Source organism: Corticibacter populi, from assembly GCF_004217315.1.
Classification (GTDB): Bacteria; Pseudomonadota; Gammaproteobacteria; order Burkholderiales; family Burkholderiaceae_C; genus Lampropedia; species Lampropedia populi.
Map to the genome: position 1 here is coordinate 422,826 of NZ_SGWR01000004.1, position 115,343 is coordinate 538,168.

Consider the following 115,343-nt stretch of genomic DNA (forward strand, 5'->3'; position numbering starts at 1 on the left):
ATCGCCGAGATCAAGGCGATCTGCATCGGCCTGGGCAATGTGCAGCTCCTGGGCATCGAGGTCTCGTTCTCCAAGCTCACGCTGGTGGTCGAGTTCCTGGTGATGGCGCTGGTGCTGGTGTTCCGCCCTTGGGGCCTGATGGGGCGCCCGCAGGGCACCAGCCGCAATTCGGCCCCGATCGAGGCGCCGCTGCGCCCGGGCTCGCCGCAGTTCAAGCTGCTGGCCATGGGCGTGGTGGCAATGCTGGCGAGCCTGCCGATGCTGGCGGACTGGTTCCCCTACGCCACCGTGCTGGCGCAGGATGTGCTGGTCGCCGTGCTGTTTGCCGTCAGCCTGCACTTCATCATGGGGCCGGGCGGCATGCACTCCTTCGGCCATGCGGCCTACTACGGGCTGGGCGCCTATGGCGCGGCGATCCTGCTGAAGGCGGCGCTGATGCCCATGCCGCTGGCGCTGGCGCTGGCGCCGCTGGTGGCAGGGCTGGGGGCGCTGCTGTTCGGCTGGTTCTGCGTGCGGCTCTCGGGCGTGTACCTGGCGATGCTGACGCTGGCGTTTTCGCAGATCGTCTGGTCCATCGTGTTCCAGTGGGATGACTTCACCGGCGGCTCCAACGGCCTGATCGGCGTGTGGCCCAGCAGCTGGCTCTCGGGCACCGCCTATTTCTACCTGACGCTGACGCTGGTGGTGCTTTCCGTGGTGGTGCTGCGCCGCATTCTGTTCGCGCCGTTCGGCTTTGCGCTGCGGGCCGGGCGGGATTCGGCGCTGCGCGCCGATGCGATCGGCATCGACGTCAAGCGGGTGCAGTGGGTGGCCTTCGTGATCGCCGGCGTGTTCGGCGGCCTGGCCGGCGCGCTGTATGTGTTCTCCAAAGGCAGCATCTCGCCCGATGCGATGGCGGTCGGCAAGTCGGTCGATGGCCTGGTGATGGTGTTGCTCGGCGGCATTCAGACGCTGATGGGCCCGATCGTCGGCGCCGCCACGTTCAATGTGCTGCAGGACTACATCATGCGCGCCACCGAGTACTGGCGGGCGCTGTTCGGCGGCGTGATCCTGCTGCTGGTGATCGCGTTCCCGCAAGGCATTGCCGGTTTCGCCAGGCAGGTGGCCGACTGGTGGTCGCACCGCCGCAGCACGCGCAGCGCCACGGCACAACAGGAGAACCAGGCATGAGCATCCCTCTTTTGCAAGTGCGCGGGCTGAGCAAGTCTTTTGGCGGCGTGCGCGCGGTTGACGACATCCACTTCGACCTGCACGAAGGCGAGCTGCTGGCGCTGATCGGCCCCAACGGCGCCGGCAAGTCGACCACCTTCAACATGGTGGGCGGCCAACTGGTCGCCAGCGCCGGCTCGGTCAAGCTGGCCGGCCACGAGCTGGTGGGCATGAAGCCGCGCGACATCTGGCGCATGGGGGTCGGGCGAACCTTCCAGATCGCCGCCACCTTCAGCTCGCTGACCGTGGTGGAGAACGTGCAGATGGCCTTGCTGTCGCACGAGGGGCGCATCTACACCTTCTGGCGCAGCGCCGCCTCGCAGTTCCGCCCGCAGGCGCTGGAGTTGCTGGAGCAGGTTGGCATGCGCGCACAGGCCGACAGGCCCTGCAGCGAGCTGGCCTATGGCGACGTCAAGCGGGTCGAGCTGGCCATGGGCCTGGCCAACAACCCGAAGCTGCTGCTGATGGACGAGCCCACCGCCGGCATGGCCCCCAAGGAGCGCAATGCGCTGATGGCGCTGACCAAGCAACTGGTGATCGACCGCAAGATGGCCGTGCTGTTCACCGAGCACAGCATGGACGTGGTGTTCGCCTATGCCGACCGGATGATCGTACTGGCACGCGGGCGGCTGATCGCCGAGGGCTCGGCCGAGGAAATCCGCAACCATCCCAAGGTGCAGGAAGTCTATTTCGGCAGCGGCAAGACCTTCGAGAAACATCCGCAAGCGCCACAGGAGGCCACCGTATGAGCACAGTCATCACTCCCTCAGCGGGAGAAACCGCCGCCGTTATCGAGCCGATCGGCGCTGCCACACCGGGCACGCAGACGCTGCTGGAAGTCTCCGACCTGAACGCCTGGTATGGCGCCGCGCACATCCTGTTCGACGTCGGGCTGCAGGTGCGGCGCGGCGAGGTGGTCGCGCTGATGGGGCGCAATGGCGCCGGCAAGTCCACCACGCTCAAAGCCATCATGGGCCTGATGGCCCGGCGCAAGGGGCGCGTCAAGTTCCTTGGCCAGGACATCACCGAGAAAGCGCCGTTCGAGGTCGCGCGCATGGGCCTGGGCTTCGTGCCGGAGGACCGGCGCGTCTTCACCGACCTGACCGTCACCGAAAACCTGGAAGTGGGGCGCCAGCCCGCCCGCCTGTGGCCCGACGGCAGCGAAGCATTGACCTGGACGCCGACGGCGCTCTACCAACTGTTTCCCAACCTGGGCGCGATGCAGCAGCGGCCAGGTGGCCAGATGAGCGGCGGCGAGCAGCAGATGCTGACCGTGGCGCGCACCTTGATGGGCAACCCCTTCCTGGTGCTGTTGGACGAGCCCTCCGAAGGCGTGGCGCCGGTCATCGTCGAGCAGATGGCGCACATGATCCTGGCGCTCAAGGCCAGGGGCACCAGCATCCTGCTGTCCGAGCAGAACGTGCACTTCGCCGAGCTCGTCTCCGACCGCGCCTATGTGCTGGAAAAAGGCCAGCTCAAGTACGAAGGCACGATGGCCGAGCTGGCCGCCAACGAGGAGGTGCGCAGGGCCTACCTGACAGTCTGAAACTGTTCGCCGCCATGCTTGGTGGCAGATGGCCACCGCATGAGCCGAAACTCCGCAATATTTGTTTGTGTACTAATGGTTTTCCCCGTGCAATCTGATTGCTGGATGCCTTGATCTAAATCATTAGTACACGAACAATATGCACAACTTTCGCAATGCATCCCGAAAACCCCAGAAGGACCACACCATGAGTGATATCACCCACATCGACATTGCCGTCATCGGCGCCGGCCTCGGCGGCGCTGCTGCTGCCGCACTGTTGAACAAAGCAGGATTTGCCGTGCACTGCTTCGAGCAGGCACCGGAATTCACCCGTCTTGGCGCCGGCATTCACATCGGCCCGAACGTCATGAAGATCTTCCGTGAAATCGGCCTGGAAGACCGCTTGGCGCACATCGGTGCGCACCCCAGCCACTGGTATTCACGCGATGGCCGCACCGGCGACTACCTGTCGAAGATCAAGCTGGGGGACTTTGCGGTCAAAGAGTACGGCGCGCCCTACATCACCATCCACCGTGGCGACATGCATGCCGAACAAATCGGAGCGCTGGAGCCCGAGACCGTGCACTTCGACTACCGCCTCACGGACCTGCAGGAGCGCGAGGACGACGTGCTGCTGAGCTTTGCCAACGGCAAACAGGTTGCGGCGCGGCTGGTGGTCGGGGCCGACGGCATCAACTCGATGATCCGCGAGAAGCTGTTGGGGCCCGAGAAGCCGCGTTTCTCCGGTTGGGTGGGCCATCGCGCGCTGATCGACATGAACAAGCTGCGCGCCGGCGGCATGGAGTACGAGCGCTGCGTCAAATGGTGGTGGGAGAAGTCGCGTCACATCATGGCCTATGCCACCAAGGCCGACGGCAGTGAGTACTACTACGTCACGGGCGTGCCGGTCGAAGGGGGCTGGGAGCACGATACGGGCTTCGTGGAAAGCTCCAAGGAGGAGATGGAGGCGATCTTCGGCGACGATGCCCACCCGATGGTGCGCGGCCTGATCGATGCCACGACGGAAGTGACGAAGTGGCCATTTTGGAACCGGGATGTCCTGAGTCTGTGGAGCCGCGGCCGTCTCTGTTTGCTGGGCGATGCCTGCCACCCGATGCGCCCGCACATGGCGCAAGGGGCCTGCATGGCGATCGAAGACGCCATGATCCTCACGCGCGCCTTGCAGCAAACCGGCACCGGCGACTACCGCACTGCTTTTGGCATTTACGAAGCAACGCGGCGCGAACGCGCCACCAAGGTGCAGACCATCTCCAATGCCAACACCTGGCTGAAGCAGCCCGAAGATCCGGCATGGGTGTATGCCTATGACCCGGTGCACGCGCCACTGCAAGACAGCGTGGCGTGATCTGTTCGCGCCAGCCCGGGTGTTCTGTTCATCCGGGCTGGCGCACCCCATTTTCTTTTTTCTCTCACAAGCGCGGATCCACGCAGACTCCCTGGCGCGCCGCAGTTGGCGGCATGCCACCCATAACAATTCCACCCTAGGCATGAGACAGCCAATGACTTCTCCCAACATCACCGTCGAACAGGGTATCCAGGCCGCAGGCGTGGGCCGGTTCCAGTATCGGCTCTTCGTCATCTTCGGCATCGTCTGGCTGGCAGACGCGATGCAGGTCCTCTCCATCGGTTTCAGCGCTCCGTCGATTGCGGCGACTTTCGGAGTTTCCCTGCCGACGGCACTGCAGACCGGCACGCTGTTCTTCGTCGGCATGATGATCGGCGCATTCGTATTCGGTCGGTTGGCCGATCGCATCGGCCGGCGGCCGGTGCTGTTCATGGCGATCGTCATCGATGCGATCTGTGGCGTCGCCTCGGCCTTTGCGCCGGATTTCCAGTGGCTGCTGCTCCTGCGTTTCCTCACCGGCGTGGGCGTGGGCGGCACGCTGCCGGTGGACTACACCATGATGGCCGAGTTCCTGCCGGCGGCGCGGCGCGGGCGCTGGCTGGTGCTGCTGGAATCGTTCTGGGCCATCGGCACCATCCTGCTGGCGGTGCTGGCCCTGCTGGCGGTCTCGCATGGCGACGAGGCCTGGCGCATCATCTTCTTCGCCACCGGCCTGCCCGCGCTGATCGGCGTCGTGCTGCGTTTCTACATCCCGGAATCGCCCATGTACCTGAACAAGACGGGCAAACCGGCGAAGGCGCGTGCCGTGCTGCAGCGCGTGGCCAAGGTCAACCGCTCGCCGAACACCATTGCCGCGCTGCAGCCCGACCAGATGGAGAGAACCTCGCTCTTCGCGTTGTTCGGGCCCGAAGTGCGGCGTCGCTCGCTGAGCCTGTTCCTCGCCTGGATGCTGATCTCGATGGCCTACTACGGCGTGTTCGTGTACCTGCCCATCAAGATGGCGGGGGAGGGCTTTGGCTTCATGCGCGGCCAGGTCTTCCTGATCGTGCTGGCTCTCGTGCAGTTGCCCGGCTTTGCACTCTCGGCCTATGGCGTGGAGAAGTGGGGCCGGCGCCCGACCCTGATCGGCTTCCTGCTGCTCAGTGCGGTGGGTTGCATGCTTTACAGCCTGGGCACCTCGCCGGTGGTAGTGATCGGCTCGACCATGCTGCTCAGTTTCGCCTTGCTGGGCACGTGGGGGGCGCTGTACGCGTTCACCCCCGAGGTTTATCCCACCGGGCTTCGTGCCAGCGGCATGGGGATGGCCGGTGCCATCGCCAGGCTGGGCGGGCTGCTGGCGCCTTCCCTGATTGCGCCGGTGATGGCCAGCCATTTCACGCTCTCGCTGGCCATGTTGTCGGCCATCCTGGTGATGGCGGCGGCAGCCATCTGGAACGTCGATGTCGAGTCCCGCAACCGGGCCCTGGACTGAACCACGGGCAGATGCATCCCCCTCTTTCATCTCATCACGACAGGATATGCAATGAAGAAATACCGAATCGGCCAGATTGTCCCAAGCTCGAACATCACGATGGAGACCGAGATTCCGGCGCTGCTGCGAGCCCGCGAACTGGTCGCCCCCGAAGAGCGCTTCACCTTCCACTCCTCGCGCATGCGCATGAAGCACGTGACCAAGGATGAGCTCTCCAAGATGGACGCCGCCAGCGACCGCTGCGCGCTCGAACTCTCCGATGCCAAGGTCGACGTCATGGGCTACGCCTGCCTGGTGGCCATCATGTCGATGGGCCTGGGCTACCACTGCGCCTCCAAAGAGCGCCTGACGCAGGTGGTGCGCGGCAACGACAGCGACGCCGCCGTGGTCAATTCCGCTGGAGCCCTGATCGACGCACTCAAGGCCATGAAGGCACGCAGGATCGCCGTGGTCGCACCCTACATGAAACCGCTGGCGCAAATGGTGTTCGACTACATCGCCAACGAAGGTTTCGAGGTGGTCGACAGCCGCGCGCTGGAGATCCAGGACAACCTGGCAGTTGCCGCGCACGATCCGATGAACCTGCCGGGCATCGTGCAGACCATGGACTATGCCGACGCCGATGCCATCGTGCTCTCGGCCTGCGTGCAAATGCCCTCGCTGGCAGCCGTGCAAGCCGTCGAGGCCGCCACCGGCAAGCCGGTCGTCACCGCAGCCATCGCCACGACATGGTCCATGCTGCGCGCGCTGGGCCTGTCCACTACCGTGCCTGGCGGCGGCGCGCTGCTCTCGGGCATCTACTAAAAGGGGAGAAACACATGCAGGGCTACCACATCCATGCCAATGGCATCCGCCAGCATCTGATCCATTACGCGGGGCAAGCGCCGCAGTTGCCACAGCTGCTGCTGGTGCCGGGCATCACATCCCCGGCCATCACCTGGGGCTTCGTCGCCGAGCGCCTGGCGGCGCATTTCGATGTGCACGTGCTGGACGTGCGCGGACGCGGCCTGAGCGAGGCGGGCGACCTGGACTACACGCTCGACGCAATGGCCGATGACGTCATCGCGCTGGCCGAACGGATGCAAACCCCCATCGTGCTCGGGCATTCGATGGGCGCGCGCACCGCCATCCGGGCGGCGCGTCGCAACCCGGCACCGCTCTCGGGCCTGATCCTGGTCGATCCGCCGATGTCCGGCCCGGGCCGGCGCCCCTATCCCGCCAACTGGGCCTGGTATGGCGACTCCATCCGCGTGGCGCAGAAGGGCTGTGGCATCGAGGCGATGCGCAAGTTCTGCTCGACCTGGACCGACGAGCAGGTCCAACTCAGGGCCGAGTGGCTACACACCTGCCAATGGGGTGCCATCCGCATCGCCTTCGACGGTTTTGCCACCGACGACATCCATGCCGATCTGCCACACATCCAGCTGCCGATGCGGCTGGTCCAGGCGGGTGGGGCGACAGTGGTGCTGCCCGAGGACGTTGCCGAATTGCGGGCGCTGGCTCCGCACATCGAAGTGCGCCGGGTGGAGAAGGCCGGCCACATGATTCCCTGGGACGACCTCGAAGGCTTCCTGGCCGCCGTCCAGGACTTTTCGGTCTGACCACACTTGACGCATTGGAGGTTTCCGACCATGGACCACGCAAGCTTTTCCGAAATCTGCCTGCATCAACTCAGGATGTCGGGGGTGCGCTCCGGCGAGCGCCTGATCGTCCTCACGCAGGGCAACAGCCGGTTGGACTATGCCGACGCCTTCATGGCCGCCGGCCAACGCCTGGGCGCGCAGATGTACCACATGCGGCTGCCCGCGCCACTGCCCACCGACGGCTGGTCGGTCGGCGTCACCGGCCTGGCAGCCATGCCGGATGCGGTCGAGGCGCTGAAAAACTGCGACATGTTGATCGACTGCATTTTCCTGCTGTTCTCGAAAGAGCAGTTTGCCATCCAGGCCGCCGGCACCCGCATCCTCACGGCCGTGGAGCCGCCCGAACTGCTGGCGCGCATGCTGCCTTACCCCGAGCTGCGCGAGAAGGTCGAGATCGCCGCCACCCTGCTGGAGCAGGCCAAGGTCATGCGCATCACCTCGCCGCACGGCACCGACGTGACTTACCGCCTGGGCACCTACCCGACCATGGCCGAATACGCCTGCACCGACACGCCCGGCCGCTGGGACCACTGGCCCTCGGGCTTTGTCTTCACCGGCGGGGATGATGATGGTGTCGATGGCCAGATCGTCGTGTCGCCCGGCGACATCCTGCTGCCGCAGAACCTGATGGTGCGCGAGCCCATCACCTACACCATCGAGAAAGGCTGGATCACCGACATCCGCGGCGGCCTGGAAGCGCAGATCGTCAAGGCCTACATGGAGAGTTTCAATGATCCGCGCGGCCGTGGCATGAGCCACGTCGGCTGGGGCATGAACCCGCAGGCCAAGTGGCATAACTTCGTGCCGGGCGAGTTCCCCGGCGGCATGGGCATGGAGCCGCGCAGCTTCTATGGCAACGTGATGTTCTCCACCGGTCCGAACAACGAACTGGGCGGCCCCAACGACACCGCCTGCCACCTGGACATCCCGATGCGCGGCTGCTCTCTGTTCCTCGATGATGCGCCCGTCGTGATCGACGGGGACATCGTCGTCAAGGATATCCAGATGGCACGCCGCTGACGCCGCGCGTCTTTGCCACCGCTTCCGGATTGACCCGTCACATCAGAGGATTCCATGTCTCAAGAACAAGTGTATGCCGCCGCAGGCTTCGGCCAGCCCGTGCCCCGCGGTCAGCGCCCGGCGATCATCGTCGTCGATTTCTCCTACGGCTTCACGGACCTGCAGTACCCGACTGCATCGGACGCCGCCGCGCAAATGGCTGCCACCAAGCGGATCTGCGACCAGCTGCGCAGCAAAGGCTTTCCGGTCATCTTCTCGACCATTGCCTACCACCCTGGCGAGATCCAGCGGCTGGCCTGGCTCCGGAAGGCCGGCGGCATGGCCGCCTTGCTGGAAGGCAGCCGCCTGGTCGAGATCGATGCGGCCACCGGCATCCAGCCCGGCGACGTGGTGGTGACCAAGAAGGGCGCCTCCTCGTTCTTCGGATCGACATTGGCGGCGCTGCTCACCGCCGCCGGCACCGACACCTTGATCGTCGCCGGTGCCACCACGTCGGGCTGTGTGCGCGCCACGGTGGTCGATGCCGTGCAATCGGGTTTCAACGTGCTGGTGCCCAAAGACTGCTGCGCCGACCGCGCCCAGGCTCCGCATGAAGCCAACCTCTATGACATGCAGCAGAAGTATGCCGATGTCACTGACTCCGGCGAGATCCTAGAATGGTTGCAAACCCTGTGACGGCGCTTGCCGCCGCCGAGGATTGCGCTGCCTGAAAGTCTCCCATGCACTACCGCACCGATGAGCCCCTTCCTTTTGAGAGGGACCCTTTCTCTGCCATCGTCTCGCCGCGTCCCATCGCCTGGATCAGCACGCGCGGCCGCGATGGCCGGGAGAACCTGGCGCCTTACTCGTTCTTCAATGCCGTCGCCTACGATCCGCCGCAGATCGTGGTGGCCTCGGTAGGCCGCAAGCCTGACCGTGAGCAGGGCAAGGACACCTTGTCGCTGGCGCGCGAATCCGGCGTTTTCTGCGTCAACATCGCCGGCTACGAAGACCGGGAGGCGCTCAACCAGTCGTCCGCGCCGTATCCGCAAGCCACCGATGAAGCGGCGCTGCTGGGTTTGGCCACGGCTCCCTGCCATGCCATCGAATGTTCGCGCCTGCTCCATGCCCCGGCGTCCCTGGAGTGCCGCCTGCTGAACGTGATCGAGCTGGAAGGGCCGTCGAACTTCCTGATGCTCGCGCGCGTGGAGGTGGTGCATCTGCGCGACGAGTGCCTGACGCCGGAAGGCCGTTTCGACGTCTGCCGGTACCGGCCGCTGACCCGGCTGGGCTACCAGGATTTCGCGTCGATCGACCAGGTGTTCACCATGAAGCGGCCCAAGGCGTGAGCAGCGCGTTTCACGTTTGAGGCAGGCGGGTGGGCCGCCACTTTGCTTACGAGAGCTTGCGCAGCAGCGCCAGCAGTGTTTTCTGTTCCTTCTCATTCAATGGGGCCAGTGTGTCGCGGCTGATGTGTTGCATGATCGGCTGCGCCTTCGCCAGGATGCGGCGGCCCTCCGGCGTCGTCGACAGAATGTAGCGGCGCCGGTCTTTATGGTCTTGCCGGCTTTCGATCAGGCCGCGCTCTTTCAGCCGGGTAACGACGCCCTTGGTTGTCGCGGCATCCATGGCCACCAGCCGGCCCAGCGCATTCTGGGAGATGGGGCCCGGCTCGGTCGCCAGGCGATACAGCGTCGAGAACTGCATGGGCGTCAGCTTGCACGGGTCATGCGCGTTGCAGATGGCGATGTGGTTCTGGTAGGCCTTTCTGAGCAGATAGCCGACCTGATCGTCCAGCCGGTAACCGGGAGAGGACAGGGATTCTTCCATGGTGATCATCCTGGGGTGTGGGTGCGGCAGGCGGCCGGGTAGCATGCGTGTGCGTTCATTCCGACCCAGTTTACCCAATCAACCCATCCAGAAAACGCAGCCGAGGCTGCGTTTTTCATGGGTGCGGGGGCTCCGTGTGTGATGCATGTGACATCACACTGTAAAAATCACATGTAAAAATGAAAAACATCATTCGATCCATTGATGCTTACATGTAATGTCACATAGAATGCAGCCATGGAACGCAAGTCTTCAGCCCACTACCAGCGTCTGCATCGCCAGCGATTGCGGGAGAAGGGCTTGATCAAGAAGGAATTGTGGGTGTTGCCGGAGTACACGGCAGACCTGCTCGCGGTGGAAAAGCTGATGCGTCAGCCGCGTGGCGCGCAACCATTCATCAAGGAGGGCATCATGAGCACGACGACACCCTGGACCATTGACACGTTGCACGAGGCACTCGGGAGCAGTCCGCTCGGGCAGAGCGAGACCGTCACGCTGGAGCTACTCGATGGCGCCGAGGCCAGCCTGCTGATCACGATGGACGACTATGGCGAGCTGCCGCTCTTTCTGGCGGTGGCCGGCGGCCAGATCGTCGTCGAGGCGTACCTCTGGCCGGTCGGGCAGATCCGTGACCGCGACGCCTTCAATGAGCAGGTGCTGCGCACGCAGAAGCTGTTCCCGCTCTCGACCATCGGCATCGAGAGCTTCGCCAACGGCGAGGCCGCCTACATCGTGTTCGGCGCACTCAGCGCTTCTTCCAGCCTGGCCAATGTGATCTACGAGATCGAGACCCTGGCCGACAACGTGATCAAGATCACCGAGGCCTTCGAGCCGGCGCTGCGCCAGGGCGCGGTATGAGGCCAGGGACTGGCATGGCAACGACAAATCCCCCGCATTCATCGCATAGGAGAACAGCATGACCGTATGGAGCAAACTCATCACCGCGCTGCGCGGCGGCGCCCACGAGGCCGGCGAAGTCCTGGTGGATGGACAGGCGCTGCGCATCCTCGACCAGGAAATCCGCGACGCCGATGCCGATCTGCGCAAGAGCAAGGAGGCGCTCGCCGAGATCATCGCCAAGGAAAAGCTCGCACGCGGCCGCTACGAGCAGACCGTGGCCAGAATCAACGAGTACGAAGCCTACACCGTCAAGGCGCTCGACAGCGGTGATGATGCCCTGGCCATGGAAGTGGCCGGCAAGGTCGCCTTGCTCGAGGCTGCGCGCGACGAGGAGAAGGGCCAGGCCGACCAGTTCACCGCCAGCGCCACGCAGCTGCGCCACGCCATCGCCCAGGCGGAGGCGCACATCAAGCGCCTCAAGCAGCAGGCCGATACCGTCAAAGCCACCGAGAACGTGCAGCGCGCCCAGGCCACCGTGGCCGAACGCTACAGCGGCTCCGAGTCGCGCGTGCAGACTGCGCTCGATTCACTCGAGCGCATCAAGCAGAAGCAGGCCGAACGCGGCGCGCGGCTGCAGGCGGCGGCGGAGCTGGCCAGCGAGGGCACGGATGATGCGCTCGATGCGAAGCTGCGCAAGGCCGGCATCACACCGGATGCGCACAGTGCATCGGCGGTGCTGCAGCGCCTCAAGGCGCAGCGCGGCGCCGCGGCGAACACCGACAAGCCGGCCGAATGAGCGGGCTGCGCGAACTGGCCGGGCGAGCCTGTGCAGTCGTTGGACGGGCTTGCGGTGGATGACCGCCGCGAGCCTTCGGGCCGGGTCATCCGGGCATTGGGTGAGATGGGTGCTGGAATATAGTGATTGATTCCTGTTTCCTCTCGATGTGCGCGCTGGCGGTCCGCTGCGCCCTCTAGAATGGCCGCTGGCGCCAAGGCCGGACGGGCGCGCCTTGCCTGCCTGGCGGGACAGGTGCGTTGCGCACATTGCACGCATCACACGCATGATGGAGATCGGTATGGGAGTGTTTCTGCAAGTCGTACTGGGGTTTCCCACGGTCATCTTCACCGCGCTGCTGGCCTTGGTGCTGTTGTACTGGCTGGTGGCCGCCAGCGGCCTGCTGGAGCTGGATGCGCTCGACCACGCGTTGCTCGGCGATGGCGGTGACGGCCTGGACGCCGGTGGCCTGGCGGCGCTGCTCAACAAGGTGGGGCTGGGGCGGGTGCCGCTGACCATCATCGTCTCGCTGATCGTGCTGTTCGGCTGGGTGGCCAGCTTTGCCATGGTGCGGTTGCTGGTGCCGCAGACGGGGCTGGTGCTGCTGCAGTTCGTGATGGGTGCGGCGGTGTTCGCGCTGGCACTGCTGGCCGGGCTGTTGGCCACCATCGTGGTGCTGCGCCCGGTGCGCGCGCTGCTGGCCAGGGTGCCACCCGAAGAAAGCAAGGTAGTGCTCGGCCGCGTGGGCGTGGTGCGCAGTGCCAGCGCGACACCGCAGCAAGGCTACGCTTCGGTGGAGGACGGCGGTGCCGGGCTGGTGCTGCAGGTGCGCACCATCAAGGGCGAGCTGCCGCGCGGCACGCGCGTGGTGCTGATCGAGAAGCTCGACGACCGCCAGGCCTGGCGCGTGGTCAGCGAAGAAGAATTCACCGGCCTGTGACGGCTGGTGCTGTCTGGCGCTGTGGCGCGGGCCCGGGGTGTTGCGATTTCGGTTTTTTCATTTGTTGTTTGACGGATCGAGCTAGGACAGGAGAGAAGACATGGAGTGGTACATATTGCTGGGCGTGGTGGTGGCTGCCATCGTCATCGTGGTGGTGGGCTTTCTCGCCGCGCTCAAGGCCTTCTACATCAAGGTGCCGCAGGGCACGGCGCTGATCATCAATGATTTGTCGTCGCAGCCCAAGGTGCGCTTCACCGGCGGGCTGGTCTGGCCGGTGATCCACAAGAAGGAGTTCATGAAGATCTCCCTGATCACGCTGGAGATCGACCGGCGCGGCAAGGAGGGCCTGATCTGCCGCGACAACATGCGCGCCGACATCACCGTGGCTTTCTACCTGCGCGTCAACGAAACGCCCGAGGACGTGCTCAAGGTCGCCAAGTCCATCGGTGTGGATCGCGCTTCCGACAAGATTGCCGTCAACGAGCTGTTCAATGCCAAGTTCTCCGAGGCGCTCAAGACCGTCGGCAAGCAGATCGACTTCGTCAAGCTGTTCGAGAACCGCCAGGATTTCCGCGACAGCATCATCCAGGTCATCGGCGAGGATCTCAATGGCTATGCGCTCGAGGACGTGGCCATCGACTATCTGGAGCAGACGCCCAAGACCTCGCTGGACCCGAACAACATCCTCGACGCCGAGGGCATCCGCAAGATCACCGAGCTGACGGCCGCGCAGAACGTGGTGACCAACGAGCTCGAGCGCAACGAGGAAATGGCGATCACCAAGAAGAACGTCGAGACCAGGGAGGCGCTGCTGGCGCTGGCACGCCAGCAGTCCGACGCCGAGGCGCGCCAGAAGCGCGAGATCGCCACCATCCAGGCGCGCGAGGAGGCCGAGACCCGCAAGGTTCAGGAGGAAGAGCGCCTCAAGGCCGAGCAGGCCCGCATCGCCACGCAGGAGCAGGTCGAGATCCGCGAGGAAAACCGCCTACGCGAAGTGGAAGTGGCGCAGCAGAACCGCCAGCGCGCCGTCGTCATCGAGGTCGAGAAGGTCACCCGTGCCAAGGATCTGGAGATCGTCTCCCGCCAGCGCGAGGTGGAACTGCAGCGCATCGAGAAGGAAAAGGCCCTCGAGGTCGAGAAGGCCAACATCGCCAACGTGATCCGCGAGCGCGTCGCCGTCGAGAAGACCGTCGCGCAGGAAGAGGAGCGCATCAAGGAAGTGCGGCAGGTCTCCGAGGCTGACCGCCTCAAGCAGGTGACCGTGCTGGCCGCCCAGGCCGAGGCCGAGGAGTCCCTGGTCAAGCAGGTCAAGAAGGCCGAGGCCGACGAGGCGGCGTCACGCCACAAGGCGGTGGAGATCACCGTGGTGGCGCAGGCCGAACTGGAAGCGGCGACGCAGACCGCCGAGGCCAAGAAGCGTCTGGCCGAGGGCATCCAGGCCGAGCGCGCCGCGCCTGGCCTGGCCGATGCGCGAGTGCGCGAAGTCAGCGCCGCCGCATTGGAAAAGGAAGGCCTGGCCCAGGCCAGGATCACTGCCGAGAAACTGATTGCCGAGGCCAAGGGCCTGGAAGAGCAAGGCCTGGCCGAAGCCCGCGTGATCGACGCCAAGGCCGATGCCATCGAGAAACAGGGTCTGGCCGAAGCCAAGGTCGAAGCCGAGAAGCTGATCGCGATTGCCAAGGGCACGCAGGAGCAGGGCTTGGCCGAGGCCAAGGTGCTCGAGGAGCAGTTGCTGGCCAAGGCGCGCGGCGAAGAACAGGTCGGCGCCACGCAGGCCAGGGTCACCACCGAAGTCGGTCAGGCCGAGGCCGCGGTGCTGCGCCAGAAACTGCTGGCCGAGGCGCAGGGCCTGGCCGAGAAATTCGCCACGCTGGGCAACCTCAACGACACGGCCCGCGCGCACGAGGAATTCCGCCTGCAGCTCGAGAAGAACTTCGAGCAGGCGCTCGCCGGCATCGACGCCAGCAAGCACATCGCCCGCGAGCAGGCCGAGGTACTTTCGTCGGCGCTGTCCAAGGCCAACATCGACATCGTCGGTGGCGAGGGCGCCTTCTTCGACAAGTTCGCCAAGGGCCTGTCGGTCGGCAAGTTCCTCGAGGGCGCGGCGGGCAAGAGCCCGATCATCGAGGAACTGCTGCAGAAGTTCGTCGGCGGCAACAAGGCCGGCGACGTGTTCAAGGCGCTGGGCGGTGCCGATGCGTCCCGCGTGGACGGGCAGTGACCGGACCAACGGCGTCATTGAGTAGCAGGGTACGGCTGCTGTGAGCGCATGGCATGCGATAAGCCGCCACGCCGTTGAATCGGGTGGCGGTGGCAAGAAGGCTGGAGCATGTATCTGCTCCCGTGCCCTTCATGAATCGCGCGGGGCTGACGTGGCGGCGCTGCTGCCCGGCAGCACCATGCTGCGGCGGCAGTCGCACTGTACGGGAGGCTTCAGCAGGCCGTCAGGGCCGCAAGGGCTGGCCCGGCTCGACCACGCCCTCATTGACCAGCTCGTCGAGCTGGTGCTGGCGGCGGCTGACACTCTCGGTGGCGGCCATCACCACGCGGTTGCGGCCGGCGGACTTGGCGGCATACATGGCGGCATCGGCGCGCGAGATCATGCGCATGTAGTCGGGGTGGCCGTCGTAGGCGGCCACCCCGATGCTGACGGTGATGGTGATGGCCTGGTTGGCGCCGGCCGGCAGCGGCGTGGCGCTGATATGCTGGCGCAGAGCCTCGGCGATGGTGCGCGCCTGCGCGGCGCTGACCGAGCCGAGCACCACGATGAATTCCTCGCCGCCGAGGCGGAACACGTAGTCGCTGCCACGCGTGTGGCGCGTCAGCGTCTCGGCGACGAACTGCAGCGCACGGTCGCCGGTTTCGTGACCATGGCGGTCGTTGATGTCCTTGAAGTGATCGAGGTCGAGCAGGGCGATGGCAAAGCCGCTGGTGCTGCGCGCGGCCAGCTCGATCTCGCGGCGCAGCACGGTGGGCAGGAAGCGCCGGTTGAGCAGGTTGGTCAGTGCGTCGGAGCCGGCGTCGAGCTCGCCGACGCGCTCGAACAGCGTGGTCAGCAGGCTGCGGATCGAGTCGAGCCGCTCGCGGATGGCGCGCAGCGTGCCCAGGCGCGAGGCGCCCGGGGCGCTTTGCGCCGGGTCCTTGAGCAGCGCGTCGATCTCGCCGATGAGCGAGAGGATGCGCGAGCTCTCCGGGCTTTCGCCCAGGCTGGGAATGCCCTTGTGCAGCAGCCAGAGGCAGAATTCCGATGCCGCCAGCGGCTGGGTGTGGATGGCGCTGCCGATGCCATCGCTGGTCATGGCATAGAGCAGGTTGTTCTCCCAGTCGAGCAGCAGCGCGCGCTGGCGTTCGCGCTCGGTGCCCATGTTCTGCATCAGCGAGAACAGGCGGTAGGCGGTGTCGGTGTGGGAGGACTGCTCGTTGGCCTTGGTGTAGGCCTGCGTCATCACTTCGAGCGCAATGTCCATCGAGATGTTGCAGCGTGCCGTGGCCGCAGCCTGCAGCGCCGCGTTTGCGCCCGCCAGTTCGGCAATGTGCTGTTGCAGCCGCAGCCGCAGTTCGCGAAAACCGCGCGTGACCAGATCGACCGGGATGCCGATGCGCGCATGGGCGATGCCGACGTGGCGGTTGACGGCGGCCAGCCGCGCGGTGTCGTCCGGCTGGGCCAGCAGCAGGTCCGCCAGCCAGCGCTGCAGCGAGGGCTTGAGGTGGTTCTTGACCTGTTCGCTCGAGAGGAAGCGCGCGGCGCGGGCATCCTCGAACAGCGCGGCGTAGAAGTGGTCCGAATAGGCGTGCAGCGGCGCCTTGGCAATTTGCGCCAACAGTTCGCCACTGTCGCTGCTGGCCTGTCGCAGCCACTCGCTCCAGGCGCCTTCCGGCGTGGGGGCTTCGTGGGGAGAGGGGAGAGAGGTCATTGCGACGAGGAATCGGAAAAATTTCGCCAGTATATGGCAGCGTGCCACTGCGGTGGCCGCGCCGCGCGGCCACGCCGGCCGTGCTTTACACATGAGGAACGAGACGCATCATGACTGCCAGACCCACAGAATCCGAGGCCCAGCAGGGCGCGCAGGCAGCCGTCGACCTGGCCGTTGACCAGGCGGTCGCCAGCGGTGGTGCCTATGAAGTCCTGCAAAAGCGTCTGGCCGAGCAGGGCGGGGCGCTGCGTTCGATTGCCGCTGAGCTCAATGCCCGGCGCCTCGAGGAGTTCGGCAGCAGCCACATGGAGTTGCTCGGGCGCCTGCGCGTGCGCACCGAGAACAATTGCGTGGGCCGCGACATCGTGCAGGTGGGCGGCTGGCTGCTGTTCGGCTACAACGTGTTCATCGGCCTCAAGCAGCAGACCCGCGTGGAGGACGTGTTCGCGCTCTATCGGCTGGAGGAGGGCGAGCAAGGCTACGACGTGGTGCCGGTGGACATGGCGCAGAGCTTTCTGGGCCAGCAGAGCTTCGTGCAGGACTTCACCGAGCTTTACACCTATTACAAGGGTGCGCGCCTGCTGCAGCTGATGTTCAAGGAGGGCAAGCTGCTGGCGAGCTTCCAGATCGGCGAGCGCCTCTCGGACATCCGGGTGTTCCGCTGGTCGGTCTCGGCCGACGGCCAGAACATTCGCTACATCGACAACCGCGGCGAGCGCGATGTGAGCCTGCCCGCGCCATTCGATTTCGAGTGGACGCGCACCGGCCGCGAGGACGTGGTGCAGGGGCGGCACCCGCACATCAATGTGCTCGACACGGTGTTCATCGACACCGTCGGCGGCGACCTCACCGTCAAGATCGAGAACAACACCAACGATGGCCTGGGCATCTGGCGTGAGGCGGTGCAGGACGCCACGCAGTCGCTCGACGACGCGCAGATCGAATACGCCAAGGTCGGCAGCCTGATCCTGCTCAAGATCCTGCCCTACCGCGAGGAACGCTGGAGGTATCTGGTCTACAACACGCTGACGCAGAAGGTGGTGCGCAACGATGCGATCGGTCTGGCCTGCATCCAGCTGCCCGAGGACCACGGCATCATCTTCCCCGGCGGTTACGTGCTGCAAAACGGCGAGCAGCACGCCTTCGGGCAGAGCATGGAGGGCATGCGCTACCGCCGCGCGCTGCGCTCGCCCAATGGCGAGGACGTGCTCTACATCTTCTACGAGCCGGGCAGCGGCCGCATCGCGCTCTTCACCTACAACCTGATCGAGCGGCAGCTGCAGCCGCCCATCATGGGCCACGGCTATGCACGGCTCGACGATGGCCGCATGGTCATCTTCAGCAGCGAATCGAACGAGCCCACGCGCATCCACCCGATGCAGATCTGGCGCACGCCCTTTGCCACCGAGGAGTTCGCCGCCAGCCAGCCCGTCAAGGACACGCCGCTCGGGCGCATCGGCAACGCCGAGCTGGTGCGCGGCATCTCCGAGCTCTACAGCCTGGTGCGCGAGATCGACGCCGAGGAAGTCTCCAGCCGCCGCTACGAACGCCTGATCGACAGCACGCGCCGGCTGTTCGAGCGCTACCACTGGATGGAGCAGGGTGGGCACTTTCAGCGCCTGCCCCGGTTGTTGCACGAGATCGTCGCCAGCGGCGAGGCGGTGCTCGACGAATATGAGAAGGTCGAGAGCATCCGCGCCGACACCAGCCGCCAGATGAACGAAGCGGCCACGCGCCAGCGCAGCCTGCTTGCCGAGATCCGCCGCGGCGACTGGCGCCAGGCGCGCGATTACGTGCAGGCGCTTGGCCAGATCAGCCAGCAGCGCGGCCGGCTGATGAGCATCGGCGAGTTGCGCTACGTCGATGGCGGCGCGGTCGATGCCATGCAGGCCGAGCTGGAGGCCGCCCACGCCGACGTGGCCGCGCGCACCGCCGCCTTCCTCGCCGATGACGAAGCCCTCAAGCCTTATGTGGAAGGGCTCAAGGCGCTTGATGAGCAGGTGCAGAAGGCCGAGACCACCCCGCAGGTGGGCGAGCCGCTGGCGGGCATGCAGGCCATGTCGGCCGAGCTGGACACGCTCTCGGAGCTGATGGCCGTGCTGCAGGTCGACGACCCGACGCAGCGCACCCGCATTACCCATGGCATCTCGGAGATCTACGCGGCGCTCAACCAGAGCCGCGCGCGGGCCGAACAAAAGCGCCGCGGCATGGGCGCGGCCGAGCAGGTGGCGCAGTTTGGCGCGCAGTTCGCGCTGTTCGGCCAGAGTATCGCCAGCGCGCTGGCACTGGCCACCGACCCCGAAAAATGCGATGAACAGCTCGCGCGCCTCCTGGTGCAGCTCGAGGAGCTGGAGAGCCAGTTCGGCGAGCATGAGCAGTTCCTCGGCGACATCATCGGCAAGCGCGAGGAGTTGCTGGAGACTTTTGAATCGCACAAGCAGGCGCTGCTCGACGAACGCCAGCGCAAGGCGCAGGCCGTCTTCGATGCGGCGCTGCGCATTCTCGAAGGCCTGCCGCGCCGTACCGAGCGCATGGACAGCCAGGACGCGCTCAATGCCTTCTTCGCCGGCGATGCACTGATCCTCAAGCTGCGTGAACTCGGCGAGCGCCTGCGTGCGCTGCACGACAACGTCAAGGCCGACGACCTGCAGGCGCGCCTGGGCGGCATCCGCGACCAGGCCGTGCGCGCGCTGCGCGACCGCAGCGACCTCTTCGAAGGCGGCGGCAGCGTCATCCGCCTCGGCCGCCACCGTTTTTCGGTCAACACCCAGGCGCTGGACTTGACGCTGATGCCGCGCGGCGATGCGCTGAATTTGCACCTGGTCGGCACCGACTACATGGAGCCGCTGCAACTGCCCGAGCTGGCCGAGCTGCGCGAGTATTGGGATGTCTCGCTGGAATCCGAATCACCCCAGCTCTACCGCGCCGAATACCTGGCACTGCAGATGCTGGAAGCCGCGCGCGGCCAGCGCGTGGCAGGCGAGACCAGCGCGGCGCAGGGCGATGGCGCCAAAACATTCAGCCGCGACCAACTGGTGGCACTGCTGCCCAAGCCCGACGAACTGGTGCGCGCCGTGCGCGAGTTTGCCGCGCCGCGCTACCGCGAAGGCTATGAGCGCGGCATCCACGACCACGATGCCGCGCTGATCCTGCAGGCCCTGTTGCCGCTGCAGGAGCAGGCCGGCGTGCTGACCCACGACGCCCAGGCGCGCGCACTGGCCGTGCTGCTGTGGAACGAGCTGGAAGCCGGCAGCGACAACGTCTTCAAGATCGCCGCGCAGGCCCGCCACTGGCCCGCCCGCGCGCAAAGCGCCGCCACGCTGCGACGCCTGCTTGCCAGCGGCGATGCGCACGACGCGCTGGTGCGCGAGATCGCGCAGGCGCTGGTGCATTTTGCCCAGGGCAACCAGCTGACGCACTTCACCGGCGACGCCCAGGCACCGCTGGCGGCCCTGGCCGAGCAGGGCGCTGAGTACCTGGCCGAGGAACTGGCGCAGCCCAGCCCGCGCCTGCACTTCTCCAACCATGCCGCCGCGCTCCTGCAGGCCTTGCGGGAGCGGGTGCAGGAGGGTGGCCATGGAGGACACTGGGCCGGGCTTGAACAGGCCCTGCACGATGCCAGCCAGCCGTTGGCCGCGCGCTTCGCGCTGGCGCTGGACTGGCTGCGCGCCCTGGCGCGGCAGCCGCAGCAGGTGGCCAACGCCGCCTACGCCACCGAAGCGGCGGCGCTGGCGCTGCTGCATGCCGAACTGCCACACCAGGTGCTGCAGGTGAACTTGCGCAGCCGCATCCAGGGCTTGCTGGGCCAACACCCGCGCATCCATGAAGGCACGCTGGAGCTGGGGGTGGACGACTTCTCGCGCCGTGCCCACTGGCACACCAGTCATTTCGTGCCCGGCCTGCACCGTTACCAGCAACTGCGTCATGACATCCTGGCCCGGCAGCGCGATGCCATGCGGCTGGACGAATTCAAGCCCCGGCCGCTCGCCAGCTTCGTGCGCAACAAGCTCATCAATGACGTGTATCTGGGCGTCATCGGCGACAACCTCGCCAAGCAGATGGGCACCGTCGGCGAGAACAAGCGCACCGACCTGATGGGTCTCCTGATGATGATCTCGCCGCCCGGCTATGGCAAGACCACGCTGATGGAATACGTGGCCAACCGGCTCGGCCTCATCTTCATGAAGATCAACGGCCCCGCCCTCGGTCACGAAGTGCGCAGCCTCGACCCCGCGCAGGCACCCGACGCCACCGCTCGCCAGGAGCTGGAAAAGCTCAACCTTGCGTTGGAGATGGGCAACAACATCATGCTGTATGTGGACGACATCCAGCACACCCACCCCGAGTTCCTGCAGAAGTTCATCTCGCTCTCGGATGGCACGCGCCGCATCGAGGGCGTGTGGCGCGGCCGCACCCGCACCTACGACATGCGCGGCAAGAAGTTCTGCGTCGTCATGGCCGGCAACCCGTACACCGAATCGGGCGAGGTCTTCAAGATCCCCGACATGCTGGCCAACCGCGCCGACGTCTACAACCTCGGTGACGTGCTCGGCGGCATGGAAGAGACCTTCAAGCTCAGCTACATCGAGAACAGCCTCACCAGCAACCCCGTGCTGGCGCCGCTGGCGACGCGCGACCTCAAGGACTTGTACCTGTTGGTCGGCAAAGTGCAGGGGCGCGAATTCTCGTCGAACGAACTCAGCCACGACTACAGCGCCGCCGAGCTGCGCGAGATCGAGGCCGTGCTCGAACGCATGCTCAAAGTGCGCGAGGTGGTCTACCGCGTCAACCAGCAATACATCGCCAGCGCCGGCCAGGCCGATGCCTACCGCACCGAGCCCCCCTTCAAGCTGCAGGGCAGCTACCGCAACATGAACAAGCTGGCGGAGAAGATCACCAGCGTCATGAACGAAGCGGAAATGCAGCAGCTGCTGGATGACCACTACGCGGGTGAATCGCAACTGCTCACCACCGGCGCGGAAGAAAATCTGCTCAAACTCGCCGAACTGCGCGGCCACATGGGTGAAGAACAGCAGCAACGCTGGCAGGAGATCAAACGCAACTTCCAGCGCGCACAAGCCATTGGTGGCGCGGATACGGACACCGGCGGCAAGATCGTCGCCCAGCTCATCGACCTCGTCGAAGCCACCCGCCAGGCCGCCGCACTCGAGGCCGAGGCAAGCCAGCAGCCAGCAGCACCTTGGGCCGACCTCCTGGCCAGCCTGCAGCAACTGGCCGCCGTGCAGGAGCAGAGCAGTCAGGCGCTGGGCCACACGGTAGGCGAAGCCCTGCGCCACACCGCGCCCAAGGCCCCGGAAGACACGGATGCCCAGGCAGCGCAGGCCGACCAGGCCTCCCGCCTGCTGGCCGCGCGCGAACTCGGCAACCTCGTTGCCAGCGCCCTCCAGCCGGTGCAGGACCACCTCGCCAACAACCGCCGCCAGCAGCTCGGCCTGCACCGCGTGCTGCTGCAGATCGCCACCGCGATTCAGGAGCAGTTGGACATCCTCAGCCGCACGGCACAAGCCCAGAGCGGCGAACGCCTGCGCCACACCGAGGTGGTGGACAAGGCGTTTGAGCGGATGAACAGGGAGGACGAATGATGGTCTTCGGGCCACGGTCCAACGCGCTGTATCTGTCAGGATTAGTCATATGTTGATACATTTGAGGCGTTGAGGTTGAGGTGGCTCTGAGCGGTCGTGTTCCATCCACCTTTTTTTAGGCGGCCTAAATCACCTGATATAGAGGTAAGCAGGAATTTAGGCCAACTGGACCACTGATTGATGGGTGGTCTAAATGTAGTTAGACAGGAGAAATTTATGAGCGATTTTCGTGACGAATTTGCAAAGAGGCTTCAAGGTTTTGGAAAGCCTATCGATGTACTGAACATCAACTTCAGTGCACACACGGCCAAGATGCTTCGAACATGGGCCGACCAGATTGAGGCCGGAGAGATATCTGTTAGATCTGCGGTTTTGACTTATGAGCCGGATACATCTCCCGACCTTCAAAAGATCACGCTGGTAACAACCACAAAGATTGGCTGATCTACTGTCTAACAATTCATTCAAGCCGACGCCGCTTCGCGGCGCGGCTTAATTCAGGCGTTAGATACAGGAGACTCTATGCCAATTTTGTTCTGTAACGTCGGCTGGATGGAGCGATACCAAGGCATCCGAACTGACGACCAAATCAGCGGCGGCGGCGCTTACGTCAAAAAGGAAGGAAGGGGACACGAGGTCTGCAACTTCAGTCCAGATAAGGACACGCTGTATGGTTACGTGCAAGCACCTGGGGCACAGATTAACCTTGACCGCCTTGGCGCAACCAGCGGGGATGATTCGATAACGGGGACAACGGTTGTTTGGACGGCCACTCGCCCAGGCGGGGGCACGACAATTGTCGGCTGGTACAAAGATGCGACGGTGTTTCGGGACTACAAGAAATTCAAGAATCCCCCCCGCGCCCAATCTCAAAACGGGATTGATGGCTACCGAATTACGGCACCCGCAGGCAGTGCGACCCTCCTTCCCGTAGATGCCCGTGTATTTGAAATACCGCGCCAAGTGAAAGGCGGGATGGGGCAAAGCAATGTTTGGTATGCGGACAGCCCAGAGAGTGCGGAGCTTGTCGAAAAAGTGCGCGAATTGATCGAAAGCGGCCAGTCTCCGCACGCGCGTAGGCCAAAGCACGACAGGGCACAAGATCAAGAAAGAAAAGCCAGAGTAGAGAAAGCCGCTGTCCACGCATGCTGCACGCATTTCGAGAAGCTTGGCTACGATGTCGTGAGCGTCGAAAAAGATAATGTCGGCTGGGATCTTGTTGCGAAATCCGGGAGGTCTTCACTCCGCATCGAGGTCAAAGGTCTTTCCGGGACGGCATTTTCGATTGAGCTAACCCCAAACGAGTACAACGCATTTGCACAGCAGGCGAATGATTACCGCTTGGCTGTTGTAACCGATGCATTGAAGTCCCCACGGCTTTCGATCTGTCGTTACAGCAACGAGCAAACGGCATGGGTAGTCGAAGACAACGATGGTCGTGCTCTTGAGATCAAAGTCAAACAGAGCGCGTCCATAACATGCATCTAACATGGCGCTCAACCTCGCTCCCTCCGGTCGCTGGACGCTGCGCGATAAAGCCGCGCAGCGCCGGTTAGCTCTACGTTAGGTGTTTCCATGGATTCAACGGCAGCTGTTGCTATCTCGATTCTGGCTTTGGTGGCATCGGTCGCCTCTGCGTTCTATGCGAAGCGGGCAGTTGATCAAGCGGCCTGGAGCAATAGAGTCAATCTTCACGAGCCACGGAAGCATATCTATGAGGGGCTCGTTCTTTACAGGCATTTGTTCGGGGACTACGACCTCCATCCAACAGACGAAGAGATTCAAGACTTCTACGTAAAAGTCGCAATGCCCGCTAGACTCTACTTCCCTGCCGAGATTGCTGACGAAATATATGATATCTACAAGTCTTCCTTCGCACTTTACAAGCGTATTGATGACGCCGAGTCCGGGAGAAGCCAAGAGTCGAAATGGGAACCAATCAATCAGTTTAAGGCGCAATCCATATCTCGCCTTGAGAAGCTCATTCCACGGGTGATCGCAGTTGCTGAGCTGGGGAACACCTAACAATTCATTCAAGCCGACGCCGCTTTGCGGCACGGCTTAATTCAGGCGTTAGGGCGCTATGGCGACAGCAAAGCAACTGTTGGGCACATGGGGCGAGAAGCTGGTTGCAGCGAAATGCGCTTGCCCAAAGTGCAAGCGGCCAAAGACGCTGAAGCTTTTGCCGCAAAATTTCAAATGCGCTGACCTTATCTGTGACTTCTGTGGGTTCTTGGCTCAAGTCAAGGCTATGACAGTTCCTGCTGTCTCCCCTTTGCCCAAGCAAGTTCTTGGTGCCGCATGGGGACCGCAGAAGGAGCGGATGGATTCTGGCATCTACTTCCCGCTCTTTCTGGTTCTGAAAGCCCCAACCGACCAAGCCATCTACTACTTGCCGGTAGACTTCCAAAGTCCTGCGCTGTTTTCCGCTCGCAAGCCACTATCCGCCTCAGCCAAGCGTGCCGGCTGGCAAGGCTTCATGTATGTTCTTGGGGCAGTACCAGCGGGGGCGTTTGTTCGTCTACTGTAGCGCCCTAACAATTCGTTCAAGCCGGCGCCGCTTCGCGGCGCGGCCCAAATCAGTCGTTAGATATTAGATAAAACACAGAAAAGCCTTTTCTTCCAGTGTTGTCATGGCGCACGGAGGTGGCAGGTGGCTGTCGCAAAGACCCCCCCAGAAAATACTGTCATATGGATCGCAAGGCGGGCTCAGTGCACTGCCACTAGTTACGGCTTCAACAGCCCAGCACCCAAAGCTATCATTCGGCTTTTTTCTTCCCGGCGGACTTCATATCACTCTGAGGGCAGGCTCAGATTTCCTTGAGTACCTTGTCGAATACTAGCCACGGCAAATAGTCTTCTACATCCTTCAATGCGCGGCAGATAGGGTACACGTAGTTTGTCGAGTCGTTCGGCTTGGCGTCTTCGAAAGTGCAGGAATTGTTATTGCCGCTGCAATAGAACGGATAGGTGTGATTCGAAAAATCCAGCTTGCCCAAACGGGCATAGCTGCGCGTCCAGAAAGCGTACCAAATCGGAATGCGGCTGGAACTATCCAGTGTTTCGTAGCCCTCATTCGTATCTTCTAACCAGATGTTGAAATTCTTTTTCTGCTGTCGCGTGGACTGGCCTCGGTCGTAAAAGCCTTGGCTCGGAGCTCCTTCGCTGAGCACGTAATTGCGAAAATCACGCATGCTCTTTGGTAGGGCTGCTATTGGGGTGAAGAAGTTGGTTTTGATTTCCTTGGCCTTTGGAACTGCCCACTCTCCCATGGCCAGTATTTCCCGCGGCAACTTGGCCGAGTAGGCGTCTTTGAAGTTGTCAGGAGCTTTCCAGGTGCCGTAGAGTGCATCGAGCTGGGGTGATGCATACCAGGCCACATTGTTTTGACGGTGCGCAATGAAGATGTATTGGCGCTCAGACAGTGCTTCATCGGACAAGACGGTGGAGGACAGAGAATCCGACTTGAGTGTCGTTGGCAACAATGAACTCGGCATCAGGCGGTCGAAAACCTTGTCGCGTGCGACAATGTCCTTCAGACGATCCGTCATGTTGGTCAAGGTGCTGTTCTTGCGCGAAAGATACACGATGCTCATCACGCCGAGCATCAAATTCCACGCCTTGAGCTGACCCAGTGCACTGATGTACTCGACTTCGGTTTCCACGCTCCAGAAGGCGCGGGTCTTGCGGTAGTAGGCAGCCAGTTCGCGCAGTAGCACTCGAGAATTGCCCTGACGCGGGCCAACGCCGATGATATACATGTCAGAGTAGTACTTGTTCGCGTCGGCTAGCGTGCCGTTTTCTGTCATCAGCTCCAGTTGTTTGTCGAAGGATTCCTGGTCGCCAATTTCAGAGTAGCGCTTCAGGTGCTCCATTTCGGTGGTGTAATTGGTCAAGGCTCTGAATGCCGGTGTCAATTCCGTCCAGATATTATTCAACTCCAGTTCCTCTATGCGGTTCTGGATTTCAGTCAGGTGTTGGTCCAGAACGAGCAATTTGTCGTAGATCTGATCGAGCTTGATTCCGACGGTATCAACGTGCAGGATGCCCAGTTTGACGAACCAGCCACCGAGCAATTCCGATTTCGTTTCGTCGCTCAGCAGCTTGTCGATGATGCTGGTGACGGTGCCAGCGTAGCCGAAGATATTTTTCACCACGTCAATGACGGAAGTGGAATCTGCGCTTTGCAGTGCGCCCTCCGGCGGTGAAAAATCGAAGCGCTGATCGAGAAAGCTGGTTGATGCGGCGACGTTCACCACGCTGTCCAGGTAGTCATCAAAGCTCTGGCCCGAGGCCTGTTGTCTGCTGGAAAACACCGTGAATTCGAAGTGATCTCTCCACGCCAGTTGAATATTTGTGGCATGCATGCGAGGGATGGAGAGCGTGTCCTGAATCCGGTCTTCAGCCTGCGACACCGTCCAGCCTTGCTTGATACGCAGTCGATCCACCAAGGTGGTGAGCACACTGACAGTCGTGGAGCCTGCCACTGAACCTGGTGCGGTGCGGTCGAAGGCTGACAGCTTGCCGCCTGCATAGCTGGCGACTATGCGCATGCAGGCCAGAGGCGTGCCTGGCAACGAGTATGCGCCTTGCGCGTCACTGATGCCTTGGGCAATCAATGTGCCTGATTGGCTGTAGACCGATACAGTAGTTCCGGCAATCGGCTGGGAGCCAAGTAGAACCGTGCCGTTGATGCTGCCTTCGGCAGCAGCATCCGGATCGATGTTCAGGTCGATGGCATCGCCGACGGGTTCGCTTTCTTCGGTGACGCCGTCATAGTCCTCGGCATCGGCGGGGGTATCATCCTCGCGTTCGGGGATGGAATCCTTGTCGTCACCGCCACAGGCCGGCAGTACCAGCGTGAGTGCGCCGGCAGCGCCATACGTCAGGAAGCTGCGCTTGCCAGGGTCCGGGGTGGCAGTCGGGGAAGCGTTGGTTACAGTACTGGTGCGATGCAACAGCGAATCCAGTAGCGGATAAACGCCAAAGTGTTTTTTTGTCATGAGTGTACAGGTTCCGTGAAAGGGCCGACCGAACGCAGATGAGATGAATATCCATGCCGGTTAGCTAGTTGCCGTAAAAAGCACCGCACTTATTTTAGATTTGGCGCCACGCCATGGATATCCCTGAAAACTGGTAATTTCTTGGCTTATTGCCTGATCGCATCGAGCAATATTGGTGCGACGGAAGGTAAATCCAGTCTTGGTCCGCCTTTGGTTTGATGCGCCTCTCCACCTTTTATTCCGCAGACGAATCACGCTTCACTTCAACCGGGTGTATTGCGACAGCCAGATGGTCTGTGTGCGGGCCCTGTTCCAATCCGGAGAGAGTAATCCTTGGCTGTCATATTGCTGAAAGTGGGAGAAGGGGCAGTCACGCCATCCAGACCAATCCGCACATATCGTCAAGAAATTGCCCGGTTCTGCGCTACAAATGCGGAGACTGAACCTCGGAGTGACTAGATAGATGCACGAAGTGAACACCTTATCGGCAAGGCCAGAGCCGTCAAAGCCATCAAGGTCAGCCCCGGCGCCCTCAAGGACAAGGCAACTGGCGCTGGGGGCCTACCTGCTGCTGTGGGTGGCGCTGGCTATTGCGCCGTCGTACCGGCAGGACTGGCTGCTGGAAAACCTGCTGGTGCTGGTCTTTGGGCTCACGCTGTGGAGCATCCGGCACTGGTTCAGGCTTTCCGATGGCGCCCTGTTGCTGGTGCTGGCCTTTTTGTCGTTGCACGCCATCGGCGCCCATTACACCTATGCGGAGGTTCCATACGAGCGCTGGTCGCAGGCGCTTACGGGCCATTCGCTCAACGCCTGGTTTGGCTGGGAGCGCAACCAGTTCGACCGGCTGGTGCACTTCAGCTATGGCTTGTTGCTGGCCGTGCCGATGCGCGAGTTTTTCCTGAAGATCGTCGAGGTGCGCGGTTTCTGGAGCTACTTCCTGCCGATGGACATCACCTTGAGCACCTCGGCGCTGTTCGAGCTGTTCGAATGGGGCGCGGCCGAGTGGTTCGGCGGTGATCTGGGCATGGCCTATCTGGGCACGCAAGGGGATGTGTGGGATGCCCACAAGGACATGGCGCTGGCTGCCCTGGGCGCGGTGCTGGCCATGTGCCTGTGCGCGGGCTGGCATGCGTGGCGCCGGCGGAGCTAGCGGGCCGGGGCGCCTGCGCTGGCGCGTGCCTGCCGCGCCGCCGCAACCCTGCAGAGACCGGACGGCCTCGGCACGGGCCGGCCAGGCTCAGAAGCGCGCGGTGGCGCCCAGCCACAGGCGGCGGCCCTGGGTAGTCTTGCCATAGGTGTCGGCGTCGAGTTGCCGGTCGCTCAGGTTTTGCAGCGAGGCGTTGATGGTCCAGGTCTTGCTCCATTCATGGCTCACGCCCAGGTCGGCCAGCGTGTAGGCCGGGGCGGCTTCGGCGGTGAGCGAGGTTCCGTATTCCTTGCCGTAGTAATTGGCCGCGGCCCAGATGGTGGTGCGTGGGCCGGCCTGCCAGTCGGCGCGCAGGTTGGCGGTGTGTTTGGGCGTGAGGCTCAGCGGCGCGCCGCGGTTGGCGCCGCTTTTCTGCTCCGAATCCAGGTAGGTGTAGTTGGCCTTGAAGGCCAGCGTGCGGCTGGCCTGCCAGTTGGCGTGCAGTTCCAGGCCGGCGATGCGGGCGCTGTCGACATTGACGCGCTCCATGATGGTGTAGCCATTCCAGGTGCGGTCGGTGGTGACGGTGTTGAGCTTGTCGCGGAAGTCGTTGTAGAACACCGTGGCGCCGCCGGAGAAGCCGCGGGCGCCGGCCCACAGCACGCCCAGCTCGTAGTTGGTGCTGGTCTCGGGCTTGAGGTCAGGGTTGCCCAGCATGACCCAGCGGCCGCGGCGCAGGTAGGCGTAGCCGGGCACGATGGCGCGGATCTCTGGTGCCTTGAAGCCGCGCGAGACGCCACCCTTGACGGTCCAGCCCTCGGCCGGCTTCCAGTTGGCGTAGAGGCGCGGGTTGTAGTGCACGCCGTATTGCTCGTGGTGATCCAGCCGCAGGCCACCGGTGAGGCTGAAGGTGTCCGAGAGCGTCCACTCATCCTCTATGAAGATGGCCTTTTGCACGACGCCGAACTTGCGGCGCACGCGATCGCCCAGGCCTTCGTTCCAGTCTTCGAGGTTGGCGTCGTTCCATTGCACGCCAGTGGTGACGAGGTGGTTGGCCAGCGGGGTGATGAGCTTGGCATCGAAGACCAGGTTGCTGATTTCGGGCTTGCGCTGCGCGAAGGCGTCCTGCGTGGCCGAGCTGCCGTCGCTGAGGCCCCAGCGGCTGCCCCGCTCCCAGGCCAGTGAGGCCTCCGAGGAAGCCCAGCCCCAGCGGCCACGGTGGGTGATGGAGGCGTGATCGCGGTTGTTCTCCTGCTCGCGGGTGGACCAGTTGGCGCTGGGGCCTTCGCCGTTCTTGAGGCGTTCGGCGCCGGCCTCGAGCACGATGTCCTGCCGCGTGCTGGGTGCAATGGCCAGGCGTGCGTTGAGGCTGCGGTGGCGGGCCTTGGTCAGGCCCTCGGTGGTGTGCACGTCGGCATCGGCCTGCCGGTTGAGCTGGCGCCCCCACAACTGCAGGCCCAGCAGCCCTTGCTTGATGGGTCCGCCCAGATAGAACTGGCCTTGCGTGGCATCGCCGAACGCGTCGTGCTGCTGCAGCGTGTAGTCGAGGCCGACGGAGCCGCCCCAGCGTTCGGGCACGCGGCGCGTGATGATGTTGATGACGCCGCCAATGGCGTCGGAGCCATACAGGGACGACATCGGCCCGCGCACCAGTTCGATGCGCTCGATGGCCTCGGCCGGAGGGATGAAGCTTTGCTCGTGACCGCGGTTGCCGTTGACGCGGGCATCGCGCATGCTCTGGCGCTTGCCGTCCACCAGGATCAGCGTGTAGTCGGCAGGCATGCCGCGGATTGAGATGTCCGTCTCGTTACTGCTGCCGTTGACGATCACGCCCTCCATGTCGCGCAAGGCATCGGTCAGGTCGTGGAAGCGGCGCTTGCGCAGTTCCTCGCCGGAAATCACGCTGATGGAGGCGGGCGCATCCTCGATCTGCTGCTCGAATCCGGTGGCCGTCACCACCACGTTCGGCAAGGTGACGATGGCGTCGCCGCTGTCATTGCCGCTGTTGTCGTCTGCGGCATTGGCGTTGGCAGCGGTTGCAGTCTGCGCATGCACGGGCAGCAGGGCGGCGAGCAGCGCCGCCATCGCGATGGCATGGAGACGGCGCAACGAGGCGGTGCAAGGGAAAGAACGGGCTTGGAATGGCATCACGGATTGACGAAGAAGTGGATAAATTAGAATCGTATGCATCACCAATTCGATAATTTGGACAGTTTGTGACAGATGCAGATGTGCCTGGCGGCCTGGGCACCGCGGTCGCCGCAAGTCCTGTGCCGTTGCGTGTGCTGGTGGTGGACGACCACCCGCGCATCCGCGATCCGCTGGCGGTGTTCCTGCGGCGCCATGCCTTGCATGTGCGCACCGCAGGTGATGCCGCGGCCATGACCCTGTGGCTGCGGCATGAGCGTTTCGACGTGGTGGTGCTCGACGTCATGCTGCCCGATGGCGATGGCAGCCAGTTGTGCGCGCAGGTGCGTCGCCAGCATGGCGTGCCGGTGATCCTGCTGACTGCGCGCGATGCCATCGATGACCGTGTGCGCGGCCTCGAAGGCGGGGCCGACGACTATGTCGTCAAGCCTTTCGATCCGCGCGAGCTGCTGGCACGGTTGCGCGCCGTGGCGCGGCGCGGCATGGCGGCCATGCCGACCATGCCCGCTGGCGCAGCGGCCCGGTCCGCGGCTTTGGCGGCCGTTTTTCCGGCCGGGCTGGAGCGTCAGCGCAACTACCGCTTCAATGGCTGCCGGTTTGATGCGCTGCAGGGACTGTTGCATCCCGCCCAGGGCCGGCCCGCCGTGCCGCTGAGCGAAGCGCAGGCCCGGTTGCTGGAAGTGCTGCTCCACCACGCCAACCGTGTTCTCAGCCGCGATGAACTGCTCGAGCTCACCCGCACGCAGGGGCGCCAGGGCGATCTGGCCTATGACCGCACCATGGACCGGCAGATCAGCCGCCTGCGCGGCAAACTGCAGGCGGCTGGCACGGCGGTGCTGCGCACCGTGCGCGGTCAGGGGTATCTGCTGGCCGTGCACGAGGATGTGGCGCATGGGTGAGCGCTGCGAGACCAATGCCGATGTCAACGCCAAGGCCGCGGCACTGCAGCCGGGCACTGCCGCCAGCGACACCGTACCCAAACGGCGCGGCATCGGCCTGGGTTGGCAGTTCGGCCTGCTGCTGCTGGGCGCGCTGCTGGCGTCGCACCTGATCGCCATGGCGTTGTTGCAGCGCACGGGCCAGCTCATCAACCCCGCCTCGCGCAACCAGACGGTGACGACGTTGAGCGCAGTGCATGCACTGGCGATGCGCGGTGCCGACATGGAACTGGCCGGGGCGGATCAGGACCGCGCGTGGCTGGCCGAGGCGCCGCAGGTGGCTCCGTTTGCCATGCTGCCCGAGGAGCGCCATCTGGCCGCCGCAGTGGCGCAGGCGTTGCGCCTGCCTGCCGAAGGCGCGGTGTGGATGCAGATCGAGCGCGTCTCCGGCCAGCAGGCCAGGGCCTCGGTGTTCAGCCCGGCGGTCTGGCAGCCGCTGCGGCTGCGCGCCAGCATCGCCCTGCCGGATGGGCAGTGGCTCAACGCCAGCCTGGGCTTGCAGGGACGTTACGAGTGGTCGCGCATCCTGCTGTTCGCGCTGCCCGCCAGCGTGCTGCCGGTGCTGGTGGTGGCGTGGCTGGTGGCCTGGCGGCTGGTGCGCCCCCTGCGCAGGCTGATTGATGCGGCGGGGCAACTGCGCTATGGCCATGAGTTGCCGGACCTGCCGGTGCGAGGCCCGCACGAGGCGCGCGAGCTGACGCGCCAGTTCAATGCGATGCAGCGGCGCCTGGCACAGCACCGTGATGCGCGCACCCGCATGCTGGCTGCCATCAGCCACGACCTGCGCACCCCCGTGACAGCATTGCGCCTGCAGGCCGAGCTCATCGACGACGAAAACTTGCGCGAGGACATGATCGCCAGCTTGGTCGAGTTGCAGGCCATGGTGGAGGAAACGCTGGATTTCGCGCGTGCCGATGCGCGTGCCGAAGCGTGGCAAACCGTGGACGTTGCGGCGTTGCTGGCCCCGTTGGAGCGCCGCTACCAGCAACTCGGCCATACCGTGCCGTTCACCGTGCCGACCGGGCTGCGCTGGGTCTGCCGGCCCATTGCATTGCGGCGGGCCCTGGCCAACCTGATCGAGAATGCGCTGCGTCATGCCGGTGATGCGGCTGTGCGGGTGGTGCTACCGGGGCCCTCCACCGCGGGGGCGTTGTGCCTTTGCGTGGAGGACGCGGGGCCGGGCATCGATCCGCGCAAGCTCGAACAGGTGTTCGAGCCCTTCCTGCAACTCGACGACGCCCGGGGCCCGCAGCGCCAGGGACTGGGGCTGGGCTTGGCGATTGCGCGCACCTGCGTCGAGATGCAGGGCGGCACGCTGGTGCTGGAAAACCGCAGCGAAGGGGGCCTGCGCGCCGTTATTCGCCTGCCGGCACCACGCCGCGCCTGAGCGGGCCGCTGCGGCTTGCCATTGCGGCGGGCGGCCGTGTTCCTCGGTCCCCAGGTCTTGTCGGGATGAACGGCTCCGTCGGCGGTTTCTACTTGCCCGGACGAATCATTTTGCGAAGGAGGACCAATCGTTTCATGGATTCCACGGATCGTTGTGGGGCCGCCATTGTCAGACCGAGCATCAGCATTTCCAGGCATGAGAGGGTGGGGCCATGCAGCGGTATGCTTTCGGCCTTGGCGCGTGGCAGGATGATGATTTGCGCGCACATGGGGCCCAGGCTGTGCGGTTGGTGGCTGGTGATCAGTATCACAGGGATGCCCAGCCGGTTGGCTTCCTCCATCGTTGCCTGGATTTCACGGTGGGTGTTGCGTGCCAGCAGTACGATCAACGCATCGCCCGGCGACATCTCCAGCAGTTGTTCGGCCAGTCCGATGCCTGTGAGATTGAGCGCATAGGATGGCGTGCCATGGCGCAGGAACAGCCGGGCGGCATAGGTGGCCAGGATGCCGGAGGCGGCGATGCCGAAGATGCCAATACGCCGGGCCTGGGCCAGGATAGCGACAGCGCGTTCCATGGCCAGTCGGGTTTCGGGCTGTGCCAGGGTTTGCTGGGCATGCAAGTGTTCCTGCAGCACATGGTCGACGACGCTTCCCATGTCCTGCTGGAGTTGCTCGATGGTGGTCGCGACTTTCGAGACTGTCGTGCTGGATTGGCCGAGATGGTTGGCCAGCATTTGCTTGAGGTCGACAAGGCCGTTGAATCCCAGCGCCTGGACCGTGCGGATCACAGTGGCATCGGACACGCCGGCTTCATGCGCCAGGTCGATGGCCGATTTCGACAGCACCGAAGCCCGGTTCTGATCGATGTAGTCGGCGACCATGCGCATGCGGGGCGACAAGATGTGCCTGCGCGTTTGCAGGCGTTGGTGGAACCTGTCCGGGCGGGCGGTGTCTCGCTTGTTCCTGTCCATTCTGCAAACTCATGTAGTGGCGCATTGCGGGCCGGATTGCGAAGCGCGCCTGTAACCGGCTTGTGCAGCATAGTCGCGCGCAAAGACCGCAATCCTGCCATGGATTCAGGACCAGCCACTGCTGAAGCCCTGGCTGTTTTACAGCCGATCGAGTTCGGCGGCCTGGCGCCGCCAGTCGGCCTCGGCCAGCGGCACGTAGCCTTCGTCGCAGTGCGTGCGCGACGCGATGATGGCCTGACCCTGGCGCGACAGGGCCAGCCGCAGATAGTCCTTGAGCAATGGCGCCAGGCGCTGTCCGGGCGCCAGGTCGAGGAAGATCGACACCCAGGCTTTCAGGGGGTAGCCGCCGGCGGCGATGGTCGCCAGGTCCGGCGTCTCGAAAGGCCCGTCTGCGCGCTGCGCCAGCGGCAGGATGCGGACCTGGTCGCTGATGGCGGCGGCCCGCACCCAGCCGGTCGCGCCGATGCCGTAGGGATCCTGCGCCACGGCGCGGATCACTTCGTCGCGGTTGACCAGGGGCTCGTAGTGGGGCGCATAGGGCAGGCCCGCGAAATGGCGGTCGCGCAGGCCACGGGCATATTTGGTGTCGCACAGGCCGTAAAGATGGATGCGGCGCTGCGCCCAGGGCCCTTTCAGGCCGAGCTGGCCCCAGGCCACGATGTCTCCGTCGGCGTCGCCCGAGGTGTACACGCGGCGCAGTTGCGCCATCGACAATCCGGCCAGCGGGTTGCTGGCATGCACATACATGGCTGGTGGCGTGCGCCCGCTGTCGCGCGGCCCGTATCCGGTGTAGCCCAGGCGGACCGGGGTCGGCTCGTAGCCCCGGGCGCGGCGGAAGGCCAGGCGGTCCTCGGTCCAGGGATCGCGCGACATGGGCGCCAGCACGCTGGCGCCGGCGATCAGGGCCGGGATGGCGGTGGCCGAGCCGCGCAGCGTAGTGGCGAAGCCGACCTGCGGGTGGGCCGCGCGGAACAGGGCGTTGAGTGGCTCGATGACCGACGCCATGCCGTCGTTGCCGACGATAGGGACGAGCCCGCCGCGCAGCGCGGCGTTGCGCTCGTCGAGCGGGCCGATGTCGCCGGGGCGGTAGTCGGGGCAGTGGTCGAGGCAGTCATCGAGGCAGTGGCCGGGGAGGCTGGAAATCGGGGGGCTCATGTCATTTCCTGGTCGGTGTTGGCAGGGGCGCCGGCGGCCGCGGCGCCCGGCAGGCGGCTTCGTTCGGCGTCGGCGCTGGCCGGCGCCAGGGGCAGGTAGCCGGCTTGGGCTGCGCGGATGGCCTGCTGCCCACGGCTGGACAGCGCGGACAGGCAGAAGTCGCGCGCCCAGGGATGGACGCCGCCGTCCGCGTCCCGCCGTACGTACAGCAGCAGCCCCGGATCCAGCGGATAGCTGCCGTCGACGATGGCTTGCGCCTCGCAGGCCCGGTAGGGGCCGTCGTTGTGCCGCGCCAGCGGCAGCGGCCGGACGTCCGGCAGGCGGCAGCCAGCCGGCGCGATGGCGATGCCGGAGGGCTCGGCGGCCAGGCGGGCAAGGATGGCCCGGGCGCTGCCGTGCTGCTCGCAGGAAGGGCTATGGGGCCTGCCATCGAAGACATGTCGCCTCAGGTAGGTTCCCAGCGGCGAGCCTTCCTCTCGTACCAGCGGACGGATGAGGCGCTGGGGCCAGTCGTCCTGGTTCAGCCCGGCCTGCCCCCAGCGTCGGCAATCGCCGTCCGGGTGGCCGGTGGAGAAAATTCGTGCGACGTCGCGCAGGGACAGCCCGGTGGCCGGGTTGCCGGCATGCACGTAGAGCGCCAGCGCGCGGCTGTGGCCCAAGGGCGCGACCGGGTCCGCATGCGCGATCCGCACGGCGCAGGGGCGCTCGCCCACGCCCTTGCGGTAGGGTACGGTCTCCTCGTCGCTGATTTCGCACGTCTGCGCGCTGAGCAGGGCCTCGCCGTGGATCAGCCGTGCGATGCCGACCGAGGCGCCGGCCAGTTCGAGGGTGATGGCGTGGCGTGGATGGGTCTGGCCGAATGCGTGTATCAGGCCTTGCAGCACGGGCCGCAGGGACGGGGATCCCGCGATGCGCCAGTGGGCGCCGGGCGGCTGCGTGGTGGGTGATGGGGGCATTGTGTCATTTCTCCTTCAGAACCTGTTCACGATCTCCGCGCGGGTCCGCATGGCTGCGCCGGCGCCGCAGGATGTACATGCATGTGCCGCTGGCGGCGAAAAGCGCCAGCGCCAGGCTGGAGAGCATCAGCAGCAGGCGCATCGGCAGGCCGAACAGCGTGCCGGTGTGCAGCGGCAGCATCGCGGCCTCCAGGCGCTGGGCCGGGCCGAGGCCGGCGTGGGGCTGGAATTCGACCACCCTGGCGCTGGCGGGATCGATGCGGTAATCGTCGTAGGCGCGCGGGTGCGCCGCGCCGCGCGGCAGCCAGCGCAGGCGCATGGTCCCGCCGGTTCTGGGCATGCCCAGCAGGATGCGCTGCGCGGGCACGGCGATGTCGGCGAGTACCGCGTCCGCGGCCGCGCCGATCTGGCGCGGCGAGGCCTGCGGGGCCGGGGCTTCGGGACGCGCGGGTGCCTCTCGCGGCGGCGTTGGCCGGCCGCGTGTCTGGCTAGGCGTGTATGGTCGCCCGCCGGGCGCCGCGACGAAATCGGCGGCGGCGCCGAGGGCGGCGCGGTAGCCGGCCGACGACCACCAGAGCCCGCTGAGGGCGCTCAACAGGTACAGCGGCGCCAGCCATAGCCCGAGCCGCACGTGCCAGGCGCGGTGCCAGGCCCGGGTGCGCCATGGTGCGGCCGATGGCGGCTGGTGTGCCGCAGCGGCAACCGATGTGGCCGGAGGAGCGCCATCCGGCCGAGCGGCTCTGCGCCAGCCCAGCCACCAGCCTGACAGCGCCAGCCCGGCCAGGGCGGCCGCGGCGCAGCCGGTCAGAACGCGGCCGATGCCGTCGCCGCCGCCGGGCAGCGCCAGCCAGCGGTGCAGCCGCCGCACGAAATCGAAAAAGCCGCTGCCCTGTATTTCCCCCAGCAGCCGGCCGCTGGCGGGGTCGGCGGCGTAGCGCGCGGCACGGGCGTCGGGGCTGGCGGACTGGCGTATCACGCCGACCACCAGCGGGCCGTCGGCGTCGGCCTGGACGAAGGATATCCTGGCGCCATCCAGCCCGCGCGCCAGTTCGGGCAGCAATTCGGCATAGGGGCGCCGCGCGGCGCCGGCGTCGGCCACACGCAGGCCGGGATTCACCCATTCGAGGATCTCGTCCTCGAAGCTCATCAGGGCACCGGTCAGGCCCATCAGCGCCAGCACAGCGCCGGCTGCCAGCCCGGCCAGGCTGTGCAGCCTGAGCCAGGCGCGCCGCCACCGTCCGGGGCCGGGCCGCGCGATGCGCGAAGGCATGGTGGCGGGCTCCATCGGAAAGCCGCAGGTTGGGGGATGCGCTCAGCGCTGGGCCGGCGGCAGCGGACGGCCGGTGATGTGGGACTGCACCAGCGACACCATCTGGCTCAGCGCGGCGTAGGAGTTGGAGATCGCTTCCTCGCGCGCCACCAGCACGTAGCGGCCTTCGCGGCAGGCCTTGAGAAAGCGGCAGTAGCCGGGCATGACTTTTTCCATTGCGGCGATTTCGGCGTCGGGCTTGCCGCCGGCGTCCGAGCGGTAAGTGTCGAAGACGAAATCGGCGTCGAGCTCGGGCAGCCGCTCGGCGCTGACTTCCATGCGGCCGCCCTCGGGCACGGCGTCGATGAGAGCCGGGAAGCGGAAGCCCGCGTCGCGCAGCACGCGCCCGAGCGAGCGGTAGGTGTGGTGCACTGCGATCTTGCCGTTCTGCGCCTGGATGACGGAGACCGTGATGCGCGACGGATCGCCCGCCACGTGCCTGAGCTGGGCCAACTGCGCCTGGTACTTGCGGTCCAGGATGGCGAGCCGGTCCTGCGTGCCGGTGAGTTCGGCCAGCCGGCGGTAGATGTGCGGGGCGCCGCCGGACTGGTTGTCGATCACGACGGTGGGGGCGATTTTTGCGAGCTGGTCGACCGGCAGCGTGCGGGTCGGACCGGTGACGATGAGGTCGGGCCGGGCGGCGGCGACCGCCTCGATGTTGATGTCGGCAGCGCCCAGGAAGGCAATCGGCGCGTTGTCGAAGTCGATGCCCGTCAGGATCGCGCTGGAGCGCATGAAGCGGCGGCCGTCCAGGCTCTGGCGGCCGTGGCTGGCCACCGGCACGACGCCGAGTTCGAGCAGCGGGATGGTGATGTCCAGGTCGTGCAGCGAGACGATGCGCCCGGGCTGCTGCGGCAGCTCGACCTTGCGGCCCAGGTCGTCGACGAAGGTGCGCGATTGCGCGGTCATGGGCAGCGCGAGCAGCAGCGCGGCCGCCAGGGTCATCAGCGTGGAAGTCAGCGTGGCGAGTATGCGCATGGTCCGGGGTCCGGGTTGGTGTCAGAGTTGGTCGCGGCGCCGCCACAGCAGCGCCAGCAGGAAGGGCACGCCGATGACGGCCATGACGATGCCCGCGGGAATCTGCAGCGGCGCGAAGGCCAGCCGCCCGATGCTGTCGGCCAGCAGCACCAGCGCGGCGCCGTACAGGCCGCTGCCGGCCAGCAGGGCGAGCTGGCGCCCGCCCAGGCTCAGGCGCGAGAGGTGCGGCGCGATCAGCCCGACGAAGCCCAGGCTGCCGACCGCCGCTACGGCCGCCGCCGTCAGCAGGCAGGGCGTGAGCAGGCGCAGCGCATAGAGCCGGCGCAGGTTCACGCCCAGGCCGGCGGCCACGCCGTGGCCCAGGCTGCCGGCGTCGGCCGCACGGCTGCTGGCCAGCAGCCCGGCCATGCCGGCGACGGCCCAGGGTGCGGTCGCGGCCAGCGTCCGCCAGGATGCCGCATGCAGGCTGCCGGCCATCCAGACCAGTGCGGTCTGCACGTCCTTGATATCGGCCGTGGTGGTGAAGACCGCGATCACCGCATGCAGCAGCCAGGACACGCCGATGCCGACCAGGATGAAGCGTACTTTGGACAGATCGCGCGCCAGCGCCACCACCAGCAGCGCGACGGCCAGCCCGCCGGCCAGGCCCGCGGCCGCGCGCCAGACCGAAGCCCACTGCGGCGCGAACACGGCTACCGCGATCACCGCCACGGCCGCGCCTTCCTTGACGCCGACCAGGCCGGGGTCGGCCAGCTCGTTGCGCGCCAGCGTCTGCAGCGCCGCGCCCGCAATGCCCAGCATGGCGCCGACCAGCATGGCCGTGAGGATGCGCGGCAGGCGGATGTCGCGCCAGATCATCTGGCGCATGGCCTGTTCGCCGGGCGTAGACATGGTCGCGGCGGCGGGATCGGCCGCGGGCCACAAGCCGCCGGACAGCGCATCGACCGGTCCCAGCGGCAGCACGGCGGCGGCCAGCAGCGCCAGCGTCAGCGCGGCTACGGCGCACAGCAGCGTCAGGCGCGGGCGCAGCAGGAATTGCCAGGGACCGAGCCGCGCCAAGCGGCGGCCGTTGCGGCGCAGGAGTGCGGCGCCGGGCCGTTCCGGGCCAGCTTGTGCTGTTGTCGTTGGCGAAGGTATTCCAGTGTGGCCGCTCATCGCCGCTCCCGCAGGACCAGGGCCAGGAATACCGGCACGCCGACGAAGGCGGTGACCACGCCTGTGGCCAGTTCGCGCGGTGCCAGCGCCGCGCGCGCCGCGATGTCGGCGGCCAGCACCAGCGTGGCGCCGGCCAGGGCGGAAACCGGCAGCCAGCCCCGGCGCGAGGCGCCGCACAGCAGCGCGGCCGCCGCCAGCCCGGCCAGACGCGTGCGCGCGACCGGCGTTCCCAGGCTGGTGGCCATGCTGTCGCCCAGCGCCAGCGCGTCGATGTGGCGGGCCACGGCGGCGGCCAGCAGCAGGCCCGCCAGCACGGCCGGCACGGCGTGCGCGACGACGCCGGCGCCGGCTTCGGCCAGGTCGCCGGCCAGCCAGATGCGCAGCGCCTGCAGCGAGTCTTCGTCGAGGATGAGCAGCGCCGAGCTCAGGGCCGAAACGAAGGCCGACAGCGCAATGCCGCAGAAAGTCAGCTTGAGCACCGTCATGCCGCACCGGCCGGCCTGGGCCAGCAGCAGCACGACGAGAAATAGCAGTGCGCCGCCGGCGGCGGCCACGAAGGGGCGCAGCGCGGGCTGTGACAGCAGCGGCAGCGCCAGCGAGGTCGAGAGCACAACGGCGAAAGCGGCGCCCGCGTTCAGGCCGAGCAGTTGCGGCTCGCCCAGCGGGTTGCGGGTGAGCGCCTGGACCACGGCGCCGGCCAGGCCCAGCGCCGCCCCGGCGGCCAGCCCGCCCAGCATGCGCGGCAGCCGCAGGCTGCGGATGACGTGGTGTTCGAAGTTGTCGGGGTCGGGCGCGTACAGCGCCCCGGCCACGTCGGCCAGTGCAATGGCACGCGAGCCGACGCCTAGGTGCAGCAGGGCGATGAAGGCCAGCAGGCCGGCCAGGCCCGCGGCCACCCAGGCCGGGCGCCGCCAGGCCAGCGCGCGCGGCGGCAGCGCCTGGCGCCGGGCCCGGGCTTCAGTCGGCGTGCCGGGCTGCATGGTCTGCGGATGGATGGGCATGGGCGAGCGGGATGAACAGCGGCCGTCCGCCGCGCAGGCCGGGGAGGGCGGTCACTTCGACATCGAATACGTCCTTGACCAGTTCTGGAGTACAGGCGGCGGCATCGGCCAGGCAGGCTTTGACACGACCGTCCTTCATCAGCACCAACTGGTCCGCGTAGGCCATGGCGAAGTTGAGGTCGTGCAGCACGGCCACGATGGTGCGGCCGTGGCCGTGCACCAGGTCGTGCAGCAAGTCCATGATTTCGACCTGGTACTTGAGGTCGAGGAAGGTGGTTGGCTCGTCGAGCAGGATGATGCCGGTCTGCTGGGCCAGCGCCATCGCGATCCAGCAGCGCTGGCGCTGGCCGCCGGACAGGCTGTCGACGGCGCGCGCGGCGTAGTCCAGCGTGCCGGTCAGGCGCATGGCATGCTCTACCGCCTCGCTGTCGGCGTCCGACCATTGGCGCAGCCAGCCCTGGTGGGGGTGGCGTCCGAAAGAGACCAGATCCAGCACGGTCATGCTCTCGGGCAGCACCGGCGCCTGCGGCAGGATGCCGAGCTGGCGCGCCACTTCGCGCGAGGGCAGGCGGTGGATGTCGCGCCCGTGCAGCAGCACCGCGCCGGCGCGCGCCGGCAGCTGGCGCGCCAGCGCGCCCAGCAGGGTGGACTTGCCCGAGCCGTTGGGGCCCAGCAGCACGGTCAGGCTGGCTGGTGCAAACGACAGGTCGGCGGATTCGACCACTCGCCGCTCGCCGTAGCCGACCTGCAGACCCTGGGTTATGAGCGGCGGCTGCGGCATGCGGTCGATCGGGTGCTGCGCATCGCGGCGGCGCGGTCAGAAGCTGACGCTGGCCGTGAGCGTGGCATTGAACGGCTCGCCGTAGGCATTGCCGTAGCGGCTGGCACCGAGCGATGAACTGAAGTACGTGCGGTCAAAGAGGTTGCGCAGGTTCAACTGCAGAGTGATGGGGTGACGTGCGGCGATGGTGTAGCTGGCAAAGGCATCGACCACGCCATAGCCTGGCAGGAAGTACGAATTGTCATTGATGCCGGCACGCTTGCTGGCGCCGCGCACACCGGCGCCGAGCTTGAAGCGGTTGCCGCCGGCCTGCGCGCCAAAGTCATAGGTCGCGAACAGCGAGGCGGTGTGGCGCGCGATGTTGACTGGGCGCTTGCCCGCATAGTCGGGGTCATCCTTGACCTTGGCGTCGGTGAAGCCGTAGCTGGCGATCAGGCTCAACTGAGGTGTCAGGCGCCCGGCTACATCGAACTCCAGGCCGCGCGCACGGACCAGGCCGGCAGTGCGCGTGACGATCACGCCATCGACGGTCTCGAAGTAGCTGACGTTTTTCTTGTCCGTCGTATAGATCGCCAGGTTGGCGCTCATTCCGCCTGCACTCTCCCACTTGGCGCCCAGTTCGTAGCTGGTGCCTTCCTCGGGCGTCAGATCGCCGAAATAGCTGGAGAAGGACGACTGGGGCCTGAAGGTGCGCGCGGCATTGGCGTAAAAGGACATTGCCGGACTGGCCTTGTAGACCGCGCCCAGGCGGGGCACGAACTTGCCGCCGCTGGTGTCGGTGTTGAGCACGAAGGGGCGCCCGCGTCCCGATATCTGGTCGTAGTACTGGTAGCGTGCGCCGGCCACCAGGATCCAGCGGTCGTTCAGGTGCAGCGAATCCTGCAGATAGACCGAGGGCGTCCTCAGACGTTCGAGCTGGTCGCTCTCGGCCGGCCGCACCGTGGTGCAGGGCGATACCGTGCCGTAGGTTGGGTTGTAGATGTTGAAGCTGACGGCGGGCGTGCAGCGGATCATGTCGGTGCGCAGCAGGTGTTGGTAGTCGTATTGCGCGCCCACCAGCAGATCGTTCTTCAGGCCGGCGATGTCGAGCGAGCCAGCGAGATCCACGCGCATGGAGTGGCCGCTGACTTTCGAGCCCTGGGTGGCATCGATGCGTCGCGTCACGTCGCCGGTGACCGCGTCGTAGCCCTGCACGCGGGCCTGATTGTCGCTGTATTCGTCGCGGCTGTAGCTGTAGTCGAAGGTCAGGTTCCAGTCGTCATTGAGCGTGTGGAAGATGTTGATCGAGGCCAGTTGGCTGGAGCCCTGGGTGACGTTGAAGGGTTCGTCCAGCCGGGTTTTGCGTGAAAGCGGGATGGGGCCACCGGCATCGATGTCCCAGATGGTGCCGCGATCGAACGGGATGCTGTAGTCCTGGTACATGTAGGAGGCGGTGACGACGGTGTCGTCGCCGAACCAGCTCAGCGAGGGCGCGATCAGCCACTCCTTGGTCTTGCCGAAATTGCGCCAGTAGTCGGTGTTCTGGTAGTCGGCCACCAGCCGGTAGGCCAGGCGCGTATCGGTGATCGGGCCCGTCACGTCGAGCGAGGTGGTGCCGCCGCCGAAGCTTGAGGCCGAGACCGAGGCCTTGCCGCTGAACTGGCGTTCGGGCTTCTTGGTGATCACGTTGATGGCGCCGCCCGGGTCGAGGATGCCGTACAGCGTGGAGGCCGGCCCCTTGAGCACTTCGACCCTCTGGGTGGTGGCATTGAAGCTGCGCGGCAGCACGGTCTTGAGGCCGTTGGTCAGGATGCCGCCATCGCGGTTGTCGCCGAAGCCGCGCCGGATGAAGGCATCCTGGGTGCTGCCAAGGGTGTTGGTTTGGCTGATACCGCTGATGTTCTGCAGCGCATCGTCGAGCGAGCGCGCATCCTGGTCAAGCAGCACGTCCTCCGTGACCACGTTGACGGCCTGCGGGATCTCCAGCAGCGGCGCGTCGGTGCGCAGGGCCGAGCTGTTGCGCGTGGGCTGGTAGCCCGACTCGCTGATACCGCGAATCGTGACGGTGTCAAGCTCGGCCGGTTTCCGGTCCTGCTGTTGGGCTGTTGCCGTGCCCGTCAACGCCGTGCCGGCGATGAGTGGGAGGTAAACAGCAGCGCGAATGCGGGCGCGGAGTGACGGTTTGGCGATGGGCATGGACATGAAATCGAGAATTGAAATTCGTATCGCGAGTGATTCTAATAATCATGATGTAGTAGTAAAACTGCCCGTAGTGCCGCGATGGTCTTGAGGCGCGGGGCGGAGTTTTACTACCGGCTGCAGGTGGATGGGCGCGGCGCGTGGGCCGCATGGGCATGTGAAAGCGTCGATGCTCGGCGGTGGTCGCGGCGGCGGCTACTACTACATCGGCATGGCCACGTGTCGGGTTGAAGGGGGCTTGATGGATGCGGCGTCGAATGGCATCTGGGTCACCGCTCCGCGCCGCCGTGACTTGGGGCGGCTTCGAGCCGTGCCAGGCAGTGCGCGCGATCATGGATGCGCCACCGATGGCGACGCGTCCGCCACAGACCCGCCGCACAACCGCCGCACAACCGCCGCACAACCGCCGTATGGCCACCATAATGACGGCCATGCGATTCTTTCTGTTCAAACGCCTCATGACCATGCTGGCTTCGTTGCTGGGGGCGTCGCTGCTGGTCATGCTGGTGCTGGAGGTGCTGCCTGGCAATGCCGCGCAGGTCATGCTCGGGCCGGATGCGTCGCCGCAGGCCGTGCGGGCGCTGGCCCGGCAGCTCGGGCTGGACGAGCCGCTGGCGCTGCGCTACCTGCATTGGCTCGGCGGGCTGGTCACGGGCGACCTGGGCACCAGCTACACCTATGACGTGCCGGCGCGCGAGATGATCGTCGAGAGCCTGGCGCTGACGATTCCGCTGGCGCTGCTGGCGATGGCGCTGACGGTGCTGATCGCGCTGGGCACGGGCCTGGTTGCCGCGGCCCACCACAATCGCCCGGCCGACGTGCTGACCATGGGGCTGACGCAGATCGGCATGGCGATTCCGAACTTCTGGTTCGCCATCCTGCTGGTGCTGGTGTTCGCGGTGCAGTTGCACTGGCTGCCGGCGGGCGGTTTCCCGGGTTGGAGTGCCGCTGCCGGCGGCGGCCTCAGGCCGGCGCTTCAGGCACTGGTGCTGCCGGCCGTGTCGCTGGCGGTGGTGCAGTCGGCCATGCTGGCGCGCATCACCCGCTCGGCGTTGCTGGACGTGCTGCGCGAGGACTACGTGCGCACGGCACGGGCCAAGGGCCTGTCGCGTCGCGCCACGCTGCTGCGCCATGTGCTGCGCAACGCGCTGATTCCGGTGGTGACGGTGGCGGGTCTGCAGTTTGCCAACCTGCTGGCCGGCACCATCGTGGTCGAGAGCGTGTTTCACCTGCCGGGGCTGGGCCAGCTGATCTTCAAGTCCATCGAGAACCGCGACATGGTGGTGGTGCGCAACTGCGTGCTGCTGCTGGCGGCGATGGTGATCGTGGTGAACTTCCTGGTCGATGTGCTGTATGCGCTGATCGACCCGCGCATCAAACCGGGGGATGTGTGAGATGAGACATCCCTCCGGGCGGCTGCGCCGCTTCTTCCCTTCTCTGGCTTTGCTGCGCTGCGTGTCAGGAATGGCGCCAACAGTGGCCTGGCAAAGCCCGTTCCTCCGTGGTGACTGGTTTGGCGTCGTGCCCGGTTTCGTGCGATGTGGAGGGCGCACAGCGCCATGAGTACTGAGATGCAAAAGTCTTCCAGGCCATCGGCGGTCACCGCTGCGACGACCGCGGCCTCCGCGGCCGTGACGCTGCCGCCGCGCCGCCGTGCGCGCCGGCATGCCAACCTGGCGCTGGGTTTGCTGCTGACGGGCCTGCTGCTGCTGGTTGCGCTGGTCTCGCTGGTGTGGACGCCGCACCCGCCGGGCGAGCAGAACCCGCGCCTGCGCATGGCGCCACCCAGCAGCGCGCACTGGCTGGGCACCGATGCCTATGGGCACGACATGGCCTCGCAGCTGATGGTGGGGGCGCAAAGCTCGGTGCTGGTGGGCGTCATCGCAGTGGCCATCGGCCTGCTGGCGGGCACGTTGCTGGGCCTGCTGGCGGCGGCGCGCAAGGGCTGGGTGGAGGAGCTGGTGATGCGCGTGGCGGATCTCACCTTCGCCTTCCCGGCGATTCTCACGGCCATCATGCTCAATGCGGCGTATGGCTCGGGCCTGGGCATTTCGATCGTCGCCATCGGCATTGCCAGCATCCCGGTGTTCGCGCGCATCAGCCGCGCCTCGGCCAAGGCGATCTGGGAGCGCGACTTCATTCTTGCGGCGCGGGCCTGCGGCAAGGGGCCGCTGGCCATCACGCTCGAGCATGTGCTGCCCAATGTGGCGCCGATCCTGATCGTGCAGGCCACCATCCAGTTCGCCATCGCGATCCTGGCGGAGGCGGCGCTTTCCTACCTGGGGCTGGGCACGCAGTATCCGGCGCCGTCCTGGGGCCGCATGCTGCAGGAGGCGCAGTCGCTGATGTTCCAGGCGCCGCTGCTGTCGGTCATTCCTGGTGTGGCCATTGCGTTGTCGGTGCTGGGCCTGAATCTGCTGGGCGATGGCCTGCGCGACGTGATCGACCCGAAGCTGTCGGCGGGGCGGCTGCCATGAATGCCACGACCATCCCATCCAATGGGAGTAACGCGAGTAACGCGACTGGAGCGAATGTGCCTGGCACCGACGCGCTGCTGTGCGTCGAGGACCTGCAGGTGCGGCTGCCGGGTCTGCCACCCGATCAGCCCATTCTCGACGGCGTCAGCCTGACGCTGCAGGCCGGACGCACGCTGGGCATCGTGGGTGAATCCGGCAGCGGCAAGTCGATGACGGCGCTGGCCATCATGGGTCTGCTGCCGGAGGGGGCGCGCGCCGGCGGCCGCATCCTTCTGCAGGGGCGCGAGCTGCTGGCGCTGCCCGAGCGCGAGATGCAGACGCTGCGCGGCAACCGCGTGGCCATGGTGTTCCAGGAGCCGATGACGGCGCTCAACCCCGTGCACACCATCGGCAACCAGGTGGCCGAGCCGCTGCGCCTGCACCAGGGCCTGGGCCGGCGCGCGGCCATGGCCGAGGCCTGCCACCTGCTCGAGCGCGTGGGCATTGCCAACGCCGCCCAGCGCCTCTCGGCCTATCCGCACCAGTTTTCCGGTGGCCAGCGCCAGCGCATCACGATCGCCATGGCATTGGCCTGCAAGCCGGATCTGCTGATCGCCGACGAGCCGACCACGGCGCTGGACGTGATCCTGCAGCAGCAGATCCTCGATCTGCTCGACGGTCTGGTCGAGGAGCACCGCATGGGCATGATCCTGATTTCGCACGATCTGGCGGTGGTCTCCGAGTACAGCGACGACGTGGCCGTGATGCTGCGCGGCAGTGTGGTCGAGCGGGGCGCCACGCAAGCGGTGTTCGCCCGGCCGCAGCATGCCTACACGCGCCAGCTGCTGGCGGCGCGCCTGCACATGCTCGAGCCGCACGTTCCCAGCGCCGAGGAGCAGGCACAGGAGCGGGACGCCGCCGCGGGTGCCGCCGCCGCGGCGGTCTGGGAAGCCGAGCAGGGCGCCCGGGCCGTGGAACCGGGACCGGACGTGGATGTGGAGGGGCAGCCATGAGTGGCCACTACTTCCATCGCTGCATGTTGCTGGAGGTGCGGGGCCTGAGCCGCAGCTACCGCCTGCCGCGGCAGCACTTGCTGGCCCCGCGGCCGGAGCTGCGGGCGCTGCGCGACGTCAGCTTCAGCATCGCGCCGGGCCAGAGTCTTGGCATCGTGGGCGAATCGGGCTCGGGCAAGTCCACGCTGGCACGGCTGGTGATGGCGCTGGACAGGCCCAGCGGCGGCAGCGTGCGATTGCTCGGCCGCGATCTCTTCGCGATGACGCCGCAGCAGCTGCGCATCGCCCGCACCGATTTCCAGATGGTGTTCCAGGATCCTTACGGTTCGCTCGATCCGCGCCAGCGCGTCGGCCGCATCATCACCGAGCCGCTGCGGGCGCTGCGCACGCACGACGCTGCGGCGATGTCCCAGCGCGCCGCGCAGGTGCTCGAACAGGTGGGCATGCGCGCGGCTGATCTGGAGAAGTTCCCGCACGAGTTCTCCGGCGGCCAGCGCCAGCGCATCGCCATTGCGCGCGCGCTCATCACGCGCCCGCGCCTGATCGTCGCTGACGAGCCGGTCAGCGCGCTCGATGTCTCGATCCAGGCGCAGGTGCTGGACCTGATGCAGGATCTGCAGAAGACCTTCGGCATCTCCTTTTTGCTGATCAGCCATGATCTGGCGGTGGTCAACCACCTGTGCGATGAACTGCTGGTGCTGCACCAGGGCCAGGTGGTCGAGAAGGGCAGCCCCGAGCAGATTTTCCAGCAGCCGCGCCACGCCTACACGCAGGCGCTGATCGCGGCGATTCCGCGCGTCGGCCAGGGGCGCCGGCGCACCCGCCTGCAAGGCGCGGACGGGGATGGCGCGGGCGCCCCACCCGTGCCATGAGCACCATGAGCGGCCAACCGGCCGGTGGCGGTGGCGGTGGCGATGGCGATCTTTTTGCCGCCGCCGGCCTGGAGCCCCGGCTGGCGCTGGGCCGCCAGGCCTGGCTGCTGCGCGGGCGCGCCGCCGGGCGTGCCGATGCGCTGCTGGCCTGCATCGCCGAGGTGGCAGGGCAGGCGCCGCTGCGCAGCCTGCTGACGCCGGGCGGGCGGCGCATGTCGGTCGAGACCAGCAGCTGCGGGGCGCTGGGCTGGACCTCGGGCCCCGGGGGCTATCGCTACCAGCCGATCGATCCGGCCCGTGGCCTGCCGTGGCCCGCCATGCCGGGCTGGCTGCACGACTTCGCCGCCGAACTGGCGGCCGAGGCCGGCTTTGCCGGTTTCTCGCCCGACAGCTGCCTGATCAACCGCTATCGCCCCGGAGCCAGGATGGCGCTGCACCAGGATCGCGACGAACGGGACTTCGGCCAGCCCATCGTGTCGATCTCGCTGGGCATGACGGCGCGCTTTCTGTGGGGCGGCCTGCGGCGCCAGGACAAGGCCGGCCAGGTCGCGCTGTTCCATGGCGACGTGGTGGTCTGGGGCGGCGCCGACCGGCTGCGCTTTCATGGCATCGCGCCGTTGGCCGGCCCGCCCCACCCGCTGCTGGGCAGCGAGCGCATCAATCTGACGCTGCGCCGCGCCGGCCCCACGGCGAGAGCAGCAGCGCGGTGACCAGCAGCAACAGCCCCGCCGTCACCCAGGTCACCACCGCCATGGCATGGTCGAAGGCCTGGCCGGCCAGTGCCAGCAGGGACGCCGCCAGCTCGGGCGGCAACTGCTCGGCCGCCAGGCGCGCCGCATCGATGCTCTCGCGTATGCCCGGCAGCTCCGCCAGCGACGGCGGCAGCTGCAGCGCCGCGGCATAGCTGGCCGTCATCAGGCTGCCCAGCAAGGCGATCCCCAGCGAGCCACCCAGCTCGTAGGAGACTTCCTCCATGGAGGCGGCCATGCCGGCCTTCTCGGGCGGCGCATTGAACATGATGGCGCTCGAGGCACCCGTCACCGCCATGCCGAACCCGAAGCCGAACACCGCCAGCGCCATCAGCAGCGCCGGACCGAGGCCCTGGTGCGTCAGCACCACCCCCACCAGACCGGCGCAACTGCCCAGCATGCCGGTGCCGATCACCACGCGGCTGCCGACGCGGTGCATCCACCAGCCCGCCAGCGGGCCGGCCAGGAAGGCCGCGATCGACAGCGGCAGGATCTGCAGGCCGGCCTGCAGCGGCGTGAGCTCGCGCACCAGCTGCAGCCATTGGCTGAACACCAGCTGGAAGCCGATCAGCGCCACCGAGCAGGTCACCGCGGCCACCACGCCGCCGCAGAAGGTGCGGTTGCGCAGCAGGCTCAGGTCGATCAGCGGATGCGCGATGCGGCGCTGGCGCCGCACGAAGACGACCAGCAGCAGCACGCCCAGCGCACCGATGGCCAGCACCACCGGCCAGGCCGGCTGCCCTTGCGCCGGCGTCTGCGCGGCGGCCTTGACGGCGTAGGTGGCGGCGGTCAGCCCCAGCAGCGCCAGCAGCGAGCTGGGCCAGTCCCAGCGGCGCGCGGCGTTGCCCGGGTGCGGCACGATCAGCGCCAGCACCAGCGGGATGCTCAGCAGCACCACTGGCACGTTGATGAGGAACACCGAACCCCACCAGAAATGCTCCAGCAGAAAGCCGCCCAGCAGCGGCCCGACGGCCGCGCCGCCGGAGGCGACCGAGGCCCAGATGCCGATGGCCATGCCACGCTCGCGCTCATGCACGAAGGCATGGCGGATGATGGCCAGCGTGGCCGGCATCATCAGTGCCGCGCCGCAGGCCAGCGCCGCGCGGGCGGCGATCAGCGATGGCGCGTTGGGCGAATAGGCTGCCCACAGCGAGGCCAGCCCGAACACCAGCAGACCGGCCAGGAAGACGCGCCGGTGGCCATGGCGGTCGCCCAGCGTGCCCGCGCCCGGCAGCAGCCCGGCCACCACCAGCGGGTACATGTTGACGATCCAGAGCTTCTGGCTGGCGCTGGCCTGCAGTTCATGCGTGAGGATGGGCAGCGCGGTGTAGAGCACCGTCATGTCGATGACGATCAGGAGCAGCGCCACCGAGACGATGGCCAGCACCAGCCAGCGGCTGGCGTCACCGTTGGCGCTCCCCCCGCGGCCACTGCCGCTGCTGCCGGGCAGCGCTTGCCAGGTGCTGCCTGTGCTGGCGCTGTGGGGGGTGTTCTGTGGCCGGCCCGCCGTCATGCGGCCTCCGCGGCTTTGGCCTGGGCCAGGGGGTGCGCGGCGGCAGCCAGCGGCTTTTGCCAGAACATCGCACTGCCGAGCGCCGGATCCAGCGCATATGGGGCAAAGCCGAAGCGCCGGTAGGCCGCCTGCGCGTGCCGATTGCCCTCCAGCACCTCCAGCGTCAGCTTGCATGCGCCGATTTCGCGGGCGATCTGCTCGGCCCGCTCGAACAGCCGGCGCGAGATGCCCTGGCCGCGGAAAGCCGGTGCCACGGCCACGTCGTGCACGTTCAGGATGGGCTGGCAGGCAAAGGTGGAAAAGCCTTCGATGGCATTGAGCAGGCCGGCCGGCTGGCCATCGACGAAGGCCAGGATGACGTGCGCGCCGGGGCGTGCCGCCAGTGCCGCCGGCAACTGCTCACGGGTGCGCTGCGGCAGGGGCTCGCTGCCGCCCATGGGGTCGCGCGCATAGGCGTCGAGCAGTTCGACGAGGGCGTTGGCGTGGTTCGGAAGGCGCAGATCGGCCAGGATGATTTCCAGCATGAATGTCTCTCTAGCAATGGCCCGCACAGGCAGCAGGGCGGCCTGCGCGGGTCGGATGGTGATGGATTGGCTATGGCGTGAGCAGGCGCGCATGCAGCGCGCCGCGCAGCGCGTTGCACAGCACGATGTCACTGGCGCGCAGCAGGTCTTCGCGGTGGAGGGTGCGCTCGCGCGCCTGCCAGGCAGGGTCTTCGAGCAGCACCGCCCGCATCACGCCGGGCAGCAGGCCCGCCTGCAGCGGAGGTGTGAACCAGTGGCCACCCAGCCGCACGAAGACGTTGCTGCGCGCGCCCTCGGTCAATTGCCCGGCTTCGTTGAAGAACAGGCCGTCGAAAGCGCCGCGCGCCTGGGCTGCGTGCATGGCCGCATCGTAATCGCTGCGCAACGTGGTTTTGTGACGGCGCAGCCAGGCGGTCGTGCCGCACAGGGTGTCGCAGAGCACGGCGGTGACGGGATCATCGGGCGAGCCGGGCTGCGCCAGGGGCGCCAGCACGCCGTGGCTGAAATGGCAGTCGCCATGCTCGCGCAGTGCCAGCCGCAGACGCCAGGCCTGGCCGGTGGGCAGGTGCTGGCGCTGGTAGTCCTGCAGCGCTGCGTCCCAGCCTGCGGGGGCGGCGGCAAAGCCCAGTGCCTGCGCGCTGGCAAGCAGGCGCGCACGGTGGCGCGGCCACAGCGGGATGCTGCCGTCGGCAGCCACGCGCATGGTCTCGAACAGCTCGAAGCCGGCCATCTCCTGCGTGGCGAAGCGGGCCTTGAGCCAGCACTCCTGCCATTCGGCAGCGGCCTGGCTGTCCCAGACGATGCCGGCGCCCACCGGCATGCGCACGCGATGGGGTCCGCCCGGGCCGTCCGGAACGTCCGCGCTGTCATCGAGGAACAGCGTGCGGATCGGCACCGACAGGCAGTAATCCATGTCCGTGGCGTCGTCGGCTGCCGTGCCATGGGCGAGGTCCACCCAGCCGATGGCGCCGGTGTAGATGCCGCGTCGGTGTCCGCCGGCTTCGACGGCCCCTTCGCGTTGCGCGATGAGCTGCATGGTGCGGTGTTTGGGCGCACCGGTGATGGAGCCGCAGGGGAAGGTGGCGCGCAGCACGTCGGCCAGGCTGGTGCCGGGCCGCAGGGTGGCCTCGACGGTGCTGGTCATGCCCAGCACCGGGCCATTGCGCTGCACCGCAAAGAGGGCGGGCACGCGCACCGTGCCGGGTAGTGCCACGCGGCCCAGGTCGTTGCGCAGCAGGTCGACGATCATCACGTTCTCGGCGCGGGTCTTGGTCTGGCTGCGCAAGGCATCTGCCGCGGCCTGTGTGGCGGTGGCATCGTCGCTGGCTGCGGCGGTGCCCTTCATCGGCCGGGCGGTGATGTGCGCGCCCCGCACCTGCAGGAACAGCTCCGGGGAGAAGGAGAGAATCCACGCGCCATCGCCCGCATGGCCGCCGCTGTCTTCATCGGTCTGGCCGGGCCGGTGGATGAGCGCGCCGAACTCGGCCTGCTGGCGCTGGCGCAGGCGCCGGTAGAGCGCCAGCGGCGCGCCATGGGCGAGGCCGCGCAGGCTGAAGGTGTGGTTGACCTGGTAGGTCTCGCCACGCGCGATGGCGGCGTGGATGGCGGCGATGTCGGCGGCAAACTGCGCCTCGTCCTGCGAGGCGTGCCAGCCCAGCAGGCCGGCCTGGGCATCGGCCGGCAGCTGCCGGTCCAGCCAGGCGTCGACCTGTGCGCGTGTTTGCATCTGCAGATCGGAAAACAGCTCGGCCCGCAACTGCCCTGGCGCAGGGGGCAGCCCTTGCAGGCCCAGTCCCCATTCGTAGTCGGCCAGCAGCACGGCGTGCAGGCCCTGGCGCAGCGCCTGCCGCAAGGCCTGCAGCCAATCCTGAAGGCCGGCGGCATCATGGCAGGCCAGGCTGCGCTGCCAGCCGGTGTAGAGGCGGCTGCGGCGCTCGCCGGCCGCGGCGGCGCCATCGTCGAGCAGGGCAAACGGCGCCACATCCAAGGCGTTGCCGCTGGTGCGCGGCGGCGTGTGGGCAGAGGGGGGCGTCATGCGTGCTGCAGCAGGGCCTCGATGGCGGGCCAGACCGTCTCCAGCAGCAGCGGCTGCGCCTGCGCATTGGGGTGGATGCGGTCGGCCTGGAAGTAGCGATCGAGGTCCTCGGGCGCGGAGACGGCCTCCAGCATGAAGGGCACCAGGCCGGTGTTCTTCTGCTGCGCCACGGTCTCGAACAGCGTGGCGAATTCCTGCGTGTAGCGCTGCCCGTAGTTGGGCGGGACCTGGATGCCCAGCAGCAGCACCCGGGCGCCGGCAGCCTGCGCGGCATCGACCATGGCATTCAGGTTGGCGCGGGTACTCTCCAGCGCCAGGCCGCGCAGCGCGTCGTTGCCACCCAACTCGATGATCACGTAGGCCGGGCTGTGCTGGCGCAGCAGTGCCGGCAGGCGGGTGCGGCCACCGGCGGTGGTCTCGCCGCTGATGCTGGCGTTGATGACCTGGACCGGTCTGGCGGCTTCCTGCAGTTGCTGCGTCAGCAGTGTCACCCAGCCCTGGCCGCGCGCCAGGCCGTACTCGGCGCTGATGGAGTCGCCCAGCACAAGCAGGCGCGGCGGTGGCGGGGCCGGGGCTGGTTGGGCGCTGGGTTGCGCCGCCGCAAGGCCGGCCCAAGACCCCAGCAAAAACCCTGAGAGTGAAGACGCGATAAAGTGACGCCGATGGAAAACGCTGTTCACACGATTGCTCCGATGCAAGACACAGGCGCTGGGATCGATTCCGCCGCGATTGGTTCTGCCGCCGCCGCGCCCGAGGCGCTGATTATGGTGGAACATCTTGGCAAGGCGGTGCAGGATTCGAGCGGTACGCTGCAGATCCTGCAGGATATCAACCTGCGCATCGCCGCGCGCCAGACGGCGGCCATCGTCGGTGCCTCGGGTTCGGGCAAGAGCACGCTGCTGTCGATCCTGGCCGGGCTGGACGTGCCCAGTTCGGGCACGGTGCGGCTGGATGGGCAGGACATCTTCGCGCTCGACGAAGACCAGCGCGCGGCCCTGCGGGCCAGCAAGACCGGCTTCGTGTTCCAGAACTTCCAGTTGCTCGGCAGCCTCACGGCGCTCGAGAACGTGATGCTGCCGCTGGAACTGGCCGGCCAGCGCGATGCGCGGCGGCTGGCCACCGAGATGCTGCAGCGCGTCGGCCTGGGCCAGCGGCTGCAGCATTATCCCAAGCTGCTCTCGGGCGGCGAGCAGCAGCGCGTGGCGCTGGCACGCGCCTTCGTCGTGCGGCCGCAGGTGCTGTTTGCCGACGAGCCCACCGGCAGCCTGGATTTCGCTACTGGCGAGGCAGTGATGGCGTTGATGCTGGCGCTCAACCAGGAGCTGGGCACCACGCTCATCATGGTCACGCACGACCGGGAGCTGGCGGCGCGCTGCGACCTGCGGGTGCGCATCGAGGCCGGGCGGGTGGCGAGCATCGAGGCCTGAACAGGCACTCTGCGGTCGCCGCATTCGGGGGGCGGCGCGAAGCGGCGATAATTGCGGCGCGCTTCGATGAACAGAACGGCCGGGCAGGGGCCCGCCTTCACAACAGAACCCCCACGCCATGACAACCACCACCATTCGTCAGGACGACCTGATCGAGTCGATCGCGGCTGCCCTGCAGTACATCAGCTATTACCACCCTGCGGACTACATCCAGCATCTGGCGCGCGCCTATGAGCGCGAGCAAAGCCCGGCGGCCAAGGATGCGATGGCGCAGATTCTCACCAACTCCAAGATGAGCGCGACCGGCCACCGGCCGATCTGCCAGGACACCGGCATCGTCAACGTGTTCCTGAAAGTGGGCATGGAGGTGCGCTGGGAGGGCTTCACCGGCAGCCTGGAAGACGCCATCAACGAAGGCGTGCGCCGCGGCTACAACCATCCGGACAACACGCTGCGTGCCTCGGTCGTGGCCGATCCGCAGTTTGCCCGCAAGAACACCAAGGACAACACGCCCGCCGTCATCGTCACCGAGATCGTGCCCGGCAACACCGTGGACATCACCGTTGCCGCCAAGGGCGGCGGCTCGGAGAACAAATCCAAGATGGTCATGCTCAACCCCAGCGACTCGGTGGTCGACTGGGTGCTCAAGACCGTGCCTACCATGGGCGCCGGCTGGTGCCCGCCGGGCATGCTGGGCATCGGCATTGGCGGTACCGCCGAGAAGGCGGTGCTGCTGGCCAAGCAAAGCCTGATGGAAGACCTCGACATGTACGAACTGCAGGCCAAGGCCGCCAGGGGCGAGAAGCTATCCCAGGTCGAGGAACTGCGCCTGGAGCTGTATGAGAAGGTCAACGCTTTGGGCATTGGCGCGCAGGGCCTGGGCGGCCTGACCACCGTGCTGGACGTCAAGATCGCCATGTACCCCACGCACGCGGCCAGCAAGCCGGTGGCGATGATCCCCAACTGCGCCGCCACGCGCCACGCGCACTTCGTCATGCGCGGCGAAGGCCCGGTCTACCTGGAAGCGCCGTCGCTGGACCTGTGGCCCAGGATCGACTGGGCGCCCGACTACAACAAGAGCAAGCGCGTGCAGCTCGACACGCTGACCAAGGAAGAAGTGGCAAGCTGGAAGCCCGGCGACACGCTGCTGCTCAATGGCAAGATGCTGACCGGCCGCGACGCCGCGCACAAACGCATTCAGGACATGCTGGCCAAGGGCGAAAAGCTCCCCGTGGATTTCACCAACCGCGTGATCTACTACGTCGGCCCGGTCGATCCCGTGGCGGGCGAGGCCGTCGGCCCGGCTGGCCCGACCACTGCCACGCGCATGGACAAGTTCACCGACATGATGCTGGAGCAAACCGGCCTGATCGCCATGGTTGGCAAGGCCGAACGCGGCCCGGTGGCGATCGAGTCCATCAAGCAGCACCAAAGTGCCTACCTGATGGCCGTCGGCGGCGCCGCCTACCTGGTCTCCAAGGCCATCAAGACCGCGAAGGTCGTCGGCTTCGAGGATCTGGGCATGGAGGCCATCTACGAGTTCGACGTGGTCGACATGCCGGTGACGGTGGCCGTCGATGCCGGCGGCACCAGCGCGCACGTCACCGGACCGGCCGAGTGGAGCCGGCGCATTGCCAGCGGCGAGTTCAAGTCGATTGCGCTGACGGAGGCGTAGACCGGCCAAGGGCATGAACATGGGCCGGTGGTGCCCATGTTCTCATGCGGTGAGCCTTATCGCATGCCACGCCATTGGTCCCTCAGAGCCTTGCGATTGATCTTGCCCACGGCCGTTTTCGGAATGGCGTCCAGCCAGAGGATCCGGCCTGGTTTCTTGTACGAGGCCAGCCGGGCCTGAACGTGGGCGACGAGTTCGCTCTCGCCGACCTCGGCGCCGTTGCGGCGTACCACGCAGGCCACGACTTCCTCGACCCATTTCTCGTGTGGCAGTCCGATCACGGCCACCTCGGCCACCGCCGGATGGGTCAGCAGCGCATTCTCTACCTCGCTGGGATAGATGTTGTAGCCGCCGCTGATGATCATGTCCGAGGTGCGGTCCTTGATGTAGAGGAAGCCCCTGGCATCGAAGCAGCCAATGTCACGCGTGTGGACCCAGCCGTCGGTGGAGAAGGTCTGGGCATTGAGTTCGTCGGCATTGAAATAGCCGGCGATGGCCGAAGCGCTGCGAATGCAGATCTCGCCGGCTTCACCCTGCGGCACGTGCTGCCCCTGGTCGTCCAGCAGGCGGATCTCGACATCGACGCAGGGTTGACCACATGCGCCGAGCGTCTCGCCCGCATGGTCCTCCGGTCGCAGCACCGCGATGCACAGCGGCGCCTCGGTCTGGCCGTAGTACTGCCAGAAGCGGTGCTGTCCCCAGGCAGCCATGGCTTTCCGGATGACGGCATCGGGCATCGGCGAAGCCCCGTAGATCACCCTTTGCAGCGAGGCCGGTGGCGTGGCCGATCCGGGCTGTGCCAGCAGCATCTGCAGCATGGTCGGCACCAGGTTGATGGCTGTGGCCCCATGGTGATGGATCGAATCGAGATAGGTTTGCGGATCGAACCCCGGCAGGATTGCGGTACGCGCTCCGCGCAGCCAACAGGGCAGCACGAACACCCCGCTGGCATGGATCAGCGAGGCCGCATGCAGCATCACGTCGTCGCGTGTGGCCGGAAACAGGTTCAGCAGCACATTGCGGCAAATGCCGGCATAGGACGCCTGGGTGTGCTGCGCCGCCTTGAGGGTGCCGGTGGTGCCAGAGGTGAACAGCGTCAGTATCACGTCGCCCGGCTGGTGTGCCACATCCGGCTCGGTGTCGGGCTGCGCCTGCGCCAGCGTGAGCAGATCCGCCGCACCTGCGGGCCACGCCGCCTGTGGGCCGTCTGGTCCGAGGCCGAAGCATTGCAGCGCCGGCACTTGTTCCTTCAATTCCCTGGCGCGCTCGGCCAGGTCGGTGCCGAACAGCAGGAACATGGCCTGGGTTTCCGCCAGCATGCGCGCGTGTTCCGCCAGTGACAGGCGGGCATTCAATGGCACCCGGTTGATGCCGGCTTTCACGCAGGCAAAGTCCACCGGTACGCTGTAGATGCCATTGTTGAGCAGGATGGCCACCCTGCTGTGCGGGCCGGCGCCCGCGAAAGCCAGTGCCTGTGCCAGCTGATTGCTGAGTGCATCGACTTGCCGGAAGCTCAGTTCCTGGCTGCCGAACTGCACGGCGATGCGCGGGCCATGCTGCGAGGCGCCACGGCGGATCAGGTCCACGTACAACGGCGCTGGTGGGTTTGCCTGGCGGGTCCGGGAAGAGGTGTCCATGTTTGTCTCCTTTGTCATGATGATGAAGGGCCCTGATCGGGTGTCAGGTGCCGAACTGTCCGTGGCGTCCTGCGCCATCCACGAATGCCTGTGCGCCGTTGGCACCTTCCATCTCCACGATGGGAGTGCCGTGGCGGCCCTCGTTTTGCAGCGCCTGCGCCAGTGGCAGGTCCCATTGGGCGTAGGCCGAGGCCCGGTCTGCCAGCATGCATTGCTGCGGAAACGCAGCGAGCTGGGTGGCCAGTGCGAGCGCCGTCTCCAACGCCCTGCCGGCGGCAACCACGCGATTGACCAGGCCCATTTCCAGCGCTTCCGCGGCCTGCACCGCGCGTCCGGTGAGGATCAAGTCCATCGCGCGCCCCATGCCGACAATGCGTGGCAGACGCACGGTACCGCCATCGATCAGTGGCACGCCCCAGCGCCGGCAGAACACCCCCAGCACGGCGCCTTCGCCTGCCACGCGCAGATCGGCCTGCAGCGCCAGTTCCAGGCCGCCGGCCACCGCGTAGCCTTCGATGGCTGCGATCAGCGGCTTCGAGAGGGCCATCCGCGACGGGCCCATGGGGCCGCTACCCAGCCCCTGGGGATCCAGTTCATTGCGCAGAACGGGGTTGTTGACGGCCGCCAGGTCAGCCCCCGCGCAAAAGTGTCCTCCCGCACCGGTGAGAACCGCCACCCTGAGGGAGGCATCCGCCTCAAAGCGCTGGTAGCAGGCGCGCAGGGCCTCGGCGGTGGGCCGGTCGACGGCATTGCGGCAATCAGGCCGGTTGATCGTGATGAGGCAGGTCTGATCTTGCACCTGCCAGATGACTGGATCCATGGTGGCACCTTTCGATGGCGTGACGGGGGACTTCTTGCGAAACGGAATACTAGGATCGATTACAAAATTACGCAAAACAGAGCCCATCGTGTAATCTTCGGTGCCATGGAAGATGCTGCCAACTACCGCGCTCCGGATCTGATCCTGGACCTGCTGGCGACCAATGGGCGTGCGCTGACGACGGCACAGCTGATACGGGCCGGTGCGCTGATGGGCATTCAGGGCAATGCCGTCAAGGTGGCGCTGCACCGCCTGGTCGCCTGCGGCAAGGTCGTTGTGCAGGCGCGCGCACGATACCGCGCCAATCTGAAGGACAACGTCCTGTTGGCACACCTGGTGGGTTGGTACCAGCGGGAGGAGCAGCTCCGGCCATGGGCTGGAGAATGGTTGTTCGTGCACGACGACGGTGTGCCGAGAGCCGATAAAACGGCCTGGCGCAGGCATGAACTGGCCATGCGGCTGGGGGGCTATGCCCGGCTGAGCGGCAGCCTGTGGCTGCGGCCGGACAATCGCCTGGAATCCTTCGCGCAAGGCCGCCTGGGGTTGCTGGCGTTGGGCATGCATGTCAAGGCGTTGGCGCTGCATGTCGACCAGTGGCAGCCGCCGTCAGGCCTGGCATTGGCGGAGCTGTGGCAGAGCAGGGCGCGTGATCGGCGCTATGCCGCCTTGCTGAAAAGCATCGAGGCCAGTCGCGAAGCCATCCTCTCGGGCCTGCCTCTGGCCGAGGCGGCGCGTCAGACCCTGCTTCTCGGTCGCAGCATCATCAGTGAACTGGCCATGGATCCACTGTTGCCCCCCGAACTTCATCCACCGGACATGCATGCCGAGCTGTATGCCCGCACCCGCGCATACCAGCTGATGTCGATTCGCATCTGGCGCCGTTGGCTGGGTTCTGCGCAAGGAGCATCAACCCGGGCCCACCGTGGCCCGGCCCGGTGACATGAGCCGCCTTTGGAACCTGTTCACGATCTTTTCGTGGGTCACGGCAAGATCGTGAACAGGCCCTCAGCCCGGGTTGCCCGCGTCCGATCCGAACACTGCCTGCCACAGGGCCAGCCCGGCGAGCTGGTGGGGTTCGGCTTCCTGCAGCGGAATTCGCGCGGGTTGTTCGTTGAGGCGGGCGATGTGCTGGATGCGGCGCAGCGCCCGGTAGGCGTCGGCGGCGCTGTGGCCGACCGGCGCCGGCAGCAGGCCCTGCTGCTCGGCGATCTGCAGCAGCGCAATGTTGCCGGCGTTGCGCACCAGTTCGGGATGCTCGGCTGAATGCGCCAGCACGAGGTATTGCGTGGCGAACTCGATGTCGATCATGCCGCCGGGACTGTGCTTGACGTCGAACTGGCCGGCGTGGCCGGGGTGCGCGGCACGCATGCGCTCGCGCATGGCGCGGATTTCCTGCCGCAGCGCGGCACGGTCGCGCGGCGCCTGGATGACGGCGCTGCGCACCTCGTCGAAGCGCTCGCGAAGGTGGTCGCTGCCGAGCACGAAACGCGCCCGTGTCATGGCCTGGTGCTCCCAGGTCCAGGCGGTGTTGCTGCCGCGTTGCTGCTGGTAGTTGGCATAGGCCTGGAAGCTGGTGACCAGCAGGCCCGAATTGCCGTTGGGACGCAGTGCGGTGTCGATCTCGTAGAGGTCGCCCTCGGCGGTCTTGGCGGTCAGCCAGGTGATGAGCTTGCGCACCAGCGCGGCGTAGGTCTCGGGGGCGTCGTCATGCTCATCGTCGAACACGAAGACGATGTCCAGGTCGCTGCCGTAGCCCAGTTCCTTGCCGCCGAGCTTGCCATAGCCAATGATGGCGAACTGCGGCTCCTCGCGGTGCTTCTTGCGCAGGCGCTGCCAGCACCAGTCGGTGGTGATCTGCAGGATGGTGTCGGCCAGCGCGCTGAGGTCGTCGGCAACGGCCTCGACGCTGATGCGCTGCTCGACGTCGCGCGCCAGCGTGCGGAACAACTCGGCGTGGTGGCCACGGCGCAGCAGGTTCATCAGGTTCTCTTCGTCGTCTTCGCCGGTGCGCTGCAGCGATTCGAGCCGCAGCCCGATCTCGGTGCGGAACGTCGCCGGGTCGAAGCGTTCGTGCAGCACGCTGCCGCTGGCGAGCTCGTCGACCACGCCGGGGTGGCGCAGCATGTAGCGCAACGGCCAGCGCGCTGCCGCCATCATGTGCAGGATGCGGGTGTGGACGATGGGGCGCTCGACCAGCAGCGCGAAATAGGTGTCGCGGCCGAGCAGCGACTCCATCCAGTCGCAAAAGCGCGTGGCCGCGTCCTGGCTGATCTCGCCCTTGGCCAGGCGCTGGCCGGTGGTGTGCAGGATTTGCAGCACGCGCGCGAGCGAGTCGTCGCGCAGCGCGGCAAAGCGCGGCAGGTCCGGCCAGTCCTGGACGTGCTGGGCCATGGCGGCGGGCAGTTGCTGCAGCAGTTGTTCGAAGGAGGCGGGCCGCCCGCCGTTCTTGTGGCACTGGCCGCCGCTGCAGGTTTTGGCCTTGCTGCCACCGAGCAGCGCATCGAATTCCTGCGCCACGCGCTCGCGGTGCAGGTCCAGTGCGCGCAGGAAGTGTGGCACGTCGGCATGGCCCATCGAGCAGGCGATCCATTGCAGGTCGTCGTCTCGCGTGGGCAGCACGTGGGTTTGCTGGTCGTCCAGGTACTGGATGCGGTGCTCGACCTGACGCAGAAATCGGTAGGCCTCGGCCAGTTGTTCGGCGGTCTGCTGCGGCATCAGGCCGGCGCGGGCCAGGCGCTCGAGCGCCTCCAGCGTGGGGCGGCAGCGCAACTCGGGGAACTGGCCGCCGCGCACCACCTGCAGCAGCTGCACGGTGAATTCGATCTCGCGGATGCCGCCGCGCGAGATCTTGACGTCGTTGGCGCGCTCGGGCCGGCCGGCGCAGCGCACGCTGGCGTGCTCGCGGATCTGCCGGTGCAGGTCGCGCAGCGCATCGAACACCGCATAGTCCAGGTAGCGGCGGAACACGAAGGGCAGCACCACTTCGCGCAGCTTCTGCACGTTGGGGCTCGCGACGCAGGCGGCCGGTGCCACCACGCGGCTCTTGAGCCAGGCAAAGCGTTCCCATTCGCGGCCATGCACGAAGAAGTAGTCGTTGAGCGCGGACAGCGCGATGGCCGCCGGCCCCGACTTGCCATGTGGGCGCAGTGCCAGGTCCATGCGGAACACGAAGCCGTGTTCGGTGGTGTCGCCCACCAGGGTCTGGATGATGCGTACCAGCTGCCCGAAGTATTCCTGGCAGCTGATGCGGCCGCGCCCCTGGGCATTGCCGCTGGTTTCGCCTTCGCGTTCATAGACGTAGATCAGGTCGATGTCGCTGGAGACATTGAGCTCGCGTGCCCCGAGCTTGCCCATGCCGATGATCCAGAACTGCACCGGCCGGCCCTGTTCGTCCTGCGGCTGGCCGTGTTTCTCGGTCAGCATGGCCTGGCCCTGCGTGCAGGCGCGGTCCAGCGCCAGTTCGGCCAGCCAGGTCATGCTGCGGGTGATTTCGTCGACGCTCGCGCCCTGCTCGACATCGCGCACGACAAGGCGTTCGAGCACCAGTTGCCGCAGGATGCGCAGCGCCGCGCCCAGCGCGTGCTGATCGCACAGCGCCGCCAGCGTGTTTGCCATGGCGGCCTTGTCCAGCGGACCGGGCGCCAGCAGCGGCAGTTCCGCGGCATAACGGCGGCGCAGCCGCTGGCAAAGGCGCGAGTAGTCGGCAGGGGCCTGGCAATGTCCCTCCTGCCCAGGGAAAGGGGCAGTGGCCGGGACGGGGGCGGAACTGGCGGACATGGCTGGAATCAATCGGCAGGAGATGAACGGGAAGGCCGCGACACGCGTGCCCTTTGATTGCCACTGTAAAACGATTCAGCTCCGCCGGTCGCAAGCGGTGCGCAAAGTCCAGTACGGGCCATGGTTGTCGATCGCCGGCAGGGATGGAAACATCCCATCACGCCGATGACGCCGCCGATTCGCTGTGGCCTTGTCTGGCGCTGGCCTATGCTGGTGCGCGCGGCCAAGCGGCTTGGCATGCCTGATAATTTTGTTTTTCATGAGTTCTTCCTCCCACCCCTCGCGCTGGTTGCGTGGCCTGACCGTCCTGACCCGCTGGGCCCTGCGCCTGGCGTTGGCAGGCTGGGCGCTGGCGTTGCTGGCGCTGGTGCTGCTGCACGCCTGGGTGTTGCCGCACCTGCAGGACTGGAAGCCGCGTCTGGAGGCCTGGGGCAGTGCGGCGCTGGGGGCGCCGCTGCGCATCGGCTCGATCGAAGCACTACCCAATGGCCTGCTGCCGGCGGTGCGCGTGCGCGGGCTCCAGGTGCTGGACGCGGGCGAGGCCACACTGGAGGTGCCCGAGGCCATACTCGCCCTTTCGCCGCGCTCGCTCTGGCGCGGCAGCATGGAGCAACTGGCGCTGCGCCATCCGCACCTGCAGGTGCGGCAGACCCCCACTGGCCTGCGGGTGGCCGGGCAGGATGTGGCCTGGCCGGAGGCGGGTCAGCCGCCGTCAGGCGATCTGCCGCCCATGCTGCTGTGGCTGCTGCGCCAGCCCGAACTGCTCATCGAGGGCGGGCGCCTCTCCTGGCAGCCCGCGGCGGTTGCCGATCACGCCGGCTTTGGCGATGCCGCTGTCGACGATGCGGATGGCGTGACCATGGCAGCGCCCGGGCCAGCCTGGCACATCGATGGCATCGAGCTGCTGATGCGCTACCAGCCGCTGAGTCTGCGCCATGAGTGGTCGGTGCGTCTGCAGCCTTCATGGACGGGCGCGGCGGCGCTGGAGCTGCGCGCGCAGCTGCGCCGTCCGTTGCTGGCTGTGGGCGACGCCGCAGGCTGGCCGCGCTGGAGTGGGCAGGTCTATATCCGCTGGCCGCAGTTCGACGTGGCCGCACTGGCTCCCGTCGTGGCGGCCCTGCCGCCCTTGCAGGGCATCGACTGGCAGCAACTGAAGCCCGAGGGCAGGCTGGGCGTGCAGACCTGGCTGGAACTCGATGATGGCCAGCTGCGCCGGCTCACCGCCGATGTCGTCGGGCGGGACGTGCAGGCGCGCCTGCCGGGAGCGTCCATGTCGCTGGCGCTCGATGAACTGCAGAGCCGCTTACGCGCCAGCCATGCCCCGAGCGCCGAGGGCAGTGACTGGGAGGTGCAGAGCGAAGGCCTGCGTTTCAGCGCACAGGGGCTGAGCTGGCAGGATGGCGATGTGCACTGGCAATACCACCAGCCCAGCCAGCCCCGCCAGTCTGCGCTCATGTCCGATGGAGCCCGACGTGGCGCGTCGCGATGGCCACAAGCACTTCCCGCACGCATGCGGCTGGCGGTCAGCACCATCGATGTGGCGGCACTCAGCCGCGTGCTTGGCGCGCTGGCCTGGGAGCCGCAGGACGCCCAGGCCGCGCCGCCCGCGCGGCCTGACTTTGTTGAAGCCAATGCCGATCAAGCATGGTCGATGGCGCTGCTGGGGCGCATGCTGCAGCGATGGCAGCCTTCGGGCACGCTGCGGGATCTGGCGCTGGAGTGGCAAGGACGGGCGGGCGAGGTGGCGCCCCACTGGCGCGTCCAGGCCCATGTCGAGGCGCTGCGCCTGGGCATGGATGCCCCGGCCGAAGGTCCCGCACTGCCGCTGGGTCTGGCGGGCTGGAGTGGTGCGCTGCAGGCCGATGCGCATGGTGGCGCCTTCATCGCGCGGGTGCGCGATGGCCTGCTGCGCCTGCCCACCGTGTTCGAGGAACCCGAGCTGCCGCTGCAGACGCTCGATGCCGAGCTGCGCTGGCGGCTGGGCCCGCACGGGCAGCTCGATGTCGAAGCGCCGTCGGTGCGTTTTGCCAATGCCGATGCCAAGGGCGAGCTCCAGGCACATTGGCGCACTTTGAATGACGACGAACTGGCGGCGCCAGTGGCGGATGTGCCGGCCTCGCGCTACCCGGGCGTGCTGCAGCTGAACGGAACGCTCAGCGATGCCGATGGCGCGCGGGCCGCGCGCTATCTGCCGCTGACCGTTGCCGCGGACGTGCGCCGCTACGTGCGCGAGGCGGTGCAAAAGGGCCGCATACGGCAGGCCGATGTCGACGTGCACGGCGATCTGCGGCACTTCCCCTTCGATCCCGTGCACGAGGAACGTGCCGGAGCCAGCGGCGAGCTGTTTCGCATCGTGGCCGAACTCGAAGACGTCGATTACCGCTATGCACCGCATTACCTGCTGCACGAAAGCACCGGTACCGCCGGCTCGCCCGCACTGGTCTGGCCCGACCTGCAGGCCGTTGGCGCCACCCTGCGTTTCGAGGGCAACCGGATGGCGCTGGCCGTGCGCGAGGGCCATCTGCGCGATGCGCCCGCGCTGCGCATCGCCAGCGGCAGCAGCGCCCGCATCGATGACCTGGGGCATGCGGTGCTGCAGGTCGATGCCACACTTGATGGCCCCTTGCAGCCGCAACTCGAACGGCTGGCACGCAGCCCGGTGGCGCGCATGACCGACCACCTGATGGATGCGTTGACGGCCACCGGTGATGCCCGGCTGCGCCTGCAGCTGGGCCTGCCGCTCGACAGCCGCCACGGCGGCGACTACCGCGTGCAGGGCGAACTGCAGCTCAAGGGCAATGACCTGCAGTGGTGGCCCGAAGTGCCGGTGCTGCAGGGCGCGAGCGGCTTGGTGCGCTTCACCGACAAAGGGTTCGATTCGCAGGACCTGCGGGGCCGGGCCCTGGGTGGCGAACTGCGCCTGACCGCGGCGATGGACGAACGCACGCGAGGCCAGCCCACCCACACGCGCGTACAGGCGCAGGGGCGTCTGAGCGCCGCCGGGCTGCAGACCTACCTGCAACGGGCGACGGGCGGCGGCCCGGTGCTGACCATGGCGCGGGCGCTGGAGGGGGAGAGTGATTACCGGCTCGATCTGCAACTGCTGGGCCAGCGTCCCTACCTGAGCTTTTCCAGCGACATGGTCGGCATGGCCAGCCATCTGCCAAGCCCCTTGCAGAAGCCGGCCGATACGGCGCGGCCACTGGTGCTGCAGCACCAGCCCGCCGAGGCCGGTGCGACGGAACTCTGGCAGCTCGACTGGGGGGAGCTTGTCGCGGCGCGCTACCGGCTGACCGTGCCGACCGATGCGGCGGCGCCCCGCCAGGTGCAGCAGGGTCAGGTGTTCGTTGGCGACTTCAGCGCCGACGAGCGCCGCCACCCCGAATTCATCGCGGCGCCGTTCGTCGAACTGCCGCAGCCACCGAGGGTACAGGTCTATGTGGACCTGCCCGAGCTGGATGCGCAGGCCTGGTACCGGCTGTTGGCGGCTCCTGCCGTGCCTGCCTCACCTGCTGCTACTGCTACTGCTGCCGCCGCGGCTACGGGTACGACCACGATGGGCACTCCGCCAGCGTCCACTGCTTCTGCAACGGCCGCCGCCCCGCAGGAGCTCGTCTGGAAGGGCCTGATTCCAGATGTCTGGAATTGGCGGGTCGGCCGCCTGCAATGGGGCCCGCGCAATGTTCATGGGCTTCGGATGCAGCTCTACCAGGCACCCGATGGCCAACCGATCTGGCATGCCAATGTGCAGGCGCAGGAGATGCTCGGCGCCTTGGAATACCACCCGGATTACCTGGAGCGCACCGGCCTGGTGCGCGGGCGGCTCCAGTACCTGGAACTGCCCGAGGCAATCACCGAATCGCTGGGTGCGGCCGATGCGGCATCGCCGGATGCCGCAGCGCCGGCAGCCGGCAGCGGGCTGCAGCGCCTGCCGACGCTCGATCTGGAAATCGATCGCCTGCTGTTCGCCAGCCGCGACTGGGGCAAGGTGGCCCTGCAGGCCATGAACCGTGTCGAGGCGGGCGTGCCTTCGCAATGGCGCATCAACCACCTGAGCATCGACACCCCCGAGGCCCGTTTGAGCGCCAGCGGCAACTGGGAGGATCTGCAGCCAGACTCCCGCCCGCACACCCTGCTCGAAGGGCGCAAGCGCATGGCCATGGACTTTTCGCTGGAGCTGCGCGATGCCGGCCGGTTATTGGCGCGCCTTGGCATGCCCGGCCTGCTGCGCGGCGGCAAGGGCAGCCTCGAGGGGCGGCTGGGCTGGCTGGGCTCGCCCGTCGAGCTGGACTTGCCCAGCCTCAATGGGCGCTTTCACATCAATGTGGGCCAGGGCCAGTTCCTGCGGGCCGATGCCGGCATGGCACGTTTGCTGGGCGTGCTCAGCCTGCAGGCGCTGCCGAGGCGGCTGACGCTGGATTTTCGTGATGTCTTCAGCGAGGGTTTCGCCTTCGATGCGGTGCAGGGCGACGTGCAGATGGCCGCCGGCAAGGCGCACACCAGCAATCTGCAGATGCAGGGCGTCAACGCTGCCGTGGCGCTCGAAGGCTCGGCCGATCTGGTGCGGGAGACGCAGGACATCCGCGTCGTGGTGGTCCCCGAGGTGAACACCCTGGCGGCTTCGCTGGTGGCCACGGCCATCAACCCGGCGATCGGGGCTGGCACGCTGCTGGCCCAGTTGCTGCTGGACAAGCCGCTGGCCGATGCCACCACGCGAGCCTTTCACATCCATGGCTCCTGGCAGGAGCCGGTGGTTGACCGCGTCGGCGCGGCTGCGGCGGCACCTGCTGCGCCCGCTGCCGATGGCGGTGATCCGGCCCCTTGAAGGAATTGAAGTTTTTTTGGGGGGCCGGACGGCGGCTTCCTCGTCCCTGCGTTCGGCCATGAAAAAGCCTGCCGACTGGCAGGCTGGGTCAAAGGCCGGGAGGCTCTTCGCGCTTACCGGGCGCGCTCGCCCACGAAGATCTCGACGCGGCGGTTGCGGGCGCGGCCATCGACCGTGGCGTTGCTGGCCACCGGCTCGTAGGAGCCGCGCCCATCGATCTGGACGCGCTGGCCGGCCACGCCGCGGCTGACCAGGTACTGGCGGGTGCTTTCGGCGCGCTGGCGCGAGAGCGGGTTGTTGATGGAATCGTTGCCGGTGCTGTCGGTGTGGCCGACGATGACGATGTCGGTGTCCGGGTTGTTGCGCAGGCTGTTGGCGAACTGGTCGAGCAGCGGTGCGAACTGCGGCTTGATGTCGGAGCGGTTGGTGTCGAACGAGATGTCGCTCGGGATGTTGAGCTTGAGGCGGTTGTCGTCGGTCTGGGTGACCACCACGCCGGTGTTGGCCATGGCGCGGTCCATCTCGGCGCGCTGGTGCTCCATGCGCTGCGACCAGACATAGCCGCCCAGGCCGCCGAGCGTCGCGCCGATGGCTGCGCCCTTGCCGTCGCCGGCAATGCCGCCGACCACCGCGCCGATGCCGGCGCCGATGCCGGTGTTGCGCTGGGTTTCGGTCATGTTGGCGCAGCCTGCCAGTGTGAAGGCCGCCGCAGTGGCGATGACCATGGCGAGTTGACGTTGTTGTTTCATAGGGCTTCTCCTGATGCACCCTGGAACGAGTGACATGTTTTTACCGTGTGGATTGGCGTGGCCGCCAGACAGTGCGTGGAATAATGCGCGCTGGCCGTCACACGGCATGCAGTATCGCGCATCTAGCCCGCGCGCAATGAAGGACAAATCCTTCAATCGTGATCTTGTGTGTCGTCTTTGTCAGTCTTTGTTTCTTCCCGGAAGGTGCCGCGAGATGCCCCGCGTGCCGCGGCGTCGCGGTGCGATGTCTGCGGCGTCCGCATGGTCTCCAGTCACAGCCATCCCATGCTCCATACCCTGATCCGTTGCATCTCCCGCGCCTCCCGCATGCCCCTGCTGGTGGCCGCTGTTGGCGTGCTGGCCGCTTGTGGCACGCAGCCCAAGGCGCCCGACGAGCGGCCCTCCGAGGCGGTGGTGCAGCCGCGTGCGCTGCCGGTTCTGCAGGCGCATCCGATCGGCCCCAGCGTCAAACGCGAGAATGCGCTGTGGACGCCGGTGTCCTGGGGCGACCTGCCGGGTTTCGAGCAGGACGACTTCTCCAACGCCTGGGCCTCCTGGGTGCGCAGCTGCGAGCGCCCGCATGCCAGCTGGCTGCAGGCCTGCGCGCAGGTGCGCGAGCTGCTGATGGCCGACGACGCCCAGCGCCGCCAGTGGATGCGGGCCGCGCTGCAGCCCTATCTGGTGCGTTCATCCGGCGGCAGCGACCTGGGCATGCTGACGGCCTACTATGAGCCGGTCATGCAGGCGCGGCGCCTGCCGGACGAGGGCTTCGGCGTGCCGCTCTACGGCTTGCCGGCCGGCTTCAACGGCAATGGCACCTGGTTCAACCGCCAGCAAATCGAGGGCGGCCACCCCGGCGCCCAGGCGGCGCTGCGCGGGCGCGAAATCGCCTGGCTGAGCGATCCGGTCGATGCGCTGGTGCTGCACATCCAGGGCTCGGGCCGGCTCATCCTGCAGGAGCCTGACGGCCAGGTGCGCCAGGTGCGCGTGGCCTATGCGGCCACCAACAACCACCCCTACAAGAGCGTGGGGCGCTGGCTGCTTGAACGCCGCCTCATCACCGATGCGAGCTGGCCGGGCATCAAGGCCTGGGTCGACGCCAATCCGGCGCGCGTGCAGGAGATGCTCTGGAGCAATCCGCGCTACGTGTTCTTCCGCGAGGAGGCACTGCCGGCCGAGGAGATCGAGATCGGCCCGCGCGGCGCGCAGGGCGTGCCCCTGACACCGGGGCGCTCCATTGCGGTGGACCGCCGCAGCATTCCCTATGGCACGCCGGTCTGGCTGATGACGGCCGGCCCCACGCTCAACGAGCAGCGGCTGGTGCTGGCGCAGGACACCGGCAGCGCCATCGTCGGCGCGGTGCGAGCCGACTATTTCATTGGCTGGGGCAAGGAGGCCGGAGACCTCGCCGGCCGCGTCAAGCAAGACCTGTACCTCTGGGCACTCTGGCCCAAAGGTGCGCCGCTGCCCTGAGAACCTGACCATAGAAAGAACGTGAACAGGTTCTGATCCCCCTGGAAGGCGGATTCCCGACGGTGCCGCTGGCGCCCGCGGCTTGGCGCTGCGGTTGGCTCAGTGCCTTCAGTGCCCCTCGAAATCCACCAGCGTGAAGAGCGAGTGACCGCTGGCGCGAACCTTGCCGGAGCCGCCCAGCTCCGGCAGGTCGACGATGGCGGCGCACTCCGTCACCTCGGCACCCAGGCGCTCGAGCAGCTTGATGCCCGCCAGCATGGTGCCGCCGGTGGCCACCAGGTCGTCGATCAGTAGCACGCGCTGGCCGCGCGTGACGGCGTCGGTGTGGATCTCGACACTGGCATTGCCGTATTCCAGTTCGTAGGTTTCTTCCACGGTGGTGAAAGGCAGCTTGCCCTTCTTGCGGATCGGCACGAAGCCGACGTTGAGCGCATAGGCGACCACCGCGCCGATGATGAAGCCGCGCGCATCCAGCCCGGCCACCACATCGGGGCGCAGCCCGGGGGCCATGTAGCGGTGCACGAAGGCATCGGCGAGCACGCGGAACACCTGCGGGTCCTGCAGCAGCGGCGTGATGTCGCGGAACTGCACGCCCGTGCTGGGCCAGTCGGGGACGGTGCGGATGTGTTCGCGCAGGAATCGCGAGACGTTCAGGGCGCTGGTGGTCGGGGGCATGGCGGTCGTCAAGTTGTCGTGCGGTGCGGAACGCGTAGTGTAAAGTCGCTCAGGTCTCGCGGTGTTCGGGCCGCCAGCCGCGACGGCACCGGCGGCGCAAGGGCCGATGCCCGGCAAGCAACCATCGGTCCGCTCCTCTTTCCCGATTTCCCCATCATTCACTTCAATGGAGTCAAGCATGAGCATTCAAACCGTCGGCATCATCGGCGCCGGCACCATGGGCAATGGCATCGCGCAGGCCGTGGCGGCAGCCGGTCTGCAGGCCATTCTGGTGGACATTTCCGATGCGGCTGTGGAGAAGGGGCTGAGCACCGTGGCATCCAGCCTGGACCGCCTGGTCAAGAAGGAAAAGATCAGCGAAGCCGACAAGACGGCCATCCTGGGCCGCATCAGCGGCACCACCGATTACGCCCGACTCCGGCCCGCCGATCTGATCATCGAGGCAGCCACCGAGAACTACGAGCTGAAGATCAAGATCCTCAAGCAAATCGAGGCCATTGCCGCGCCGGATGCCATCATCGCTTCGAACACCTCGTCGATCTCCATCACCAAGCTGGCGGCGCAGTCGGCCAGGCCCGAACAGTTCATCGGCATGCACTTCTTCAACCCAGTGCCGCTGATGGCGCTGGTGGAGGTGATCCGCGGCATCCAGACCAGCGATGCGACCAACGACAAGGTGGTGACGCTGGCGCGCGCGCTGGGCAAGACGCCGGTGGAAGTCAAGAATGCGCCGGGCTTTGTCGTCAACCGCATCCTGGTGCCGATGATCAACGAGGCCTTCTTCGTGCTGGCCGAAGGCACCGCCACCCCCGAGGCCATCGACGAGGCCATGAAGCTCGGCGCCAACCACCCGATCGGCCCGCTGGCGCTGGCCGACCTGATCGGCCTGGATGTGTGCCTGGCCGTCATGGAGGTCTATCTGGAGGAGTTCGGCGACAGCAAGTACCGCGCGGCACCGCTGCTGCGCGAACTGGTGGCCGCCGGCTACCTGGGCCGCAAGACCAAGCGCGGCGTCTACCAGTATTGAGGACTGCAGGGCCTGTCGTGGTCCGACCCAGGGCGCCGGTGATGCCGGCGCCTTTTTGCTGTCTGCCGCATCGGCAAAGCAGGTTGCCGTTTGTGCCATTCGTTTGTGCCATTCCTGTCGCCCCGCTGTGCGGGCAGGACGCCTTCATGCACAATCGCCGGGCGGCCTGGAGCCGATTCCTGCGCCTGCGCGGCCTACCCGTGGGTTCGCCACCTGCCAGATAGATCAAGGAGACAAACCATGAGCGAGCTTCCCGGCCTGAACTTCCAGTTGGGCGAAGAGATCGATGCGCTGCGCGATGCGGTGCGCGACTTTGCCCAGAGCGAGATTGCCCCGCTGGCCGCCGAGGCCGACCGCAGCGACCAGTTTCCGATGCAGCTGTGGCGCCAGATGGGCGAGCTGGGTGTGCTGGGCATCACCGTGCCGGAGGCGTATGGCGGCGCCGGCATGGGCTACCTGGCGCACATGATCGCGATGGAGGAGATCTCGCGCGCCTCGGCCTCCATCGGCCTCTCGTATGGCGCGCACAGCAACCTCTGCGTCAACCAGATCAAGCGCAACGGCAGCGAGGAGCAGAAGCAGAAGTACCTGCCCAAGCTGATCTCGGGCGAGCACGTCGGCGCCTTGGCGATGAGCGAGCCGGGCGCGGGCTCGGACGTCATCAGCATGAAGCTCAGGGCCGAGGACAAGGGCGGCTACTACCTGCTCAACGGCAACAAGATGTGGATCACCAACGGCCCCGATGCCGACACGCTGGTGGTTTACGCCAAGACCGAGCCCGAACTGGGCGCGCGCGGCGTGACGGCCTTTCTGATCGAGAAGGGCATGCCGGGCTTCTCGGTCGCGCAAAAGCTCGACAAGCTGGGCATGCGCGGCAGCCACACCGGCGAGCTGGTGTTCGAGAACGTCGAAGTGCCGGATAGCCACATCCTGGGCGGACTCAACCAGGGCGCACGGGTACTCATGAGCGGGCTGGACTATGAGCGCGCCGTGCTGGCAGCAGGGCCGGTGGGCATCATGCAGGCGGTGATGGACAACGTCGTGCCCTACATCCACGACCGCAAGCAGTTCGGCCAGAGCATCGGCGAGTTCCAGCTCATCCAGGGCAAGGTGGCCGACATGTATACCGTGCTGCAGGCCGGTCGGGCCTTCCTCTACACCATCGGCAAGAACCTCGACATGCTGGGTGCCGAGCACGTGCGCCAGGTGCGCAAGGACTGCGCCTCGGTGATCCTCTGGTGCGCCGAGCAGGCCACCCGGATGGCCGGCGACGGCATCCAGATCTTCGGCGGCAATGGCTACATCAACGAATACCCGCTGGGGCGGCTGTGGCGCGATGCCAAGCTTTACGAGATCGGGGCCGGCACCAGCGAGATCCGCCGCATGCTGATCGGGCGCGAGCTGTTTGCCGAGACGCTGTGAGCCATCCGCGCAAAAGGGCTTCTTTGGGCGTCTGTTGCGCACAGTCCTTGCAGGGTGTGCGGGTTTGGGTGTATTCGGTCAGACTGGATATCGTGCTGTGAAATAGCGGCATTTCCCGTTTTTTGTGGGAAATAATGATTCAACGGTGCGCAAAAATCATCAAAACAGGGGATTTTCCCGTTCGTTCGAGATGGCCTGCAGGGTGGCTGCGGCGTGGCCATGGCGGCTGGGCACGGACCATCATGCAGCGGTGCCAGAATACAGGCCGTTGAATATCGGGAACCAAGATGCCAACTCTCAAGCAGTTGTTCGAGAACAATCGCAACTGGGCGGCGACCGTCGAGCGTGAAAAGCCAGGCTTTTTCACCCGCCTGCAGGCCCAGCAAAATCCCAAGTACATGTGGATCGGCTGCTCGGACAGCCGGGTGCCGGCCAACCAGATCACTGGTCTCGACCCCGGCGAGGTGTTCGTGCACCGCAACGTGGCCAACGTGGTCGTGCCCACCGACCTGAATTGCCTCTCCACCATCCAGTACGCGGTGGACCAGCTCAAGATCGAGCACCTGATGGTGGTTGGCCATTACGGCTGTGGCGGCGTGTATGCGGCGCTCAACGACCAGCGCGCCGGCCTGGTCGACAACTGGCTGCGCCACGTCAAGGATGTGCGCGACCGCCACCGCGGCATCCTCGACCAGATTCCGGCCGAGCAGCGCCATGCCGCGCTGTGCGAGCTCAATGCCATCGAGCAGGTCGTCAACGTGGCGCATACCACGGTGGTGCAGGATGCCTGGGACCAGGGGCAGAAGCTGATCCTGCACGGCTGGTGCTATCACCTCACCAACGGCCTGATCACCGACCTGGAGATGACCATCACCGGCAAGGATGCGCTGGCGCCCAGCTATGCCAGGGCGCTCGAGCGTGTGGCCGAAGTCAACCGCACTCCTTCGCCCGATTGACGAGAAGGCGCTGGCGCTGCCGTCTGCTCCTGCGGTCTGGTGGTTTTCCCCAGGTCGACAGGCCTGGGGCCGCTTGAGGCGGCGCCGGGTTTGTAAACTGGGGCCATGAGCACGCAGACATCCACCCCCAGGCATCCACGCCGGCAGGCGCCAGACGCGGCTGGCGCGACAGCGCAAGGTATGGCGCAACGCGATTCGTCGCTGGCGCGCGGCATCGCCAAGGCCATGCTCGACGGCTTCAACCGCCATTACCGGCTGTTCAGGGGCGAGTCGGCGCGCGCCAAGCACCGCTTCGAGACGGTCGATTGGCATGGTCAGCAGCGCGCCCAGCGCGAGCGCATCGAGTTCTATGACGTGCGGGTGCGCGAGTGCGTGCAGCGGCTCGAGAAGGAATTCCAGGCCGGCGGCCAGCCCATGGAGGTCTGGCACGAGGCCAAGCTGTTCTACATCGGCATGCTGGTCGGGCACCTGCAGCCCGAACTGGCCGAGACCTTCTTCAATTCGGTCACCACCAAGATCCTGCACCGCACCTATTTCCAGAACGACTTCATCTTCGTGCGGCCGGCCATCAGCACCGAATACATCCAGATCGGCGAGCCGCCCGAATCGCCCACGTTCCGCTGCTACTACCCGCAGCCCGACCGGCTCGACGAGGTCGCGGCCGCGATACTGCGCGACTGCCAGTTGCAGCGGCCCTTTGCCGATCTGGCGCGCGACATCGCGCGCGTGGGCCGGGCGCTCGCGGGCATTCTGGGCGAGGCGCGCATCCGCGCCAACTTCCAGCTCCAGGTGCTCGCCAGCCTGTTCTACCGCAACAAGGGCGCCTATCTGGTGGGCAAGCTCATCAACGGCTTCGACGAGATGCCGTTTTGCCTGCCCATCCTGCATGACGGCCAGGGCCGGCTCTATGTGGACGCCGTGCTTCACACCGAGCGCGACATGCACACGCTGTTCTCGTTCTCGCGCGCCTACTTCATGGTGGACATGGAGATCCCCGCCGCCTACGTGCAGTTCCTGCGCAGCATCATGCCGCGCAAGCCGCGCAACGAGATCTACAACTCGCTGGGCCTGGCCAAGCAGGGCAAGAACCTGTTCTACCGCGACTTCCTCAGCCACCTGGGCACCTCGACGGACCAGTTCCGCATCGCTCCCGGCATCAAGGGCATGGTAATGCTGGTGTTCGACCTGCCGAGCTTCCCCTATGTCTTCAAGCTCATCAAGGACTACTACCCACCGCAGAAGGACACCACGCGCGAGCAGATCAAGGGCAAGTACCGCCTCGTCAAGCAGCACGACCGCGTCGGGCGCATGGCCGATACCATGGAGTACAGCGAGGTGGCCTTTCCGCGCGAGCGCTTCGAGGACGAACTGATCGAGGAGATCCGCCGCTTCGCCCCGAGCCAACTGGAGATCAGCGACCGCGACGGCGATGGCAGCGAGGAGGTCATCATCAAGCACCTCTACATCGAGCGGCGCATGATTCCGCTCAACATCTACCTGCAGGAAACCTTTGATGCCGGCCCGGACGACGCACAGGCGTGCCGGCAAATGGAAAACGCCGTCATCGAGTACGGCAACGCCATCAAGGACCTGGTGGCGGCCAACATCTTCCCCGGTGATATGCTGTGGAAGAACTTCGGTGTCACACGCCATGGCAAGGTGGTGTTCTACGATTACGACGAGATCGAATACATCACCGACTGCAACTTCCGCCAAGTGCCCGCGCCGCGCAACGAGGAAGAGGAAATGAGCGGCGAGATCTGGTATGCGGTGGCACCGCGCGACGTGTTTCCCGAGACCTTCGGCCCGTTCCTGCTGGGCAACCCGCGCGTGCGCGAGATATTCATGCGCCACCACGCGGACTTGCTCACGCCGCAGTTCTGGCAGCAGCACAAGGAGCGCATCCAGCAGGGCCACGTGTACGATGTATTCCCCTATGATCAGGCCCGCCGCTTCGGGCAGGAGAGCGCCGGCCCAGCCGGCATCACTGGCATCACAGGGACAGGCGCGGCAGGCGGGCCGCAGCCCTGAATCGCAGGCTTTCACCAACCGCTATACACACCAGCAGGAGATCGACATGAGCAACGAGACAGACACCGTGGTCATCATTGGCGCTGCGCGCACGCCGATGGGCGCATTCCAGGGCGCATTCAGCCCGCTGCAGGCTTGGGAACTGGGCAGCGCAGCCGTTCAGGGGGCACTGGCGCGTGCCGGTCTCGCGCCCGAGCAGGTCGACGAGGTTTTCCTGGGCAATGTGCTGACGGCCGGCCAGGGCCAGAACCCGGCGCGCCAGGCGACGTTGGCGGCCGGCCTGCCCAAGAAGGTCAGCGCCACCACCGTGGGCAAGGTGTGCGGCTCGGCGATGAAATCGGCCATGTTCGCGCATGACGCCCTCAAGGCCGGCTCGATCGATGTGGCCGTCGCCGGCGGCATGGAGAGCATGACCAATGCGCCCTACCTGCTCAAGAAGGCGCGCGGCGGCTACCGCCTGGGCCACGACAAGATCTTCGACCACATGATGCTCGACGGCCTGGAAGACGCCTACACCGGTGGCTCCATGGGCACCTTCGGCGAACAGTGCGCCGAGAAGTACGGCTTCACCCGCGAGCAGCAGGACGCCTTCGCCACCGCCAGCGTCACGCGCGCCCAGCAGGCCATCGAGACCGGCAGTTTCAAGGATGAGATCGTGCCCGTCACGGTCAAGACCCGCAAGGGCGACGTGGTGGTCGACACCGACGAAGGCCCGGCCAAGATCAACGTGGACAAGATCCCGACGCTGCGCCCGGCCTTCAAGAAGGACGGCACCATCACCGCCGCAGCCAGCTCCAGCATCAACGATGGCGCGGCTGCCTTGGTACTGGTGCGCGAATCCACCGCCAAGGCGCTGGGCGCTGTGCCGATCGCGCGCATCGTCAGCACCGCGCAGCATTCGCAGGAACCCGAGTGGTTCACCACCGCGCCGGTGGATGCCGCCAGGAAGGCACTGGCGAAGGCCGGCTGGGCGGTCGAGGACGTTGACCTGTGGGAAGTCAACGAGGCATTTGCCGTCGTCACCATGGCGCTGATGCATGACCTCAAGGTGCCGCACGACAAGGTCAACGTCAACGGCGGGGCTTGCGCGCTGGGCCACCCGATCGGCGCCAGCGGCGCGCGCATCGTCGTGACGCTGCTCAATGCGCTCAAGGCGCGTGGTCTCAAGAAAGGCCTGGCGACACTGTGCATCGGCGGTGGCGAGGCCACGGCACTGACGCTTGAACTGCTGTAAAGCCGCACTGCGGGTCGGCGGCGTCAGCCCGGCTCCAGTCGGCCAGCCCCGGGTCGGCGTGCTCCCTTGGAGCGCGCCGACTTTTCTTTGGGCAGACGGAGGTGGTTGCCGTTTCACTGTCGGGTGATGATGGCTTGGCAAGGGTTGGCCCCCAGCGCGCCCAGCCGCAGGCACGCCGGGCCGTGCAGCGTGGCGCGTTCCCCGGCTTCCAGCAGACAGTCGTTCAACTGGTCTTCGACGGTGAGCCACAGCACGCCGGTGCGGACTTCGATGGACAGGAACTGGCCTGCCTGCAGCCGCACATGGCACGGTGCGTCGCGCCAGCGCAGTGCAAGAGGCTCTGGCGCGACCGGTGATGGCCGCCGCCGCGCATGGCGTGCCAGTGGCATCAGGCTGGTCAGGAAAGGAAGACGGCATCGGGTGGTATCGGTCTGCATGGCGATCTGTTGGCGGTGTGTGGACAGTCATGGGCGGTGGTGAACAGGTTCTCTGGCATGCGCACTGCGATTCCCACTGCACCGGCCTGACTGTGGTGGAGAGCGGCGCCGCGCAACAGTCACAGACGCGGGCTGTCTGGTGCAGACAGCTGCTCTCCGGCAGCACCTGTCTGCCTGTGAACCGGATCATCTGTCTGGTTTGCTTTCCTGTGAAACCAGACACAATGCCCGGATGTCGGATCCCAAATACCTGCAGATTGCGGCCCATGTGGCCCAGGCCATCGAATGCGGCAGCCTGCTGGCGGGCCAGCGCGTGCCCTCGGTGCGGGCGCTGGCGCAGCAGTTCGCGGTCTCGCACAACACCGCGCTGGAGGCATTTCGCTGGCTGGAGGATGCGCAGCTGATCCAGGCACGGCCGCGCTCGGGCTTCTTCGTGTGCCGCAGTCACAAGGGCGCGGTGGCGCTGGAGCCGCCCACCAGCGGGCCGCAGCGCCTGAGTGATCCACAGAACGTCTCGCTGGACTGGTACGCCCAGCGCGTGCTGGGCAGCAAGGGGCTGGAGGGCGTGATCACGTTTGGCACCAGTGCGCCGGATGAGGCGCTGCTCGACCAGGTGCGGCTGAGGCAGGCCGTCGCGCGCGTCATGGCGGCAGCGCCGCTGACGCTGGGCAGCTATCCGAGCCACGGCGGGCTGCGCGAGCTGAGGCAGGTGCTGGCGCGCTATGCCATGGGGCTGGGCTGCCGGCTGGACCCGGACAGCATCGTATTGACCCATGGCTGCCTGGAGGGCGTCGTCAGCTGCTTGCAGGCGGTGACCCGCCCAGGCGACATCGTCGCGATCGAATCGCCCGCGCATTTCTCGGTGCTGGGGCTGCTGCAGAACCTGGGATTGCGCGCACTGGAGATCCCGACCCATGTACAGACCGGTATCTCGCTCGATGCTTTGCAACTGGCGCTGGACAGCCATCCGATCAAGGCCGTGCTGGTGGTGCCGACCATCCAGAATCCGCTGAGCGCCTGCATGCCGGTTGCGCACCGCAAGCGTCTGGCCGAGCTGGCTTCGGCGCACGAAGTGCCGGTGATAGAAGACGCCATCTACTACGACTGGTCGCCCCATGACGCGCACCGGCGCAGCATCCAGTCGTTTGACCAGACAGGCCATGTGATGCTGTGCCACGCGTTCACCAAGACATTGGCGCCCGGCCTGCGCGTCGGCTGGCTGCATGCCGGGCGCTGGGGCCAGCAGGTGCTCGACGCACGCGAGGCTTCGCTGGGCACCCCGGCGACCATGCTGCAACTGGCACTGCTGCACCTGCTGGGCCAGAACGGCCATGCCGCGCAAATGCGGCGCTTGCGCCAGCAGATGGCCCAGCGCCTGCGCGAGGCGCGTGGCCTGATTGCCCGGCATTTTCCGAAAGGCACGCGACTGAGCGATCCTCCAGGTGGGCTGATACTTTGGCTGCAGTTGCCGGACGCCGTGGATGGCCCGCAGTTCGAGCAGGCCTGCGAGGCACAGCGCCTGCTGGCTCCGCCGGGGCGGTTCTTCAGCCTGACGGGCCGTTTCGAGAACTGCTACCGCATCGCGCTGGGTAATTGGTCGGATGCGCACCGCCAGGCGCTGGTACGGATGGGACGCCTGGCCGGGCAATGCCTGCTGCGAGGAAGCTGATGGAGGCCATGCTGCCATGGCCGGGTTCGCGACGGGCCGGGGTTGGCGCTTTTTCGGATGCTTCTCAGTAGGTCTTGTACGGCAGGAACTTGCCTGACATGACGATCTGCACGCGGTCGCCATGGGGGTCGGTCTGGCGCTGCAGGTCCATCTTGAAGTCGATGGCGCTCATGATGCCGTCGCCGAATTCCTCGTGGATCAGCTCCTTGAAGGTGGTGCCGTAGACACTGACGAGCTCATAGAAGCGGTAGATCAGCGGGTCGGTGGGCACGGCAGTGGGCAGTGAGCCCTTGTAGGGCACGACCTGCAGCCATTGCTTGTCTTCCTCGCTGAGTTCGAAGATGCGACCGACGGTGTCGGCCTGCGCGGCGGTGAGGGTCATCTGGCCCAGGCAGGCGGCCGTCACCCATTCCTTGGAGAGACCCACTTCCTGGGCCACGGCTTCCCACTTCAGGCCCTTGCGGACCTTGGTGGTGATGATTTTCTCGGTCACGTCCTGGCGACTCATGTTGTTTCCTTTCGTTGGGAGATACGGTTACGGGGTGGAGAGGGCGGTCAGGCCGGGTGGGCCCGGCTGACCAGGAAATCGACGATGTCATTGCGCAGCGCGTAGTAGCCGTCCAGCTTGTGCAGCTCGGCGCGGCTGCGTTCGCGCGGCAAGGGGTTGGTGACGACCTCGGCGATGCCACCGGGCTCCCAGCCCCTGGCGGTCTGGCCGCCATTGCGCATCAGCAGGATGCGGTCGGCCAGCAGGATGGCCTCGTCCACGTCGTGCGTGATCATGAAGACGGTTTGCCGGGTCTGGCGCACGATGGCCATCAGCTCCTCTTGGATGGCGCCGCGGGTGAGCGCGTCGAGCGCGCCGAATGGTTCGTCGAGCAGCAGCATCTTGGGCTGGATGGCAAAGGCCCGGGCAATGCCCACGCGCTGCTTCATGCCGCCCGAGAGCTGGGCCGGCTTGCGGTCGATGGCGGGCAGCAGGCCCACCATCTCGACGTACTTGCGCACCTGTTCGTCAACCTGCGCGCGCGACCACCCGGGCCAGCGCGAACGCACTGCAAAGGCGATGTTGCTGCGCACCGTCAGCCACGGCATCAGCGCGTGGCCCTGGAACACCACGCCGCGGTCCAGGCTGGGACCGGTGATCTCCCGCCCGTCCATGACGACATGGCCGCTGCTGGCCGTGTCGAGCCCGGCGAGCACGTTGAGGATGGTGGTCTTGCCGCAACCCGAATGCCCGATCACGCAGACGAACTCGCCTCGCGCGATTGAGAAGTCGACGTCGGCGAACACGGGCTGGTCGGGCGTATAGGCCTTGCCCAGGCCTTCGACCTGCACGAAGCCCTTGCCGGTGGCGGGAGCCGGGGCGGCGGTATCGGTGACGGCTGCGGTGGCGGATGGGGACATGTCAGGACTCCACATAGGTCACCTTCCGCTGCAGCGCGGCAAACGCCAGGTCCAGGCACATGCCGACCACGCCAATCAGCAGGATGGCGAACATCACGTTCGAGAGCGAAAGGTTGTTCCACTCGTTCCAGAGGAAGTAGCCGATGCCCGTGCCGCCCACCAGCATCTCGGCGGCGACGATCACCAGCCAGGCAATGCCCATGCTGATGCGCATGCCGGTGAGGATGGTCGGCGCTGCCGCCGGCAGGATGACCTGCAGTGCCAGACGGATGCGGCCGACCTCGAGGGTGCGCGCCACGTTGAGCCATTCGCGCTTGACGGAGGCGACGCCGAACGCGGTGTTGAGCAGCATTGGCCACAGCGAACAGATGAAGATCACGAAGATGCCGCTGGCCGATGAATCCTTGATGGTGTAGAGCGCCAATGGCATCCAGGCGAGCGGCGAGATGGGTTTGAGTACCTGGATGAATGGATCGAGCGCGCGGTGCAGCAGCGGCGACATGCCGATCACGAAGCCCAGCGGCAGCGCTACCAGGCAGGCCAGCAGAAAGCCCGCCGCCACGCGCAGCAGCGACCAGCCCAGCTGGATGGCGATGCCCTTGTCGTTCGGGCCGTTGTCGTAGAACGGGTCGCGCAACTGCTGGGCCACGGTGGCCGCAAATTGCCCTGGCGAGGGAAAGCCGCTGCCTGCGCCGCCGGCCTGCTGGGCCGGGTCCTTGCCCAGCATCTGCAGGTACTCGATTTCCTCCGCCGTCAGCGTCGCCGCATTGCCGGGCGCGCCGGCGGCGGGCAGCGTGGCGCTGTACCAGACCGCCAGGATCAGGCCCAGCAGCAGCAGCGAAACCAGGCCGGCGCGCAGGCGCAGGGTCAGCACGTTGGAGGCGCTCATGTCAGGCCGCCTTGCGGATGGCGAAGCTTTGCAGGTACTGCTGGGGCTGCGACGGATCGAAGGCCTTGCCCATGATGGTGAAGCCGGGGTCGTTGCCATCGGGCACGTTTTCGCCGAGCTCGCGCATCAGCCTTCTCGCATCGGTGAGGCGGAACACGCGCTCGGCAATCTGCTGGTAGTTCACTTCGCCCTGGACGTAGCCCCAGCGCTGCATCTGCGTGAGGATCCACACCGCCATCGACTGCCAGGGCACCGGATCGAAGTCGGCCCGGTCGGGCACGTTCTGGATGCTGCCCAGGCCGTCGGCATAGCGCCCGGTCAGCACCTGGGTGACGACGGTTTCCGGCTGGTTGAGGTACTGCGCGGGGGCGATGGCCTTGGCGATCATGGCCCGGTTCTCGGGCTTGCGAGCCATGGTCGCGGCGGTGAGGATGGCGCGCGAGAGCGCGGCGAAGGTGTTCGGGTGGTTCTGGATGAAGGCGGCCGAGGAACCGAAGGCGCAGCACGGATGCCCGTCCCACAGTTCCTTGGTCAGCAGGTGGATGAAGCCGACCTCCTCGTAGACCGCGCGCTGGTTGAAAGGGTCGGGGCCGAGGTAGCCGTCGATGTTGCCGGCGCGCAGGTTGGCCACCATCTCGGGCGGCGGCACCACGCGGATCTGGATGTCCGTGTCCGGATTGAGACCGGCTTCGGCCACGTAGTAGCGCAACAGGAAGTTGTGCATCGAGTAGTCGAAGGGCACGGCAAAACGCATGCCTTTCCAGTTCTTCGGGTCGCGGTTGTTCTTGTGCTTGTTGGCCAGCGTGATGGCCTGGCCATTGGTGTTCTGGATGGCTGCCACTTCGATGGGCGTCTGGGCCGAGCCCACGCCCATCGTCATGGCCAGCGGCATCGGGCTGAGGAACTGCGAGGCGTCGTGTTCGCCGTTGATCATCTTGTCGCGGATCAGCGCCCAATTGGCGGTCTTGATCACCTCGACCGCCAGGCCCTGGTCGGCGTACATGCCCAGCGGGTCGGCCATGATCACCGGTGTGGCGCAGGTGATCGGGATGAAGCCGATCTTCAGGTTCTTCTTCTCCAGCGGCGCCTTCTCCTGTGCCATGGCCTGCAGCGCGCTCAGGGGCAGCACGGAGGCAATGGCCGCGCGCGCAGTGCCCGCGCCCACCGCCTTCAGGAAACGCCGGCGCATGGCATCGGCGGGAAACATGGCCTTGATGACGGCCGCTTCCAGCCGGTGGCGGTAGAGCGCTTCGGTGTCCCTGGCCAGGGCGGCGGCATGCACCTGGGGGGCGTGGTCCTGTCCGCACGCGCAGCGCAGCGACAAGGGACGGTCGGCGTCATACGGGTCGGTGGTGCTCGTGGGCGACCCGGCGCTGATGCTGGTGCTGGACGAGGCCGGCTCGGCTGGTCGGCTGGGGAAGCGGAAGGTCTTCATCTCAGTGACTCCTGTGGCAGATGGGCAGGTGTTGCAGGTGGGCGATGCCAGCAGCCAAGCAAGCCACAGGCCACTTCGTGCCAGGTTTGCCGCCGGCCGGGCAAATCGTTGCCGGTTCTTCTGGGCCTTGTAGTGCAGGCACTACAAACAGGGTCGGAAGAGGGGGGAGGGAGGGATTCGGCCTGCCCGATGACGCCCGGCGCGTCCCGGAACCACCTTGTGCGTCTCGGCGTTCAAAGCCGCTGACCGTGGCGCTCCGCGGACAGGGCCAGTTCCACGTCGTTGCGCGCGCCGGTTTTCTCCAGGATGCGGGTCCGGTAGGTGCTGATGGTGTTGACAGCCAGACCAAGCTGGGCGCCGATCTCGCTGACGCTGTGGCCTTCGATCAGCAGCCGGAATACCTGGTGCTCGCGGTGCGAAAGCGCATCGCCAGCGTGGCGCCTGCCGATGGCCATGGCCAGCGCCGTGGCGGTCTGTGGCGAGACATAGACCTCGCCTCGCGCGGCCTGGCGCACGGCTTCGACCATCACGTCCGGGTCCACGCTCTTGTTGAGGTAACCGGCTGCGCCCAGTTTGATGCAACGCGCCGCGTACTGGCGCTCCGGGTACGTGCTGAGCATCAGCACCGGCAGGTCGGGCCACTGCCGGCGCAGCACGGGCAGCACTTCCAGACCGTCCTGGCCGGGCAGGGCGATGTCGAGCAGCACCACGTCGAGCCCGCCGCCGGCCTGGCAGGCCGCGGTGCCGCTGAGCACCTCGGGGCCGGTGGCTGCCTCGGCGGCGACGGTGATGGCCGGTGCGCCATTGGCCGGATCGCACAGGAGCTGCTTGATACCTTCGCGCACGATGCGGTGGTCGTCGCCCAGCAGTACCCGGATGGGCGTCGGCGGCAGGCCCTCCCGTGCCTCCTGTCCCTGTGGCGCCATCATGCCTTGCATGGGGCCTCCTGCGCGGCACCGGCTGGCAAGGTCGGTGCCGGGGCCGATGGCGCGGCGACAACGGGCAGGCGCAGGGTCAGCGTGGTGCCCGCGCCCGGCTGGCTTTGCACGCTGATCGCCCCGCCCCAATGCAGGGCACGTTCGCGCATGCCCTGGATGCCATAGGCCGTGGGTGCGGTGAAGGCGGTGGGCGCCGCGCCGCGGCCGTCATCCTGGACGGACAGCGCCAGCCACGCGCCCTGCAGTTCCATGCGCACGGCGATGGCTTGGGCCTGGGCATGTCGTCCCACGTTGGATAGCATTTCCTGGAAGATGCGGAACACTGCGGTGGCCTGGTCATCGGGCAGCTCCAGGGTTTCGGGGATGCTGGCGTGCCAGTCCAGCGCCAACTCGGCGGTCTGCGCGAATTCCTGAGCCTGCCATTCGAGCGCCGCCCACAGACCCTGGTGGTCGAGGATGCTAGGGCGCAGCGCGGTGATGATGCGCCCCACATTGGTCACGGCGGCCTCGATCAGGCGTCCCATATTGGTGCATTTGGCACGCATCAGGCTGCGGGCCTGCCGGGCCGCGTCGGCATCGCATGCATCCTGCTCCGCCATGCGTTTTTGCAGCCAGTTCACGTCCATTTTCAGGGCCACCAGCATGCTGCCGAGTTCGTCATGGACCTCGCGGGCGATGCGGGTGCGCTCGTCCTCGCGCACATGGTCCATCCAGGCCGAGAGTTCTCGCACCTGCAGCAGCGCCGAGGACAGCTCGCGCGTGCGCTCGGCGACGCGCTGCTCCAGGGTTTCGTTGGCCTGGCGCAGTGCGTCCGCGTCGCGCCGGCGCTGGGTGATGTCGATGAAGGTGACGACGGCGCCCACCACCGCGCCATCGTCGATCACCGGGTGGCTGGAATACTCCACCGGGAAGTGCGTGCCGTCGTGGCGCCAGAACACTTCGTCGTCGACACGGCAGGGGTTCTTGCGCCGGAAAGCATCGAAGATCGTGCAGTCCTGCTCTGGATAGTGGCTGCCGTCGGCATGCGAGTGGTGGGTGATCAGGTGCATGTTGCTCCCGATTAGGTCCTCGGGCCGGTAGCCCAGCATGGTGGCGCCTGCATGGTTGATGAACATGCAGCGGCCCTGCAGGTCCAGGCCATAGACGCCCTCGCCGGTGGAGTCCAGCAGCAGGCGCAGCTGATCGCGCCAGGGCGCGGGTGTTTCCGGATGGGGAGAGATCGTGGAAGTTGCCATGGTTTGCGGGCAAGCAAAAGATGTGCCCTGCAATGGTGCAGTCAGCTCGGGAGGTCCGCTCGCAGCCGGTCTTTTGCAGCCGGCTCCTGTGGCCGCCCCTTGGCACGTCCGTACCGGGACAGGAAAACGCATGCCAAGACAGGCCTTGCGTTGATAATGGCCGTTCGAGGTTGCAGGCGCCGGGCCTGCGCAAACCCGCCACCGACAGACGGAGACAAACCATGTTGCTCAACGACGACCAGACCCTGATCCGCGAGGCCGTGCGCGCCTTCGTGCGCGACGAGATCACGCCGCATGCGGCGGAATGGGACCGCCGGCACCATTTTCCGAGAGACGTGCATCAGGGCCTGGCGGCGCTGGGCGCCTATGGCATCTGCGTACCTGCCGAGCATGGCGGCGCAGGCCTGGACTACCTGACGCTGGCGCTGGTGCTCGAGGAGATCGCCGCTGGCGATGGCGGCACCAGCACCGCCATCAGCGTGACCAACTGCCCGGTCAATGCCATCCTGATCCGCTATGGCAGCCAGATGCAGAAGCACCAATGGCTCGAGCCGCTGGCGCAGGGCCGGATGCTGGGTGCCTTTTGCCTGACCGAGCCGCATGTGGGCTCCGACGCCTCTGCGTTGCGCACCACCGCCGAGCGCCGCGGCGACGAATACGTGATCAACGGCGTCAAGCAGTTCATCACCAGCGGCAAGAACGGACAGGTGGCCATCGTCATCGCGGTGACCGACAAGGGTGCCGGCAAGAAAGGCATGAGCGCGTTCATCGTGCCCACCGACAACCCCGGTTACCGCGTCGAACGCATCGAGGACAAGCTCGGGCAGCATTCGAGCGACACCGCACAGATCCGCTTCGAGGACTGCCGCATCCCGCTCGAGAACCGCATCGGCGCGGAGGGCGAGGGCTACCGGATCGCGCTCTCCTCGCTGGAGGGCGGGCGCATCGGCATCGCCGCGCAAAGTGTGGGCATGGCGCGTGCTGCCTTCGAGGCGGCGGTGCGCTACGCCCGCGAGCGCGAGAGCTTTGGCCGCGCCATCATCGATCATCAGGCGGTGGGCTTCCGGCTGGCCGAATGCGACACACAGATCGAGGCGGCGCGCCAGCTCATCTGGCACGCCGCCAGCCTGCGCGATGCCGGCCAGCCCTGCCTGCGCGAGGCCGCCATGGCCAAGCTGTTCGCCAGTGAGATGGCCGAGCGCGTGTGCAGCGCGGCCATCCAGACACTGGGCGGCTATGGCTACGTGAATGACTTCCCGGTGGAGCGCATCTACCGGGACGTGCGGGTGTGCCAGATCTACGAGGGTACCAGCGATGTGCAGAAGATCCTGATCCAGCGCGCGCTGGGCTGATGCCCCGCGCCGGTGGCGGCCTGTGGGGCGACGCTGCAGCGCACGCTTGCGGCGGCAGCTACGCAGGGTGCGCCGCATCGCTGGCGGCCAGTGCGGCGGGGGTGATGCCCACGCCATGCAGAACGATGTCCATGGCGGCCTCCACGGCTTCGCGCAAGTCAAAGGCACCGGGGGTGAGCACCCAGAGGTCGATCAGGCCCAGCAGCGCGTGCTGCATGGTCTTGGCGGCGTTCTCCGGGCTGACGCCCGCGCGCAGCAGGGGACGCACCCGGGGATGGCCAAAGGCCATCAGATTGCGGTCGTAGAACGCCTGGTGTGCCTGCAGCATGCGCTCGCGCACGGCATCCATCTCCTCGGTGTATTCGATCTGGTAGTTGGCGATCTCCAGCAGCCGCCGCACCTGGGCATCGTCGATGATGACCATCAGGCTGTCGCGCAGGATCTGCTGCAGCGATCCGATGGCGGCACCGGCGCTGCCTTCCTCCAGTTGCGGGCAGACGCCGCCGCCCCCGAGGTAGCACTGCTCGATCGGCCATGGGATCCGCTCCATCATGGCGTTGAACAGATCGGCCTTGTCCTTGAAATGCCAGTAGATGGCGCCCCGCGTGATGCCGGCCTCGCTGGCAATGGCCTGCAGCGAGGTGCGCGAGACACCCTGCTGCTGGAACAGCCTTTCGGCCGCATCCAGAATCTGGTTGCGTGTCTCCAATGCCTCTTCTTTGGTTCTGCGTGCCATTGCGGTGCGCCTTTTCTAAGTGCTGCCGGGAAATGAAATAGCGGGCGCCGCCAGACGGCACCGGATCTCGGGCCATTATTTCACATACATGCCTGAATGTATGTATACTCCTACGCTTTCGTCAATTGCTGCGCGGTGCAGGGGCGGTGGCGGTGCAGGTCGCCACGCCGCTTGTTGCGGTGCACAATAGGCGTCTGATGAACGCTTTGTCCGACTTTTCCGGACCATCCCAACTGGCATGGGGGATGCGCGGCCGGCCTGGATCCATGAACCCGTGGGTCGAAGGGGCTGGCGCCGTCCGATGTGCCGGTGTCCGGGCTGGCCGAGGCGGTGCGGCGGCGCGTTCCTTTCGTTCATTTTTGTCGAACCCCTGCCGAACCACATGGCCGCGACGGCGCGGCGCATCTACACCACTTTCGACGCAAAGGATCAGCATGCGCAACCACCAGTCATTCTCTCTTGTCAGTCAGCCCCGCGGGGTTTCGGGCGCTGCCATACGGCGCGGCAGCGTTGGCGCCGTTTGCCTGGCGCTGGCTGTGCTGGTCCTGCCTGGGTGCGGGGATGACAAGGCCGCGCAGGCCGGGGGAGCTGCGCAGCAGCAACAGATGCCCGCGCCGGAAGTCGGCGTGATCGTCGCCAAGGTGGCTACGGTGGGAGTGGTGACGGAGCTGCCGGGCCGCGTCGAGGCCTCGCGCACTGCGCAAGTGCGTGCGCGCGCTGCGGGCATTCTCAACAAGCGGCTCTTCACCGAAGGCAGTGACGTCAAGACCGGCCAGTTGCTGATGCAGATCGATGCCGCGCCGTATCAGGCCGAAGTGCAAAGCGCCAAGGCCAACCTGGCGAGAGCCGAGGCTGCACTGGTGCAGAGCAAGGCGGTGGTCGATCGCTATCGCCCGCTGGTCAGCGTCAATGCCGTCAGCCAGCTGGATTTCGACAACGCCGATGCCACCTTCAAGGCTGCGCAGGCCGAGGTGGCGGCGGCCAGGGCGGCGGTGCGCACCGCCGAGATCAATTTGGGCTACGCGAATGTCACGGCGCCGATTTCGGGCCGCATCGGCCGGGCGCTGGTGACCGAGGGCGCGCTGGTGGGGCAGGGCGAAACCACGCCTCTGGCGGTGATCCAGCAGATCGACCCGGTGTATGTCAATTTCACCCAATCGACCACCGAGGTGCTGAAGCTGCGGCGTGATCTGCAGGACGGGCGTCTGGTGCGGGCCGCTGGCGGCGAGGCGGCCAGGGTCAGCGTGCTGCTCGACGACGGCAGCGACTACGGCGAGCCCGGCCGTCTGCTGTTCACCGATCTGACGGTGGATCCTACCAGCAGCCAGGTGACGTTGCGCGCCGAGCTGCCGAACCCGGACGGCCTGCTGCTGCCCGGCATGTACGTGCGTGTGCGTCTGGAGCAGGCGCAGGTGGCCAATGCCATCTCCGTGCCGCAACAGGCCGTTACCCGCAGCCAGCAGGGCGACACGCTGACGGTGGTGGATGCCGAAGGCAATCGCCAGGTGCGCAGCGTCAAGCTCGGCGACGCCGCCAGCGACAACCGCTGGGTGGTGCTCGAAGGTTTGCAGGAGGGTGAGCAGGTCATGGTCGACGGCTTTCAGCGCGTGGGCATGATGCCACCGGGTACCAAGGTCAAGGCCGTGCCATGGAGCGCGCCGGGCGCGCCAGCCCCGTCCGCCGCAGCTGCCGAGGCACCCGCGAGCGGGACCGAGGCCAGCGCCAACGCCAAGCAGTAAGGAGCGCCCCGAATGGCCAAGTTTTTCATTGATCGTCCGATCTTCGCCTGGGTGGTGGCGCTGTTCATCATCGTGATCGGACTGGTGTCCTACCAGCAGTTGCCGGTGGCGCAGTACCCGTCGGTGGCGCCGCCCACCATCTCCATTTCCGCGACTTATCCTGGCGCCTCCGCCGAGGTGCTCGACGAGACCGTGCTGTCGGTCATCGAACGGGAGATGAACGGTTCGCCCGGCCTGGCCTACATGGAGTCGAGCAGCCAGGCCAACGGCCGAGGCGAAATCGTGCTCAGCTTCGAGCCCGGCACCAATGCCGATCTGGCTCAGGTGGACGTGCAGAACCGCCTTTCGCAGGCGACTCCGCGCCTGCCTGCGGCGGTGACGCAGCAGGGCATCCAGGTCGAGAAAGCGTCCTCGACCTTCCTGATGGTGGTTTCGCTGGTTTCGACCCGCGACGACTACAGTGCCTATGATCTGGGCGACTATGTCTCTCGCAATGTGCTGCCTGAGATCCAGCGTGTCAATGGCGTCGGCAAGGCGCAGTTGTTCGCGGCCGAGCGGGCTTTGCGCATCTGGGTCGATCCGGCCAAGCTGACCGGCTACAGCCTGTCCACCGCCGATGTGACGGCGGCCATCGCGGCCCAGAACGCGCAGGTCTCGTCCGGCACCCTGGGCGACATGCCCAGCCCGGAAACGCAGGCCATTTTCGCCACGGTGGTGATGCAGGGCCAGCTGACCAATGCCGAAGAGTTCGGCAACATCGTGTTGCGTGCCAACAGCGACGGCTCGACCGTGCGCCTGCGCGATGTCGCCACCGTCGAGCTGGGCATCGAGTCCTACGCGTTCGGCTCCCGGCTCAACGGCAAGCCGGCCGTGGCGCTCGGCGTGCAGCTGTCGCCGACGGGCAATGCCATGGCCACCGCCGAAGCCGTGCGCGAGCGCATGGCCGAGCTCGAACCCTTCTTCCCGCAGGGGGTGGAGTGGGTCATCCCGTATGACACCTCGAAGTTCGTCGACATTTCGATGCAGCAGGTGGCCCACACGCTGATCGAGGCCATCGCGCTGGTGTTCGTGGTGATGTTCCTGTTCCTGCAGAACTGGCGCTACACCATCATCCCGACCATCGTGGTGCCGATCGCGTTGCTGGGCACGCTGGGCGTGCTGTACCTGGCAGGTTTCTCTTTGAACGTGCTTTCCATGTTTGGCATGGTGCTGGTCATCGGCATCGTGGTCGACGACGCCATCATCGTGGTCGAGAACGTCGAGCGCATCATGAGCGAGGAGGGTCTCTCGCCGCTGCAGGCCAGCCGCAAGGCCATGAGCCAGATTTCCGGCGCCATTGTCGGCGTGACCCTGGTGCTGATCGCGGTGTTCGTGCCGCTGGCCTTCTTCAGCGGTTCGATCGGCAACATCTATCGCCAGTTCGCGGTGACCATGACGGTCTCGATCGCCTTCTCGGCGTTCCTGGCGCTGTCGCTGACACCGGCGCTGTGCGCCACCTTCCTCAAGCCCGTCGTGGCCGGGCACAACCACGCCAAGCGCGGCTTCTTCGGCTGGTTCAACAACGCTTTTACCCGCACTGCCAAGGGCTATGAGGGCACGCTGGCCAAAGTGCTCAAGCGCAGCTATGTGATGCTGGTCGTGTACCTGGCGATCGGCGCGGCGGTGGCCTGGCTGTACAACCGCCTGCCATCGTCCTTCCTGCCGAATGAGGACCAGGGCTTCGTCATCAACAGCGTCCAGCTGCCGCCGGGCGCGACCCAGCACCGCACGCTGGAAGCCATCAAGACGGCCGAGGGATTCTTCATGGAGCAGCCGGAGGTGGAGAACGTGGTGTCGATCCTCGGCTTCAGCTTCACCGGCCAGGGCCAGAACGCCGCGCTGCAATTCGTCACGCTCAAGGACTGGTCCGAGCGCAAGGGCGCCGAGCACACTGCCGACGCCATTGCCGGCCGCGCCATGGGCTACCTTGGCCAGGTGCGCGATGCCTTCATGTACACGCTGTCGCCGCCGCCGATCTCGGAGTTGGGCAATGCCACCGGTTTCACCTTCCGGCTGCAGGATCGCAGCGGCCAGGGACATGATGCACTGATCCAGGCGCGCAACCAGCTGCTGGGCATGGTGGCGCAAAGTCCGGTGCTCTCGGGCGTGCGGCCTGACGGCCTTGAAGACGCGCCGCAACTGCGGCTCGAGATCGACAGAGACAAGGCCAACGCGCTGGGCGTGGGGTTCGCCTCGATCAACAGCACCATCTCGACGGCGCTGGGTTCGTCCTACGTCAACGATTTCCCCAACAGCGGCCGCCTGCAGCGCGTGATGGTGCAGGCCGAGGCGACGGCACGCATGCAGCCCGAGGATTTGCTGGCCCTGACGGCTCTCAACAGCGATGGTGCGGCCGTGCCGTTCTCGGCCTTCGCCACCACGCGCTGGGTTACCGGACCGATGCAGGTGGTGCGCTACAACGGTTACCCGGCCGTGAAGATCGCCGGCGATGCCGCTGCCGGCTACAGCACCGGCGAGGCCATGGCCGAGATGGAGCGGCTGGCGGCGCAACTGCCGCAGGGCTTCGGCTTCGAGTGGACCGGCCAGTCGCGCGAGGAAAAACTGGCCGGCTCGACGGGCATGATCCTCTATGCCTTCTCGATCCTGGCTGTGTTCCTCTGCCTGGCCGCGCTCTACGAGAGCTGGTCCATTCCGCTGGCGGTGATCCTGGTGGTGCCGCTGGGTGTGCTGGGCGTGGTGGGGGCGGTGTATCTGCACGGCCTGCCAAGGGATGTTTACTTCCAGATCGGACTGGTGACCATCATCGGCCTCTCGGCCAAGAACGCCATCCTGATCATCGAGTTCGCCAAGGACCTGCAGGCGCAGGGCATGTCGGCCGTGGCGGCAGCCCTGCAGGCGGCACATCTGCGTTTCCGCCCCATCCTCATGACCTCGTTGGCCTTCACCATCGGCGTCGTGCCGCTGTACCTGGCCTCGGGCGCGAGCTCGGCCAGCCAGCGCACCATCGGCACCGGCGTGATCGGCGGCATGATCACCGGCACCGTGCTGGCGCTGGCGCTGGTGCCAACCTTCTACGTGGTGGTGCGCTCCATCTTCAAGTACAAGCCCAAGCCGGAGGAAGGCGCCGCGCCACCGGCCACGCCCCTGCCGCCCGCAGCGCCTGCCGAAGGGACGCACCATGTCTGATACCACCACCGTGCAAGCCGGAGCCATCATGACCACTCTGTCCCTGTCTCTTCCCCGGCGATTGTTGGCGGCGGCTGCACTGGCGGCCCTGCTGACGGGCTGCTCGTTCATCCCCGCCTACGAGCGGCCCGATGCCCCGGTGGCCTCGGCTTGGCCGGAAAACGGCCTGGGCATCGAGACCGCCGAGGCCACGGCACCGCTGGCGGCCTGGTCGCAGTTCATCACCGATGCGCAACTGCGCGAGCTGATCGGCCTGGCTTTGGCCAACAACCGCGACCTGCGCGTGGCCACACTTTCCATCGAGCAGGCGCGTGCCCAGTACCAGCTCACCGGCGCCGGGCCGCTGCCCGTCGTCAATGCCGGCGTGACGGGCAGCCGCCAGAGCACCAACGATGGTGACACCATCAGTTCGGCCTACACGGGGGGGCTGCTCGTCAGTGCCTGGGAGCTGGATTTCTTCGGCCGCCTGGCCAGCCTGACGGAAGTCGCCCGCGCCGACCTGCTGAGCACCGCCTATGCCCGTGAAGCGGTGCAGACCAGCCTGATCGCGAATGTGGCTACGGCCTGGCTGAATCTGCAGACCGCCAATGCCTTGCTGGACCTGACCGAGCAGACGCTCAAGACCCGCGAGGACAGCCAGCGGCTGACCCAGCTGCGCTTTGACAGCGGCGTGGTCTCGGCGCTGGATCTGAGTCAGGCGCAATCGCTCACCGCATCGGCGCGTGCCACGCTGGCCGAGCAAAAACGCCAGCTGGCCCAGGCGCGCAACGCGCTCACGCTGCTGGTCGGGCAGGAGATCGAGCCGCGCCTGCTCACGGCCGGCGACGTGCCGCTGGGTGTCTTCGAAGACGTGCCGGCCGGCCTGCCATCAGACTTGCTGCTGCGCCGCCCCGACATCCAGTCGGCCGAATGGAGCCTGCGCTCGGCCAACGCCAACATTGGCGCGGCGCGCGCGGCCTTCTTCCCCAGCATCTCGCTGACGGCCAGCGTAGGTTCGGCCAGCAGCCACCTCTCGGACCTGTTCAGGAGTGGCAGCTTTGGCTGGACGCTGGCGCCCCAGGCCCTGTTGCCGATCTTCGATGGCGGACGCAATCGCGCCAACCTGCGCGGTGCCGAGGTTGCCCGCGAAGTGGCCGTGGCACAGTACGAGAAGGCCATCCAGACCGCATTCTCCGAAGTGGCCGATGGGTTGGCTGGCCGCGCCACCCTGGCCGACCAGCTCACCGCCCAGGAGGAACTGGTCAAGGCCGAGTCGCAGCGCTACGAACTCTCCGACCTGCGCTACAAGAGCGGGGTGTCGAGCTTTCTGGACATGCTCGATGCCCAGCGCTCCCTGTTCACCGCTCAGCAGGCCGTGCTGCAAAGCCGCGCGGCACTGCTGGCCAACCGCATCACCATGTACCGTGTGCTCGGTGGCGGCTGGGATGCGGGCGCTGTAGAACTGGCGGAATCGGCTGCCCCTGCGGCTGCCGGCGCCACGCCCTGAGTGGGGCCGGTGGCGGCGGCATTGCATCGCCAGGGCTGCATGCCCTGGCTGTTTTCCGTTTTGCCTTCCGTCACGCACGCACCGCAGGTGCAGGCATGAAAAAAGCCGCCCAGAGGAGCGGCTTTTTGTTGTGTCTTGGTGCCCAGGAGAGGACTCGAACCTCCACGGAGTTGCCCCCGCTAGCACCTGAAGCTAGTGCGTCTACCAATTCCGCCACCTGGGCACTTCAGGAAGAAAAGAAGTATAACCGAATTTGCCGCCACGGCTGCACACACTTGCCGATTTTCGTTCTGGTGCAAAAGCGGAACGGCTGGCCACATAAGGCATGCCAGCCTGTCTGTGCAAAAGCAAAAAAGCCACTCGGGAGAGTGACTTTCTTCGTTAAACTTGGTGCCCAGGAGAGGACTCGAACCTCCACGGAGTCTCCCCCGCTAGCACCTGAAGCTAGTGCGTCTACCAATTTCGCCACCTGGGCACTTCAGGAAAGCGCGAATTGTAATCCAAAAAACGGATCTGAATTGAAAAACTCAAACTTAATGCAAGAAGTCGTCGGTGTTGTGCAAGGACGACGAGAGGGGCATGGCTTTGTCGTCCCCGAGGAAGGTGGCGACGACATTTATCTTCCCGCCGAAGAGATGCGGCACCTGGTTCACCGAGACCGCGTGCGCGTGCGGGTCGTGCGGGTCGATCGCAAGGGGCGCCCCGAAGGGCGCGTGCTGGAAATCCTGGCGCGGCCGACCACGCACATCATCGGTCGGTTGCTGCAGGAAAGCGGCGTCTGGCTGGTGGCGCCCGAAGATCGTCGCTATGGCCAGGATGTGCTGGTGCCCGATGCGGCCACAGCCCACGCGCAGGCCGGGCAGGTGGTGGTGGCCGAACTGACAGAGGCGCCGTCGCTGCACGGCCAGCCGGTCGGTCGTATCACCGAGGTGCTTGGCGATACCGATGACGCCGGCATGGAAATCGAGATTGCGGTGCGCAAGTACGATGTGCCGCACACCTTCTCCGAGGCCTGTGAGAAGGCGGCGGCCAAACTGCCGTCGGCGGTGCGCCCTGGCGATCGCAAGGACCGCGTCGACCTGCGCGACATTCCGCTGGTGACCATCGATGGCGAGGATGCGCGCGACTTCGACGATGCGGTGTATTGCGAGCCGGCCAAGGTCGGGCGTGGCAAGGGCTGGCGCCTCTTGGTGGCCATCGCCGACGTGAGCCACTATGTGCAGTCGGGCAGCCCGATCGACAAGGATGCCTTCGAGCGCGCCACCAGCATCTACTTTCCGCGCCGCGTGATTCCGATGCTGCCGGAGAAGCTCTCCAACGGCCTGTGTTCGCTCAATCCCGGCGTCGACCGTCTCTGCATGGTCTGCGACATGCTGGTCACTGCCAAGGGGCAGGTGCATGCCTACCAGTTCTACCCGGCGGTGATGCACAGCCATGCGCGCATGACCTACACCCAGGTGGCCGACATCCTGGCCAACACACGTGGGCCGCTGGCGCAGCAGTACCAGAACCTGCTGCCGGAATTCCTCCACCTCAATGGCGTTTACCAGGCCTTGCTGGCCGCGCGCAAGACACGTGGCGCGGTCGATTTCGAGACTACCGAGACGCAGATCCTCTGCGACGACACGGGCCGCATCGCGCAGATCGTGCCGCGTGTGCGCACCGAGGCGCACCGCCTGATCGAGGAGGCCATGCTGGCCGCCAACGTCTGCAGCGCCGACTTCCTGCTTGCCAGCGGTCACCCGGCGCTGTACCGGGTGCATGAAGGGCCGACGCCCGAGCGCCAGAATGTGCTGCGCAACTACCTCAAGGCGCTGGGCATCGGACTGTCGATCGGCGACGACCCCAAGCCGCAGGACCTGCAGGTGATTGCCGAGGCCACCAAGGACCGGCCCGACGCGCAGCAGATCCACACCATGCTGCTGCGCTCCATGCAGCAGGCGATCTACTCGCCGCACAACAGCGGGCACTTTGGCCTCGCTTTCGAGGCCTACACCCATTTCACCAGCCCGATCCGCCGCTATCCCGACCTGCTGGTGCATCGCGTCATCAAGGCGGTGCTCGGTGGTGAGCGCTACCAGCTGCCGGGCATCCCGGCGGAGGGCGCGGTGACGGCACAGTTCCGTCAGAAGCTGGCTGCCAAGGTGGCGCCGCCGCAGCGTGTCGAGGCGGCCAAGCCGGCCGGCCGGCGGCGTGCGTCGGCCAAGGAGCAGGTGGCGGCCGGTGAGATCCTGGCCTGGGAGGCGGCCGGCCTGCACTGCAGCGCCAACGAGCGCCGTGCCGACGAGGCCAGCCGCGACGTCGAATCCTGGCTCAAGTGCCAATACATGCGCGAGCACCTGGGCGAAGTCTTTGCCGGCACGGTGACGGCGGTGACCACCTTTGGCCTTTTCGTCACGCTCGATGCCATGTATGTCGATGGGCTGGTGCACATCACCGAACTGGGCGGTGAATACTTCCGCTTCGATGAGGTGCGGCAGGAGCTGCGCGGCGAGCGCACCGGCACCCGCTATGCGATTGGCAGTCGCCTGCAGGTGCAGGTCAGCCGCGTCGACCTGGATGCGCGCAAGATCGACTTCGTGCCGGTGCGTGACGAATGGCAGGGTGCGGGTGCGGCACCGTCCGGTGGCCGCAGCGGCGGCCGCGCAACCAAGGGTGCGGCCAGTCCGGCCGGTGCCTCTGCCAGCGCGCGTTTCGGTAGCGATGCCGGCTGGATAGCGGGCGAGGCCGCAGAGGGCGGGCGCAAGGGCGCGCGCAAGGTCGCCAAGGCGGTCAAACAGAAAAGCGGTGCGCGCGCCGCGAGCAAAGGTGGCGAAGAGGGCGCCGGCGCCGCACGCAAGCGGCGCCGGCGCTGAAGCCCCGAGGTGGCACGGGGCAAGGCCGGGACTTGAGTCAGGGGGATCGCCCCCGCTTCATGGGGCTTGTCCCGTATGGCTGGGCGGTGCCTGCTATTGTGCTTGCGCGGGTATGGTAGAATCATCGGGTTTTGCCAGATTGCTTCGGGCGATTTCCACGCGTACTTGGCGCATGCGATGGAGGATGCCCCTGGCAGGGGCCGCAAAACAATAGCGGGCGGATTCATCCTGGGTGCCATGCAGTCTTTGCTGTCGAAGACGTGGTGACAGAGTCCGTCTCAGACCCAACCTTCGGAGTTTTTTCTATGTCGATCACCATGCGTGAAATGCTGGAAGCCGGTGTGCACTTTGGCCACCAAACGCGCTTCTGGAACCCCAAGATGGCCCCTTTTATCTTCGGCCATCGCAACAAGATTCACATCATCAACCTGGAAGCCTCTCTGCCCAAGCTGCAGGAAGCCCAGAAGTTCGTGCGCCAGCTGGCGGCCAATCGCGGCACCATCCTGTTCGTCGGCACCAAGCGCCAGTCGCGCGACGTGGTGGCTGAAGAGGCCCAGCGCGCCGGTATGCCTTTCGTTGACCAGCGCTGGCTGGGTGGCATGCTGACCAACTTCAAGACCGTCAAGACCTCCATCAAGCGCCTCAAGGACATGAAGGCCCAGCAGGAAGCTGGCCTGGAATCCATGAGCAAGAAGGAGCAGCTGATGTTCACGCGCGAGATCCAGAAGCTCGAGCGCGACATCGGCGGTATCCAGGACCTGACGGCCCTGCCCGATGCGATCTTCGTGATCGATGTCGGTTACCACAAGATCGCCGTCTCCGAAGCGCACAAGCTGGGTATTCCGCTGGTCGGCGTGGTCGATACCAACCACAACCCCGAAGGCATCGACTACGTGATCCCGGGTAACGACGATTCCGCCAAGGCAGTGGCCCTGTACGCCCGCGCGATTGCCGATGCTGTCATCGACGGGCGCAACAATGCTGTCGATGAAGTGGCCAAGCTGGCTGCTGCCGCCGCCGATGACGCCGACGAGTTTGTCGAAGTGCAGGAGTCCGCACAGTAAGCGCCTGCGACGCGCCGTGATGCGTTGTATCAGCGCGCAAGAATGGGGCTTCAGTATCGATGCCCCATTTTTTTATCCGCCGTCCCGTGCCAAGGCCCGAAGGCAAGCCCGGTTCACACCGAGGTGGCCGTGGCGACACTGGTGACAGAGTTCGTATTGATCTGTATGGATCTGATTTGATTTGAGACTGGAGAAAACAATGGCTGCAATTACCGCAAGCATGGTTGCCGAGCTGCGTGGCAAGACTGACGCGCCGATGATGGAGGCGAAGAAGGCCCTGGTCGAGGCAGAGGGCGACATGGCCAAGGCCGAGGAAATCCTGCGCATCAAGCTGGGCACCAAGGCTGGCAAGGCCGCCTCGCGCGTGACGGCTGAAGGCGTGGTGGCCGTATTCATCGACGGTGGCGTGGGCGCCATCGTCGAGGTCAACTGCGAAACCGACTTCGTCAGCAAGAACGACAGCTTCCTGCAGCTGGCCAACGCCGCTGCCGAACTGGTGGCCAAGAACGATCCGAAGGACATCGATGCGCTGGGCGCGCTGCCCTACAGCCAGGACGGCTTCGGTCCCACGCTGGAAGACGTGCGCAAGGGCTTGATCGGCAAGATCGGCGAGAACATGACGCTGCGCCGCTTCAAGCGCTTTGCCACCGACAGCAAGCTGGCCCACTACCTGCACGGTACCCGCATCGGCGTGGTGGTCGAGTTCGAAGGGGACGACACGGCCGCCAAGGATGTGGCGATGCACGTGGCCGCCATGAAGCCGGTGGCGCTGTCCGGCGCCGACGTGCCGGCCGAGCTGATCGAGAAGGAGCGTGCCGTGGCCGAAGGCAAGGCGGCCGAATCGGGCAAGCCTGCCGACATCGTCAAGAAGATGGTCGAGGGCTCGGTGGCCAAGTTCCTCAAGGAAGTCTCGCTGCTGGACCAGCCGTTCGTGAAGAACGACAAGCAAAGCGTGGCCCAGATGCTCAAGGAAAAGAGCACGGGTCTGAAGGGCTTCACCCTGTACGTGGTGGGCGAGGGCATCGAGAAGAAGACCGACGACTTCGCTGCCGAAGTGGCTGCGCAAATGGCCGCAGCCAAGGGCAACTAAGCCCCTGGGTGCCGGGAACGCAGGCAGCGGCAGGCGTTCCCGCACGCATGGCGGGTCGGCCACGGTTGTGGCTGACCGCCGCCAGCCCGGTATCGAAACATTGCCGGCCGGGCCCCATGCCGCTGCTGATTCGTTTCTTTCTCTCTCTACCCGCACATCGCCACCTGCAGAGGCATTCCCATGACCGCTCCCCAGCAACAACCGGCTTACCGTCGCATCCTGCTCAAGCTCTCCGGGGAGGCGCTGATGGGCGATGATGCGTTCGGCATCAACCGCGAGACCATCGAGCGCATGGTCGACGAGATCATCTCCGTCGTGAACATGGGTGTGGAGCTGGCCATCGTCATCGGTGGCGGCAACATCTTCCGTGGCATGGCCGGCGGCGCCGCCGGCATGGATCGCGCCACCGCCGATTACATGGGCATGCTGGCCACCGTGATGAATTCGCTGGCGCTGGCCGATGCGATCGGCCGCAAGAACGTGCCAGCGCGTGTCATGTCGGCGATCTCGATCGACCAGGTCGTCGAGCCCTATGTGCGGCCCAAGGCGCTGCAGTACCTGGAGGAGGGCAAAGTCGTGGTGTTCGCAGCCGGCACCGGCAACCCGTTCTTCACCACCGATACGGCCGCTGCGCTGCGTGGCGCCGAGATCGGCGCGCAGCTGGTGCTCAAGGCCACCAAGGTCGACGGTGTGTACTCGGCCGATCCGATGAAGGACCCAAACGCCACGCGCTACAGCCGCATCAGCTTCGATGAGGCCATGGTGCAGAATCTGGGCATCATGGATGCCACCGCGTTTGCGCTGTGCCGCGACCAGAAGCTGCCGATCAAGGTTTTCTCCATCGTTAAGCCCGGCGCGCTGCAGCGCGTCATCCTGGGCGAGGACGAGGGCACACTCGTCCACGCCTGAGGCCGCTGCGCCACCCTGCAACTGTCACCAGGAGATTGATTCATGTCCATTGCTGATATCCGCAAGAACACCCAGGCAAAGATGGAGCAGTCCATCGCCTCCTTCAAGAACCATCTCACCAAGATCCGTACCGGACGGGCCAACCCCGGCCTGCTCGACACGGTGCATGTCGAATACTATGGCCAGCACCTGCCCATCAGCCAGGTGGCCAATGTCACGCTGATCGATGCACGCACCATCAGCGTGCAACCGTGGGAGCGCGACATGGGCGCCAAGATCGAGAAGGCCATCCGCGAGAGCGATCTGGGCCTGAACCCGGCGAGCATGGGCGACTTGATCCGCGTGCCGATGCCGCCGATGAGCGAGGAGCGCCGCCGCGAGATGACCAAGCTGGTGCGCACCGAGGGCGAGAACGCCAAGATCGCGGTGCGCAACCTGCGTCGCGATGCCAATGATGCCGTCAAGAAGCTCGTCAAGGACAAGGAAGCCTCCGAGGATGACCAGAAGCGCTCGGAGGCCGATATCCAGAAGCTCACCGACAAGTTCATTGCCGAGATCGATGCGCTGGTGCTGTCCAAGGAACAGGATGTCATGGCCGTGTAAGCCAGGCGCTGCGGTGCGCCTGCCACGCCGTGGCAGTCCACGGTAGTTCACATGCGCATGAAGACCTCCTTGCCCGCAACGTTGCCCAGTCATGTGGCCATCGTCATGGACGGCAATGGCCGCTGGGCGCAAAAGCGTCTGCTGCCGCGCCTGGCCGGGCACAGGAAAGGCGTGGAGGCGCTGCGCCGCTGCGTGAGCCATTGCGCCGAACGAGGCGTGCAGATCCTGACGGTGTTCGCCTTCTCCTCCGAAAACTGGAGCCGGCCCCCCGAGGAAGTGAGTGGCCTGATGGGTCTGATGGCCAGCGTCCTGGGCAAGGAAGCCGCCAACTTGCAGCGCAATGGTGTGCGTCTGCACTGCGTGGGCGATACCAGTCGGCTCGATGCCGATATCCGCGAGCGCCTCGCGCAGGCCGAGCGCCAGACCGCCGCCAATGACCGGTTGGTCCTCAATATCTGTTTCAACTATGGGGGGCGCTGGGACATCGCCCAGGCAGCCGAGCGTCTGCGCCTGCAAGGCGAGACGATCACCGAGGCGAGCCTTGGCCAGGCCATGGCGCTGGCGCATGGCCCTGATCCCGACCTGCTGATCCGCACCGGTGGAGAATTGCGCATCAGCAATTTCCTGCTGTGGCAGGCAGCTTATGCGGAGCTGTATTTCAGCGACGTACTGTGGCCGGATTTCGATGCTGCCGATCTGGATGCTGCGCTGGACGACTATGCGCGGCGCCAGCGCCGTTTCGGCAAGACCGGCGAGCAGGTGCGTCCCGGTCCGGCCCGCCAGGAAGAAACCCATCCACCGAAGGAGAAGAACGGATGCTGAAACAACGGGTGATCACCGCGCTGGTGCTGCTGGGTGTCATCCTGGCGTGCCTGTTCGCACCATGGGACTGGCCGTTCGTACTGCTGGTGACGGTGGTGCTCAGTGTCGCTGCCTGGGAGTGGTCGCGCCTCAACGGCCTCGATGGCGCGCCCTCACTGGCCGTGGGGGTGGTATTCGGGCTGGCATGCACAGTGGCCTCGCTCAACGGCGTGCAGGAAGTCACCAAGCCCAGCCTGTTCTGGCTGTTGTTCTCGATGGGGTGGCTGGCCGGCGCCGTGCTGGTGCTGCGTGGCGGCACGGCGGGCTGGACGACGCTGCCGCGGGCTCTGCGGCTGGTGATGGGGCTCATTGTGTTCGGTGCGGTCTGGGTGGCCGTGTTGCGGGCTTTCGAACTGGGCATCAACTACCTGCTGTCGCTGATGGCGCTGGTGTGGATGGCCGATATCGGTGCCTACTTTGCCGGCCGAACCTTCGGCCAGAAGCTGGTGCACCGCAAGCTCGCGCCCACCGTCAGCCCTGGCAAGAGTTGGGAGGGCGTGTTCGGCGGCATCATCGGCGTGCTGCTGCTGGCCGCGCTGTGGCTGTGGCTGGACCGCTCGCTGGCCCAGGAATGGGGCCGCAGCTTCTATGGCGTGGTGCGCCAGCAGGGCCTGACCATGCTCACGGTGGTGTGCGTCGCACTGGTGGGCATGAGTGTGCTGGGCGATCTGCTGGAGTCGCTGGTCAAGCGCGCCGCCGGCGTCAAGGACAGCAGCGCCGTGCTGCCCGGCCATGGTGGCGTTCTCGACCGCATCGACGGCCTGATTCCCGTGATGCCCATGGGCATGCTGGTGCTGGCGCTGGTGGCGAGGGCGGCATGAACCCCGCATGTCTCACGCATCCGAGCGGTCCGCAACACCGGCAGCGTATCGCCATCCTGGGCTCGACCGGCTCGATCGGCACCAGTACGCTGGATGTGCTGGCTCGGCATCCCGAGCGCTTCGAGGTGTTCGCGCTGGCTGCGGGGCGCAATGTCGATCGCCTGTTGGCGCAGTGCCTGCAGTTCCGGCCACGCTATGCCGCCGTGCTGGAGCCTGATGCCGCGCAGGCCCTGCAGCGGCAATTGCGCGAGGAAGGGCTGGCGACCGAGGTGCTGGCTGGTGCGCCGGCCATGGTTCAACTGGCAGCGCACACCGAAGTCGATGCCGTGATGGCCGCCATCGTCGGCGTGGCCGGGCTTCCGCCCGCGCTTGCGGCGGCACGGGCGGGCAAGCGCCTGCTGCTGGCCAACAAGGAGGCGCTGGTGGTGGGTGGGCACTACTTCATGCAGCAGGTGCGCGAAGGCGGCGCGCTGCTGCTGCCGATCGACAGCGAGCATTCGGCGGTGTTCCAGTCGCTGCCGGAGGATCCGGCGAGCTGGCCGAGGCGTGTCGAGAAGCTCATCCTCACAGCCTCGGGTGGTCCCTTCCGCCTGCGCGATCCGGCCAGTCTGGCGGAAGTCACCCCCGAGCAGGCCTGCGCCCATCCGAACTGGAGCATGGGGCGCAAGATCTCGGTGGACTCGGCCACCATGATGAACAAGGCGCTGGAGGTCATCGAGGCGCGCTACCTGTTCGACATGGCGCCCGAGTACATCGAGGTGGTCATCCACCCGCAAAGCACCATCCATTCGATGGTGCAGTTCCGCGATGGCTCGGTGGTGGCCCAACTGGGCTCGCCCGATATGCGCGTGCCGATTGCCTATGGCCTCTCCTGGCCCGAGCGCATCGAATCAGGGGCAGCGCGGCTGGATTTCCGCACGCTCGCAGCCATGACGTTCGAATCCTTCGAGGATCCGCTGCACCAGCGGCGCTTCCCGTGCATGGCCCTCGCCTGGCAGGCCCTGCGCGGCCCGGCTGGCAGCACCGCCATACTCAATGCAGCCAACGAGGTCGCGGTGGAGTTGTTCCTGCAGCGGCGCCTGCGCTTCGACCAGATCCATGCCGTCAATGCCGAGACATTGCAGCGCATTGAGCCCCAGGACACCGACTCCCTGGAAGGCCTGCTGGCGCTGGATGCACAGGCCCGACAGCAGGCTCTGGCCCTGGCTCGGACATTGGCATTTTGATGCCGCCGAACCGCCTGTGATCGGAGTGCGTCCGTGCTGACCCTGCTGGCCTTCATCCTCACCATCGGCATCCTCGTGACGGTGCATGAGTGGGGGCACTACCGCATGGCCGTGGCCTGCGGCGTCAAGGTGCTGCGTTTTTCCGTCGGCTTTGGCAAGCCGTTATGGCGCTGGCGCCGGCCTGGCGGCGAGACCGAGTTCGTGCTGGCCGCGCTGCCGCTGGGCGGCTATGTGCGCATGGCCGATGAGCGCGAGGAGGCGGTGGCGCCGGAAGACCGGCCCCGCGCTTTCAACAATCAGTCGCTGTCCAAGCGCGCCGCCATCGTACTGGCCGGACCCATGGCCAATCTGGTGCTGGCGGTGCTGTGCTTTGCCGCCGTCAGTTGGTGGGGCACCGAGGAGCCGCAGGCGATCGTTGCCACGCCGCCGGCAGCTTCATTGGCCGAAGCGGTCCAACTGCAGCCCGGCGACCGCATCGTGGCGGCGCGGCGCAGCGGCGCAGCGGATTTCGCGCCCCTGGCGTCCTTCGAGGATTTGCGCTGGTTCATCAGCCGTGCGGCCCTGCGTCACCAGGATGTCGAACTGCAGGTCGAGCCGGCTGCGGCAGATCAGACCCCACGCACCGTTGCGCTGCCGCTCGCGGCCTTGCATGTGCAGGACCTCGATGCCGAAGCGATGCAGCGCATCGGCATCGTGGCGCCACTGGCGCCTGCCATGATTGGCGAGGTGCTGCCCGACGGGGCGGCCGCGGCCGCCGGCCTGCGCACCGGTGACGTGGTGCAAAGCATCGATGGTGAGCCGGTCCCCGATGCAGAGGGCCTGTTGCTGCGCATCCGTTCTGCAGGCCAGGAGGGGGCGCTCCCGCAGATCTGGCAGATTGTGCGTGACGGGCAAAGTCTGCAACTGCCGGTAAGTCCGCGCATGGTTGTGCGTGATGGCCAGCAGCGTGCCGAGATTGGTGCGCGCATCGGCGGCAGTGGCCGGTACGCCACCGTATTGGTGCGGCGTGGCCCGATTGAGGGACTGCTGCGGGGTGCCGAGCGCACCTGGGATATGGCACTGCTGACGGTAACCATGCTCGGGCGCATGCTGGTGGGCGAGGCTTCGTTGCAAAACCTCAGTGGCCCCTTGACGATCGCCCACTATGCAGGCCAGTCGGCAAGCCTGGGCGCGGTGCAGTTTCTGGAATTCCTGGCGGTGGTCAGCCTGAGCCTGGGAGTGCTGAATTTATTGCCACTGCCGGTGCTCGATGGTGGCCACCTGATGTATTATCTTTGGGAGGCAGTGTCGGGAAGGCCGGTCTCCGATGTCTGGATGGAGCGTCTGCAGCGTCTGGGCATCGCGGCCCTTCTGATGCTGATGGCATTGGCGCTGTTCAATGATGTCGCCCGCCTGTCCGACCGTTTCTGAGAGCCAGTTCACGCACTCGCCGCAATGCCCATGGTCAGTGCCTGAACTGGTTTTAATTGCACAATCACAAGCGCACGGGGCTCATGGGCCGGTGCGGTGAGTCTGGTTCATGAATCACAATTTCCGACGTTTCTGGGTTCGCACGCTGACTGCAGTGGCTCCGCTGGCGCTGAGCCTGCACGCGTGGGCGCTCGAGCCTTTCACGGTGCGCGACATCCGGGTCGAGGGCCTGCAGCGCGTCGAGGCCGGCACCGTGTTTGCCTCGTTGCCCATTCGTGTGGGTGATCTTTACACTGACGACAAGGGCTCCGACTCGATCCGCTCGCTGTTTGCGCTGGGCCTTTTCAATGATGTACGCATCGAGGCTGACGGCAACGTCATGGTGGTGGTGGTGCAGGAGCGTCCCGTCATCGCCAATGTCGAGTTTGCCGGCGCGCGTGAATTCGACCGCGATGCATTGCTCACGGCGATGCGCGACATCGGCCTGGCCGAGGGGCGTCCGTATGACAAGGCGCTGGCCGACCGGGCCGAGCAGGAACTGGTGCGCCAGTACCTCTCCCGCAGCTACTACGGTGCGCAGGTCGTCACCACCATCACGCCGACCGAGCGCAATCGCGTCAACCTCACCTTCACGGTCACCGAAGGCAGCGTGGCCAAGATCGGTGAAATCCGCTTTACCGGCAACAAGGAGTTCTCCGAGTCGACGTTGCGCGGGTTGATGGACCAGGACACCGGTGGCTGGCTCAGCTGGTATACCAAGTCGGATCGCTATTCTCGCGCCAAGCTCAACGCCGATCTGGAGGCGGTGCGGTCCTATTATCTGCAGCGTGGCTTCATCGACTTTCGCATTGATTCGACTCAGGTGGCGATTTCGCCCGACAAGCAGAGCATCTCGATCACTGTCAACGTGCACGAAGGCGATCGCTTCGCCGTCTCCGCCGTGCGCCTCGACGGCAATTACCTCGATCGCGACGACGAGTTCAAGGCGCTGGTGCGAATCAAGCCAGGCGAGCCATACAACGAGAACCAGGTGACCGAGACCACGCAGGCCTTCTCGGAGCATTTCGGCAATTACGGCTATGCGTTTGCACGCGTCGAGGCCGTGCCTGATATCGACCGCGCCAACCATACCGTGGCGGTGGTGTTGCGCGCCGTGCCACAGCGCCGTGTGTATGTGCGCCGCATCGCCGTGACCGGCAACACCAAGACGCGCGACGAGGTGATTCGCCGCGAGTTCCGGCAGTTCGAAGCGTCCTGGTATGACGGCGAGAAGATCCGCCTCTCGCGCGACCGCGTCGACCGGCTGGGCTATTTCACCGAGGTCGACATCGAGACCCAGGACGTGCCCGGCGCGCCGGACCAGGTGGACCTGCAGGTGGCCGTGGTCGAGAAGCCCACGGGTTCGCTGCAGTTGGGTGCCGGTTTCTCCAGTGCCGAGAAGCTCAGCTTCTCGTTCGGCCTGCAGCAGGAGAACTTCATGGGCACCGGCCATTACATGGGGATCGACCTCAATACCAGCAAGTACCGTCGCACGCTGGTGTTCAATACCACCGATCCGTACTTCACGCAGTCGGGCGTCTCGCGCGCGGTCGACCTGTACTACCGGACCGACAAGCCCTACGAAGACATGGGCGGCAACTACTCGCTGGTGACCATGGGGGGGGCGCTGCGCTTCGGGGTGCCCTTCAGCGAGACCGACACCGTCTACTTCGGCCTGGGGGCGGAACGCAACCGCATCAAGCCGGGCACCAACATCCCGGCCGCCTACCTTTACTATGCCGACAGGTTCGGCTACACCAGCAATTCGTTCCCGTTCACGATCGGCTGGTCGCGCGACAGCCGCGACAGCGCACTGGCACCCAATGAGGGTCGCTACCAGCGTTTCAGTTCCGAATGGTCGTTTGCCGGTGATACGCGTTACCTGAAGACCAATTACCAGTACCAGCAATATGTGCCGCTGGGCAAGAAGTACACGCTGGCTTTCAATGGCGAACTCGGTTGGGGCAAGGGCTTCGATGATCGTCCTTACCCGGTGTTCAAGAATTTCTACTCCGGTGGCCTGGGTTCGGTGCGCGGCTTCGACCAGGGCACACTCGGCCCGCGGGACTTGACCGGCGCTTCGCTGGGCGGATCGAAGAAGGTCACGCTCAATGCCGAATTCATGACGCCTTTCCCGGGTGCGGGCAATGACCGCACGCTGCGCCTGTTTGCCTTCGTTGATGCCGGTAACGTGTTCGGTGAGGACGAGAAGGTCCGCTTCTCCGAATTCCGGGCATCGACCGGCCTGGGTCTGAGCTGGATTTCGCCGCTTGGCCCGTTGCGCCTGGCTTATGCGCATCCGGTCCGCAAGAAGGCCGGAGATAGAATCGAGGAAATTCAGTTCCAGATCGGAACATCGTTCTAAGTTCGAAGGTATATGAAAGCACGTTCACTCAAAATCACCTCGGCAGCCATTCTGCTCTCCGCAGCCGCATGGCTGCCGGTGCAGGCCCAGTCGTTCAAGGCCGGCTTCGTCAACACCGACCGCATCCTGCGCGACAGCAACATGGCCAAGAGCGCGCAGACGCGCCTGGAGCAGGAATTCTCGCGCCGCGAGAAGGAAATCATCGACATGGGCAACAGTCTGCAGTCGGCATCCGATCGCTTCGACCGCGAGTCGCCGACGCTCTCCGAGAGCCAGCGCACCCAGCGTCAGCGTCAGCTGATGGAGCAGGATCGTGAATTCCAGCGCAAGCGCCGCGAGTTCCAGGAAGACCTCGGCTCGCGCAAGACCGAGGAGCTGGCGCAGGTTCTCGAGCGCGCCAACGCCGTGGTACAGCAGGTGGCCGAGCGGGAAAAGTACGACGTCATCCTGCAGGAGGCGGTCTACGTCAATCCGGCTTATGACATCACCGACAAGGTGATCAGCGCCCTCAACGCCAGCAGCCGTTGAGGCGCTGGTGTCCATGCAGGCAAAGCTTGAAGCGCTCACGCCAGAGACAGAACACCGATATTGCGGGAACAAGGCGTGTCGCTGACCCTGGGAACCCTTTGCGCTTCGCTGGGCGGTGAGCTGCACGGCGATGCTTCCAAAGTGGTGCAAGGCATTGCGCCGCTCGATAGCGCAGGCCCGGGCGACATTGCTTTTCTGAGCAATCCTCGCTATATCGCACAGTTGCATGAAAGCCGGGCCGCTTGCGTGATCGTTGCGCCGGCGCAGGCCGAGCAGGCACAGCGCCGCGGCGCCTGCATCGTCACCCCGAACCCCTATCTCTACTATGCGCGCCTCTCGCAGTGGTGGCGCCAGCAGCATCCTGCGCCATGGGCTCCTGGCATTCACCCGAGTGCGGTGGTACATCCCGATGCCCATGTGGATGCCACGGCCAGCATCGGGCCACTGTCGGTGATCGAGGCAGGTGCGGTGATCGGGGCGCATACGCGCATCGCCTCGCGCGTGACGGTCGGCTATGACTGCGTGATCGGAGCGCATTGCATCGTTCACTCCGGAGTGGTGATCGGGGCCGACGGCTTCGGCTTTGCGCCCGATGGCGCCGCCTGGGTCAAGATCGAGCAGCTGGGCGCGGTGCGCATCGGCGATGAGGTCGAGATCGGCGCCAACACCTGCATCGACCGCGGCGCGCTGGGTGATACGGTGATTGCCAATGGCGTCAAGCTCGACAACCTGATCCAGATCGCGCACAACGTCCACGTTGGCGAGAACACCGCAATGGCTGCTTGTGTGGGCATTGCCGGCAGCGCCCACATCGGCGCCGGTTGCACGCTCGCCGGCGGCGCCGCAGTGCTGGGCCATCTGCAGATTGCCGATGGCGTGCACGTCTCGGCACGCACGGTGGTGACCCGCTCGCTGCACCAGCCGGGTCAATACAGTGGCCTGTATCCGTTTGAGCCCCATGCCCAATGGGAGCAGAATGCCGCTTCGCTGCGGCAGTTGCGCAGCATGCGCGACCGCCTCAAGATCCTCGAAAAGGAGATGGCAGCACTACAGGAGAGACTGCCATAATCATGACAATGAACATCCATAAAATCCAAAAACTGCTGCCGCACCGTTATCCGTTCCTGCTGGTTGATCGCGTCACGGAGCTGAAGGTGGGCGAAAGCATCCGGGCCTACAAGAATGTCAGCATCAACGAACCCTTCTTCAACGGTCATTTTCCGGGCAAGCCGGTGATGCCGGGGGTGCTGGTGCTGGAGGCGCTGGCACAGGCTGCGGGTCTGCTGTCGTTCGAGACCATGGGTGAGGCGCCCGGCGACGACAAGGTGTTCTATTTCGTCGGCATCGACAACGCGCGGTTCAAGAAACCGGTGGTGCCGGGCGATCAGCTGGTACTGGAGGTTGGCATCGACCGGGTGCGCGCTGGCATCTACAAATTCAAGGCGGTCGCGAAGGTCGAGGGGCAGGTGGTCTGCGAGGCCGACCTGATGTGCACCATGCGCGAGTTCGACCAGAACTGAGTCCATGGCGTCCATGAGCCACGACAGTCCGGTGCCGGCGCAGGCCGCGATTCATCCCACTGCCATCATTCATGCGGGCGCCCAACTGCATGAGAGCGTCACGGTCGGTCCATACGCAGTGATCGGCCCGCAGGTGCGCATTGGCGCGGGCAGCAGCATCGGTGCGCACTGCATCATTGAGGGACGCACCACCATCGGTGCGGACAACACCTTCCATTCGCATGCCGCCGTCGGTGGCGCGCCGCAGGACAAGAAGTATGCGGGGGAGCCGACCGAACTGCACATTGGCGACGGCAACACCGTGCGGGAGTTCTGCACCATCAATGTTGGCACCGAGCAGGGCGGCGGCGTGACCCGCATGGGCGATGACAACTGGATCATGGCGTATGTGCACATTGCACACGACTGCCAGGTCGGCAGCCACACCATCATGGCCAACAGCGTGGCGCTGGCCGGTCATGTGCAGGTGGGGGATTGGGCCATCATCGGCGGGCTGACCGGTGTGCACCAGTTCACCCGCGTTGGCGCGCACGCCATGATCGGTTTTTCCAGCCACGTTTCGCAGGATGTCGTGCCTTTCGTGCTGGCGGGCGGGAACCCGTTCGCGGTGCGAGGCCTGAACATCGAAGGTTTGCGCCGGCGCGGCTTCAGCGGCAACCAGCTGTCCGTGCTGAAGACGGCGTACCGCATCGTGTTCCGCGAGGGCAATACGGTCCAGGAGGCCTGCGACAAATTGCAAGATCTGCAGAGCCGTGTCGTGCAGGGCGATGGCTGGGAGGACGTGCTGGCGGTGCTGGCCTTCCTGCAGCATGCCGAGCGCGGTATTGCCCGGTGACACGGTGGTGAGCGCATGAGCGCGCCGGCCACCGCGCACGCGGACCCCGATCTGGCCATGGTCGCTGGCGAGGCGTCCGGCGATCTGCTTGCTGCCTTGCTGCTGCAGGGGGCCAGGTCGCGCTGGCCCGGCCTGCGCGCGCACGGCATTGGTGGTTTGTCGATGCAGGAACAGGGCTTCGCGGCGCAGTGGCCGGCCGATCGGCTGGCGGTGCACGGTTACAGCCTGGAGGTCTTGCGGCGTGTGGCTGGTTTGCTGCGCATACGTCGCCAGTTGGGCAACCAGTTGCTGGACCAGCGTCCTGATGTGTTCATTGGCGTTGATGCGCCCGATTTCAATCTCGGACTGGAAAGGCGCCTGCGCACCGGTGGCATTCCGACCGTGCATTTTGTCTGTCCGTCGATCTGGGCCTGGCGACCCGAGCGCGTCGAGACCATCCGTGCTGCGGCCGACCATGTGCTGTGCCTGTTCCCGTTCGAGCCGGCGCTGCTGGCAAGCCATGGCATTGCTGCCAGCTTCGTAGGGCATCCGCTGGCCACACGCATTCCGTTGCATACGGATGCGCTGATCGCGCGGGCGTCCTTGCAGCTCGAACCTGACGCGCCGGTGCTGGCCCTGCTGCCGGGCAGTCGCGGCAAGGAGATCGATTACCTGTTGCCGCGCTTCTTGCAGGCGGTGCAGCTGCTGCAGCAGCAAATGCCCGAGTTGCAGTGCATCCTGCCGGCCGTTCCCTCGCAGGTGTTGCGGGTCGAGGCCATGCTGCAGGAGCAACACATGCAGGGGCGCGTGCGGCTGCTGCAAGGGCATTCGCATCTGGCACTGCAGGCTTGCGATGTCACGCTGATCGCCAGTGGCACCGCCACGCTGGAGGCTGCACTGTTCAAGAAACCCATGGTCATCAGCTACGCCATGCACCCGTGGAGCTACCGCTTGATGCGCCGCAAGCAGTTGCAGCCCTGGGTGGGCCTGCCCAACATCCTGCTGCGCGAAGCGGTCGTGCCCGAACTGCTGCAGGATGCCGCCACGCCTGCTGCGCTGGCTGGCGCCGTGCTGCATTGGTTGCGTGCCAGCGCGGTGCGCTCGCCCGAGTGGCAGCAGTTGATGGCCCGGTTTACCAGCCTGCATGAGTCGTTGCAGGCCGACACCTCGACATTGGCTGCCAATGCCATCGAATCCGTACTGCTACGTTGAGCGCCAGATGGAGTTGCCCTGGCACGATGCACCGCCGACTTTGCTCGCTGGCGTGGATGAGGCTGGCCGTGGTCCGCTGGCCGGTCCGGTGGTGGCTGCTGCGGTCATCCTCGACGAACTGCAGCCGATCGAGGGGCTGGATGACTCCAAGCGCTTGAGTGCGCGCCGCCGAGCGCAGCTCAATGACGAGATCCGGGCCAAGGCGCTGGCCTTTTGCGTTGCCGAAGCCAGTGTCCAGGAAATCGACCGTATCAACATCCTGCAGGCGACCATGTTGGCCATGCAACGGGCGGTGGCAGGTCTTCGCATTGCCCCCAGGCTGGTGTGCGTGGATGGCAATCGTGTTCCGCCACTGGCGGTACCTGCCATTGCCATTGTGGGAGGGGACGCCAGGGTGGCGGCCATCTCGGCGGCCTCGATTCTCGCCAAGGTGCACCGAGATGCCTGGTGCGAACGCCTTGCATTGGACTACCCCCAGTACGGTTTTGCCCAGCACAAGGGCTATGGCACGGCAGCGCACTTGGCCGCGTTGCGCCAGCATGGTGCCTGCGAACAGCACCGCCAGAGTTTTGCTCCGGTGGCTGCCGTGCGTGCACCCTCTGCCGATTCCATCCCTGTTCGCCAAGGCCAGGATACTTTTGATTCACATTCTCCCCTGATAAGGAATCCGTATTTTCCCTAATGCGTCTTGACCTCTGTTACAGGTTGTGCTGAAAATTGTTCCCGGAGCCGGTCGTCGGCGCGGCATGCGCCTTGGATATTTCGGCTCCAAACACCATTTCAACCAACCATTGGAGAGGAGAGAATCATGTTTCGCCAGATCATTGCTACCGTGTTCGCTTTCTGGGCTGCCAGTGTGTTTGCTGCCGACGTCAATCAGGCCAGCGCCCAGGAGCTGACGCAGATCAAGGGCATCGGCCCTGCGCTGGCTGAGCGCATCATCGAGGAGCGCGGGCAAAGCGACTTCAAGGATTGGGAGGACTTCATTCAGCGCGTCAAAGGGGTTGGTGCGACCAAGGCCGCCAGTCTCTCGGCCGAGGGACTGAGGGTGAAAGAGGAGGCCTATGAGGCCTCCAAGCCGGCTGCCAGCCAGTGAAGCACCGCTGATCCGCGCCGTGCAATATGAAAAAGGCCCCTTCCCCGGGGCCTTTTTCATGCCCAGATCGGGCGGTACAACCAGGGTGAGTCCATCAGTCTGCGGCCCGCTGTCCTGAGGGCGGCGTCGCGCGCCAGCCGCATCAGCCCCCGGTAGTGGAAAATGCGGCCATTGCGCCGCGCCTGTCGCTGCACCTTGGCGTTGCGAGCGTAGCGCTGACGGGCATAGTGTTGCAGGCGCTCCGAGATGGACAGTGCCTCCAGCCCCAGTGACTGCTGTAACTGGAAGGCGTCCTCGATCGACATGCCGGCGCCCTGTGCCAGGTAGGGCAGCATGGGATGGGCGGCATCACCCAGCAGGGCTACCTGTTGTTGGGCCATCTCCTGCGCACTGGTCAGCGCGGGCCTGCCCCAGAGCGGCCAGGCCCTCCAGGGATGTCCATCATGAGCGCGGCCATGCGAGCTGACGGCCTGGATGAGGTCGCGCAAGGGCGGGCACAGTCCCTGGCCGAGGTCCAGCACCGTGTCATTGGGAGCGGCCTGGTCCCAGTCCTGGCTGGCGGTATGGCCTGCGGCCATGGCATCGACGATCAGCACGATGTTGAGCCATTCGCTGCCACGGATGGGGTAGCTGACTGCGTGCAGATTCGGACCCAGCCAGGTCGTGACGTCGGTGCAGCGCATGCGCTGGGGCAGGGCGGATTGCTGGATCAGGCCGCGATAGGCCAGGTGACCGGTGGGCGTGACGGTTCCATCGGGCAGCAGCTGCTGGCGGATGCGGCTGTGTACGCCGTCGGCACCGATCAGTGCATAGGCCGTCAGCGTTTGTGTGTCATGGTCCCGCGAGAGATGGACGGTGATGGGACGATCGTCTGCTGCCGGTTCGTAGTCTGTCACGGTTGTGGCCATGCTGACCTGCAGTGCGGGATATGCGCTGGCGCGCTCCAGCAGCAGGGCGTGCAGGTCGGCGCGGTGAATGGTGGTGTAGGGCGCGCCGTAATGTGTGATGAATGGCTCACCCAGGGGCAGGCAGGAGAGGTGCTCGCCGGTGAGCGCGTTGCGTGCAAGGATATTGCCCGGGAAGGCCACATACTCGGACAGGGCCGTCTCCAGGCCCCATTGGCGCAGGCAATGCCAGGCATTGGGGCCCAACTGGATGCCGGCGCCGACCTCGCCGAAGGCGTGGGACTGTTCAACCAGATGGACTGGCAGGCCCCGCTCGCCAGCGGCAATCGCTGCGCTGAGGCCGCCAATGCCGCCACCGGCAATCAAAAGCGTGGATTCGGTCATGAAAAAAGGAGGGAATGGGCGCGGAAATGAAGCAGGTGCCTTGGCCGCGGCTGATTCTATGCCGTGGCAAGCATAACCTCTCCCGCACGGATGACTTGTTGCTCCAACTCAAGCAATGGAATGTCCCCGTTGCAAATGACGGTGTCGGCAGCGGCAAGGCGTTGGCTGCGACTGGCCTGATTGGCGATGATGCTGCGCGTGACCGATTCGCTCAGGCCCGAGCGCTGCATGACGCGCAAGATCTGCAATGCCTCGGGACAGTCGACGACGATGACGGCATCGAGCCTGTCGCGCCAGTGTGTCGATTCGACCAGCAGCGGAATGTCCAGCAGGGCGCTGGAGAATCCTTGCTGCGCGGCCTGGCAGAGGGCCTCGACCATGGCCTGCTGAATCAGTGGGTGCAGGATGGCCTGTAGTTGCTGCCGCGCAGCGGGATCGGCAAAGACGCGGGCACGCATGCGGTCACGGTCCATGGCGCCATCGGCACCGATGGCGCTGTCGCCGAAATGCGCGGCGATCGGCTCAATGGCCGCGCCACCCGCGGCAGTCAGGCTGCGCGAGATGGCATCGGCATCGATGAGCTGGCTGGCAAAACGCGCACGCCACATGCGGGCTACGGTACTTTTTCCGCTGCCGATGCCGCCGGTCAGGCCGATGCGGCGCAGGCGTCCGTGCCCGCTGCCGGTGGTGATCGTGGCGGACAAGTGCCCTGCCGTCATTGCCTGGTCACCCGAGGGAGGGCGCGAGCATCCAGCCGAGGATGCGCTCGGCACCGATGGCCAGCACCATCAGGCCGGCGCACCCAAGGAATGGGCCATAGGGCATGTAACCGCCTTCGCGCAGCGCGTGGCTGAGCTTCATGGCGATGCCGACGAGGGCGCCGATGACGGACGAGGCGATGATGATGGGCAGGATGGCAGGTGCTCCCAGCCAGGCGCCGAGGGCGGCCAGCAGCTTGAAGTCGCCGTGGCCCATGCCTTCCTTTTTGGTGAGCAGTTTGAAGAGCCAATAGACCGACCACAGCGACAGATAGCCGGCCACTGCGCCCAACACCGAGCTCCGCAAGGACGTGTCGATCACGCCCAGCCAGGCGGCCAGCAGGCCGGCCCACAGCAGTGGCAGGGTGATGTTGTCGGGTAGCAAGGTGGTGTCCCAGTCGATCATGATCAGCGCGATCACAGCGGCGGCAAAGCCGGCCCAGGCGAGGGCGGTCCAGCTCAATCCCCATTGGTGGCCGCAATAGGCAAAAGTCGCCGCCGTGGCGAGTTCGACCAGCGGGTAGCGCTTGCCGATCGGCGCATGGCAGGACTTGCAGCGACCGCGCAGCGCCATATAGCTGATGACGGGAATGTTCTCCAGCGCGGATATGGCATGCCCGCAGTGCCCGCAGCGCGAGCGCGGCAGCAACAGGTTGAAGGTTGGAGGTTCAGGCGTTGTCACATCCTGGATGTCCAGGCCCTGCTCGCGCAGAAAGCCCAGGCTGTCGCTGCGCCATTGGCGTTGCAGCATGACGGGCAGCCGCAAGATCACGACGTTGAGAAAACTGCCGACGAGCAGGCCGAGAACGGCAAAGGCCAGGGCCGCGAGAGTGGCTTCTTGCACGTTCAGACCACCTGTCCCAACTTGAAGATCGGCAGGTACATGGCCACGACGATGCTGCCGATCAGGCCACCGAGAAAGACGATGATCAGCGGCTCCAGCAGGGTTGAGAGACCTTCGACCTTGGTGTCCACCTCGGCTTCGTAGAAATCGGCAGCCTTGCCCAGCATCTGGTCGAGCGAGCCTGACTCTTCACCGATGGCAGCCATTTGTAGCACCATCGAAGGGAAGGCCTTGGTGTCGGCCATGGCGGCGCTGAGGCTGGTGCCACCGGCCACTTCCTTCTGGATTTCGTCGGTGGCTTTCTTGTACACGTAGTTGCCTGATGCGCCGCCGACGGCATCCAGTGACTCCACCAGCGGCACGCCGGCAGCAAACATGGTCGAGAGCGTGCGGGTCCAGCGGGCAATGCTCGACATGTTGACCAATTCGCCAAAGATCGGCAGCTGGAGTAGAGTCTTGTCGACGATGATCTGCAGCTTCTCGCTGCGCCGCCAGGCCTGATAGAGGAAGTAGCTGCCACCACCGAGCACGATGGCGATCAGCCAGAACCATTGGACGACGAAATCGCTGATACCCATGACGATTAATGTTGGGGCAGGCAGCTCGGCACCGAAACTACTGAAAATTTCCTTGAAAGCTGGGATTACCCATAACATGATCACCGTCAGCACTATGGCGGCGACGATCAGCACCGCGACTGGATACATCAGGGCCGACTTGACTTTGGACTTGATCGCTTCCAGCTTTTCCATGTAGGTGGCCAGCCGGTCCAGCAGGTCTTCCAGGATACCGGCAGCTTCACCTGCTTCCACCAGGTTGCAGTACAGGTTGTTGAAGTACAGCGGGTGCTTGCGGAAGGCCGCGCTCAGCGAGGTGCCGGTCTCGACATCGGACTTGATGGTGGTGAGCAGTTTGGTGACACTCGGATTGGGGTTGCCGCGAGCGACGATGTCAAACGACTGCAGCAGCGGCACGCCGGCACGCATCATGGTCGAGAGCTGGCGCGTGAAGATGGCGATGTCACGGCCCTTGATCTTCCTGCCGCCTTTCAGGCGTCGCTTCTGGATCTTGGTGACGAAGATTCCCTGGCGGCGCAGATTGGCGCGGACCTGGTTTTCCCCTGCAGCATTCATTTCGCCGCGCACCTGTCGGGCATTGCGGTCCTTGCCCTCCCACTCGTACAGGTATTCCTTGGCGGCTCTGGCGGTGGTTTTGCTAGCGGTTGCCATATCTATCTGGCCTTCAGTGATTGTGATGCATTAGGTGTTGGTGACGGCCAGCACTTCTTCGAGGGAGGTCACTCCTGCCTTGACCTTTTGCAGCGCGGATTGTCGCAGGGTCCGCACCCCTTCTGTCTTGGCCTGTGCCTCGATGTCGAGCGCGGAACCATCATCGAGGATGATGCGCTGCAGCGCTTCGGTGATGGGCATGACCTGA

Annotated in this window: 93 protein-coding genes, 2 tRNA genes and 1 pseudogene (2 of these 96 cut by a window edge); 59 read left to right on the forward strand and 37 right to left on the reverse strand. The window is 66.1% G+C overall.

The annotated features are described in order from the left end of the window. The 10 genes from EV687_RS16050 to EV687_RS16095 form a co-directional block, all read left to right on the forward strand. Positions 1 to 1,170 carry the 3' portion of an ABC transporter permease gene (locus EV687_RS16050; protein WP_122229182.1) on the forward strand. It extends 765 nt beyond the left edge of the window, so the window shows 1,170 of its 1,935 coding nt (coding positions 766-1,935); the start codon falls outside the window, past its left edge; the stop codon is at positions 1,168 to 1,170. Positions 1,171 to 1,172: 2 nt separating this feature from the next. Beyond that, positions 1,173 to 1,958 carry an ABC transporter ATP-binding protein gene (locus tag EV687_RS16055; RefSeq protein ID WP_122229845.1) on the forward strand — a complete coding sequence of 262 codons (786 nt, stop codon included), beginning with the start codon at positions 1,173 to 1,175 and terminating at the stop codon, positions 1,956 to 1,958. Further along, a complete protein-coding gene (locus tag EV687_RS16060) occupies positions 1,955 to 2,755 on the forward strand; it encodes an ABC transporter ATP-binding protein (protein ID WP_122229180.1) in 801 nt (266 codons plus the stop codon). The genes EV687_RS16055 and EV687_RS16060 overlap by 4 nt, the downstream gene beginning before the upstream one ends. A 187-nt stretch (positions 2,756 to 2,942) precedes the next feature. Further along, on the forward strand, positions 2,943 to 4,103 hold the full coding sequence (locus EV687_RS16065; protein ID WP_122229178.1) for an FAD-dependent monooxygenase: 1,161 nt from the start codon (positions 2,943 to 2,945) through the stop codon (positions 4,101 to 4,103). A 154-nt stretch (positions 4,104 to 4,257) separates the two neighbouring features. Continuing rightward, complete coding sequence (locus EV687_RS16070; RefSeq protein WP_122229176.1) at positions 4,258 to 5,574, forward strand: MFS transporter; 1,317 nt, start codon at positions 4,258 to 4,260, stop codon at positions 5,572 to 5,574. A 51-nt stretch (positions 5,575 to 5,625) separates the two neighbouring features. After that, positions 5,626 to 6,378: a maleate cis-trans isomerase family protein gene (locus EV687_RS16075; protein ID WP_479723372.1), complete on the forward strand. Its 753-nt coding sequence runs from the start codon at positions 5,626 to 5,628 to the stop codon at positions 6,376 to 6,378. 14 nt (positions 6,379 to 6,392) lie between these two features. Next, positions 6,393 to 7,175: an alpha/beta fold hydrolase gene (locus EV687_RS16080; RefSeq protein ID WP_122229174.1), complete on the forward strand. Its 783-nt coding sequence runs from the start codon at positions 6,393 to 6,395 to the stop codon at positions 7,173 to 7,175. Between the two features lie 30 nt (positions 7,176 to 7,205). Beyond that, positions 7,206 to 8,237, forward strand: coding sequence for a 2,5-dihydroxypyridine 5,6-dioxygenase NicX family protein (locus tag EV687_RS16085; RefSeq protein ID WP_122229172.1), 1,032 nt, complete (start codon positions 7,206 to 7,208; stop codon positions 8,235 to 8,237). A gap of 54 nt (positions 8,238 to 8,291) precedes the next feature. Continuing rightward, positions 8,292 to 8,912, forward strand: a complete 621-nt coding sequence (locus EV687_RS16090) for an isochorismatase family protein (RefSeq protein ID WP_122229170.1) — start codon at positions 8,292 to 8,294, stop codon at positions 8,910 to 8,912. Positions 8,913 to 8,956: 44 nt separating this feature from the next. Continuing rightward, the gene (locus EV687_RS16095; RefSeq protein ID WP_122229168.1) at positions 8,957 to 9,565 is read left to right on the forward strand and encodes a flavin reductase family protein; all 609 of its coding nucleotides are present in this window, start codon (positions 8,957 to 8,959) and stop codon (positions 9,563 to 9,565) included. A 46-nt stretch (positions 9,566 to 9,611) separates the two neighbouring features. Here the strand turns inward: EV687_RS16095 and EV687_RS16100 are convergent, their stop codons facing one another. Further along, positions 9,612 to 10,046: a MarR family winged helix-turn-helix transcriptional regulator gene (locus EV687_RS16100; RefSeq protein ID WP_207226482.1), complete on the reverse strand. Its 435-nt coding sequence runs from the start codon at positions 10,044 to 10,046 to the stop codon at positions 9,612 to 9,614. Positions 10,047 to 10,283: 237 nt separating this feature from the next. Here EV687_RS16100 and bacA point away from each other — a divergent pair, with 237 nt between their 5' ends. The 4 genes from bacA (at position 10,284) to EV687_RS16120 (ending at position 14,822) form a co-directional block, all read left to right on the forward strand. Then, entirely contained in the window at positions 10,284 to 10,904 is a 621-nt protein-coding gene (gene bacA / locus EV687_RS16105; RefSeq protein WP_122229164.1) for a biofilm formation regulator BacA, read from the forward strand. Positions 10,905 to 10,962: 58 nt separating this feature from the next. Then, positions 10,963 to 11,682 (forward strand): PspA/IM30 family protein, encoded by a 720-nt coding sequence (locus EV687_RS16110; RefSeq protein ID WP_122229162.1) that lies wholly within the window; start codon positions 10,963 to 10,965, stop codon positions 11,680 to 11,682. Positions 11,683 to 11,962: 280 nt separating this feature from the next. Beyond that, positions 11,963 to 12,601, forward strand: coding sequence for a ubiquinone biosynthesis protein UbiH (locus tag EV687_RS16115; protein ID WP_122229841.1), 639 nt, complete (start codon positions 11,963 to 11,965; stop codon positions 12,599 to 12,601). A gap of 100 nt (positions 12,602 to 12,701) precedes the next feature. Then, on the forward strand, positions 12,702 to 14,822 hold the full coding sequence (locus tag EV687_RS16120; protein WP_242612678.1) for a flotillin family protein: 2,121 nt from the start codon (positions 12,702 to 12,704) through the stop codon (positions 14,820 to 14,822). A 223-nt stretch (positions 14,823 to 15,045) separates the two neighbouring features. Here EV687_RS16120 and EV687_RS16125 read toward each other — a convergent pair whose 3' ends face one another. Beyond that, a complete protein-coding gene (locus EV687_RS16125; protein WP_162846602.1) occupies positions 15,046 to 16,515 on the reverse strand; it encodes a GGDEF domain-containing protein in 1,470 nt (489 codons plus the stop codon). Positions 16,516 to 16,625: 110 nt separating this feature from the next. Here EV687_RS16125 and EV687_RS16130 point away from each other — a divergent pair, with 110 nt between their 5' ends. The 5 genes from EV687_RS16130 (at position 16,626) to EV687_RS16150 (ending at position 24,648) form a co-directional block, all read left to right on the forward strand. Then, positions 16,626 to 22,118: a DNA repair ATPase gene (locus EV687_RS16130; RefSeq protein WP_122229158.1), complete on the forward strand. Its 5,493-nt coding sequence runs from the start codon at positions 16,626 to 16,628 to the stop codon at positions 22,116 to 22,118. Positions 22,119 to 22,334: 216 nt separating this feature from the next. Further along, positions 22,335 to 22,562, forward strand: a complete 228-nt coding sequence (locus EV687_RS16135) for a hypothetical protein (protein WP_130466543.1) — start codon at positions 22,335 to 22,337, stop codon at positions 22,560 to 22,562. Between the two features lie 78 nt (positions 22,563 to 22,640). Further along, entirely contained in the window at positions 22,641 to 23,606 is a 966-nt protein-coding gene (locus EV687_RS16140) for a protein NO VEIN domain-containing protein (protein ID WP_122229156.1), read from the forward strand. An 87-nt stretch (positions 23,607 to 23,693) separates the two neighbouring features. Next, positions 23,694 to 24,143: a hypothetical protein gene (locus EV687_RS16145; RefSeq protein ID WP_130466544.1), complete on the forward strand. Its 450-nt coding sequence runs from the start codon at positions 23,694 to 23,696 to the stop codon at positions 24,141 to 24,143. A gap of 58 nt (positions 24,144 to 24,201) precedes the next feature. After that, positions 24,202 to 24,648 (forward strand): DpnI domain-containing protein, encoded by a 447-nt coding sequence (locus tag EV687_RS16150; protein WP_122229152.1) that lies wholly within the window; start codon positions 24,202 to 24,204, stop codon positions 24,646 to 24,648. A 280-nt stretch (positions 24,649 to 24,928) separates the two neighbouring features. Here the strand turns inward: EV687_RS16150 and EV687_RS16155 are convergent, their stop codons facing one another. Then, a complete protein-coding gene (locus EV687_RS16155; protein WP_122229150.1) occupies positions 24,929 to 27,121 on the reverse strand; it encodes a carboxypeptidase-like regulatory domain-containing protein in 2,193 nt (730 codons plus the stop codon). A gap of 463 nt (positions 27,122 to 27,584) precedes the next feature. On the opposite strand from EV687_RS16155, the gene EV687_RS16160 reads away from it, so the two are divergent. After that, positions 27,585 to 28,271 carry a DUF2238 domain-containing protein gene (locus tag EV687_RS16160; RefSeq protein ID WP_122229147.1) on the forward strand — a complete coding sequence of 229 codons (687 nt, stop codon included), beginning with the start codon at positions 27,585 to 27,587 and terminating at the stop codon, positions 28,269 to 28,271. An 87-nt stretch (positions 28,272 to 28,358) separates the two neighbouring features. Here EV687_RS16160 and EV687_RS16165 read toward each other — a convergent pair whose 3' ends face one another. Next, positions 28,359 to 30,332, reverse strand: coding sequence for a TonB-dependent receptor domain-containing protein (locus EV687_RS16165; RefSeq protein WP_122229145.1), 1,974 nt, complete (start codon positions 30,330 to 30,332; stop codon positions 28,359 to 28,361). Positions 30,333 to 30,463: 131 nt separating this feature from the next. On the opposite strand from EV687_RS16165, the gene EV687_RS16170 reads away from it, so the two are divergent. Both EV687_RS16170 and EV687_RS16175 read left to right on the forward strand, forming a co-directional pair. After that, complete coding sequence (locus EV687_RS16170) at positions 30,464 to 31,294, forward strand: response regulator transcription factor (RefSeq protein WP_242612679.1); 831 nt, start codon at positions 30,464 to 30,466, stop codon at positions 31,292 to 31,294. Then, complete coding sequence (locus EV687_RS16175; protein WP_207226483.1) at positions 31,287 to 32,720, forward strand: ATP-binding protein; 1,434 nt, start codon at positions 31,287 to 31,289, stop codon at positions 32,718 to 32,720. The genes EV687_RS16170 and EV687_RS16175 overlap by 8 nt, the downstream gene beginning before the upstream one ends. Positions 32,721 to 32,808: 88 nt before the next feature. On the opposite strand, the gene EV687_RS16180 is transcribed toward EV687_RS16175, so the two are convergent. The 9 genes from EV687_RS16180 to EV687_RS16220 all read right to left on the reverse strand — a co-directional run bounded on the left by EV687_RS16180 (position 32,809) and on the right by EV687_RS16220 (position 43,200). Next, complete coding sequence (locus EV687_RS16180; protein ID WP_122229143.1) at positions 32,809 to 33,690, reverse strand: MurR/RpiR family transcriptional regulator; 882 nt, start codon at positions 33,688 to 33,690, stop codon at positions 32,809 to 32,811. Between the two features lie 138 nt (positions 33,691 to 33,828). Continuing rightward, positions 33,829 to 34,845 (reverse strand): PstS family phosphate ABC transporter substrate-binding protein, encoded by a 1,017-nt coding sequence (locus tag EV687_RS16185; protein ID WP_122229141.1) that lies wholly within the window; start codon positions 34,843 to 34,845, stop codon positions 33,829 to 33,831. Further along, on the reverse strand, positions 34,842 to 35,801 hold the full coding sequence (locus tag EV687_RS16190; RefSeq protein WP_122229139.1) for a substrate-binding domain-containing protein: 960 nt from the start codon (positions 35,799 to 35,801) through the stop codon (positions 34,842 to 34,844). The genes EV687_RS16185 and EV687_RS16190 overlap by 4 nt, the downstream gene beginning before the upstream one ends. Before the next feature lie 4 nt (positions 35,802 to 35,805). Then, complete coding sequence (locus EV687_RS16195) at positions 35,806 to 37,071, reverse strand: PepSY-associated TM helix domain-containing protein (protein WP_162846601.1); 1,266 nt, start codon at positions 37,069 to 37,071, stop codon at positions 35,806 to 35,808. Between the two features lie 42 nt (positions 37,072 to 37,113). Then, positions 37,114 to 38,088, reverse strand: coding sequence for an ABC transporter substrate-binding protein (locus EV687_RS16200; protein ID WP_207226485.1), 975 nt, complete (start codon positions 38,086 to 38,088; stop codon positions 37,114 to 37,116). A 21-nt stretch (positions 38,089 to 38,109) separates the two neighbouring features. Further along, a complete protein-coding gene (locus EV687_RS16205; protein WP_122229133.1) occupies positions 38,110 to 39,243 on the reverse strand; it encodes a FecCD family ABC transporter permease in 1,134 nt (377 codons plus the stop codon). Beyond that, on the reverse strand, positions 39,240 to 40,244 hold the full coding sequence (locus tag EV687_RS16210; RefSeq protein ID WP_207226486.1) for a FecCD family ABC transporter permease: 1,005 nt from the start codon (positions 40,242 to 40,244) through the stop codon (positions 39,240 to 39,242). The genes EV687_RS16205 and EV687_RS16210 overlap by 4 nt, the downstream gene beginning before the upstream one ends. Continuing rightward, on the reverse strand, positions 40,201 to 41,025 hold the full coding sequence (locus EV687_RS16215) for an ABC transporter ATP-binding protein (protein WP_122229131.1): 825 nt from the start codon (positions 41,023 to 41,025) through the stop codon (positions 40,201 to 40,203). The genes EV687_RS16210 and EV687_RS16215 overlap by 44 nt, the downstream gene beginning before the upstream one ends. Before the next feature lie 36 nt (positions 41,026 to 41,061). Continuing rightward, positions 41,062 to 43,200: a TonB-dependent siderophore receptor gene (locus EV687_RS16220; RefSeq protein ID WP_207226487.1), complete on the reverse strand. Its 2,139-nt coding sequence runs from the start codon at positions 43,198 to 43,200 to the stop codon at positions 41,062 to 41,064. Between the two features lie 434 nt (positions 43,201 to 43,634). Between EV687_RS16220 and EV687_RS16225 the strand changes: the two genes are divergently transcribed. The 5 genes from EV687_RS16225 to alkB all read left to right on the forward strand — a co-directional run bounded on the left by EV687_RS16225 (position 43,635) and on the right by alkB (position 48,254). Continuing rightward, the gene (locus tag EV687_RS16225; RefSeq protein WP_122229833.1) at positions 43,635 to 44,597 is read left to right on the forward strand and encodes an ABC transporter permease; all 963 of its coding nucleotides are present in this window, start codon (positions 43,635 to 43,637) and stop codon (positions 44,595 to 44,597) included. A gap of 177 nt (positions 44,598 to 44,774) precedes the next feature. Beyond that, complete coding sequence (locus EV687_RS16230; RefSeq protein WP_122229127.1) at positions 44,775 to 45,680, forward strand: ABC transporter permease; 906 nt, start codon at positions 44,775 to 44,777, stop codon at positions 45,678 to 45,680. 56 nt (positions 45,681 to 45,736) lie between these two features. Further along, positions 45,737 to 46,672, forward strand: coding sequence for an ATP-binding cassette domain-containing protein (locus tag EV687_RS16235; protein WP_242612680.1), 936 nt, complete (start codon positions 45,737 to 45,739; stop codon positions 46,670 to 46,672). Beyond that, the gene (locus EV687_RS16240) at positions 46,669 to 47,544 is read left to right on the forward strand and encodes an ATP-binding cassette domain-containing protein (protein WP_122229123.1); all 876 of its coding nucleotides are present in this window, start codon (positions 46,669 to 46,671) and stop codon (positions 47,542 to 47,544) included. The genes EV687_RS16235 and EV687_RS16240 overlap by 4 nt, the downstream gene beginning before the upstream one ends. Before the next feature lie 5 nt (positions 47,545 to 47,549). After that, complete coding sequence (gene alkB / locus EV687_RS16245) at positions 47,550 to 48,254, forward strand: DNA oxidative demethylase AlkB (protein ID WP_122229831.1); 705 nt, start codon at positions 47,550 to 47,552, stop codon at positions 48,252 to 48,254. Here alkB and EV687_RS16250 read toward each other — a convergent pair. From EV687_RS16250 to EV687_RS16265, 4 genes are all read right to left on the reverse strand, one after another. Next, entirely contained in the window at positions 48,202 to 49,806 is a 1,605-nt protein-coding gene (locus EV687_RS16250; protein ID WP_122229121.1) for an MFS transporter, read from the reverse strand. The genes alkB and EV687_RS16250 overlap by 53 nt on opposite strands. After that, entirely contained in the window at positions 49,803 to 50,330 is a 528-nt protein-coding gene (locus tag EV687_RS16255) for a GNAT family N-acetyltransferase (protein WP_122229119.1), read from the reverse strand. Before EV687_RS16255 ends, EV687_RS16250 begins: the two co-directional genes overlap by 4 nt. A 70-nt stretch (positions 50,331 to 50,400) precedes the next feature. Then, the gene (locus EV687_RS16260) at positions 50,401 to 52,365 is read right to left on the reverse strand and encodes a bifunctional chorismate-binding protein/class IV aminotransferase (RefSeq protein WP_122229117.1); all 1,965 of its coding nucleotides are present in this window, start codon (positions 52,363 to 52,365) and stop codon (positions 50,401 to 50,403) included. After that, positions 52,362 to 52,991 (reverse strand): arylesterase, encoded by a 630-nt coding sequence (locus EV687_RS16265; RefSeq protein ID WP_242612681.1) that lies wholly within the window; start codon positions 52,989 to 52,991, stop codon positions 52,362 to 52,364. Before EV687_RS16265 ends, EV687_RS16260 begins: the two co-directional genes overlap by 4 nt. 138 nt (positions 52,992 to 53,129) lie before the next feature. Between EV687_RS16265 and EV687_RS16270 the strand changes: the two genes are divergently transcribed. Together EV687_RS16270 and EV687_RS16275 are read left to right on the forward strand one after the other, a co-directional pair. Then, positions 53,130 to 53,792, forward strand: a complete 663-nt coding sequence (locus EV687_RS16270; RefSeq protein ID WP_242612700.1) for an ABC transporter ATP-binding protein — start codon at positions 53,130 to 53,132, stop codon at positions 53,790 to 53,792. Between the two features lie 118 nt (positions 53,793 to 53,910). After that, a complete protein-coding gene (locus tag EV687_RS16275) occupies positions 53,911 to 55,467 on the forward strand; it encodes a fumarate hydratase (protein WP_122229113.1) in 1,557 nt (518 codons plus the stop codon). Positions 55,468 to 55,523: 56 nt separating this feature from the next. Here the strand turns inward: EV687_RS16275 and EV687_RS16280 are convergent, their stop codons facing one another. Together EV687_RS16280 and EV687_RS16285 are read right to left on the reverse strand one after the other, a co-directional pair. Continuing rightward, on the reverse strand, positions 55,524 to 57,104 hold the full coding sequence (locus EV687_RS16280; RefSeq protein WP_122229827.1) for a class I adenylate-forming enzyme family protein: 1,581 nt from the start codon (positions 57,102 to 57,104) through the stop codon (positions 55,524 to 55,526). A gap of 43 nt (positions 57,105 to 57,147) precedes the next feature. Further along, positions 57,148 to 57,924 (reverse strand): crotonase/enoyl-CoA hydratase family protein, encoded by a 777-nt coding sequence (locus EV687_RS16285; protein ID WP_122229111.1) that lies wholly within the window; start codon positions 57,922 to 57,924, stop codon positions 57,148 to 57,150. Between the two features lie 105 nt (positions 57,925 to 58,029). Between EV687_RS16285 and EV687_RS16290 the strand changes: the two genes are divergently transcribed. After that, positions 58,030 to 58,863 (forward strand): PaaX family transcriptional regulator, encoded by an 834-nt coding sequence (locus tag EV687_RS16290; protein ID WP_122229108.1) that lies wholly within the window; start codon positions 58,030 to 58,032, stop codon positions 58,861 to 58,863. Positions 58,864 to 58,929: 66 nt separating this feature from the next. Here the strand turns inward: EV687_RS16290 and glnE are convergent, their stop codons facing one another. Continuing rightward, positions 58,930 to 61,701, reverse strand: a complete 2,772-nt coding sequence (gene glnE, locus EV687_RS16295) for a bifunctional [glutamate--ammonia ligase]-adenylyl-L-tyrosine phosphorylase/[glutamate--ammonia-ligase] adenylyltransferase (RefSeq protein WP_122229104.1) — start codon at positions 61,699 to 61,701, stop codon at positions 58,930 to 58,932. Between the two features lie 259 nt (positions 61,702 to 61,960). On the opposite strand from glnE, the gene EV687_RS16300 reads away from it, so the two are divergent. Next, positions 61,961 to 66,526 (forward strand): YhdP family protein, encoded by a 4,566-nt coding sequence (locus tag EV687_RS16300; RefSeq protein ID WP_130466545.1) that lies wholly within the window; start codon positions 61,961 to 61,963, stop codon positions 66,524 to 66,526. Between the two features lie 113 nt (positions 66,527 to 66,639). Here EV687_RS16300 and EV687_RS16305 read toward each other — a convergent pair whose 3' ends face one another. After that, on the reverse strand, positions 66,640 to 67,275 hold the full coding sequence (locus EV687_RS16305; RefSeq protein WP_122229100.1) for a YiaD family glycine zipper/OmpA-like lipoprotein: 636 nt from the start codon (positions 67,273 to 67,275) through the stop codon (positions 66,640 to 66,642). Between the two features lie 285 nt (positions 67,276 to 67,560). Between EV687_RS16305 and mltA the strand changes: the two genes are divergently transcribed. After that, positions 67,561 to 68,748 carry a murein transglycosylase A gene (mltA, locus tag EV687_RS16310; protein WP_242612682.1) on the forward strand — a complete coding sequence of 396 codons (1,188 nt, stop codon included), beginning with the start codon at positions 67,561 to 67,563 and terminating at the stop codon, positions 68,746 to 68,748. Between the two features lie 108 nt (positions 68,749 to 68,856). Here mltA and EV687_RS16315 read toward each other — a convergent pair whose 3' ends face one another. Further along, positions 68,857 to 69,423 carry an adenine phosphoribosyltransferase gene (locus EV687_RS16315; RefSeq protein ID WP_122229096.1) on the reverse strand — a complete coding sequence of 189 codons (567 nt, stop codon included), beginning with the start codon at positions 69,421 to 69,423 and terminating at the stop codon, positions 68,857 to 68,859. Between the two features lie 178 nt (positions 69,424 to 69,601). Between EV687_RS16315 and EV687_RS16320 the strand changes: the two genes are divergently transcribed. From EV687_RS16320 to EV687_RS16340, 5 genes are all read left to right on the forward strand, one after another. Further along, positions 69,602 to 70,450 (forward strand): 3-hydroxybutyryl-CoA dehydrogenase, encoded by an 849-nt coding sequence (locus EV687_RS16320; RefSeq protein WP_122229094.1) that lies wholly within the window; start codon positions 69,602 to 69,604, stop codon positions 70,448 to 70,450. Between the two features lie 240 nt (positions 70,451 to 70,690). Further along, positions 70,691 to 71,872 (forward strand): isovaleryl-CoA dehydrogenase, encoded by a 1,182-nt coding sequence (locus EV687_RS16325; protein WP_122229092.1) that lies wholly within the window; start codon positions 70,691 to 70,693, stop codon positions 71,870 to 71,872. Between the two features lie 287 nt (positions 71,873 to 72,159). Next, on the forward strand, positions 72,160 to 72,828 hold the full coding sequence (can, locus tag EV687_RS16330) for a carbonate dehydratase (RefSeq protein WP_122229091.1): 669 nt from the start codon (positions 72,160 to 72,162) through the stop codon (positions 72,826 to 72,828). A 180-nt stretch (positions 72,829 to 73,008) separates the two neighbouring features. Continuing rightward, positions 73,009 to 74,859, forward strand: coding sequence for a bifunctional isocitrate dehydrogenase kinase/phosphatase (gene aceK / locus EV687_RS16335; protein ID WP_122229089.1), 1,851 nt, complete (start codon positions 73,009 to 73,011; stop codon positions 74,857 to 74,859). 46 nt (positions 74,860 to 74,905) lie between these two features. Further along, positions 74,906 to 76,093, forward strand: a complete 1,188-nt coding sequence (locus EV687_RS16340; protein ID WP_122229825.1) for an acetyl-CoA C-acyltransferase — start codon at positions 74,906 to 74,908, stop codon at positions 76,091 to 76,093. 113 nt (positions 76,094 to 76,206) lie between these two features. Here EV687_RS16340 and EV687_RS16345 read toward each other — a convergent pair whose 3' ends face one another. Continuing rightward, positions 76,207 to 76,530: a DUF2917 domain-containing protein gene (locus tag EV687_RS16345; RefSeq protein WP_122229087.1), complete on the reverse strand. Its 324-nt coding sequence runs from the start codon at positions 76,528 to 76,530 to the stop codon at positions 76,207 to 76,209. 232 nt (positions 76,531 to 76,762) lie between these two features. On the opposite strand from EV687_RS16345, the gene EV687_RS16350 reads away from it, so the two are divergent. Further along, on the forward strand, positions 76,763 to 78,199 hold the full coding sequence (locus EV687_RS16350) for an aminotransferase-like domain-containing protein (protein WP_122229085.1): 1,437 nt from the start codon (positions 76,763 to 76,765) through the stop codon (positions 78,197 to 78,199). 64 nt (positions 78,200 to 78,263) lie between these two features. Here EV687_RS16350 and cynS read toward each other — a convergent pair whose 3' ends face one another. The 6 genes from cynS to EV687_RS16380 form a co-directional block, all read right to left on the reverse strand. Beyond that, entirely contained in the window at positions 78,264 to 78,707 is a 444-nt protein-coding gene (gene cynS, locus EV687_RS16355) for a cyanase (RefSeq protein ID WP_122229083.1), read from the reverse strand. 47 nt (positions 78,708 to 78,754) lie between these two features. Next, positions 78,755 to 79,606, reverse strand: coding sequence for an ABC transporter ATP-binding protein (locus EV687_RS16360; RefSeq protein WP_242612683.1), 852 nt, complete (start codon positions 79,604 to 79,606; stop codon positions 78,755 to 78,757). Position 79,607: 1 nt separating this feature from the next. Continuing rightward, a complete protein-coding gene (gene ntrB / locus EV687_RS16365) occupies positions 79,608 to 80,495 on the reverse strand; it encodes a nitrate ABC transporter permease (RefSeq protein ID WP_122229079.1) in 888 nt (295 codons plus the stop codon). A 1-nt stretch (position 80,496) separates the two neighbouring features. Then, the gene (locus EV687_RS16370) at positions 80,497 to 81,930 is read right to left on the reverse strand and encodes a CmpA/NrtA family ABC transporter substrate-binding protein (RefSeq protein WP_122229077.1); all 1,434 of its coding nucleotides are present in this window, start codon (positions 81,928 to 81,930) and stop codon (positions 80,497 to 80,499) included. A gap of 233 nt (positions 81,931 to 82,163) precedes the next feature. Further along, positions 82,164 to 82,859, reverse strand: coding sequence for a response regulator (locus EV687_RS16375; protein WP_423201105.1), 696 nt, complete (start codon positions 82,857 to 82,859; stop codon positions 82,164 to 82,166). Further along, positions 82,856 to 84,103, reverse strand: coding sequence for a sensor histidine kinase (locus EV687_RS16380; protein ID WP_122229073.1), 1,248 nt, complete (start codon positions 84,101 to 84,103; stop codon positions 82,856 to 82,858). Before EV687_RS16380 ends, EV687_RS16375 begins: the two co-directional genes overlap by 4 nt. A 221-nt stretch (positions 84,104 to 84,324) precedes the next feature. On the opposite strand from EV687_RS16380, the gene EV687_RS16385 reads away from it, so the two are divergent. Next, complete coding sequence (locus EV687_RS16385) at positions 84,325 to 85,455, forward strand: acyl-CoA dehydrogenase family protein (RefSeq protein ID WP_122229823.1); 1,131 nt, start codon at positions 84,325 to 84,327, stop codon at positions 85,453 to 85,455. 58 nt (positions 85,456 to 85,513) lie between these two features. Here the strand turns inward: EV687_RS16385 and EV687_RS16390 are convergent, their stop codons facing one another. Continuing rightward, on the reverse strand, positions 85,514 to 86,191 hold the full coding sequence (locus EV687_RS16390; protein ID WP_122229072.1) for a TetR family transcriptional regulator: 678 nt from the start codon (positions 86,189 to 86,191) through the stop codon (positions 85,514 to 85,516). 434 nt (positions 86,192 to 86,625) lie between these two features. On the opposite strand from EV687_RS16390, the gene EV687_RS16395 reads away from it, so the two are divergent. The 3 genes from EV687_RS16395 to EV687_RS16405 are packed head-to-tail and all read left to right on the forward strand — an operon-like array spanning position 86,626 to position 92,602. Then, complete coding sequence (locus EV687_RS16395) at positions 86,626 to 87,930, forward strand: efflux RND transporter periplasmic adaptor subunit (protein ID WP_122229070.1); 1,305 nt, start codon at positions 86,626 to 86,628, stop codon at positions 87,928 to 87,930. A 12-nt stretch (positions 87,931 to 87,942) separates the two neighbouring features. Then, positions 87,943 to 91,116: an efflux RND transporter permease subunit gene (locus EV687_RS16400; RefSeq protein ID WP_122229068.1), complete on the forward strand. Its 3,174-nt coding sequence runs from the start codon at positions 87,943 to 87,945 to the stop codon at positions 91,114 to 91,116. Then, positions 91,109 to 92,602: an efflux transporter outer membrane subunit gene (locus EV687_RS16405; RefSeq protein WP_278044267.1), complete on the forward strand. Its 1,494-nt coding sequence runs from the start codon at positions 91,109 to 91,111 to the stop codon at positions 92,600 to 92,602. The genes EV687_RS16400 and EV687_RS16405 overlap by 8 nt, the downstream gene beginning before the upstream one ends. 136 nt (positions 92,603 to 92,738) lie before the next feature. On the opposite strand, the gene EV687_RS16410 is transcribed toward EV687_RS16405, so the two are convergent. Together EV687_RS16410 and EV687_RS16415 are read right to left on the reverse strand one after the other, a co-directional pair. After that, positions 92,739 to 92,825 (reverse strand) — tRNA-Leu (locus EV687_RS16410). Positions 92,826 to 92,990: 165 nt separating this feature from the next. Continuing rightward, positions 92,991 to 93,077: transfer RNA gene (locus tag EV687_RS16415), tRNA-Leu, on the reverse strand. A gap of 16 nt (positions 93,078 to 93,093) precedes the next feature. On the opposite strand from EV687_RS16415, the pseudogene rnr reads away from it, so the two are divergent. The 17 genes and pseudogenes from rnr to EV687_RS16500 form a co-directional block, all read left to right on the forward strand. After that, positions 93,094 to 95,457: pseudogene (gene rnr, locus EV687_RS16420) on the forward strand (ribonuclease R); the annotation flags it as partial. A gap of 305 nt (positions 95,458 to 95,762) precedes the next feature. Further along, complete coding sequence (gene rpsB / locus EV687_RS16425; RefSeq protein WP_122229062.1) at positions 95,763 to 96,521, forward strand: 30S ribosomal protein S2; 759 nt, start codon at positions 95,763 to 95,765, stop codon at positions 96,519 to 96,521. Between the two features lie 199 nt (positions 96,522 to 96,720). Then, positions 96,721 to 97,611, forward strand: coding sequence for a translation elongation factor Ts (gene tsf, locus EV687_RS16430; RefSeq protein ID WP_122229060.1), 891 nt, complete (start codon positions 96,721 to 96,723; stop codon positions 97,609 to 97,611). 180 nt (positions 97,612 to 97,791) lie between these two features. Then, positions 97,792 to 98,520 carry a UMP kinase gene (gene pyrH, locus EV687_RS16435; RefSeq protein WP_122229058.1) on the forward strand — a complete coding sequence of 243 codons (729 nt, stop codon included), beginning with the start codon at positions 97,792 to 97,794 and terminating at the stop codon, positions 98,518 to 98,520. Positions 98,521 to 98,562: 42 nt separating this feature from the next. Then, complete coding sequence (frr, locus tag EV687_RS16440) at positions 98,563 to 99,123, forward strand: ribosome recycling factor (RefSeq protein ID WP_122229056.1); 561 nt, start codon at positions 98,563 to 98,565, stop codon at positions 99,121 to 99,123. A 57-nt stretch (positions 99,124 to 99,180) separates the two neighbouring features. Next, complete coding sequence (gene uppS, locus EV687_RS16445; RefSeq protein ID WP_122229819.1) at positions 99,181 to 99,945, forward strand: polyprenyl diphosphate synthase; 765 nt, start codon at positions 99,181 to 99,183, stop codon at positions 99,943 to 99,945. After that, positions 99,939 to 100,805 carry a phosphatidate cytidylyltransferase gene (locus EV687_RS16450; RefSeq protein WP_122229054.1) on the forward strand — a complete coding sequence of 289 codons (867 nt, stop codon included), beginning with the start codon at positions 99,939 to 99,941 and terminating at the stop codon, positions 100,803 to 100,805. Before uppS ends, EV687_RS16450 begins: the two co-directional genes overlap by 7 nt. Next, positions 100,802 to 102,031: a 1-deoxy-D-xylulose-5-phosphate reductoisomerase gene (gene ispC / locus EV687_RS16455; RefSeq protein WP_122229052.1), complete on the forward strand. Its 1,230-nt coding sequence runs from the start codon at positions 100,802 to 100,804 to the stop codon at positions 102,029 to 102,031. Before EV687_RS16450 ends, ispC begins: the two co-directional genes overlap by 4 nt. Positions 102,032 to 102,064: 33 nt before the next feature. After that, complete coding sequence (gene rseP, locus EV687_RS16460) at positions 102,065 to 103,441, forward strand: RIP metalloprotease RseP (protein ID WP_122229050.1); 1,377 nt, start codon at positions 102,065 to 102,067, stop codon at positions 103,439 to 103,441. Positions 103,442 to 103,550: 109 nt separating this feature from the next. Continuing rightward, positions 103,551 to 105,845, forward strand: coding sequence for an outer membrane protein assembly factor BamA (bamA, locus tag EV687_RS16465; protein ID WP_122229048.1), 2,295 nt, complete (start codon positions 103,551 to 103,553; stop codon positions 105,843 to 105,845). Between the two features lie 12 nt (positions 105,846 to 105,857). Then, positions 105,858 to 106,373 (forward strand): OmpH/Skp family outer membrane protein, encoded by a 516-nt coding sequence (locus tag EV687_RS16470; RefSeq protein ID WP_122229046.1) that lies wholly within the window; start codon positions 105,858 to 105,860, stop codon positions 106,371 to 106,373. A gap of 75 nt (positions 106,374 to 106,448) precedes the next feature. Beyond that, on the forward strand, positions 106,449 to 107,441 hold the full coding sequence (lpxD, locus tag EV687_RS16475; protein WP_122229817.1) for a UDP-3-O-(3-hydroxymyristoyl)glucosamine N-acyltransferase: 993 nt from the start codon (positions 106,449 to 106,451) through the stop codon (positions 107,439 to 107,441). An 8-nt stretch (positions 107,442 to 107,449) separates the two neighbouring features. Continuing rightward, entirely contained in the window at positions 107,450 to 107,893 is a 444-nt protein-coding gene (gene fabZ, locus EV687_RS16480; protein WP_122229044.1) for a 3-hydroxyacyl-ACP dehydratase FabZ, read from the forward strand. A 13-nt stretch (positions 107,894 to 107,906) separates the two neighbouring features. Continuing rightward, a complete protein-coding gene (gene lpxA / locus EV687_RS16485; RefSeq protein WP_122229042.1) occupies positions 107,907 to 108,728 on the forward strand; it encodes an acyl-ACP--UDP-N-acetylglucosamine O-acyltransferase in 822 nt (273 codons plus the stop codon). A 15-nt stretch (positions 108,729 to 108,743) separates the two neighbouring features. Continuing rightward, positions 108,744 to 109,919: a lipid-A-disaccharide synthase gene (gene lpxB, locus EV687_RS16490; RefSeq protein ID WP_242612686.1), complete on the forward strand. Its 1,176-nt coding sequence runs from the start codon at positions 108,744 to 108,746 to the stop codon at positions 109,917 to 109,919. Further along, a complete protein-coding gene (gene rnhB / locus EV687_RS16495) occupies positions 109,891 to 110,601 on the forward strand; it encodes a ribonuclease HII (RefSeq protein ID WP_122229040.1) in 711 nt (236 codons plus the stop codon). Before lpxB ends, rnhB begins: the two co-directional genes overlap by 29 nt. Before the next feature lie 126 nt (positions 110,602 to 110,727). Beyond that, positions 110,728 to 111,015 carry a ComEA family DNA-binding protein gene (locus tag EV687_RS16500; RefSeq protein ID WP_122229038.1) on the forward strand — a complete coding sequence of 96 codons (288 nt, stop codon included), beginning with the start codon at positions 110,728 to 110,730 and terminating at the stop codon, positions 111,013 to 111,015. A gap of 56 nt (positions 111,016 to 111,071) precedes the next feature. Here EV687_RS16500 and EV687_RS16505 read toward each other — a convergent pair whose 3' ends face one another. The 5 genes in view from EV687_RS16505 to pilB are tightly spaced (at most 56 nt apart) and all read right to left on the reverse strand, a layout consistent with a single transcriptional unit that may run on beyond the window. Then, on the reverse strand, positions 111,072 to 112,304 hold the full coding sequence (locus EV687_RS16505; RefSeq protein ID WP_122229036.1) for an FAD-dependent monooxygenase: 1,233 nt from the start codon (positions 112,302 to 112,304) through the stop codon (positions 111,072 to 111,074). Positions 112,305 to 112,360: 56 nt separating this feature from the next. Continuing rightward, positions 112,361 to 113,023 carry a dephospho-CoA kinase gene (gene coaE, locus EV687_RS16510; RefSeq protein WP_122229035.1) on the reverse strand — a complete coding sequence of 221 codons (663 nt, stop codon included), beginning with the start codon at positions 113,021 to 113,023 and terminating at the stop codon, positions 112,361 to 112,363. 7 nt (positions 113,024 to 113,030) lie between these two features. Next, complete coding sequence (locus EV687_RS16515) at positions 113,031 to 113,906, reverse strand: prepilin peptidase (RefSeq protein ID WP_242612688.1); 876 nt, start codon at positions 113,904 to 113,906, stop codon at positions 113,031 to 113,033. 2 nt (positions 113,907 to 113,908) lie between these two features. Then, on the reverse strand, positions 113,909 to 115,135 hold the full coding sequence (locus tag EV687_RS16520) for a type II secretion system F family protein (protein WP_122229034.1): 1,227 nt from the start codon (positions 115,133 to 115,135) through the stop codon (positions 113,909 to 113,911). Positions 115,136 to 115,165: 30 nt separating this feature from the next. Beyond that, positions 115,166 to 115,343, reverse strand: the 3' end of a protein-coding gene (gene pilB, locus EV687_RS16525) for a type IV-A pilus assembly ATPase PilB (protein ID WP_122229033.1). It continues 1,553 nt past the right edge of the window; 178 of the gene's 1,731 nt are visible here — the last part of the coding sequence; the start codon falls outside the window, past its right edge; the stop codon is at positions 115,166 to 115,168.

Coding starts and splice junctions, on each gene's coding strand:
- EV687_RS16225 (WP_122229833.1), top strand. CDS start 43,635: ATGCGATTCTTTCTGTTCAAACGCCTCATGACCATGCTGGCTTCGTTG.
- EV687_RS16380 (WP_122229073.1), bottom strand. CDS start 84,103: ATGGCAACTTCCACGATCTCTCCCCATCCGGAAACACCCGCGCCCTGG.
- alkB (WP_122229831.1), top strand. CDS start 47,550: ATGAGCGGCCAACCGGCCGGTGGCGGTGGCGGTGGCGATGGCGATCTT.
- EV687_RS16215 (WP_122229131.1), bottom strand. CDS start 41,025: ATGCCGCAGCCGCCGCTCATAACCCAGGGTCTGCAGGTCGGCTACGGC.
- EV687_RS16155 (WP_122229150.1), bottom strand. CDS start 27,121: ATGACAAAAAAACACTTTGGCGTTTATCCGCTACTGGATTCGCTGTTG.
- EV687_RS16470 (WP_122229046.1), top strand. CDS start 105,858: ATGAAAGCACGTTCACTCAAAATCACCTCGGCAGCCATTCTGCTCTCC.
- EV687_RS16095 (WP_122229168.1), top strand. CDS start 8,957: ATGCACTACCGCACCGATGAGCCCCTTCCTTTTGAGAGGGACCCTTTC.
- EV687_RS16520 (WP_122229034.1), bottom strand. CDS start 115,135: ATGGCAACCGCTAGCAAAACCACCGCCAGAGCCGCCAAGGAATACCTG.
- EV687_RS16450 (WP_122229054.1), top strand. CDS start 99,939: ATGCTGAAACAACGGGTGATCACCGCGCTGGTGCTGCTGGGTGTCATC.
- EV687_RS16395 (WP_122229070.1), top strand. CDS start 86,626: ATGCGCAACCACCAGTCATTCTCTCTTGTCAGTCAGCCCCGCGGGGTT.
- EV687_RS16120 (WP_242612678.1), top strand. CDS start 12,702: ATGGAGTGGTACATATTGCTGGGCGTGGTGGTGGCTGCCATCGTCATC.
- EV687_RS16070 (WP_122229176.1), top strand. CDS start 4,258: ATGACTTCTCCCAACATCACCGTCGAACAGGGTATCCAGGCCGCAGGC.
- aceK (WP_122229089.1), top strand. CDS start 73,009: ATGGCGCAACGCGATTCGTCGCTGGCGCGCGGCATCGCCAAGGCCATG.
- EV687_RS16145 (WP_130466544.1), top strand. CDS start 23,694: ATGGATTCAACGGCAGCTGTTGCTATCTCGATTCTGGCTTTGGTGGCA.
- EV687_RS16230 (WP_122229127.1), top strand. CDS start 44,775: ATGCAAAAGTCTTCCAGGCCATCGGCGGTCACCGCTGCGACGACCGCG.
- EV687_RS16220 (WP_207226487.1), bottom strand. CDS start 43,200: ATGCCCATCGCCAAACCGTCACTCCGCGCCCGCATTCGCGCTGCTGTT.
- ntrB (WP_122229079.1), bottom strand. CDS start 80,495: ATGAGCGCCTCCAACGTGCTGACCCTGCGCCTGCGCGCCGGCCTGGTT.
- rpsB (WP_122229062.1), top strand. CDS start 95,763: ATGTCGATCACCATGCGTGAAATGCTGGAAGCCGGTGTGCACTTTGGC.
- EV687_RS16200 (WP_207226485.1), bottom strand. CDS start 38,088: ATGCGCATACTCGCCACGCTGACTTCCACGCTGATGACCCTGGCGGCC.
- EV687_RS16280 (WP_122229827.1), bottom strand. CDS start 57,104: ATGGACACCTCTTCCCGGACCCGCCAGGCAAACCCACCAGCGCCGTTG.
- can (WP_122229091.1), top strand. CDS start 72,160: ATGCCAACTCTCAAGCAGTTGTTCGAGAACAATCGCAACTGGGCGGCG.
- EV687_RS16345 (WP_122229087.1), bottom strand. CDS start 76,530: ATGCAGACCGATACCACCCGATGCCGTCTTCCTTTCCTGACCAGCCTG.
- coaE (WP_122229035.1), bottom strand. CDS start 113,023: ATGACGGCAGGGCACTTGTCCGCCACGATCACCACCGGCAGCGGGCAC.
- EV687_RS16370 (WP_122229077.1), bottom strand. CDS start 81,930: ATGAAGACCTTCCGCTTCCCCAGCCGACCAGCCGAGCCGGCCTCGTCC.
- EV687_RS16275 (WP_122229113.1), top strand. CDS start 53,911: ATGACAACCACCACCATTCGTCAGGACGACCTGATCGAGTCGATCGCG.
- EV687_RS16320 (WP_122229094.1), top strand. CDS start 69,602: ATGAGCATTCAAACCGTCGGCATCATCGGCGCCGGCACCATGGGCAAT.
- EV687_RS16340 (WP_122229825.1), top strand. CDS start 74,906: ATGAGCAACGAGACAGACACCGTGGTCATCATTGGCGCTGCGCGCACG.
- EV687_RS16065 (WP_122229178.1), top strand. CDS start 2,943: ATGAGTGATATCACCCACATCGACATTGCCGTCATCGGCGCCGGCCTC.
- EV687_RS16140 (WP_122229156.1), top strand. CDS start 22,641: ATGCCAATTTTGTTCTGTAACGTCGGCTGGATGGAGCGATACCAAGGC.
- EV687_RS16205 (WP_122229133.1), bottom strand. CDS start 39,243: ATGAGCGGCCACACTGGAATACCTTCGCCAACGACAACAGCACAAGCT.
- EV687_RS16060 (WP_122229180.1), top strand. CDS start 1,955: ATGAGCACAGTCATCACTCCCTCAGCGGGAGAAACCGCCGCCGTTATC.
- EV687_RS16195 (WP_162846601.1), bottom strand. CDS start 37,071: ATGCCTTCGCGCATCGCGCGGCCCGGCCCCGGACGGTGGCGGCGCGCC.
- EV687_RS16190 (WP_122229139.1), bottom strand. CDS start 35,801: ATGCCCCCATCACCCACCACGCAGCCGCCCGGCGCCCACTGGCGCATC.
- bacA (WP_122229164.1), top strand. CDS start 10,284: ATGGAACGCAAGTCTTCAGCCCACTACCAGCGTCTGCATCGCCAGCGA.
- lpxA (WP_122229042.1), top strand. CDS start 107,907: ATGAGCCACGACAGTCCGGTGCCGGCGCAGGCCGCGATTCATCCCACT.
- EV687_RS16255 (WP_122229119.1), bottom strand. CDS start 50,330: ATGCTGGAAATCATCCTGGCCGATCTGCGCCTTCCGAACCACGCCAAC.
- EV687_RS16315 (WP_122229096.1), bottom strand. CDS start 69,423: ATGCCCCCGACCACCAGCGCCCTGAACGTCTCGCGATTCCTGCGCGAA.
- cynS (WP_122229083.1), bottom strand. CDS start 78,707: ATGAGTCGCCAGGACGTGACCGAGAAAATCATCACCACCAAGGTCCGC.
- EV687_RS16360 (WP_242612683.1), bottom strand. CDS start 79,606: ATGTCCCCATCCGCCACCGCAGCCGTCACCGATACCGCCGCCCCGGCT.
- EV687_RS16160 (WP_122229147.1), top strand. CDS start 27,585: ATGCACGAAGTGAACACCTTATCGGCAAGGCCAGAGCCGTCAAAGCCA.
- EV687_RS16505 (WP_122229036.1), bottom strand. CDS start 112,304: ATGACCGAATCCACGCTTTTGATTGCCGGTGGCGGCATTGGCGGCCTC.
- EV687_RS16385 (WP_122229823.1), top strand. CDS start 84,325: ATGTTGCTCAACGACGACCAGACCCTGATCCGCGAGGCCGTGCGCGCC.
- EV687_RS16210 (WP_207226486.1), bottom strand. CDS start 40,244: ATGCCCATCCATCCGCAGACCATGCAGCCCGGCACGCCGACTGAAGCC.
- EV687_RS16325 (WP_122229092.1), top strand. CDS start 70,691: ATGAGCGAGCTTCCCGGCCTGAACTTCCAGTTGGGCGAAGAGATCGAT.
- mltA (WP_242612682.1), top strand. CDS start 67,561: ATGCTCCATACCCTGATCCGTTGCATCTCCCGCGCCTCCCGCATGCCC.
- EV687_RS16400 (WP_122229068.1), top strand. CDS start 87,943: ATGGCCAAGTTTTTCATTGATCGTCCGATCTTCGCCTGGGTGGTGGCG.
- EV687_RS16405 (WP_278044267.1), top strand. CDS start 91,109: ATGTCTGATACCACCACCGTGCAAGCCGGAGCCATCATGACCACTCTG.
- EV687_RS16375 (WP_423201105.1), bottom strand. CDS start 82,859: ATGATGGCGCCACAGGGACAGGAGGCACGGGAGGGCCTGCCGCCGACG.
- lpxB (WP_242612686.1), top strand. CDS start 108,744: ATGAGCGCGCCGGCCACCGCGCACGCGGACCCCGATCTGGCCATGGTC.
- EV687_RS16270 (WP_242612700.1), top strand. CDS start 53,130: ATGGTGGAACATCTTGGCAAGGCGGTGCAGGATTCGAGCGGTACGCTG.
- glnE (WP_122229104.1), bottom strand. CDS start 61,701: ATGTCCGCCAGTTCCGCCCCCGTCCCGGCCACTGCCCCTTTCCCTGGG.
- EV687_RS16080 (WP_122229174.1), top strand. CDS start 6,393: ATGCAGGGCTACCACATCCATGCCAATGGCATCCGCCAGCATCTGATC.
- bamA (WP_122229048.1), top strand. CDS start 103,551: ATGAATCACAATTTCCGACGTTTCTGGGTTCGCACGCTGACTGCAGTG.
- EV687_RS16175 (WP_207226483.1), top strand. CDS start 31,287: ATGGGTGAGCGCTGCGAGACCAATGCCGATGTCAACGCCAAGGCCGCG.
- EV687_RS16240 (WP_122229123.1), top strand. CDS start 46,669: ATGAGTGGCCACTACTTCCATCGCTGCATGTTGCTGGAGGTGCGGGGC.
- tsf (WP_122229060.1), top strand. CDS start 96,721: ATGGCTGCAATTACCGCAAGCATGGTTGCCGAGCTGCGTGGCAAGACT.
- EV687_RS16090 (WP_122229170.1), top strand. CDS start 8,292: ATGTCTCAAGAACAAGTGTATGCCGCCGCAGGCTTCGGCCAGCCCGTG.
- EV687_RS16075 (WP_479723372.1), top strand. CDS start 5,626: ATGAAGAAATACCGAATCGGCCAGATTGTCCCAAGCTCGAACATCACG.
- EV687_RS16150 (WP_122229152.1), top strand. CDS start 24,202: ATGGCGACAGCAAAGCAACTGTTGGGCACATGGGGCGAGAAGCTGGTT.
- EV687_RS16305 (WP_122229100.1), bottom strand. CDS start 67,275: ATGAAACAACAACGTCAACTCGCCATGGTCATCGCCACTGCGGCGGCC.
- EV687_RS16260 (WP_122229117.1), bottom strand. CDS start 52,365: ATGACGCCCCCCTCTGCCCACACGCCGCCGCGCACCAGCGGCAACGCC.
- EV687_RS16350 (WP_122229085.1), top strand. CDS start 76,763: ATGTCGGATCCCAAATACCTGCAGATTGCGGCCCATGTGGCCCAGGCC.
- EV687_RS16130 (WP_122229158.1), top strand. CDS start 16,626: ATGACTGCCAGACCCACAGAATCCGAGGCCCAGCAGGGCGCGCAGGCA.
- EV687_RS16135 (WP_130466543.1), top strand. CDS start 22,335: ATGAGCGATTTTCGTGACGAATTTGCAAAGAGGCTTCAAGGTTTTGGA.
- EV687_RS16290 (WP_122229108.1), top strand. CDS start 58,030: ATGGAAGATGCTGCCAACTACCGCGCTCCGGATCTGATCCTGGACCTG.
- EV687_RS16300 (WP_130466545.1), top strand. CDS start 61,961: ATGAGTTCTTCCTCCCACCCCTCGCGCTGGTTGCGTGGCCTGACCGTC.
- ispC (WP_122229052.1), top strand. CDS start 100,802: ATGAACCCCGCATGTCTCACGCATCCGAGCGGTCCGCAACACCGGCAG.
- EV687_RS16115 (WP_122229841.1), top strand. CDS start 11,963: ATGGGAGTGTTTCTGCAAGTCGTACTGGGGTTTCCCACGGTCATCTTC.
- EV687_RS16100 (WP_207226482.1), bottom strand. CDS start 10,046: ATGGAAGAATCCCTGTCCTCTCCCGGTTACCGGCTGGACGATCAGGTC.
- rnhB (WP_122229040.1), top strand. CDS start 109,891: ATGCCATCGAATCCGTACTGCTACGTTGAGCGCCAGATGGAGTTGCCC.
- EV687_RS16110 (WP_122229162.1), top strand. CDS start 10,963: ATGACCGTATGGAGCAAACTCATCACCGCGCTGCGCGGCGGCGCCCAC.
- EV687_RS16250 (WP_122229121.1), bottom strand. CDS start 49,806: ATGACGGCGGGCCGGCCACAGAACACCCCCCACAGCGCCAGCACAGGC.
- EV687_RS16085 (WP_122229172.1), top strand. CDS start 7,206: ATGGACCACGCAAGCTTTTCCGAAATCTGCCTGCATCAACTCAGGATG.
- fabZ (WP_122229044.1), top strand. CDS start 107,450: ATGAACATCCATAAAATCCAAAAACTGCTGCCGCACCGTTATCCGTTC.
- pyrH (WP_122229058.1), top strand. CDS start 97,792: ATGACCGCTCCCCAGCAACAACCGGCTTACCGTCGCATCCTGCTCAAG.
- EV687_RS16390 (WP_122229072.1), bottom strand. CDS start 86,191: ATGGCACGCAGAACCAAAGAAGAGGCATTGGAGACACGCAACCAGATT.
- EV687_RS16165 (WP_122229145.1), bottom strand. CDS start 30,332: ATGGCGGCGCTGCTCGCCGCCCTGCTGCCCGTGCATGCGCAGACTGCA.
- EV687_RS16285 (WP_122229111.1), bottom strand. CDS start 57,924: ATGGATCCAGTCATCTGGCAGGTGCAAGATCAGACCTGCCTCATCACG.
- EV687_RS16125 (WP_162846602.1), bottom strand. CDS start 16,515: ATGACCTCTCTCCCCTCTCCCCACGAAGCCCCCACGCCGGAAGGCGCC.
- EV687_RS16185 (WP_122229141.1), bottom strand. CDS start 34,845: ATGAGCCCCCCGATTTCCAGCCTCCCCGGCCACTGCCTCGATGACTGC.
- EV687_RS16180 (WP_122229143.1), bottom strand. CDS start 33,690: ATGGACAGGAACAAGCGAGACACCGCCCGCCCGGACAGGTTCCACCAA.
- uppS (WP_122229819.1), top strand. CDS start 99,181: ATGAAGACCTCCTTGCCCGCAACGTTGCCCAGTCATGTGGCCATCGTC.
- EV687_RS16500 (WP_122229038.1), top strand. CDS start 110,728: ATGTTTCGCCAGATCATTGCTACCGTGTTCGCTTTCTGGGCTGCCAGT.
- frr (WP_122229056.1), top strand. CDS start 98,563: ATGTCCATTGCTGATATCCGCAAGAACACCCAGGCAAAGATGGAGCAG.